At 60.5% G+C, this 112,169-nt stretch carries 105 protein-coding genes, 1 tRNA gene and 1 pseudogene (2 of these 107 only partly in view); 55 read left to right on the top strand and 52 right to left on the bottom strand.

Going from position 1 to position 112,169, the window contains the following annotated elements:
• The 6 genes from dibA to ACK6BI_RS06800 all read left to right on the top strand — a co-directional run.
• Positions 1-420, top strand: the final stretch of a protein-coding gene (gene dibA, locus ACK6BI_RS06825; RefSeq protein ID WP_409316447.1) for a phosphodiesterase DibA. 1,500 nt of this gene lie to the left of the window's left edge; the window shows 420 of its 1,920 coding nt (coding positions 1,501-1,920); its start codon lies beyond the left edge, outside the window; its stop codon occupies positions 418-420.
• Positions 421-609: 189 nt separating this feature from the next.
• The gene (oscA, locus tag ACK6BI_RS06820; protein ID WP_065257481.1) at positions 610-792 is read left to right on the top strand and encodes a sulfur starvation response protein OscA; all 183 of its coding nucleotides are present in this window, start codon (positions 610-612) and stop codon (positions 790-792) included.
• 139 nt (positions 793-931) lie between these two features.
• Positions 932-1,945, top strand: coding sequence for a sulfate ABC transporter substrate-binding protein (locus tag ACK6BI_RS06815; protein WP_260521767.1), 1,014 nt, complete (start codon positions 932-934; stop codon positions 1,943-1,945).
• 155 nt (positions 1,946-2,100) lie between these two features.
• A complete protein-coding gene (gene cysT, locus ACK6BI_RS06810) occupies positions 2,101-2,919 on the top strand; it encodes a sulfate ABC transporter permease subunit CysT (RefSeq protein ID WP_007952818.1) in 819 nt (272 codons plus the stop codon).
• Positions 2,920-2,932: 13 nt separating this feature from the next.
• On the top strand, positions 2,933-3,805 hold the full coding sequence (cysW, locus tag ACK6BI_RS06805; RefSeq protein WP_409316446.1) for a sulfate ABC transporter permease subunit CysW: 873 nt from the start codon (positions 2,933-2,935) through the stop codon (positions 3,803-3,805).
• Between the two features lie 3 nt (positions 3,806-3,808).
• On the top strand, positions 3,809-4,798 hold the full coding sequence (locus ACK6BI_RS06800) for a sulfate/molybdate ABC transporter ATP-binding protein (protein ID WP_409316445.1): 990 nt from the start codon (positions 3,809-3,811) through the stop codon (positions 4,796-4,798).
• A 53-nt stretch (positions 4,799-4,851) separates the two neighbouring features.
• On the opposite strand, the gene ACK6BI_RS06795 is transcribed toward ACK6BI_RS06800, so the two are convergent.
• Positions 4,852-5,376, bottom strand: a complete 525-nt coding sequence (locus ACK6BI_RS06795) for a DUF962 domain-containing protein (RefSeq protein ID WP_409316444.1) — start codon at positions 5,374-5,376, stop codon at positions 4,852-4,854.
• An 85-nt stretch (positions 5,377-5,461) separates the two neighbouring features.
• On the opposite strand from ACK6BI_RS06795, the gene ACK6BI_RS06790 reads away from it, so the two are divergent.
• Complete coding sequence (locus tag ACK6BI_RS06790; RefSeq protein ID WP_409316443.1) at positions 5,462-6,145, top strand: Crp/Fnr family transcriptional regulator; 684 nt, start codon at positions 5,462-5,464, stop codon at positions 6,143-6,145.
• Between the two features lie 123 nt (positions 6,146-6,268).
• Here ACK6BI_RS06790 and uraH read toward each other — a convergent pair whose 3' ends face one another.
• Together uraH and ACK6BI_RS06780 are read right to left on the bottom strand one after the other, a co-directional pair.
• Positions 6,269-6,679, bottom strand: a complete 411-nt coding sequence (gene uraH, locus ACK6BI_RS06785; protein WP_409316442.1) for a hydroxyisourate hydrolase — start codon at positions 6,677-6,679, stop codon at positions 6,269-6,271.
• A 16-nt stretch (positions 6,680-6,695) separates the two neighbouring features.
• Entirely contained in the window at positions 6,696-7,178 is a 483-nt protein-coding gene (locus ACK6BI_RS06780) for a GlcG/HbpS family heme-binding protein (RefSeq protein ID WP_409316441.1), read from the bottom strand.
• 136 nt (positions 7,179-7,314) lie between these two features.
• On the opposite strand from ACK6BI_RS06780, the gene ACK6BI_RS06775 reads away from it, so the two are divergent.
• Both ACK6BI_RS06775 and ACK6BI_RS06770 read left to right on the top strand, forming a co-directional pair.
• Positions 7,315-7,995 carry a heavy metal response regulator transcription factor gene (locus ACK6BI_RS06775; protein WP_085697973.1) on the top strand — a complete coding sequence of 227 codons (681 nt, stop codon included), beginning with the start codon at positions 7,315-7,317 and terminating at the stop codon, positions 7,993-7,995.
• Positions 7,985-9,370 (top strand): heavy metal sensor histidine kinase, encoded by a 1,386-nt coding sequence (locus ACK6BI_RS06770; protein ID WP_409316440.1) that lies wholly within the window; start codon positions 7,985-7,987, stop codon positions 9,368-9,370. The genes ACK6BI_RS06775 and ACK6BI_RS06770 overlap by 11 nt, the downstream gene beginning before the upstream one ends.
• Before the next feature lie 131 nt (positions 9,371-9,501).
• On the opposite strand, the gene ACK6BI_RS06765 is transcribed toward ACK6BI_RS06770, so the two are convergent.
• Complete coding sequence (locus ACK6BI_RS06765; RefSeq protein ID WP_409316439.1) at positions 9,502-10,506, bottom strand: AraC family transcriptional regulator; 1,005 nt, start codon at positions 10,504-10,506, stop codon at positions 9,502-9,504.
• Between the two features lie 100 nt (positions 10,507-10,606).
• Between ACK6BI_RS06765 and ACK6BI_RS06760 the strand changes: the two genes are divergently transcribed.
• Entirely contained in the window at positions 10,607-11,680 is a 1,074-nt protein-coding gene (locus ACK6BI_RS06760; protein ID WP_409316438.1) for a fatty acid desaturase, read from the top strand.
• Positions 11,681-11,733: 53 nt separating this feature from the next.
• Here the strand turns inward: ACK6BI_RS06760 and ACK6BI_RS06755 are convergent, their stop codons facing one another.
• From ACK6BI_RS06755 to ACK6BI_RS06745, 3 genes are read right to left on the bottom strand one after another with little or no spacing between them, the layout of a single operon-like run.
• Positions 11,734-13,344, bottom strand: a complete 1,611-nt coding sequence (locus ACK6BI_RS06755) for an arylsulfatase (RefSeq protein ID WP_409316437.1) — start codon at positions 13,342-13,344, stop codon at positions 11,734-11,736.
• Between the two features lie 14 nt (positions 13,345-13,358).
• Complete coding sequence (locus ACK6BI_RS06750) at positions 13,359-14,174, bottom strand: ABC transporter ATP-binding protein (protein ID WP_409316436.1); 816 nt, start codon at positions 14,172-14,174, stop codon at positions 13,359-13,361.
• Positions 14,171-15,769, bottom strand: coding sequence for an ABC transporter permease (locus ACK6BI_RS06745; protein WP_409316435.1), 1,599 nt, complete (start codon positions 15,767-15,769; stop codon positions 14,171-14,173). Before ACK6BI_RS06745 ends, ACK6BI_RS06750 begins: the two co-directional genes overlap by 4 nt.
• A gap of 303 nt (positions 15,770-16,072) precedes the next feature.
• Between ACK6BI_RS06745 and ACK6BI_RS06740 the strand changes: the two genes are divergently transcribed.
• On the top strand, positions 16,073-17,086 hold the full coding sequence (locus ACK6BI_RS06740; RefSeq protein ID WP_134825108.1) for an ABC transporter substrate-binding protein: 1,014 nt from the start codon (positions 16,073-16,075) through the stop codon (positions 17,084-17,086).
• A gap of 39 nt (positions 17,087-17,125) precedes the next feature.
• Here the strand turns inward: ACK6BI_RS06740 and ACK6BI_RS06735 are convergent, their stop codons facing one another.
• The gene (locus tag ACK6BI_RS06735; RefSeq protein ID WP_409316434.1) at positions 17,126-18,046 is read right to left on the bottom strand and encodes a LysR family transcriptional regulator; all 921 of its coding nucleotides are present in this window, start codon (positions 18,044-18,046) and stop codon (positions 17,126-17,128) included.
• A gap of 181 nt (positions 18,047-18,227) precedes the next feature.
• On the opposite strand from ACK6BI_RS06735, the gene ACK6BI_RS06730 reads away from it, so the two are divergent.
• The gene (locus tag ACK6BI_RS06730; RefSeq protein WP_409316433.1) at positions 18,228-19,148 is read left to right on the top strand and encodes a TauD/TfdA dioxygenase family protein; all 921 of its coding nucleotides are present in this window, start codon (positions 18,228-18,230) and stop codon (positions 19,146-19,148) included.
• A gap of 87 nt (positions 19,149-19,235) precedes the next feature.
• Here ACK6BI_RS06730 and ACK6BI_RS06725 read toward each other — a convergent pair whose 3' ends face one another.
• Both ACK6BI_RS06725 and ACK6BI_RS06720 read right to left on the bottom strand, forming a co-directional pair.
• On the bottom strand, positions 19,236-20,846 hold the full coding sequence (locus tag ACK6BI_RS06725; RefSeq protein WP_409316432.1) for an alkaline phosphatase family protein: 1,611 nt from the start codon (positions 20,844-20,846) through the stop codon (positions 19,236-19,238).
• A gap of 101 nt (positions 20,847-20,947) precedes the next feature.
• A complete protein-coding gene (locus ACK6BI_RS06720) occupies positions 20,948-21,892 on the bottom strand; it encodes a LysR family transcriptional regulator (RefSeq protein ID WP_065261368.1) in 945 nt (314 codons plus the stop codon).
• 165 nt (positions 21,893-22,057) lie between these two features.
• Between ACK6BI_RS06720 and ACK6BI_RS06715 the strand changes: the two genes are divergently transcribed.
• The 12 genes from ACK6BI_RS06715 (at position 22,058) to ACK6BI_RS06660 (ending at position 34,440) form a co-directional block, all read left to right on the top strand.
• Positions 22,058-24,418, top strand: a complete 2,361-nt coding sequence (locus tag ACK6BI_RS06715) for a TonB-dependent receptor (RefSeq protein ID WP_409316431.1) — start codon at positions 22,058-22,060, stop codon at positions 24,416-24,418.
• A gap of 23 nt (positions 24,419-24,441) precedes the next feature.
• Positions 24,442-25,785, top strand: a complete 1,344-nt coding sequence (locus ACK6BI_RS06710; protein ID WP_409316430.1) for an aryl-sulfate sulfotransferase — start codon at positions 24,442-24,444, stop codon at positions 25,783-25,785.
• Between the two features lie 522 nt (positions 25,786-26,307).
• Entirely contained in the window at positions 26,308-27,120 is an 813-nt protein-coding gene (locus ACK6BI_RS06705; RefSeq protein WP_409316429.1) for an energy transducer TonB, read from the top strand.
• A 45-nt stretch (positions 27,121-27,165) separates the two neighbouring features.
• Complete coding sequence (locus ACK6BI_RS06700; protein WP_039764509.1) at positions 27,166-27,891, top strand: MotA/TolQ/ExbB proton channel family protein; 726 nt, start codon at positions 27,166-27,168, stop codon at positions 27,889-27,891.
• A 1-nt stretch (position 27,892) separates the two neighbouring features.
• Complete coding sequence (locus ACK6BI_RS06695; protein ID WP_065261364.1) at positions 27,893-28,294, top strand: biopolymer transporter ExbD; 402 nt, start codon at positions 27,893-27,895, stop codon at positions 28,292-28,294.
• A gap of 168 nt (positions 28,295-28,462) precedes the next feature.
• Entirely contained in the window at positions 28,463-29,044 is a 582-nt protein-coding gene (locus ACK6BI_RS06690) for an alpha/beta hydrolase (RefSeq protein ID WP_409316428.1), read from the top strand.
• Between the two features lie 56 nt (positions 29,045-29,100).
• Positions 29,101-30,033 (top strand): sigma 54-interacting transcriptional regulator, encoded by a 933-nt coding sequence (locus ACK6BI_RS06685; protein ID WP_409316427.1) that lies wholly within the window; start codon positions 29,101-29,103, stop codon positions 30,031-30,033.
• Between the two features lie 167 nt (positions 30,034-30,200).
• Positions 30,201-30,998 carry a MetQ/NlpA family ABC transporter substrate-binding protein gene (locus ACK6BI_RS06680; protein ID WP_007952772.1) on the top strand — a complete coding sequence of 266 codons (798 nt, stop codon included), beginning with the start codon at positions 30,201-30,203 and terminating at the stop codon, positions 30,996-30,998.
• Positions 30,999-31,465: 467 nt separating this feature from the next.
• A complete protein-coding gene (locus ACK6BI_RS06675; protein ID WP_065261361.1) occupies positions 31,466-32,131 on the top strand; it encodes an amino acid ABC transporter permease in 666 nt (221 codons plus the stop codon).
• Positions 32,112-32,771: an amino acid ABC transporter permease gene (locus ACK6BI_RS06670; protein WP_041475107.1), complete on the top strand. Its 660-nt coding sequence runs from the start codon at positions 32,112-32,114 to the stop codon at positions 32,769-32,771. Before ACK6BI_RS06675 ends, ACK6BI_RS06670 begins: the two co-directional genes overlap by 20 nt.
• Positions 32,768-33,565, top strand: coding sequence for an amino acid ABC transporter ATP-binding protein (locus tag ACK6BI_RS06665; RefSeq protein WP_409316426.1), 798 nt, complete (start codon positions 32,768-32,770; stop codon positions 33,563-33,565). The genes ACK6BI_RS06670 and ACK6BI_RS06665 overlap by 4 nt, the downstream gene beginning before the upstream one ends.
• Positions 33,562-34,440 (top strand): transporter substrate-binding domain-containing protein, encoded by an 879-nt coding sequence (locus ACK6BI_RS06660; RefSeq protein ID WP_409316425.1) that lies wholly within the window; start codon positions 33,562-33,564, stop codon positions 34,438-34,440. Before ACK6BI_RS06665 ends, ACK6BI_RS06660 begins: the two co-directional genes overlap by 4 nt.
• Here ACK6BI_RS06660 and ACK6BI_RS06655 read toward each other — a convergent pair.
• Complete coding sequence (locus ACK6BI_RS06655) at positions 34,437-35,597, bottom strand: AAA family ATPase (RefSeq protein WP_260521789.1); 1,161 nt, start codon at positions 35,595-35,597, stop codon at positions 34,437-34,439. The genes ACK6BI_RS06660 and ACK6BI_RS06655 overlap by 4 nt on opposite strands.
• Positions 35,598-35,741: 144 nt before the next feature.
• Between ACK6BI_RS06655 and ACK6BI_RS06650 the strand changes: the two genes are divergently transcribed.
• The 4 genes from ACK6BI_RS06650 (at position 35,742) to ACK6BI_RS06635 (ending at position 43,311) form a co-directional block, all read left to right on the top strand.
• A complete protein-coding gene (locus tag ACK6BI_RS06650; protein ID WP_409316424.1) occupies positions 35,742-36,845 on the top strand; it encodes an efflux RND transporter periplasmic adaptor subunit in 1,104 nt (367 codons plus the stop codon).
• A complete protein-coding gene (locus tag ACK6BI_RS06645) occupies positions 36,842-37,906 on the top strand; it encodes an efflux RND transporter periplasmic adaptor subunit (protein ID WP_409316423.1) in 1,065 nt (354 codons plus the stop codon). The genes ACK6BI_RS06650 and ACK6BI_RS06645 overlap by 4 nt, the downstream gene beginning before the upstream one ends.
• Entirely contained in the window at positions 37,903-40,968 is a 3,066-nt protein-coding gene (locus ACK6BI_RS06640; RefSeq protein WP_409316422.1) for an efflux RND transporter permease subunit, read from the top strand. Before ACK6BI_RS06645 ends, ACK6BI_RS06640 begins: the two co-directional genes overlap by 4 nt.
• Before the next feature lie 90 nt (positions 40,969-41,058).
• Entirely contained in the window at positions 41,059-43,311 is a 2,253-nt protein-coding gene (locus tag ACK6BI_RS06635; RefSeq protein ID WP_409316421.1) for a glycoside hydrolase, read from the top strand.
• A 3-nt stretch (positions 43,312-43,314) separates the two neighbouring features.
• On the opposite strand, the gene ACK6BI_RS06630 is transcribed toward ACK6BI_RS06635, so the two are convergent.
• Positions 43,315-43,941 (bottom strand): class I SAM-dependent methyltransferase, encoded by a 627-nt coding sequence (locus tag ACK6BI_RS06630; RefSeq protein WP_409316420.1) that lies wholly within the window; start codon positions 43,939-43,941, stop codon positions 43,315-43,317.
• Between the two features lie 268 nt (positions 43,942-44,209).
• On the opposite strand from ACK6BI_RS06630, the gene ACK6BI_RS06625 reads away from it, so the two are divergent.
• A complete protein-coding gene (locus tag ACK6BI_RS06625) occupies positions 44,210-45,535 on the top strand; it encodes a hypothetical protein (protein WP_409316419.1) in 1,326 nt (441 codons plus the stop codon).
• Between the two features lie 5 nt (positions 45,536-45,540).
• On the opposite strand, the gene ACK6BI_RS06620 is transcribed toward ACK6BI_RS06625, so the two are convergent.
• The 11 genes from ACK6BI_RS06620 to ACK6BI_RS06570 form a co-directional block, all read right to left on the bottom strand.
• Complete coding sequence (locus ACK6BI_RS06620; protein ID WP_260521796.1) at positions 45,541-46,185, bottom strand: methionine ABC transporter permease; 645 nt, start codon at positions 46,183-46,185, stop codon at positions 45,541-45,543.
• Positions 46,175-47,299, bottom strand: a complete 1,125-nt coding sequence (locus ACK6BI_RS06615; RefSeq protein ID WP_409316418.1) for a methionine ABC transporter ATP-binding protein — start codon at positions 47,297-47,299, stop codon at positions 46,175-46,177. Before ACK6BI_RS06615 ends, ACK6BI_RS06620 begins: the two co-directional genes overlap by 11 nt.
• A gap of 2 nt (positions 47,300-47,301) precedes the next feature.
• The gene (locus ACK6BI_RS06610; RefSeq protein WP_409316417.1) at positions 47,302-48,111 is read right to left on the bottom strand and encodes a MetQ/NlpA family ABC transporter substrate-binding protein; all 810 of its coding nucleotides are present in this window, start codon (positions 48,109-48,111) and stop codon (positions 47,302-47,304) included.
• 13 nt (positions 48,112-48,124) lie between these two features.
• The gene (locus tag ACK6BI_RS06605) at positions 48,125-49,495 is read right to left on the bottom strand and encodes an LLM class flavin-dependent oxidoreductase (RefSeq protein ID WP_409316416.1); all 1,371 of its coding nucleotides are present in this window, start codon (positions 49,493-49,495) and stop codon (positions 48,125-48,127) included.
• Positions 49,495-50,688, bottom strand: a complete 1,194-nt coding sequence (locus ACK6BI_RS06600; RefSeq protein WP_409316415.1) for an SfnB family sulfur acquisition oxidoreductase — start codon at positions 50,686-50,688, stop codon at positions 49,495-49,497. The genes ACK6BI_RS06605 and ACK6BI_RS06600 overlap by 1 nt, the downstream gene beginning before the upstream one ends.
• A gap of 25 nt (positions 50,689-50,713) precedes the next feature.
• Positions 50,714-51,955 carry an SfnB family sulfur acquisition oxidoreductase gene (locus ACK6BI_RS06595; protein ID WP_409316414.1) on the bottom strand — a complete coding sequence of 414 codons (1,242 nt, stop codon included), beginning with the start codon at positions 51,953-51,955 and terminating at the stop codon, positions 50,714-50,716.
• A gap of 209 nt (positions 51,956-52,164) precedes the next feature.
• Positions 52,165-52,929 carry a hypothetical protein gene (locus ACK6BI_RS06590; RefSeq protein WP_409316413.1) on the bottom strand — a complete coding sequence of 255 codons (765 nt, stop codon included), beginning with the start codon at positions 52,927-52,929 and terminating at the stop codon, positions 52,165-52,167.
• Positions 52,930-53,401: 472 nt separating this feature from the next.
• Entirely contained in the window at positions 53,402-54,151 is a 750-nt protein-coding gene (gene tcyN / locus ACK6BI_RS06585; RefSeq protein WP_409316412.1) for an L-cystine ABC transporter ATP-binding protein TcyN, read from the bottom strand.
• A gap of 4 nt (positions 54,152-54,155) precedes the next feature.
• On the bottom strand, positions 54,156-54,821 hold the full coding sequence (tcyL, locus tag ACK6BI_RS06580; protein WP_409316411.1) for a cystine ABC transporter permease: 666 nt from the start codon (positions 54,819-54,821) through the stop codon (positions 54,156-54,158).
• Positions 54,821-55,621 (bottom strand): cystine ABC transporter substrate-binding protein, encoded by an 801-nt coding sequence (gene tcyJ, locus ACK6BI_RS06575; RefSeq protein WP_409316410.1) that lies wholly within the window; start codon positions 55,619-55,621, stop codon positions 54,821-54,823. Before tcyJ ends, tcyL begins: the two co-directional genes overlap by 1 nt.
• 246 nt (positions 55,622-55,867) lie before the next feature.
• Positions 55,868-56,860 carry a D-cysteine desulfhydrase gene (locus ACK6BI_RS06570; RefSeq protein ID WP_409316409.1) on the bottom strand — a complete coding sequence of 331 codons (993 nt, stop codon included), beginning with the start codon at positions 56,858-56,860 and terminating at the stop codon, positions 55,868-55,870.
• 190 nt (positions 56,861-57,050) lie between these two features.
• On the opposite strand from ACK6BI_RS06570, the gene epsC reads away from it, so the two are divergent.
• Complete coding sequence (epsC, locus tag ACK6BI_RS06565) at positions 57,051-57,977, top strand: serine O-acetyltransferase EpsC (RefSeq protein ID WP_085712695.1); 927 nt, start codon at positions 57,051-57,053, stop codon at positions 57,975-57,977.
• A 288-nt stretch (positions 57,978-58,265) separates the two neighbouring features.
• Positions 58,266-60,227, top strand: a complete 1,962-nt coding sequence (gene betT / locus ACK6BI_RS06560) for a choline transporter BetT (protein WP_409316495.1) — start codon at positions 58,266-58,268, stop codon at positions 60,225-60,227.
• Positions 60,228-60,251: 24 nt separating this feature from the next.
• Here betT and ACK6BI_RS06555 read toward each other — a convergent pair whose 3' ends face one another.
• Complete coding sequence (locus ACK6BI_RS06555; RefSeq protein ID WP_265812660.1) at positions 60,252-60,512, bottom strand: hypothetical protein; 261 nt, start codon at positions 60,510-60,512, stop codon at positions 60,252-60,254.
• A 235-nt stretch (positions 60,513-60,747) separates the two neighbouring features.
• On the opposite strand from ACK6BI_RS06555, the gene mgrA reads away from it, so the two are divergent.
• Positions 60,748-61,785, top strand: coding sequence for an L-glyceraldehyde 3-phosphate reductase (mgrA, locus tag ACK6BI_RS06550; RefSeq protein WP_085684181.1), 1,038 nt, complete (start codon positions 60,748-60,750; stop codon positions 61,783-61,785).
• Positions 61,786-61,899: 114 nt separating this feature from the next.
• On the opposite strand, the gene tauD is transcribed toward mgrA, so the two are convergent.
• The 7 genes from tauD to ACK6BI_RS06515 form a co-directional block, all read right to left on the bottom strand.
• Positions 61,900-62,742, bottom strand: coding sequence for a taurine dioxygenase (gene tauD, locus ACK6BI_RS06545; protein ID WP_409316408.1), 843 nt, complete (start codon positions 62,740-62,742; stop codon positions 61,900-61,902).
• Between the two features lie 136 nt (positions 62,743-62,878).
• Positions 62,879-63,718 (bottom strand): taurine ABC transporter permease TauC, encoded by an 840-nt coding sequence (gene tauC, locus ACK6BI_RS06540; RefSeq protein ID WP_064382739.1) that lies wholly within the window; start codon positions 63,716-63,718, stop codon positions 62,879-62,881.
• Entirely contained in the window at positions 63,715-64,509 is a 795-nt protein-coding gene (gene tauB, locus ACK6BI_RS06535; protein WP_409316407.1) for a taurine ABC transporter ATP-binding subunit, read from the bottom strand. The genes tauC and tauB overlap by 4 nt, the downstream gene beginning before the upstream one ends.
• A gap of 16 nt (positions 64,510-64,525) precedes the next feature.
• Positions 64,526-65,503, bottom strand: coding sequence for a taurine ABC transporter substrate-binding protein (gene tauA, locus ACK6BI_RS06530; protein ID WP_114881015.1), 978 nt, complete (start codon positions 65,501-65,503; stop codon positions 64,526-64,528).
• 218 nt (positions 65,504-65,721) lie between these two features.
• Entirely contained in the window at positions 65,722-67,305 is a 1,584-nt protein-coding gene (gshA, locus tag ACK6BI_RS06525) for a glutamate--cysteine ligase (protein ID WP_409316406.1), read from the bottom strand.
• A gap of 269 nt (positions 67,306-67,574) precedes the next feature.
• Complete coding sequence (locus tag ACK6BI_RS06520) at positions 67,575-67,958, bottom strand: PaaI family thioesterase (protein ID WP_085684169.1); 384 nt, start codon at positions 67,956-67,958, stop codon at positions 67,575-67,577.
• On the bottom strand, positions 67,958-70,282 hold the full coding sequence (locus ACK6BI_RS06515) for a Tex family protein (protein WP_409316405.1): 2,325 nt from the start codon (positions 70,280-70,282) through the stop codon (positions 67,958-67,960). Before ACK6BI_RS06515 ends, ACK6BI_RS06520 begins: the two co-directional genes overlap by 1 nt.
• Before the next feature lie 361 nt (positions 70,283-70,643).
• Here ACK6BI_RS06515 and ompR point away from each other — a divergent pair, with 361 nt between their 5' ends.
• Positions 70,644-71,384 (top strand): two-component system response regulator OmpR, encoded by a 741-nt coding sequence (gene ompR, locus ACK6BI_RS06510; protein WP_007952694.1) that lies wholly within the window; start codon positions 70,644-70,646, stop codon positions 71,382-71,384.
• A 112-nt stretch (positions 71,385-71,496) separates the two neighbouring features.
• Positions 71,497-72,810, top strand: coding sequence for an ATP-binding protein (locus ACK6BI_RS06505; RefSeq protein ID WP_065257795.1), 1,314 nt, complete (start codon positions 71,497-71,499; stop codon positions 72,808-72,810).
• A 71-nt stretch (positions 72,811-72,881) separates the two neighbouring features.
• On the opposite strand, the gene rimK is transcribed toward ACK6BI_RS06505, so the two are convergent.
• Both rimK and ACK6BI_RS06495 read right to left on the bottom strand, forming a co-directional pair.
• Positions 72,882-73,787, bottom strand: a complete 906-nt coding sequence (gene rimK / locus ACK6BI_RS06500; RefSeq protein WP_065257794.1) for a 30S ribosomal protein S6--L-glutamate ligase — start codon at positions 73,785-73,787, stop codon at positions 72,882-72,884.
• A complete protein-coding gene (locus ACK6BI_RS06495; RefSeq protein ID WP_169432582.1) occupies positions 73,784-74,230 on the bottom strand; it encodes an ATP-dependent zinc protease in 447 nt (148 codons plus the stop codon). The genes rimK and ACK6BI_RS06495 overlap by 4 nt, the downstream gene beginning before the upstream one ends.
• Before the next feature lie 251 nt (positions 74,231-74,481).
• On the opposite strand from ACK6BI_RS06495, the gene ACK6BI_RS06490 reads away from it, so the two are divergent.
• On the top strand, positions 74,482-74,889 hold the full coding sequence (locus ACK6BI_RS06490) for an RNA-binding S4 domain-containing protein (RefSeq protein ID WP_409316404.1): 408 nt from the start codon (positions 74,482-74,484) through the stop codon (positions 74,887-74,889).
• Between the two features lie 66 nt (positions 74,890-74,955).
• On the opposite strand, the gene ACK6BI_RS06485 is transcribed toward ACK6BI_RS06490, so the two are convergent.
• On the bottom strand, positions 74,956-75,756 hold the full coding sequence (locus ACK6BI_RS06485; protein WP_409316403.1) for a phosphatase PAP2 family protein: 801 nt from the start codon (positions 75,754-75,756) through the stop codon (positions 74,956-74,958).
• A 104-nt stretch (positions 75,757-75,860) separates the two neighbouring features.
• On the opposite strand from ACK6BI_RS06485, the gene hslO reads away from it, so the two are divergent.
• Both hslO and ACK6BI_RS06475 read left to right on the top strand, forming a co-directional pair.
• Positions 75,861-76,763, top strand: a complete 903-nt coding sequence (gene hslO, locus ACK6BI_RS06480; RefSeq protein ID WP_409316402.1) for an Hsp33 family molecular chaperone HslO — start codon at positions 75,861-75,863, stop codon at positions 76,761-76,763.
• A gap of 181 nt (positions 76,764-76,944) precedes the next feature.
• Positions 76,945-78,486, top strand: a complete 1,542-nt coding sequence (locus ACK6BI_RS06475; RefSeq protein ID WP_409316401.1) for a phosphoenolpyruvate carboxykinase — start codon at positions 76,945-76,947, stop codon at positions 78,484-78,486.
• Positions 78,487-78,607: 121 nt separating this feature from the next.
• Here ACK6BI_RS06475 and ACK6BI_RS06470 read toward each other — a convergent pair whose 3' ends face one another.
• The 5 genes and pseudogenes from ACK6BI_RS06470 to ACK6BI_RS06450 form a co-directional block, all read right to left on the bottom strand.
• Entirely contained in the window at positions 78,608-79,147 is a 540-nt protein-coding gene (locus tag ACK6BI_RS06470; protein ID WP_409316400.1) for a Fic/DOC family protein, read from the bottom strand.
• A gap of 56 nt (positions 79,148-79,203) precedes the next feature.
• Positions 79,204-79,374, bottom strand: a complete 171-nt coding sequence (locus ACK6BI_RS06465; protein WP_096821911.1) for a YhfG family protein — start codon at positions 79,372-79,374, stop codon at positions 79,204-79,206.
• Between the two features lies 1 nt (position 79,375).
• Positions 79,376-79,591, bottom strand: coding sequence for a hypothetical protein (locus ACK6BI_RS06460; RefSeq protein ID WP_409316399.1), 216 nt, complete (start codon positions 79,589-79,591; stop codon positions 79,376-79,378).
• 76 nt (positions 79,592-79,667) lie between these two features.
• Positions 79,668-79,910 (bottom strand): annotated as a pseudogene (locus tag ACK6BI_RS06455) (hypothetical protein); the annotation flags it as partial.
• Positions 79,911-80,116: 206 nt separating this feature from the next.
• Complete coding sequence (locus tag ACK6BI_RS06450) at positions 80,117-80,398, bottom strand: hypothetical protein (RefSeq protein WP_409316398.1); 282 nt, start codon at positions 80,396-80,398, stop codon at positions 80,117-80,119.
• Between the two features lie 296 nt (positions 80,399-80,694).
• Between ACK6BI_RS06450 and ACK6BI_RS06445 the strand changes: the two genes are divergently transcribed.
• From ACK6BI_RS06445 to ACK6BI_RS06430, 4 genes are all read left to right on the top strand, one after another.
• Entirely contained in the window at positions 80,695-81,198 is a 504-nt protein-coding gene (locus tag ACK6BI_RS06445) for a polysaccharide deacetylase (protein ID WP_409316397.1), read from the top strand.
• Between the two features lie 385 nt (positions 81,199-81,583).
• Positions 81,584-83,512 (top strand): ATP-dependent DNA helicase RecQ, encoded by a 1,929-nt coding sequence (locus ACK6BI_RS06440; RefSeq protein ID WP_409316396.1) that lies wholly within the window; start codon positions 81,584-81,586, stop codon positions 83,510-83,512.
• A 109-nt stretch (positions 83,513-83,621) separates the two neighbouring features.
• Positions 83,622-84,845, top strand: coding sequence for a 3-hydroxyacyl-CoA dehydrogenase NAD-binding domain-containing protein (locus tag ACK6BI_RS06435; protein ID WP_409316395.1), 1,224 nt, complete (start codon positions 83,622-83,624; stop codon positions 84,843-84,845).
• Between the two features lie 31 nt (positions 84,846-84,876).
• Positions 84,877-85,308, top strand: coding sequence for an acyl-CoA thioesterase (locus ACK6BI_RS06430; RefSeq protein ID WP_409316394.1), 432 nt, complete (start codon positions 84,877-84,879; stop codon positions 85,306-85,308).
• A gap of 64 nt (positions 85,309-85,372) precedes the next feature.
• On the opposite strand, the gene ACK6BI_RS06425 is transcribed toward ACK6BI_RS06430, so the two are convergent.
• The 4 genes from ACK6BI_RS06425 to ACK6BI_RS06410 all read right to left on the bottom strand — a co-directional run bounded on the left by ACK6BI_RS06425 (position 85,373) and on the right by ACK6BI_RS06410 (position 90,227).
• Positions 85,373-85,852, bottom strand: coding sequence for a glycine zipper domain-containing protein (locus ACK6BI_RS06425; RefSeq protein ID WP_409316393.1), 480 nt, complete (start codon positions 85,850-85,852; stop codon positions 85,373-85,375).
• A 210-nt stretch (positions 85,853-86,062) separates the two neighbouring features.
• Positions 86,063-88,411 (bottom strand): FdhF/YdeP family oxidoreductase, encoded by a 2,349-nt coding sequence (locus tag ACK6BI_RS06420; protein WP_409316392.1) that lies wholly within the window; start codon positions 88,409-88,411, stop codon positions 86,063-86,065.
• Positions 88,408-89,247 carry a formate dehydrogenase accessory sulfurtransferase FdhD gene (fdhD, locus tag ACK6BI_RS06415; protein ID WP_409316391.1) on the bottom strand — a complete coding sequence of 280 codons (840 nt, stop codon included), beginning with the start codon at positions 89,245-89,247 and terminating at the stop codon, positions 88,408-88,410. The genes ACK6BI_RS06420 and fdhD overlap by 4 nt, the downstream gene beginning before the upstream one ends.
• Before the next feature lie 92 nt (positions 89,248-89,339).
• Positions 89,340-90,227, bottom strand: coding sequence for a LysR family transcriptional regulator (locus ACK6BI_RS06410; protein ID WP_409316390.1), 888 nt, complete (start codon positions 90,225-90,227; stop codon positions 89,340-89,342).
• 137 nt (positions 90,228-90,364) lie between these two features.
• On the opposite strand from ACK6BI_RS06410, the gene lysM reads away from it, so the two are divergent.
• Positions 90,365-90,805 (top strand): peptidoglycan-binding protein LysM, encoded by a 441-nt coding sequence (gene lysM / locus ACK6BI_RS06405; RefSeq protein WP_065257779.1) that lies wholly within the window; start codon positions 90,365-90,367, stop codon positions 90,803-90,805.
• A 93-nt stretch (positions 90,806-90,898) separates the two neighbouring features.
• Here lysM and yrfG read toward each other — a convergent pair whose 3' ends face one another.
• Complete coding sequence (gene yrfG, locus ACK6BI_RS06400) at positions 90,899-91,561, bottom strand: GMP/IMP nucleotidase (protein WP_409316389.1); 663 nt, start codon at positions 91,559-91,561, stop codon at positions 90,899-90,901.
• Positions 91,562-91,649: 88 nt separating this feature from the next.
• On the opposite strand from yrfG, the gene nudE reads away from it, so the two are divergent.
• Together nudE and cysQ are read left to right on the top strand one after the other, a co-directional pair.
• Positions 91,650-92,216: an ADP compounds hydrolase NudE gene (gene nudE / locus ACK6BI_RS06395; RefSeq protein ID WP_065257777.1), complete on the top strand. Its 567-nt coding sequence runs from the start codon at positions 91,650-91,652 to the stop codon at positions 92,214-92,216.
• A gap of 5 nt (positions 92,217-92,221) precedes the next feature.
• A complete protein-coding gene (cysQ, locus tag ACK6BI_RS06390) occupies positions 92,222-93,055 on the top strand; it encodes a 3'(2'),5'-bisphosphate nucleotidase CysQ (RefSeq protein WP_409316388.1) in 834 nt (277 codons plus the stop codon).
• A gap of 16 nt (positions 93,056-93,071) precedes the next feature.
• On the opposite strand, the gene ACK6BI_RS06385 is transcribed toward cysQ, so the two are convergent.
• Genes ACK6BI_RS06385 through rfbC form a run of 4 tightly spaced genes read right to left on the bottom strand, consistent with a single transcriptional unit; the run spans position 93,072 to position 97,312 of the window.
• Positions 93,072-93,527 (bottom strand): YiiD C-terminal domain-containing protein, encoded by a 456-nt coding sequence (locus ACK6BI_RS06385; protein WP_409316387.1) that lies wholly within the window; start codon positions 93,525-93,527, stop codon positions 93,072-93,074.
• On the bottom strand, positions 93,524-94,909 hold the full coding sequence (locus ACK6BI_RS06380; RefSeq protein ID WP_409316386.1) for a sigma-54-dependent transcriptional regulator: 1,386 nt from the start codon (positions 94,907-94,909) through the stop codon (positions 93,524-93,526). The genes ACK6BI_RS06385 and ACK6BI_RS06380 overlap by 4 nt, the downstream gene beginning before the upstream one ends.
• Positions 94,906-96,714: an ATP-binding protein gene (locus ACK6BI_RS06375; RefSeq protein ID WP_409316385.1), complete on the bottom strand. Its 1,809-nt coding sequence runs from the start codon at positions 96,712-96,714 to the stop codon at positions 94,906-94,908. The genes ACK6BI_RS06380 and ACK6BI_RS06375 overlap by 4 nt, the downstream gene beginning before the upstream one ends.
• A 52-nt stretch (positions 96,715-96,766) precedes the next feature.
• The gene (gene rfbC / locus ACK6BI_RS06370; RefSeq protein ID WP_409316384.1) at positions 96,767-97,312 is read right to left on the bottom strand and encodes a dTDP-4-dehydrorhamnose 3,5-epimerase; all 546 of its coding nucleotides are present in this window, start codon (positions 97,310-97,312) and stop codon (positions 96,767-96,769) included.
• 180 nt (positions 97,313-97,492) lie between these two features.
• Here rfbC and ACK6BI_RS06365 point away from each other — a divergent pair, with 180 nt between their 5' ends.
• The 3 genes from ACK6BI_RS06365 to ACK6BI_RS06355 all read left to right on the top strand — a co-directional run bounded on the left by ACK6BI_RS06365 (position 97,493) and on the right by ACK6BI_RS06355 (position 102,150).
• Complete coding sequence (locus tag ACK6BI_RS06365; RefSeq protein WP_409316383.1) at positions 97,493-100,405, top strand: aminotransferase; 2,913 nt, start codon at positions 97,493-97,495, stop codon at positions 100,403-100,405.
• A 180-nt stretch (positions 100,406-100,585) separates the two neighbouring features.
• The gene (aguA, locus tag ACK6BI_RS06360; protein ID WP_409316382.1) at positions 100,586-101,692 is read left to right on the top strand and encodes an agmatine deiminase; all 1,107 of its coding nucleotides are present in this window, start codon (positions 100,586-100,588) and stop codon (positions 101,690-101,692) included.
• 245 nt (positions 101,693-101,937) lie between these two features.
• A complete protein-coding gene (locus tag ACK6BI_RS06355; RefSeq protein ID WP_065257771.1) occupies positions 101,938-102,150 on the top strand; it encodes a hypothetical protein in 213 nt (70 codons plus the stop codon).
• A gap of 64 nt (positions 102,151-102,214) precedes the next feature.
• Here the strand turns inward: ACK6BI_RS06355 and ACK6BI_RS06350 are convergent, their stop codons facing one another.
• Positions 102,215-104,302, bottom strand: coding sequence for a TonB-dependent receptor (locus ACK6BI_RS06350; RefSeq protein ID WP_409316381.1), 2,088 nt, complete (start codon positions 104,300-104,302; stop codon positions 102,215-102,217).
• 254 nt (positions 104,303-104,556) lie between these two features.
• Here ACK6BI_RS06350 and ACK6BI_RS06345 point away from each other — a divergent pair, with 254 nt between their 5' ends.
• From ACK6BI_RS06345 to ACK6BI_RS06320, 6 genes are all read left to right on the top strand, one after another.
• Positions 104,557-105,225, top strand: coding sequence for a DsbA family protein (locus tag ACK6BI_RS06345; RefSeq protein WP_409316380.1), 669 nt, complete (start codon positions 104,557-104,559; stop codon positions 105,223-105,225).
• Positions 105,226-105,524: 299 nt separating this feature from the next.
• Positions 105,525-106,811, top strand: coding sequence for an OprD family porin (locus tag ACK6BI_RS06340; protein ID WP_409316379.1), 1,287 nt, complete (start codon positions 105,525-105,527; stop codon positions 106,809-106,811).
• Positions 106,812-107,042: 231 nt separating this feature from the next.
• On the top strand, positions 107,043-107,789 hold the full coding sequence (locus ACK6BI_RS06335; RefSeq protein WP_409316378.1) for a 2OG-Fe dioxygenase family protein: 747 nt from the start codon (positions 107,043-107,045) through the stop codon (positions 107,787-107,789).
• 79 nt (positions 107,790-107,868) lie between these two features.
• On the top strand, positions 107,869-108,246 hold the full coding sequence (locus ACK6BI_RS06330; RefSeq protein WP_065257799.1) for a GNAT family N-acetyltransferase: 378 nt from the start codon (positions 107,869-107,871) through the stop codon (positions 108,244-108,246).
• Positions 108,243-108,959, top strand: a complete 717-nt coding sequence (locus ACK6BI_RS06325) for an AzlC family ABC transporter permease (protein ID WP_409316377.1) — start codon at positions 108,243-108,245, stop codon at positions 108,957-108,959. Before ACK6BI_RS06330 ends, ACK6BI_RS06325 begins: the two co-directional genes overlap by 4 nt.
• Positions 108,938-109,255, top strand: coding sequence for an AzlD domain-containing protein (locus tag ACK6BI_RS06320; protein ID WP_007952614.1), 318 nt, complete (start codon positions 108,938-108,940; stop codon positions 109,253-109,255). Before ACK6BI_RS06325 ends, ACK6BI_RS06320 begins: the two co-directional genes overlap by 22 nt.
• Here the strand turns inward: ACK6BI_RS06320 and ACK6BI_RS06315 are convergent.
• On the bottom strand, positions 109,172-110,098 hold the full coding sequence (locus ACK6BI_RS06315) for a LysR family transcriptional regulator (RefSeq protein ID WP_409316376.1): 927 nt from the start codon (positions 110,096-110,098) through the stop codon (positions 109,172-109,174). The two genes, ACK6BI_RS06320 and ACK6BI_RS06315, sit on opposite strands and share 84 nt — an antisense overlap.
• A gap of 346 nt (positions 110,099-110,444) precedes the next feature.
• Here ACK6BI_RS06315 and ACK6BI_RS06310 point away from each other — a divergent pair, with 346 nt between their 5' ends.
• Entirely contained in the window at positions 110,445-110,663 is a 219-nt protein-coding gene (locus ACK6BI_RS06310; RefSeq protein WP_065257763.1) for a 4-oxalocrotonate tautomerase family protein, read from the top strand.
• A 50-nt stretch (positions 110,664-110,713) separates the two neighbouring features.
• The gene (locus tag ACK6BI_RS06305; protein ID WP_409316375.1) at positions 110,714-111,424 is read left to right on the top strand and encodes an SDR family NAD(P)-dependent oxidoreductase; all 711 of its coding nucleotides are present in this window, start codon (positions 110,714-110,716) and stop codon (positions 111,422-111,424) included.
• A gap of 100 nt (positions 111,425-111,524) precedes the next feature.
• Here the strand turns inward: ACK6BI_RS06305 and ACK6BI_RS06300 are convergent.
• Both ACK6BI_RS06300 and ACK6BI_RS06295 read right to left on the bottom strand, forming a co-directional pair.
• Positions 111,525-111,600, bottom strand: a tRNA-Thr gene (locus ACK6BI_RS06300).
• Positions 111,601-111,676: 76 nt separating this feature from the next.
• A protein-coding gene (locus ACK6BI_RS06295) for an FkbM family methyltransferase (RefSeq protein ID WP_409316374.1) crosses the window boundary here: on the bottom strand, positions 111,677-112,169 show its 3' portion. It continues 323 nt past the right edge of the window; 493 of the gene's 816 nt are visible here — the last part of the coding sequence; its start codon lies beyond the right edge, outside the window; it ends in the stop codon at positions 111,677-111,679.

Here is a 112,169-nt window from a genome sequence, read left to right as displayed (position 1 = left end):
GGGCTGGATCCTGCCTATCTGGAACTGGAAGTCACCGAAAGCGCAGTCATGGACGACCCGGAGGTGGCGCTGGAGCAGATGCATCGTCTGCGTGAACTTGGGATTCGTCTGGCCATCGATGACTTTGGCACCGGTTACTCGTCGCTGTTGCGGCTCAAACGCCTGCCGGTGCAGAAGCTCAAGATCGACCAGGGTTTCGTCGCCGGCCTGCCCTGGGACGAAGACGATGCAGCGATAGTCCGGGTGATCATCGCCCTGGCCCGCAGCATGGGCATGCAGGTGCACGCCGAGGGTATCGAGCAGGCCGAGCAGGCGGCGTTTTTGCTGGAACAGGCATGCGATCTGGGGCAGGGCTACTGGTTCGGGCGCCCGGTGCCAGAAGCGCAGATCGACTGGGCCAGAGCGCCGGCGATCGGCTGAAGGATGTGCGCAGCGGGTTTGCGAACGGGCAAATCCGCCGCAAACCCTTGCTGCATCACATAATGTTTTCCAGTTATATAAACATTCTTAAATAGTCTTTTTAAGAATATCTGCGCCTCTCTTATATTGCTCCCACGCCGAACGCAGTGCCGCCACTGCCAGGCATATCCCATCCAAAGGAGCAGCACCATGAGCGCATCCCTGCGTAGCGTTGACGGTCAGGACGAAACCACCATCCTGCGTGAAATCCAGAGCGCCTTGCGCGACCTGCGTTTCGGCGCGGTGGAGATCACTGTGCACAACGCCCAAGTCGTCCAGATCGAACGCAAAGAGAAATTCCGTCTGCAGCAACCGGGCAACAAATCGGGCTGAACGCAAAAAGATCCCAGCCTGCGCCCGCTCTTGCCGGGGATCAATGCAAGAGCGGGCGCAGGCGGTGATCTTTAGAGGCAACTCGATTTTCGAAATCCATAAGAAAAAGCCACCACCAAGAATTCCAGGAGCTTTCACCATGTCGTCGATTCGCCGTTACGCTTTGGCTGCTCTGGCCAGCGCTGTGTTTGCCGGTTCTGCGGTTGCCAAGGATTACGAGCTGCTCAACGTGTCGTATGACCCGACCCGCGAGCTGTATCAGGATTACAACGCCGAATTCGTGAAGTACTGGCAGGCAGAGCATGCCGGCGACACCGTGAAAATCCAGCAATCCCACGGCGGTTCGGGCAAGCAGGGCCGTGCGGTGATCGACGGTCTGCGTGCCGACGTCGTGACCCTGGCGCTGGCCGGCGACATCGACGAAATCGCCAAACTCGGCAAGACCCTGCCGCTCGACTGGCAGAAGCGTCTGCCGGACGCCAGCACTCCGTACACCTCGACCATCGTGTTCCTGGTGCGTAAGGGCAACCCGAAAGGCATCAAGGACTGGGGCGATCTGATCAAGAACGACGTCTCGGTGATCACGCCGAACCCGAAAACCTCCGGCGGTGCGCGCTGGAACTTCCTCGCGGCGTGGGCCTACGGCCTCAAAGCCAACGGCGGCAACGAAGCGAAAGCCAAGGAATACGTACAGACCCTGTTCAAGCACGTTCCGGTGCTGGACACCGGCGCCCGCGGCTCGACCATCACCTTCGTCAACAACGGCCAGGGCGACGTGTTGCTGGCCTGGGAAAACGAAGCCTTCCTGGCGCTGAAAGAGGACGGCGGCAAGGACAAGTTCGACATCGTCGTGCCTTCGCTGTCGATTCTCGCCGAACCGCCGGTGGCCGTGGTCGACAAGAACGCCGAGAAGAAGGGCAACGAGCAGATCGCCGAAGCCTACCTCAAGCATCTGTACAGCCCGGCCGGTCAGGAAATCGCGGCGAAGAACTTCTACCGCCCGCGTGACAAGGACGTGGCCGCCAAGTACGCACAGCAGTTCCCGAAACTGGAACTGGTGACCATCGACAAGGACTTCGGCGGCTGGAAAACCGCTCAGCCGAAATTCTTCAACGACGGTGGCGTGTTCGACCAAATCTATCAGGCGCAGTAATCTCGAATGAAACGAGCCTGATGCTCAGGCACAAAACATGTGGGAGCGAGCCTGCTCGCGAAGGCGGTATTTCAGTCGACAGGGATGTTGACTGATACTCCCTCTTCGCGAGCAGGCTCGCTCCCACACTGATGCGTTTTTAACCAGGGACTTTTATGTCGCGTCGTATCTCCCCCGTCATACCCGGCTTCGGGCTGACGCTGGGCTACACCTTGGTGTACCTCAGCCTGATTGTGCTAATCCCGCTGGCGGCGATGTTCGTCCACGCCGCCCAACTCACCTGGGATCAGTTCTGGACGATCATCTCCGCGCCCCGCGTTCTCGCAGCACTGAAGCTGAGCTTCGGCACCGCGCTTTGCGCAGCGATCATCAACGGCATCATTGGCACGTTGTTGGCCTGGGTGCTGGTGCGCTACACGTTCCCGGGGCGCAAGGTGATCGATGCGATGATCGATCTGCCGTTCGCCCTGCCGACCGCGGTGGCCGGTATCGCGCTGACGGCGCTGTACACGCCGACCGGGCTGGTCGGGCAATTCGCCGCCGACCTCGGTTTCAAGATTGCCTACACCCCGCTCGGGATCACCCTGGCGCTGACCTTCGTGACCCTGCCGTTCGTGGTGCGCACGGTGCAGCCGGTGCTGGCCGACATCCCGCGTGAAGTCGAAGAAGCCGCCGCGTGCCTCGGTGCCAAGCCGTTGCAGGTGTTCCGCCACATTCTGTTGCCGGCGTTGTTGCCGGCCTGGCTGACCGGTTTCGCCCTGGCGTTTGCACGGGGCGTCGGCGAGTACGGTTCGGTGATTTTCATCGCCGGCAACATGCCGATGAAAACCGAGATCCTGCCGCTGCTGATCATGGTCAAGCTCGACCAGTACGATTACACCGGCGCTACCTCCATCGGCGTGTTGATGCTGGTGGTTTCCTTTGTCCTGTTGCTGCTGATCAACTTGCTGCAGCGGCGCATCGAAACCCCATAAGGAGGCGCGAACCATGTCCCAATCGTCTACTGCGGCCGCTTCCTCGGCCAACGCTGCCCGCCGTGGCAGCGCGACTTCGCGCAGAGTCCTGATCGGCCTCGGCTGGCTGATTTTCTTTCTGTTTCTGCTGCTGCCGTTGTTCATCGTGGTGTCGCAGGGTTTGAAGAACGGCCTCGGTGCGTTTTTCACCGCGATCTTTGAACCGGATGCCCTGTCGGCGCTGAAACTCACGGTGATCGCGGTGCTGGTTTCGGTGCCGCTGAACCTGGTGTTCGGTGTCAGTGCCGCGTGGTGCGTGAGCAAATACTCGTTCCGTGGCAAGAGCATGCTGGTGACGCTGATCGACCTGCCGTTCTCGGTGTCGCCGGTGATTGCAGGTCTGGTCTATGTGTTGATGTTCGGTGCCCAGGGCCTGTTCGGGCCGTGGTTGCAGGATCACGACATCCAGATCGTCTTCGCCCTGCCGGGCATCGTGCTGGCGACGATCTTCGTCACCGTGCCGTTCGTGGCCCGTGAGCTGATCCCGCTGATGCAGGAACAAGGCACTCAGGAAGAGGAAGCCGCGCGCCTGCTCGGCGCCAACGGCTGGCAGATGTTCTGGCACGTGACCGTCCCCAACATCAAGTGGGGCCTGATCTATGGCGTGGTGCTGTGTACCGCCCGGGCCATGGGTGAGTTCGGTGCGGTGTCGGTGGTTTCCGGGCACATTCGCGGGGTGACCAACACCTTGCCGCTGCACGTCGAGATCCTCTACAACGAATACAACCACGTGGCCGCATTCGCCGTGGCGAGCCTGTTGCTGATCCTGGCGCTCTTCATCCTGCTGCTCAAGCAGTGGAGCGAAAACCGTATCAACCGCCTGCGCGCCAGCGCCGCGGAGGAATAATTCATGTCGATCGAAGTGCGTAACGTCAGCAAGAATTTCAATGCGTTCAAGGCGCTGGACAACATCAGCCTGGACATCCACAGCGGTGAGCTGGTGGCGTTGCTCGGCCCGTCCGGCTGCGGCAAGACCACCTTGCTGCGCATCATTGCCGGTCTGGAAACCCCGGATAACGGCAACATCGTGTTCCACGGCGAAGACGTGTCCGGCCACGACGTGCGCGATCGCAACGTCGGTTTCGTGTTCCAGCACTACGCCCTGTTTCGCCACATGACGGTGTTCGACAACGTCGCGTTCGGCCTGCGCATGAAACCGAAAAACCAGCGCCCGAGCGAAAGCCAGATCGCGACCAAGGTCCACGAGTTGCTGAACATGGTGCAACTGGACTGGCTGTCGGATCGTTACCCGGAGCAATTGTCCGGCGGTCAGCGTCAGCGTATCGCGCTGGCCCGTGCCCTGGCGGTTGAGCCGAAGGTGCTGCTGCTCGACGAGCCGTTCGGCGCCCTCGACGCCAAGGTGCGTAAAGAGCTGCGCCGCTGGCTGGCGCGCCTGCATGAAGACATCAACCTGACCTCGGTGTTCGTGACTCACGACCAGGAAGAGGCGATGGAAGTGGCCGACCGCATCGTGGTGATGAACAAGGGCGTGATTGAGCAGATCGGCTCACCGGGCGACGTCTACGAAAACCCGGCCAGCGATTTTGTCTATCACTTCCTCGGCGATTCGAACCGCCTGCATCTGGGGGATGACAACCACGTGCTGTTCCGCCCGCACGAAGTGTCGCTGTCGCGGCATGAATTGGAGGATCACCACGCCGCCGAGGTTCGCGATATCCGCCCACTGGGTGCGACCACGCGGGTGACGTTGAAGGTTGAAGGGCAGGCGGATCTGATCGAGGCGGAAGTGGTGAAGGATCACGACAGTCTGACCGGCCTGACGAAGGGCGAGACGCTGTTCTTCAAGCCGAAGGTCTGGCAGAAAGTCGCCAGCCTCTAAAAGCATCGCTCGTTCCCTCGCCGAGCGTGGGAACGAGCGAACCGGTCTGCAGTTCAGACAGCCGCGCGATTCGGATTGACCCTCACCACACCCGCCCGCGCCTCGATCTGCTCTTTCAGCTCATGACGCATCCCGAGCATGAACGCCAGTTCAGCCACCACAAACAGCGGCCCGACGATCAACCCGCTCAAGTCATCCACAAACGCCGGTTTGCGCCCTTCATAGTGGTGCCCGACAAACTGGATCGCCCAGCCGATCACAAACATCGCCAGACCTGCGCTCAGCCAGACCATGGTGCTCTGGTGCGCCAAGGCATGCCCGGCCCAGACCGACAGCCCCATCAACACGGTCATCAACATCCCGAGCTTCAGTTCCAGACGCAGGTAAAACCATGCCGAAGCAAGGGCGACGATCACCGCCGGGGAAATCCACAACCCGCCCACCGACCATTCCGGTCGCGACAACAGCACGGCCACCGCCACCACAATCAATGGAATCCCGATAAAGTGGCTGGCGATGTTGCGTGGATCGCGGTGGTAAGCGGCGTATTGACTCAAATGATCGACGAGGCTTTTCATTGTTGTTCCTCCTGTAGGGTGATCGAATCATGCCCCGTGTTCACGGTTCGCTCTGTCAGGCAGGCGACAATCTTCAGGAGAACCCATGGATAAGGTCTGGCGCGAACGCCTGTTGGCCGGGCAATGGTTCAGTCATCTGCCGCTGTCCTTTCAGGATAGTCTGCTGGCAGTGGCCAGGGAGCGGCGGCTGACGGCAGGACAGCGGCTGTTCCAGCGCGGCGATGCGCCGTGCGGGCTGTACGCAGTGCTCGATGGCGCGGTACGTATCGGCGCGGTCAGCGAGCAGGGCAAGGAGGCGTTGTTGAGTCTGGTGGAGGCCCCGCACTGGTTCGGCGAAATCTGCCTGTTCGATGGCCAGCCCCGTACCCATGACGCTTACGCGGTCGGCCCATGCCTGTTGCTGAATATCCCTCAAACCACGCTGCTGAAATTGCTCGACGAACACCCTGTTTACTGGCGGCATCTGGCCCTGCTGATGAGCCAGAAACTGCGCCTGACCTTCATCAATCTCGAACAGCTCAGCCTGCTGCCGGCCCCGGCGCGATTGGCCCATCGCCTGCTGATGATCGCCGAAGGCTACGGCGAACTCGACCCGCCGCGCCGCGTATTGCAGCTGCCCCAGGAGCAACTGGCGTCGATGCTGTCGCTGTCGCGGCAGACCACTAATCAGATTCTCAAGGATCTGCAGGGGCAGGGGATTATCGGCTTGAGTTATGGCGAGATCGAAATCCTCGACGCCGCACGATTGCGAGCACTCGCCACCCTTTAGTTTCCACCACTATCCCTGTGGGAGCGGGCTTGCCTGCGATTGAGGTCTGTCAGTTGTCCTTTATGTCGATTGACCCGACGCCATCGCGGGCAAGCCCGCTCCCACACGTGAATTGTATGTGGCCTACGAACCGCGATAGGTGGAGAAGCCATACGGGCTGAGCAGCAACGGAATGTGATAGTGCTGATCCGTCTGCTTCACTTTGAAAATCACCGGAATCTCCGGGAAAAACGTTTCGTGCTTCTCCTTCTCGAAGTACTCGCCGGTCTTGAACACCACCCGATATTCACCTGCCTCGAACGGTTTGTTCGCCGGAAACAGATCGGCGATCCGTCCCTGTTCATTGGTGGTGCCCTGCGCCAGCGGCTGCCAGTTCTGGCCGACGTGACGCTCCAGCGTCACGTTGATGCCCGGCGACGGCAGGCCGTTTTCCAGATTGAGCACGTGCACGCTCAGCGGGTTGCCGGCGGCCAGTGTCAGGCTCGAAAAAGCGCTCAGGCCGAGCGCGGCGAAAGTCATGCGTATTGGGGTCATGGTGATGCTCCTGGGTTCAAGTACGGTTGATGGACAGACCGACGATGTCGGCAGCCTTGATTGCGCAGGTTTCGTCCTGCTCGCCGCCCCCGGAACCGGCCACGCCCATGGCGCCGACCAGTTCTTTTTCGGCGAATAGCGGAATGCCGCCGCCGAGCAGCAGCAACTCATCAAGGGTGTTGAGATTGGCGGTTTCCGGGTTGCTGCGGGCGCGCTCGGCGAACAGCCGGGTCGGGGTTTTCGTCGACAGCGCGGTGTAGGCCTTGCGTTGGCTGGCGGCGGTGTTATGCGGGCCGATACCGTCGCCGCGCAGGGTCACCAACAGGTTGCCGCCACGGTCGAGTACCGACACCGTGCCGGTGCAGTTTTCCAGTGCCGCGTCGGCCAGCAGCCGGGCGGTTTTCAGATCGAGATCGGCGTGACGGGGCAGCTCCGGCGCAGCGAATGCGGCAGTGCCGAGGCCGATTGCCAGGCTGGCAACCAAGTATTTGACGGTCATGGGCAGGCTCCAAAAGCGAAGGCCGTCACCTTATCCGCCGGTTCCCGTCGAAACCTCGTCAGTCGGATTACAAGTTTGTAATGGGCAACACGGTCGAAGGAGCCTAGCCTGTGTCTCTGATCAATCGAGGTGTGCCATGCGTTTGCTGGTCGTAGAAGATGAAGCCAAAACCGCGAATTTCCTCGCCAAAGGGCTGGGTGAGTCGGGTTTCGCCGTGGACGTGGCACTCAATGGCCTCGACGGGCGCTACTTCATTGAGCAGCAGGAATACGACCTGATCATCCTCGACGTGATGCTGCCGGGCCTCAACGGCTGGCAATTGCTCCAGCTGATCCGTCAGCGCGGCGCCACGCCGGTGCTGTTCCTGACGGCGAAAGATGCCATCGAAGACCGCGTGCGCGGCCTCGAACTGGGGGCCGATGACTATTTGCTCAAACCGTTCGCCTTCGCCGAATTACTGGCGCGGGTGCGCACGTTGTTGCGGCGCGGGCCAATGCGTGAGGCCGAGTCGTACAGCATCGCCGATCTGGAAATCGACGTGCTGCGCCGCCGCGTCAGCCGGGGCGGCCAGCGCATCGCCCTGACCAACAAGGAATTCGCCCTGCTGCATCTGCTCGCCAGCCGCCAGGGTGAAGTGCTGTCGCGTACGCTGATCGCTTCGCAGGTGTGGAACCTGAATTTCGACAGCGACACCAACATGGTCGAAGTCGCGGTGCGTCGCTTGCGTTCGAAAGTCGATGATCCGTACATGCCCAAACTGATCCACACCGTGCGCGGAGTCGGCTATCAACTCGAAGCGCCCGACGATGCGCGCTAGATCCATCGCCTGGCGCCTGGCCCTGGCGTTCGCTGCCGTCTGCGCGCTGGTACTCAGCGCGATCGGCGTGTTCCTGTATCGCTCGCTGGCCTCGGAAATCGCCTGGCGCGACGACATGGCGTTGCTCGGTCGTCTGGAACAGGTGCGCGCGCTGCTCGCCGACAGCGACAGCCTAGACGCGTTGCAGGCGCGGCCACGGCTTTACCAGAACATGCTGGGCAACCTCGACAGTTTGCTGCTGGTGCAACGCGCGGACGGCTCGAATGTGATCACGATCAACCCTCGTCAGCGCGAACTGCCGTCCGTACAGGCCATTGCGCGAGAGCAACCGCTTCAACGCCGCGATGTGCTGACCTGGCAAGCGGCTGACGGTGTCGAGCTGGCGCTGTTGTCAGGTCAGGCTCAAGGCCCGAACGGTGAAGCGCTGACCGTGATCGCCGGCAAGGTCTTGAGCGAGCGTGAGCAGATGCTCGGCAGCTATCGGCTGCGCTTGTATCTGGCAGTCGGGCTGGGTGCCGTGCTCGCCTTCACGCTGGGCCTGGTGCTGCTGCGCCGAGGTTTGCGGCCTCTGCGCAAGCTGAGTGAAGCGCTGCGCGGCATCGACCTGCGCAGCCTCGATCAACGCGTTCCCACCGCCGGCACGCCAGCGGAATTGCTGGAACTGGTGCACGCGCTGAACGGCATGCTGGTACGGCTGGACGATGGCTTCCAGCGCCTCTCACAGTTTTCCGCCGACCTCGCCCATGAAATCCGCACGCCCCTGCACACCTTGCTCGCGAGCAACGGCCAGGCACTCAATTACCCGCGCAGCAGCGCCGAGTATCAGGAAGTGCTGGCGTCGAACATGGAAGAGTTCGAGCGGCTCAAGCGCATGGCCGAAAACCTGATGTTTCTCGCCCGCGCCGAGCAGGCCGAGCGAGCGCTCGATCTGCGCACGCTGGAACTGCACGAAATCGGCGATGAGTTGTGCGACTACTTCGAAGCCCTGGCCGACGACCGGGGAATCCGCCTCGAAAACACGTTCAGCGGAGAATTGCTGGCCGATCAGCAACTGCTGCAACGCGCCTTGGGCAATCTGTTGGCCAACGCCGTGCGCCATGCCGACGCCGGTTCGATCATCAGCCTGCGCCGGCGCGATGAACCAGGCATGTGCTGGCTGCAAGTCCACAACCTCGGCCCGGTCATCGCGCAGGAGCATCTGGACAAACTGTTCGACCGCTTCTACCGCGTCGACCCGTCACGCGCGCAGCCTGGAGATTCCGGCGGCTTGGGACTGGCGATCGTTCAGTCGATCATGCAGTTGCATGGAGGGCGGGTGCGGGTCAGCAGTGGTGCAACGGGTACGGTTTTTGAGCTTGGATTTGTAGCAATCTGAATGGCCTCTTCGCGGGCAAGCCCGCTCCCACAGTAGTCGAGGTGTGACACAGGATTTTGTACGCCCCAATCCTTGTGGGAGCGGGCTTGCCCGCGAAGAGGCTGGTCGATTCAGTACAAGTTCCAACCCCTTCAGCGCAACTGATCCCGAAACTGCCCCGGCGTCATTCCCGTCCAGCGTTTGAACGCCCGGCTGAAGCTGCTGGTATCGGCAAATCCCAACAGGTAACTGACCTCGCTCAGCGAACATTGCGGGTCGCGCAGGTGCAGCAGCGCGAGGTTCTCGCGGCTTTCATTCAATAACGTGTCGAAACGACAACCCTCGTCCGCCAGATGCCGTTGCAGACTGCGCAGGCTCAGGTGAAGGGCCTGGGCGATGCGCTCGGCGCTGGGTTCGCCTTCGGGCAGTTGTTCTTCGATGGCGTCGCGTACCTTGCGCTCCCAGGTCAGCGGCTTGAGCTGGGCGAGGGTGCGCTTGAGCACGGCTTCGTTGTGTTCGGCCAGCTCCGGGTTGGCGTCGTCGAGGTGGCTGTCGAAGTCGGTGAGGGCGAATTCGAGGCGGTCTTCTTCGGCTGCAAAATGCACCGGCGAGCGGAACACCTTGTGCCATTGATGTGCATCGGCCGGTTCCGGGCGGCGCAGGTACACCGCCAGCGGCGCGTATTCGCGGCCCAGGCGATTGCGGCAGGTGCGCACGTAAATCGCGGCGAAGGCGTCGATGGCCTCGAACGCCGGGGCCGGGTTGCCGGCAGGAATCTTCAGGCGAAACCGGTAGCGGTCTTCCGAGCAGGTCAGCTCCAGTTCCAGGGCGTCGCTGACCACCTGGTGATAGCGCACGATCCGCTCGAACACTTCCCGCAGGCTGCCGCTGGCCACCAACGCGTATCCCAGTGCGTGAAATGTCGTGGGGCTGACGAACCGCGACACCCGCAGACCAATTGCCGGATCGCCGCTGACCTGCACCGCGATTTCCCACAGGCGTGTGGTGGCGGACAACGGATAACGCGCATTCGGATCGTCCATCCATTGCGGATCGAGCCCGGCCTGCCGGCACAGGTCAGTGCTGTCCAGCCCCAGTGCATCGAGTTGCTTGCGCAGGGCGCGGGTCCAGCTGGCGAGAGAAGTCGGTTCCTTCATGCTGATTGGCGCTTCCGGTCAACAGGTTGGCGTTCTCGGCTACCGCATCCGGATCCTGCGCGGGGCAGGATGCGAACATCGATAACCAAAGGATGGAAGCATGGACCGTACTTCTGCAAGTCCCCGGCGACACAATGCTGCCCAGCGATCAGCGCATATTCGCGAAGTGGTGCTGGCCAAAGGCGTCGAGCTGCGCGAGCGCTACCCGATTCTCCGGCATCAGGATGCCATCGGGGCGGGAATTCTGGCCTTTGCCCTGGCCGGGATGATCGGTTCGGCGGCGCTCTACATCACCGGGCACATGGCATGGTGGGCGTGCCTGTTGCTCAACGCGTTTTTCGCCTCGCTGACCCATGAGCTCGAGCACGACCTTATCCACAGCATGTATTTCCGCAAACAGCGGGTGCCGCACAACTTGATGATGGGCCTGGTGTGGCTGGCACGGCCGAGCACGATCAACCCGTGGATTCGTCGTCATTTGCACCTCAATCACCACAAGGTGTCCGGCACTGAAACCGACATGGAAGAGCGGGCGATTACCAACGGCGAGCCATGGGGTTTTGCGCGGTTGCTGATGGTCGGCGATAACGTGATGTCGGCGTTCATCCGCATGCTGCGAGCCAAGACCTGGGCGCATAAATTCAGCATCATCAAGCGCTCACTGAAGGTCTACGCGCCGTTGGCGCTGTTGCATTGGGGCGCGTGGTATGTGTTTCTCGGGTTTCATGCGGCCAACGGAATTGCTGGCTTGATGGGTTCGCCGATTGAATGGTCAGCGACCACGTTGTCGGTGATGCAGGTAATCGATATCGCCGCCGTGGTGATCATCGGCCCGAACGTGTTGCGCACGTTTTGCCTGCACTTCATCAGCTCGAACATGCATTACTACGGTGATGTGGAGCCGGGCAACGTGTTGCAGCAATGCCAGGTGCTGAATCCGTGGTGGCTGTGGCCGTTGCAGGCGTTCTGCTTCAACTTCGGCAGCAGCCACGGGATTCATCATTTCGTGGTGAAGGAGCCGTTCTACATTCGCCAGTTGACGGTGCCGGTGGCGCACAAGGTGATGCGGGAGATGGGTGTCCGGTTCAACGATTTCGGGACGTTCGGGCGGGCGAATCGTTTTGTTCGCAAGGAAGAAATCGTACAGAAAGAGGCGCAGACGGCTCAGGCTTGAAGGTATCCGAAGCTATCGCCGGCCAACCGGCGATAGCCCTGCATCAGCCACCCTCAATCCGGCTGAAACGGCGACTCGCTCAAAATCACCCCGGTCTCTTCCACATACCGCTGCCAATGCCCGATCAGCGCTTCAAGCTTTTGCGGCTGACTCGACGCCAGGTCATGAATCTCCCCCGGATCACTCCCCAGATCGTAAAGCTGCCAGGTCGCCGGCCCTACAGGCCCGGGGATCCACACCGCTTTCCATTGCCCCTGCCGAATCGCCCGGCGTCCGAACAATTCCCAGCCAGTGACGGTGTGTTCGTCATGCACCTGCGCGGTCTCGCCGGACAAAAAGCCCAGCCAGGATTTACCACGCAAGGGCGCCACCGGTTTGCCGTGCCATTGCTTGCCGGGATGGCGCACGCCGGCCAGATCGAGAATGGTCGGCGTGATATCCATCACCGTGCCGAAACCATGGCTGATCTGCCCTTTCAGTGGCAATTGCGGATAGTGCAGCAGCGCCGGAACCCGAATCCCGCCTTCGGTGGTAAATGCCTTGAACAGGCGTGAAGGTGCGGTGGCCACCTGCGCCCAGTCCGGCCCGTACCAGACGTAGGAATTGGCGCGACCGATGTTGTCCAGGCTGTTGTCGTAATGCTGGTTCAGATAGGTCAGCAGCTCGGGGCCGAACTTGGGAAAGGCTTCGAGCAGCGCGCCTTCGGCACCGTTGTCGGACATGAACAGGATGAAAGTGTTGTCGAGCTGGCCTTGTTGACGCAGGTAATCGACGACGCGGCCGATGTTCCAGTCCATGCGCTCGACCATCGCAGCGTAGACTTCCATCGCCCGGGCGGAAATGCGTTTTTGTTCATCGCTCAGCGCGTCCCATTGCGCGGTCAGCTGGACCAGCGGATGCGGCTCGACATCCGCTTCGATCAGCCCCAGCGACTTGAGTTTTTCCAGCCGCTCAAGGCGCAGCACTTCCGGCCCCGCGTCGTAGCGGCCACGGTATTTTTCGACGATATCGGCGGGCGCCTGCAACGGCCAGTGCGGTGCGGAAAACGGCAGGTAGGCGAAGAATGGCCGGCTCTGGTCGCGCTCCTTGAGGTACTGCAACAGCTTGTCGCCGAAGGCGTCGGAGGAATAGAAATCCTTCGGCAATTCGTCGATGAACGTGTCGTCTTCGATGTACAGCGCAGGCGTGGATTTCAACAGGCCCGGGGTGTGTTCATCGTAGGTCGGTTCGAATCCGTAGTGGTTCGCCGCGCCGGGCAGCAGCGAGAACGAACGCTCGAAGCCACGAGCGTGGGGCGCCAGTTCGGCGGTCAGGCCCAGGTGCCATTTGCCGCTCATCAAGGTCTGGTAACCGGCCTCGCGCAGCAACTCCGGCAACGCGACGACACGGTCGTTGAGGTAACCCTCGTAGCCCGGTTTGCCGATGAGTTCCGGGGTCAACGCTTCGGCCATGGTGCCGATGCCGGCGATGTGGTGGTCGGTGCCGGTCAGTAGCATCGAGCGTGTCGGTGAGCAGGTCGGTGCGGTATGAAAGTCGGTCAGACGCAGACCGTTGTTGGCCAGGGCATCGAGGTTCGGCGTGGCGATTTCGCCGCCGAAGGCACCGATGTCGGAGAAGCCGAGGTCATCGGCCAGAATCACCAGAAAATTGGGACGTTGCGGCATCAACAGACTCCTGTTCAGCAGGCAATGAACGACAACGGCAGATCACGGATCTGCACCGGTGCGCTCGGTTGGTAATGATCGTCACTGGTCAGCTCGTGCAGCAGTTCTTCGCGCAATTGATGGAAGTCAAAACTGCTGCGCTGGCGCGGATGGGGCAGGGTGATGCCCACCACCTGTTTGATCCGGCCCGGACGTGGCTCCATCACCACCACGCGATCCGCGAGGAAAATCGCTTCTTCGACATCGTGGGTGACCAGAATTGTGGTGATCTTCGCCCGCTCACGGATCGCCAGCAGTTCGTCCTGCATCTGCTGGCGGGTCAGTGCGTCGAGGGCACCGAAGGGTTCGTCGAGCAGCAAGATCCGCGGGCTTGCCACCAGCCCGCGAGCGATCGCCACGCGCTGGGCCATGCCGCCGGAGAGTTGATGCGGATAGGCGCGGGTGAAGTCGCGCAGACCCACCAGCTCGATGAAATCGTTGATGCGTTGCTGCTTTTCAGCGGTGCTCAGCGGTTCGTTCACCAGGCCCAGGCCGATGTTGTCGGCCACGGTCAGCCACGGGAACAAACGATGTTCCTGAAACACGATCCCGCGTTCGCCGCCAATGCCGCTGACGGCTTTGCCATCGACCGTGATCTGCCCACGAAACTGTGTGTCCAGACCCACCAGCAAGCGCAGCAAGGTGGACTTGCCGCAGCCGCTGGAGCCGACGATGGCGATGAATTCGCCCTCGGCGATGTCGAGGTTGAATTCGCGAATGGCCTCCAGTTCGAAACCGTCGACGTCGAAGGATTTGCCTACGTGAGAGAAGCTGACAATCGGTGCGTTCATGCGTGTCTCCAGCGGGTGGCGCGGATTTCCAGGCGTTGGCCAATGAGGTTGAGCAGGGCGCCGGTGAGGCCGACCAGCAGCATCCCGGCCATGATCAGGTCCATGCGCAGCAGTTGTTGGGCGCCGATCATCTGGCTGCCGATACCACCGTTGGAGGGCATGAAGTATTCGGCGCCGATGGTGCCGAGCCAGGCGTAGATCAGGCTCAATCTGAGGCCGGCGAAAATCCCCGGCGCCGCGCCCGGCAGCACCAGTCGACGCAGGCGCTGGCCGAGGCTCAGGCGCAGCACCTGCGCGGCTTCGTTGAGTTGCGGCGAAAGGTTGGCGACGCTGCGCTGGGTGGCGATGAACAGTGGGAAAAAGGCGGCAAGGGCCACGAAAACCCACTTCGCCAGTTCGCCCAGACCGAACCACGCGGTGAGCAGCGGCACCCAGGCGAAAATCGCAATCTGGCGCAACGCGGCGAGGGTCGGGCCGAACACACGTTCGCTGGTGCGCGAGAGCCCCAACAACAGGCCCAGCGTAAAGCCGAACCCACCACCCAGCAGCAAGCCACCGAGGGTGCGGCCCAGGCTCAGGGCCATGCCGCTGATCAACGTGCCGTCGAGCAGGCCTTGCTTCGTGGTCTCCAGCACGGTCAACGGGCTGACCAGAATGTTGGCGTCGACCCACTGCTGATCGACTGCCAGTTGCCAAAGCGCAAACAACCCCAGCGGCAACAGCCACGGCTGCACGCGCTGCCAGCCGTCATAATGTGGGCCGCGACGAATCTCCGCCGTGGCCGGGTGCGGCCAGTGCACCAGTTTTTTGTCCAGCAGGCCGATGCCGCGATCCATTGCCACGCCGATCAGACCGATCACGACAATGCACACGAACACGATATCGAGCATGAACAACTGCCGTGCCCAGACCATCAGGTAGCCGATGCCCTCGCTGGAGGCCAGCAGCTCAACGGCGAGCAGCGAAGTCCAGCCAGCGGCCAGCGCCAGACGCACGCCGGCCATGAATGCGGGGAGAGCAGCGGGCAACACCAGTCGACGGATCAGCAAGTGTGACGGCAGACGCAACACGGCGGCGGCTTCGCGCAGTTTCGGCTGCGAGTCCCGCACGCCGACCAAAGTGTGCAGGGTCACCGGCACCACGATGGCCTTGACCAGTACCACCAGTTTCAGCGTTTCTCCGATGCCGAAAAACACCATGAACAGCGGAACCCACGCCAGTGTCGGCACCTGGGCCAGGCCGGCAAAGGTCGGGAAGATCAGGCGTTCGAGACGACGGCTGAAACCCAGCGCCGCGCCGAGCACCGCACCGGCGGAGACGCCCGCCAACAGACCCCAGAACAACCGTTGCAGGCTGATCCATAAGTGACTCCACAGTTCGCCCCGGGACAACTCGACCGCGCTGTTCCACACCAGCGACGGCGCGGGGAGGATCTGTTCGCTCATCCATTGATTGCGCGCCGCCAGCCACCACAGGACAAACAGTCCCAGCGGCAATATCCAGGGTAAAACGCGATGGCTCAGGCTTGGCCAGGCGCGCCGGTTTTTCAACGGCGGTGCGGCCAGTGGCAGGCTGAGCAGGGATTCACGGGCCATGGTGACCTCCGTTGTCGGGTTGGATCGTGTCAGCGGAATTAGCTGTGAACTTATCGTTATAAGTGAATTGAAAAATAATCATTTTGGAGATAAGCAGCGCCATTTAAGGCCTCCAGCCCTGCACGCATCCAATGCATTCGAAGAATATTTTTGATGCTCTCCATGCATATCGCTCTGCACGTCCCGACTTTGCTGGTTTAGCTTTAAAAGCTATAAAAATGTTCTTTTTAAGTATTTAAGTGCTGATCCGAATTACGCCTACTTTCGGCTCCTCAATGCACGCCGTGATCAGGAGCCGCACCCATGAACCTTCCCTTCAAACGTGTCATCAGTCTGTTTGCCGCGCCGGCACTGGCGGGCCTGCTGGCGTTCTCTGCCCAGGCCGACGAACTCAAGGAAATCAGGATTGCCGTGCCTGATCTGAGTGCGGGTACTCAACACAGCGGCGGGGGCATCGTGGACGTGCTGCGCGATCAGCAGATCTTCGAAAAGGCCTTCGCCGATCAGGGCATCAAGATTCAGTGGAGCTTCTTCAAGGGCGCCGGCCCGGTGATCAACGAGGCGTTCGCCAACGGCCAGGTAGATCTCGCTTATCTGGGGGATCTGGCGGCCATCATCGGCAAGTCCAACGGACTGGATACGCGCTTGCTCAGCGCCAGCGCCCGGGGTGTGAAGCAATACCTCGGCGTAGTGCCGGGTTCGGGGATCAAGACGTTGCAGGATCTCAAGGGCAAGCGCGTGGCGATCTTCAGGGGCACCGCGACCCAGTTGTCATTCGATGCCGCGTTGGCCAGCGTGGGCCTGAGCGAGAAGGACGTGAAGGTGATCAACCTTGATTTCAACGCAGCGGTTGCCGCGCTGGCGGCGAAGCAGATCGATGCGTCGTGGGGCAGTTCCGGGCTGACAGCATTGCAGGCCAAGGGCCTGGCCGAGCTGCCCCTGAACACTAAGGATCTCGGCGGCGCCGGCAGTGTGCAGTCGGTGCTGGTGGGCACCGGCAAGTTTGTCGACGGGCACCCGGAAGCGGTAGCGAAGCTGCTCAAAGCGCAGCAACAGGCAGTGGAGTGGCTGACTCAGGACAGCAACAAGGACGCTTACGTGCAGCTTGTGTCGGGTCTGGCGAGTTATCCACCGGTGATCCTCACCCAGGATCTGAAGGATCAGAATCTGAGCGAAGTATTCCCCTCGACACTGGACCCGCTGTTCCTTGAAAACCTGCAGGGCAAGGTGGATCTGGCGGCGCAGCAGAAGCTGATTCGCAAGCCGTTCAAGGTGACTGAGTGGGTGGCGCCTGAGCTGGCGGCTGCGAAGCTCTGAGAAACGGGGTCATTCCCGCGCAAAGCGTGGGAATGGCCCTCAAACCGCGACGCCGATCTCCTGTTTATCCACCGCCAGCAGCGTCTCGATCATCGCCCGTGCCGCCGGGGAAAGCCGGAATCCCGTGCGGCTCACAATCCCGCACCGCGCATTCATGCTCTCCAGGTTCTGCGGCAGATTGCGCCAGTGCAGCAGTGCCAGCGAGCCCTGGGCAATGTCCTCGACAAACGCTTCTTCAGTACCCACGCCGATCGCGTTGGATTGCAGCACCACTTTCACCAGTGCCGGGAAATGCTCGGTTTCGATGGTCGGTGAGAAATCGATCCGGCCGCTGAGATTCGCCAGCAATTTGCGAATGCCCGGCGGAATCAGCGTGGTCGCCAGCGGGTAGTCGAACATGTCGTTGGTCGACAGGCTTTCCTTGGCCAGCAGCGGATGCCCCGGCCGGCAGAAGAACACCCCGCGCTTGGGTGTCAACGGTCGAGTCTGAAAGTTCGGGTCGGACTCGAAATGGCGGATGTCGGCAATGAAGAATTCGATCTCCTCGCGGCTCAGGGCGCGGCTGAGTTTTTCCCAGTTATCCACCTGAAAACAGGTGCGCACTTTCGGGTGCGCATTGATGAATTGCGCCACCGCGTCCGGCACCAGTTTGACGGCTGGCGCGGGACCGCAACCGAAGTGCAGTTCACCGGCATCGAGTTTGGTCATCTGCGTCACTTCGGCGCTGAGCAACGCAGCGCCTTGCACCAGCGTCAGGGCGTGCTGCAGCACCACCTGGCCTTCGGGTGTGGGGCGCAGATCCTTGTTGCCACGATCCACCAGCACACAGCCGAACTCCTGCTCCAACCCTTGAATGCTGCGGCTGAACGCCGGTTGAGTGATGCCCATGGCGTCGGCCGCACGGACAAAACTGCGGTGTTCGTTAAGGGCGATGAAGTAGCGCAACTGGCGAAGATCCATATGCTTTTCCGGCATCCTAAAAATAGCTCGAAGGCATTTGCGACGAAGGCTGACTGAGGTTTTAAATGCAAGCTCTTATTCCGTCAACGAAGCATGTCAATATCTATTAGATATAAATGGAATATTGATAGAGCGTTGTTTCGTTGCCGTCCAACCGCAAGCAGTCGATGAGGGTCTACCCATGAGCAATGCCGCACTCGCTGTAAAACCCGTTGTCCAGGCGCTGGACATTCATCCGGTGGCCGGCCGTATCGGCGCTGAAATCCGTGGCGTGCAACTGTCCGGTGAGCTGGATGCCGCAACGGTTGAAGCCATTCAACAGGCGCTGGTCCAGTACAAAGTCGTGTTCTTTCGCGAGCAGACCCAGCTCGACGATCAGCGCCAGGAAGCCTTCGCCCATCTGCTCGGCGAGCCGGTAGCGCACCCTACCGTGCCGTCCCGCGAGGGTACCCGTTATGTGCTGGAACTGGACGGCGCCGAAGGGCAGCGCGCTAACTCCTGGCACACCGACGTGACCTTCGTCGATGCCTACCCGAAAGCCTCGATCCTGCGCTCGGTGGTGGCTCCGGCATTCGGTGGCGATACCCTCTGGGCCAACACTGCGACGGCGTACAACGAACTGCCGAGCGAATTGCGCGATCTGGCGGACAAACTGGTGGCCGTGCACAGCAACGAATACGACTATGCTGCCGTGAAACCGGATGTGTCGGCGGAGAAGCTGGAGCGCTATCGCAAGATCTTCACCTCGACCGTCTACGAGACCGAGCATCCGGTGGTGCGCGTACATCCGATCAGCGGCGAAAAAAGCTTGCTGCTGGGACATTTCGTCAAACGCATCAAGGGTTATTCCCAGGCCGATTCGGCGCATTTGTTTGGCCTGTTGCAGAGCCATGTGATCCGTCAGGAGAACATCGTGCGCTGGCGCTGGAAGGCCGGTGATGTGGCGATCTGGGATAACCGTTCGACGCAGCACTATGCGATTGATGATTACGGGACCCAGGATCGGGTGGTGCGTCGGGTGACGCTCAAGGGGGAAGTGCCGGTCGGGGCGAATGGGCAGCGTAGCCAGACCATAAAAGGTGCTGAAATCATCGGCGGCTGATCAGGCCACATCGTAAGCAGGTTCGCTCCCACAAGTCGGCGGTGTACGCAAATCCTGTGGGAGCTGGCTTGCCAGCGATGCTTTCAATCACCACACGCCAATCTGAACGAGCTTCTCGGTCTCCGGCTCCCCATAACGAAACCGCTGCCCACGCAAATCAATCTCCTGATGACTGATGGTGGTACGCCGCTTCAGTCCGCGCACCCACTCGAACAGATACCCCGCATGCTCCTCGCGCACCGCCGCATACGCCGGGTCCGCGCCCAGATCCTGCAGCTCCAGCGGGTCATTCAACAGATCGAAAAGCTGCGGCCGGAAGCCATCGTACGCCAGGTATTTCCAGCGCTCGCTGCGCACCATGGTCATACGGCAACGGTCGATCGGCCGGCCCAGTCGCTCCCGCGCCGGGGCCTGGAAGGCGTAGTCGTATTCGCTGATCGCATAGCGGCGCCAGTCAGGTTTTTCGCCGTGCAGCAGTGGAATCAATGAGCGACCTTCCAGTCGATGCTCGGCGCCCCCGACCCCCAACGCTTCGAGAAATGTCGGTACACCGTCGATGGTTTCCGCCAGACGCTCGTCCACTGTGCCCCGTGTGACGTCCGCCGCTGCACGCGGATCGCGCACGATCAAGGGAACGCCCACCGCCTGCTCCAGCAAAAATTCTTTCTCGCCCAGCCAGTGGTCGCCCAGGAAGTCACCGTGATCGCTGGTAAACACGATCAAGGTGTCGTCCCAGCGTCCGTTGCTTTGCAGGAAATCGAACAGCCGCCCCAACTGATCATCCACCTGTTTGACCAGGCCCATGTACGTCGGGATTACGTTCAGTCGTACCGGGTCTTTGGAGAAGTTCAGGCTTTCCTCATGCTGGCAAAAGGCCTGATAGACGGGATGGTCGCTTGGAGAGGCATTTCGGACCGGTTCGAGAATCGATTTCGTACTGTACAAAGTGTGGTACGGAGACGGTACGATATAGGGCCAATGGGGTTTGATATAGGACAGGTGTAAAAACCATGGTTTTTCACCTTGCTCACTGATGAAGTCGATGGCCCGATTTGTAGTGTAGACAGTCTCTGAATGTTGCTCGGGAATTCGCGCCGGCAGATGGGCATTGCGCATGTGCCAGCCGCTGAGGATTTCGCCGTTGTCGCCTTCGGCTGCGTTGGCCCAGTCGTGCCAGGGGTTGCGCCCTGCGAAACCCTGTTCGCGCAGGTAATGGGTGTACGGCGCAGAGTCGCGTTTGTCGTCGAACAGCGGGTCGTCGGGGAAGATGCCGTCGTGACGGAAGTACGGCTCGAAGCCGACTTCGTTCAACACCTCGGCCTGCTCGCTTTCAGGGTTGATCGCCAACCGCTGCAAGGCATCCACGTTGGCCGTGGCGTGGGTCTTGCCGACCAGGGCAGTACGAATGCCGTGGGGGCGCAGGTAGTCGCCGATGGTCATTTCTTCCAGCGGCAACGGCACGGCGTTCCACGCCACTTGATGACTGCTGACGTAGCGCCCGGTGTAGGCCGACATCCGCGACGGTCCGCAGATCGTGCCTTGGGTGTAGGCACGGCTGAAACGCACGCCGGCAGCGGCCAGGCGATCGATGTTCGGAGTGTGCAGGTGCGGGTGGCCGTAGCACGACAGATAGTCGCGGCGCAGTTGATCGCACATGATGTACAGCACGTTGCGCACGGAGTTTTGCGGGTTGGACATAGGGTTCACCGGTCAGAAAGACAGGTGAGTTTTTTCGCTTTCGGAGACGGTGTTCGGCAAGTGCATTCGGGGAATGCGTGTGATGCATGAAACGCATGAACTCAGACGGCGAGGTTCGCCAGTGAACACACCTCCTCTTCCACCGCATCAATTGTCTTGATCTGTTCGATCATCGCCTCGGCCAGAGGCGACAGCCGATACCCGGCGCGGCTGACAATTCCGTAACGGGTGTACAGCTCCTCGAGATCCTCCGCCAACCCCTCGATTTTCAAACACACCAGTTCGCCCCGTGCCTGATGCAGCGCATCCGAATAGGCACCGACGATGCCGATCGCATCGGAGCGCAGCACAACGCCTAGCAGGCTGGCGCTGTTTTCACACTCCACGTTCGGGATGAAATCGGGCCGGCCACTGAGGTCGACGATGACCTTGCGCAGGTTCGGCGGACGAATGCTCACGGCCAGTGGATAACTCATCAATTGTTCTGCCGTGACCTGATCCAGATCGGTCAGCGGATGCCCGGCACGGCAGCAGAAATGCCATTTGCGTGGCCGCAGCCGGTGTGTGAGGTAATCCGGATCCGCCTCGAAATGCCGGGTGTCGGCGACAAAGAATTCGAACTCTTCGCTCAGCAATCTTTTGCTCAGGCTTTGCCAGTCATCGACCTGAAATTGCACGCGCGCTTTTGGGTAGCGACCGATGAAGGCGCCGATGGCTCGGGGGATCAAACCGGCTGCCGGCGCCGGGCCGCAACCGAAGCGCAGCTCTCCTGCCTCCAGGCCGTTGAACTGGCTGATCTCGTTGGCCATCTGTTGTGCCCCGCTGACCAGTCGCCGTGCATGTTCGAGCAGCACCTGACCCTGTTTGGTCGGCGGTAAATCCTTGCGTCCGCGATCCACCAACTGGCAGCCGACGCTGTGTTCCAGCGCCTGGATACTGCGGCTGAACGCTGACTGCGACAGGTTCACCGCCTGCGCGCCGGCGACGAAGCTGCGTTGTTCGGCAAGGGCGATGAAGTGGCGGAGTTGGCGCAAGTCGATATGCATTTTTCACATAAAAAATATCCGGGAAATGCATTGGATATGCATTAGGTCGACTCCTTATAAAGGCAATCTCTTATGCAGTAAATCTTTGTAAAAACATAAATAAATAACTTAAAAGAATATGCGGAGCAGAAGATGTCTGCGTGTTTTTTGACCAGGAGCAGCCTCATGAGTCCGTTGAACCTCGCTTCACCGCCGCCGCCACGACGGCTCAAACGTCTGCCCATGGCCCTGTTGCTGGCAGGGAGCGCGAGCTGGAATCAGGGGTACGCCGATGAAGCCCAAGCCTCTGTCCAGGCACCGGCAGGCAAAAGCGCCACCGCCACTTCGCAACTGGAAACCGTGACCGTCACCACCCGCCGTCGCGAAGAAAGTTCTCAGGACGTGCCGACGCCGATGAGTGTGGTCAGCGGCCAGACTCTGGAGACGCAGCGGGTCTATCGCATCCAGGATCTGCAGCAACTGGTGCCCAGCGTCAACGTTGCCTACATGCATGCGCGCCAGTCCAGCGTGTCGATCCGCGGCCTGGGCAACAACCCGGCCAGCGATGGCCTGGAAGGCAGTGTCGGGCTGTACATCGACAACGTTTATCTGGGCCGTCCGGGGATGGCGGTGTTCGATCTGATGGACATCGAACAGCTTGAAGTCCTGCGCGGGCCGCAAGGGACGTTGTTCGGCAAGAACACCACTGCCGGGGTGATCAACATCAGTACCCGGGCGCCGAGTTTCACCCCGGAGCGCAGCATCGAGACCTCGGTCGGCGAGGACGGTTACTTCCAGACCAAGGGCACGCTTTCCGGGCCGCTCAACGATCAGTTGGCCGGGCGCATTTCCGCTTATCGCACCCGCAGCGACGGCGACATCAAAAACGAATTCAACGGCCATGACCTGAACGGCGGTTCCCGCGACGGCTTCCGGGCGCAGCTGTTGTTCAAGCCCAACGAGAACTTCAATCTGCGCTGGATCGGTGACTACAACGAAGAAGATTCCAGCGCCGGTACTCGCGTGCTGTACAACACCGGGCCGACCATCAACGGCGTCAATCTCTACCAGTCCCGGGCCAATGCTGCCGGTGCGACGCTGGTCAACGGATCGCACCGCAAGGTCAATCTGGACAATGACCAGCATGTCACCGTGCATCAGGGTGGCACCTCGGTGGAAGCCAACTGGACGCTGCCAAGCGACTTCACCCTGACCTCGATCAGTTCCTACCGCTACTGGAATTTCACCCCGGCCAACGACGACGGTCTCAATGTCGCGGCGACCTACAACGCCGGTGTTTCGGTAGAGGACAAGCAGTATTCCCAGGAATTTCGCCTGGCGTCGCCCAAGGGCGAGTTCTTCGATTACGTGCTCGGCGCGTACTACTTCGGCTCGGACCTGGACAACAAATCCTTCGCTTATTACGGCCCGCAGGCCGACATCTGGAACGGCACGCCACGGGGTGCCCTGGCCAATGTCGGCAGCGTCGGTCGCGGCCACATCAAGACCGACAGTTTTGCGCTTTTCGCCCAAGGCACCTGGCACCTCACCCCGCGCCTGGATTTCACCGCCGGCTTGCGTGGCACCTATGAAGAGAAGAACGCTTGGGTCAGTCGCGACGCGCCGGTCGGTGGCGCTACGGTCACCGGCGCTGCTGCCACCGCGCGACGCGGCCGGACCGGCGCCTATGATTCCGGTGATCTGAATCAGTACAGCTCCAGCCCGTCCGGATTGCTCAATCTCAGCTATCGCATCACCGATGATCTGCTCGGCTACGCCACACTGTCCCACGGTGAAAAATCCGGCGGAGTCAACCTCGTGGTCGGTTCGGCCCCGACTGCCGGCGCCGATTCGCTGCTGATCGGCACCGAGCGCGCCAACAACGCCGAACTCGGCTTCAAGAGCACTTTGTGGGACCGCCGCCTGCAGCTCAACGCCAACCTGTTCTGGACCCAGGTCAACGCCTACCAGACCAATGCCTACGATGACGTCAACCGCGTGCAGTACCTGACCAACGCCGGTTCAGTGCGCTCCCGTGGTGTGGAGTTCGAAAGCACCGTTCTCCCGCTGCGCGGCCTGACGTTGAACTTCAACGGCTCGTTCAACGATGTCAGCTACCTCTCGTACAAGGATGCGCCGTGCCCACCGGAAGTCAGTCTGGCGCCGGGGGCTCCGGCCTCTTGCGACCTCAGTGGTCATCAGGTCGTCGGCGCCTCGAAGTGGATCGGCAACGCCAACGGCAAGTACGAATGGAATCTGGCCAACGGCCTGCAACCGTATGTCACGGCCAGCTATGCGTTCCGCTCCAAGGCAGTCGGCACGGTCGAGGATTCCGACTACGGCCAGATCCCGAGTTACGCGGTGGTCAACCTCTCCACCGGCCTGCGCGGCGATTTCAATCAGGGTCAGTGGGACGTCTCGCTGTGGCTGAAAAACGCCTTCGACAAAACCTACTACACGACGCTGTGGACCGGCGGAAACGGTGGTTATGAAGGCCTGCTCGGCACGCCGCGCACCCTCGGCGTCACCGGTCGCTACGACTTCTGATCGATCCTTCAAGGAGCTGCATCATGTTGCGCATCAAAACCGCTTTACCGGTGTTGCTGTCCGGCGCAGTGCTCAGTGCCGGAGCGCTCGCCGCGCCCAGCGTCTACCCTACCGGCGTCACCCGTTACGACCCGGCCAGGGCCTTCAATCAATATGTGATCTTCAGCGGTGCCGACAAGCAGACGCACCTGATCGACATGAACGGCAATGAGGTGAAGAACTGGCCGCAGGCGGGATTCCCCTCGGCAATCATCGATCCGCAACTGGTCGGCGGTGAGCGCGGTCATGTGTTGCTGCAACTGAGTGACAAGGATCCGGGCAAGCTCGGTTCCGCCGGCAACGGCCTCGGCAATCAGAGCGTCGGCGAGCTGGACTGGAACGGCAAAGTCATCTGGCAATGGGGCGACAAGGCGCCCGGTGGTGCTGCGCAACAGCATCACGATCAGCGTCGCCTGAGCAACGGCAACACCGTGGTGCTGGCGAACAAAGTGCACAAGGTAAAAGGCTTCAAAGTACCCGAGGTGATCGACGATGCGATCTACGAAGTCAGCCCCACGGGCGAGGTGAAATGGCAGTGGCTGGCGTCGGATCACTTGAACGAATTCGGTTTCACTGCCGAGCAATTGAAGCTGGTGCGTGCCAGCGAAAATCCGGATTACCTGCACATCAACAACCTCAGCCTGGTCGGGCCGAACAAGTGGTTCGATGCCGGCGACAAACGCTTCAATCCCGACAACCTGCTGCTCGATTCTCGCAACGCCAATTTCATCGCGATCATCGACAAGCACAGCGGCAAAGTGGTGTGGCGCCTGGGGCCGAACCTGCCGCTGGCCAACCCGAAAACCGCGCAGAAAATACCGCGCCCGGTGGACCAGTTCGTCGGTCAGCACGATGCGCATATCATCCCGGCGGGATTGCCCGGCGCCGGCAATCTGCTGGTGTTCGACAATCAGGGTTCGGCGGGCTATCCGAACGTCACGCTGGGTCTGATTTCCGGCTCGCGGGTGCTGGAGATCGACCCGGTGAAAAATGAAATCGTCTGGCAGTACAGCGCGGCCAATTCGAAGCAGCCGGGATGGGCGTTCTATAGCTCGTTCATCAGCAGCGCGCGGCGCTTGCCCAATGGCAACACGCTGATCGACGAGGGCATGAACGGACGGTTTTTCCAGGTGACGGCCAGCGGTGAAAATGTCTGGGAATACGTCAGCCCCTATCTGGGCAAGGCACCGGGCAGCGACGCGATCAGCAACTGGGTCTATCGGGCTCTGCCTGTAAGTTATGACTGGGTGCCGGCAGGGACGCCGCGTTCGGAGACGGCAGTGATTGCGCCGGCCATCGGGGTGCAGCAGACCAGTGCCAGTCGTTAGTTATCAAGGCTGTTTAAATTCGAATCAAGTTGTGCGCGACTTGAATGGTGCCCGTTGCAAACTCGTTGGACGGGTGCGTTTACGCGGCGAGTTCGTTCACCCACTTGGTGGTATCGGCTCGTTCTGGCCGGAGAGTGTGTGAGGCAATAAGAAAATCTGTGAAGAAAAAGCCGATGCATTAAACATGTATCGGCTTTTTTGTTTGTCCTTTGAAAAGTTTGTTACCTGTCACCTTGCTGTCCGTCGGCGCCGGTTCATCGATAACTCGATGCCTTGAACGAATACTTTTTATGCCGGGAAAGCATGTCGATTCCGGCCAATCGCTGAAAGCCTTGCGGGCCGAGGCTTTGGCGGAAATGATCGTTTCTTATATTCCATAATCGTCTATTCATAACATGAAAGATTACTTTCGGAGATAAGCATCCAGCCCAATGATTGACCCATCGATCACGCCGTGGGGGATTCAACAAGCGGCGAATCGGCTACGCGAAAAAACGCAAAGAGACCGCAGGGAGTCAATCAATGGGTAATGTCCAGACCGCCGCCAGTGCACAGGAGGTGCTATGGCGCCAGGCGCCGAGCGGCGAGTTGGTCGATCTCGGCCGGCCCCATCGCTTGCCGTTGGGGCAGCAGCGTTTGCAGCGGGCGCCCAAGGGCATTCTGAACCGCCGCGAAACGATACTGCTCGGCGTTCTGGCGCTGGTAGTGCATGGCGCGGTGATTTACTGGATCAACCAGCATCCGACGCCGGCGCTGCCGATCGTGCCGCCGGAAATTCCACCGATGACCATAGAGTTTTCGCGTCCGGCCCCCCCGGCGCCGCCTGTGGTTGTGCCGCCGCCACCGGCACCTGTGGTCGAGCCTCCGCCGCCGGTGGAAGACGAATTGGCAACCAAGCCACCACCCAAACCGAAGCCGATTCCCAAGCCGAAACCGGTCGCCAAACCGGTACCGAAGCCTGCGCCCAAAGCGGTCGAACAGCCACCGGCTCCGCCACAACCGGCAGCCCCGGTCGCCACGCCAGCGCCACCTGCACCACCGGCACCTGCTCCGGTGACACCGGCCTCGGCCAACGCCGCGTACCTGAAGAACCCGGCGCCGGAGTATCCGTCACTGGCCCAGCGTCGCGGCTGGGAAGGCACGGTGCTGCTGCGGGTGCATGTATTGGCCAGTGGCAAACCGGGCGAGATCCAGATTCAGAAAAGCAGTGGCCGGCAACAGCTCGACGACGCGGCGCTGGATGCCGTGAAGCGCTGGAGCTTTGTGCCGGCCAAGCAGGGTGATGTCGCCCAGGACGGCTGGGTCAGCGTGCCCATCGATTTCAAGATTCACTAAACCGAAACCAAATTCGCGCGAAACGTTTACACGAGGGAACACATCATGACGTTACTGGCATCTCCACTGGAATCCATCGAAAGCGCGGTGATCTGGCTGCTGGTGGTCTTCTCTGTCGCCACCTGGGGCCTGGCATTGCTCAAGGCTGTGCAGTTCGGTCGGTTGAAGGCGCAGGACCGTAAATTTCACAAACGCTTCTGGGCGGCGTCGAGTCTGGACTCCGCCGCCGAGTTGAGCGAAACCCAGCCCGGCGCGGCAGCGCGGGTGGCGCAGGCCGGTTACGCGGCGATTCAGGTGGGCGAGGCGCCGCAGGCCAATGACCTGAGCCAGGCGATCAACCATCAGGACCGCCTCGAACGTGCCTTGCGCCAGCAGATCGTCCGCGAGCGCCGTTCGCTGGAAACCGGTCTGGCGGTGGTTGCGAGTATTGGCAGCACCTCGCCATTCATTGGCCTGTTCGGCACGGTGTGGGGAATCATGGAAGCGTTGAAAGGCATCAGCGCGGCGGGCTCGGCGAGCCTCGAAACGGTGGCCGGTCCCATCGGTGCAGCGCTGGTCGCCACCGGTGTGGGGATTGCGGTCGCGGTGCCGGCGGTGCTGGTTTACAACTACTTTTTGCGTCGTCTGAAACTGACGGCGGCGGACCTGGACGACTTTGCCCATGACTTCTACAGCCTGGCGCAAAAGAGCGCGTTCCGCGTGCTGATCCACCCGACCGCGCACAAGGCTGCGGCCCAGGGCAACGCTACAAAAGTGAAGGAGGCCTCTTGATATGGCCTTCTCCACGCAAGACAGCGACGAGGTGCTGAGCGAGATCAACGTGACGCCACTGGTGGACGTGATGCTGGTGCTGCTGGTGGTGTTCATCGTCACCGCGCCGCTGCTGACCAACGCGATACCGATCAACCTGCCGAAGACTGAAGCAGTGGCGCCGGTCGAGCAGAAAGACCCGTTGGTGGTGAGCATCGACGGTTCTGGAAAACTGTTTATCAACAAGGACGAAATCCAGCCGGACCTGCTGGAGTTCAACCTCAAGTCGGCCAAGGCCAAGGACCCGGAAGTGCGCGTGCAATTGCAGGCGGACGACGGGGTGAATTACGGCGAAGTGGCGCGAGCCATGGCATCGATTGAGCGGGCGGGCATCACCAAGCTGTCGGTGATCACTGCACGATAAGGGTTTCACGTTTTTCCGGGGCCGTCTCCTTGGCAGGGTGCGGCCCCTTTTTTGTTTGAGACTTTATATTCATTTCAGGTCTTAATAAATAGCTTCTTATTCCTTAACGAATATAAATACCGTCCCTATACTCGATCAGGAACAGACACGACGCAGGAGAGCTCCCCCATGCGCAACGAATCAATCCGCTATCTGATTGTGCCGGGCTGGCAAGGATCGCCAGAAGATCATTGGCAAAGCCACTGGCAGAACAGCCTGCCGAACAGCGCGCGGGTGGAGCAGGCCGACTGGCTGACGCCGCGTCGTGAAGACTGGGTTGCCGCGCTGGCCGAGGCGATTGCCGCCGACAGCACGCCGGTGATCCTGATTGCTCACAGCCTGGGTTGCATTACCGTGGCACATTGGGCGGCCACCGCGCCGTTACAGCAGTTGCGCCAGGTTCACGGCGCATTGCTGGTTGCGCCAGCAGATGTGGAGCGCCCGGCCTGCGTGCCGGCCCTGCGCAATTTTGCTCCGATTCCGACCGACCTGCTACCGTTTCCGAGCCAGGTTGTCAGCTCCGACAACGACGCTGCCGTCAGCGCGCCCCGTGCGCTGGAACTGGCACGCAACTGGGGCGCCGAGGCAGGGATTCTTGCGGGCGCCGGCCACATCAACGTGAAGTCCGGGCATCAGCGCTGGGAGCAGGGATTCGCGTATCTGTATCGCCTGCAAAACCGCATGGAACACCACGCCCGGCGCCTCGCCTGAGCATTTTTATTTTTTCAGCGCCCCCGTCTCCCGGCGATTTGGGGCGGGAGTCTGCCATGAGTTTCGAAACCTTCGGTCAGCCGTTGCTGACCTTTCCCGATGCGGAAAAAAGCCCCCTGAGCATTCGCGCCAAGGCGCTGGTGTTCGTCGATCCACGCTCGCGCCAATTGCGCGAGGAAATGGCCCGACTCGCACCGCGCTCGATCTCGGTGTTGATTCGCGGTGAGACCGGCACCGGCAAGGAATTGCTCGCCCGGCATATCCACCGCGCCAGTGATCGCAGCGGATTGTTCGTCTCGGTCAACTGCGGAGCGATCAGCCCGACTTACGCCGATGCCGAATTGTTCGGCTACGCCGCCGGCAGCTACAGCGGTTCGGCCAGCAGCCGCGCCGGCTGGTTTGGCTCCGCCAACGGCGGCACTTTGTACCTGGATGAAATCGGCGACCTGCCGTTACCGATCCAGATCAAGTTGCTCGCTGCGCTGGAAAACCACGAAGTCACCCGGGTCGGTGCCCATCAGCCGAGCCCGGTGGATGTGCGCCTGGTGGCGGCGACCAGCATCGATCTTGCGCAAGCGGTGGCGGCGGGGAAATTCCACGAGCGGCTCTATCACTATCTCAGCGAAGGGCATCTGGAACTGCCGGCGTTGCGCGCGCGGGTTGGCGATATTCTGCCGCTGGCCGAGTACTTCCTCGGCATCTACAGCCAGCGCCTGGATCTACCGGTGCCGCTGATCAGCGAAGCGGCGCAGGAGGTGCTGGAGCAGCACAGCTGGCCGGGCAACACCCGGGAGCTGGAAAACGTCATTCACTTTGCGCTGCTGGTGAGCACCGGTGATGAAATCCTGCCGGAACACCTGAACCTGCCCGAGGTGTCTGGGTCGCTGGTTCAGATCGAACGTCAGGTGGCGAGCATCAGCGCCAAAGGGTCTGCCGAGGAACGTAAGGCACTGAAAGCATTGCTGCTGGGCCTGAGCGAGGCGTTGTAACCATTTTGTTCAATATGAACAAAATGGAATATGAAGCTGAATAAACGTTATTGTCCGGGAATAAAAAATCCCGGTATTGTCCGACTCACGCCAGCAGTAGCACATCGCTGGCACACGTATTGATGCCGTCGTCGATGACGACCGTGATTTTCGACTAAGGACACTGCATGAAAAAGGTTCTGTTGTTTACCGCATTGGCGGCTGCTCTGACTGCTTCCCTGGCCCAGGCCGGCGAAAAACTGGTGGTTGCCGCGACCCCGGTTCCCCATGCCGAGATCCTCGAGCTGATCAAACCGACCCTCGCCAAAGAAGGCGTGGATCTGGAAATCAAAGTCTTCACCGACTACGTACAGCCGAACGTGCAGGTGGGCGAGAAGCGTCTGGATGCCAACTACTTCCAGACCCTGCCGTACCTGAACAGCTTCAACCAGGGCAAATACAAGGACGACAAGGCCAAGTACCTGGTGACCGTGCAGGGCGTGCACGTTGAACCCTTCGGCGGCTACTCGAGCAAGTACAAGACCCTGGCCGAACTGCCGGACGGCGCCACCATCGCCATTCCGAACGAAGGCAGCAACAGCGGTCGTGCGCTGATCCTGCTGCAGAAGGCCGGCCTGATCGAACTGAAAGATCCGAAAAACGCCTTGGCCACGCCGAAAGACATCGCCAAGAACCCGCACAACTTCAAATTCAAGGAACTGGAGTCGGCCCTGCTGCCGCGTGTTCTGAAAGAAGTCGATCTGGACATGATCAACACCAACTACGCGCTGGAAGCCAAGTTGAACCCGACCAAGGACGCCCTGGTGATCGAAGGCGCGGATTCGCCTTACGTGAACTTCCTGGTCGCCCGTGAGGACAACAAGAACAGCGACGCCATCAAGAAACTGGCCGCTGCCCTGACCAGCCCGGAAGTCAAAGCGTTCATCGAGAAGAAGTACAACGGCGCGGTATTGCCGGCGTTCTGATCTGACGCAGCAACACAACCCCTTCAGGTGTGAAAACGCCGATGGCCAGTGATGGTCATCGGCGTTTTTGTGTGTGCGGGCAAGGGGGTAAGTTCAGGCCACCTCGGCCTTCAACGCCCGGCGCAACGCCACCAACAATTTCACGATGTCTTGCGGATCCAGTCGCTGCGGCACTTTTACGTCCATGTTCTCTTCCTTGTTATGGGTTCGGCGGGGGGAGTCTGGCCAATCGCTGTTCGTCCTTGGAGGGCTTTCATGAAAAAAAGATCCGTCCTACAGCGCTGGGGACAATAGCCTTCCTACTTCTTCCCGGCAAACCTGGTGATTAGTTTTTTGCGTGATATCAATATGCTTTAACGGTATTTAAATTCTTATTTTTATACCTTTAAAGTCGGTACCTGCAGGACAGTTACCCACTGTCCATGGACTGCACCACCGTCGCTTATCAAGCGGCGTCAGGATGTTTCATGACTTTCGATTACGCATTTATCCTCAGCACGTTGCCGGCGTTTCTCAAAGCCGTTGGCGTTACGCTGCAGGTCGGTTTGATTGCTATCGGCACCTCGCTGCTGGTGGCGTTGCTCAACGCGGCGATCCTGGTGTTCCGCACGCCTTACTTGCAAAAACTGGTCGGGCTGTACGTGGAACTGGCGCGCAACACGCCGCTGTTGATCCAGTTGTTTTTCGTCTACTTCGCATTGCCGGCACTGGGGATCAAGGTTTCCGGATTCACCGCGGCGATCATCACCATGACCTTTCTCGGTGGCGCTTATCTCACCGAAGTGCTGCGCGCCGGCGTCGATGCGGTGCCTCAGGCGCAGTTGGAATCGGGTCGTTCCATCGGCTTGTCTCACGGCCAGTTGCTGCGCTACGTGATCCTGCCGCAAGCGGGGATTCTCAGTCTGCCGTCGCTGTTCGCCAATTTCATTTTCCTGCTCAAGGAGACCACCGTGGTCTCGGCCGTGGCGGTGCCAGAGATTCTCTACACCACCAAGAGCTACATCGCGCTTTACTACAAGACCTACGAAATGCTCGCCGTGCTGACGCTGATCTGCGTGCTGCTGTTCCTGCCGCTGTCGCTGCTGTTGAGCCGCCTGGAAAGGAGGCTCCAGCATGGCCAGTTCGGGTCTTGAACTGCTCTGGGTGTCGTTGCCGCAACTGGCCAAAGGCGCCGGGCAAACCCTGTCGATCTCGTTCCTCAGTATCGCCATCAGTACCGTCGGCGGCGTGCTCTACGGCGTGCTGCGCACACTCAACGTACGGTGGCTGAACGCGCTGCTGCGGATCTATCTGGAACTGTTCCGGGCGATCCCGGTGCTGGTCTGGCTGTACCTGCTGTTTTTCGGTCTGCCGATTTTCTTCGGCCTGAGCCTGCCGAGCTTCTGGTGCGCGGTGCTGGTGCTGTCGTTGTGGGGCGCCAGCGAGGTCGGCGAAGTGGCCCGTGGTGCGTTGCATTCGTTGCCGCGCGGGCAGCGTGAAGCAGGGTTGTCCATCGGCCTGAACGCGGCGCAGCTCTACGGCTATGTGCTGTTGCCCCAGGCGCTGAAACGCATGACGCCACCGACCATCAACGTCTACACGCGGATCATCAAGACCAGTTCGCTGGCGGTGCTGATCGGCGTGGTGGACGTGATCAAGGTCGGCCAGCAGATTATCGAGCGCACCTACGAATCGGTGCTGATCTACGGCGCGCTGTTCCTGTTTTTCTTTTTCATCTGCTACCCGCTGTCGGCCGCCTCGCGCGTGCTGGAGCGGCGCTGGACGCAAGCATGAGTGCATTGATCGAGTTTCAGGGGTTCAACAAGTTCTTCGGTGAACAGCAGGTGCTCAGGGGCATTGACCTGCAAGTGAAATCCGGCGAAGTCATCGTCATTCTCGGCCCCAGCGGCTGCGGGAAAAGTACCCTGCTGCGTTGCCTCAACGGTCTGGAAGTCGCTCACGGCGGCAGTCTGAAATTCGCCGGCCGCGAGCTGCTGGACAAGGCCACCGACTGGCGCGAAGTGCGTCAGCAGATCGGCATGGTGTTCCAGAGTTATCACCTGTTCCCGCACATGAGCGTGCTCGACAATTTGCTGCTCGGCCCGCTCAAGGTGCAGAAGCGCCAACGCCGTGAAGCGCAACGGCAAGCTGAAGCCTTGCTCGAACGCGTCGGCCTGCTGGACAAGCGCGACGCCTTCCCGCGCCAGCTCTCCGGCGGCCAGCAGCAACGCATCGCCATCGTCCGTTCGTTGTGCATGAACCCGCGAGTGATGCTTTTTGACGAAGTCACCGCCGCCCTCGACCCGGAGATGGTCAAGGAGGTGCTGGAGGTGATTCAGGGCCTGGCCCGCGAAGGCATGACCCTGTTGATCGTCACCCATGAAATGGCCTTCGCCCGCGCGGTGGCCGACCGCATCGTGTTCATGGATGCCGGGCACATCCTTGAACAGAACCTGCCCGAGCTTTTCTTTACGAACCCGCAAACCGCACGCGCGCAGCAGTTCCTGGAGAAGTTCTCCTACGTCGAAGCGCTGACTTCAGTGGCTTCACCCAAAACGATTCAAACCAAGGAACCGGAACTGCCATGAAAACTGCCAAAGCCTTATTCGCACTGCCGCTGATCAGCCTCGCGCTGCTGGCCGGCTGCAACAAGACCGAAGAACCGGCCAAGCCGAAAGTCGCCAGCGAAAGCACGGCGCCAGCGGGTTATCTGGACAAGATCAAGGCCCGGGACAAACTGATCGTCGGTGTGTTCACCGACAAACCGCCGTTCGGTTTCGTCAACGAAGCCGGGCGCTATGTCGGCTTCGATACTGACATCGGCCGGCAATTCGCCAAGGATCTGCTGGGCGACGAAAACAAGGTCGAGTTCGTGGCCGTTGAGCCGGCGAGCCGCATTCCGTTCCTGCAAAGCGACAAGGTCGACCTGATCCTCGCCAACATGACCGTGACCCCGGAGCGCAAGGAGGCGGTGGAATTCACCAACCCGAACCTCAAGGTCGCGGTGCAGGCCCTGGTGCCGCAGGGCAGCGAGGTGAAAAAACTCGATGATCTGGCGACCCGCACCACCATCGTCACCACCGGAACCACCGCCGATATCTGGCTGACCAAGAACCATCCGGACTGGAAACTGCTGAAGTTCGAGAAAAACTCCGAGTCCCTGCAAGCCCTGGCCAATGGCCGTGGCGATGCCTACGCCCAGGACAACCTGGTGCTGTTCAGCTGGGCCAAGCAGAACCCGGGTTACCGCGTGCTGGATGAAAAACTCGGTGCCGAAGCGCCGATTGCTCCTGCGGTGAAAAAGGGCAATATCGAATTGCGTGACTGGGTGAATGCGGAATTGGCCAGGCTGGGGGATGAGAAATACCTGCTCAAGCTGTATGACCAATATGTGCGTAAAGAACTGAGTGATGACACCCGGCCTGAGAGCGTGATTGTTGAGGGTGGGAAGTGGCAGGGCTAATCAGGCCAGTTCCACGCCGGCTCATCCAGCACCCTCTGCCCGACGACGCCCGTCTGGCCGAGGGTCTTTTCCAGCACGATGCAATTGCACTCCTCATCTTCCTGCAACGCCGAAATCAATCGCCGTGCATGTGAAACTACCCACACCTGACATTCCTGCGATGCGCGAATGATCAACCGAGCCAGCGCCGGCAACAGATCCGGATGCAGACTGGTTTCCGGTTCGTTCAGCACCATCAGCGAAGGCGGACGCGGCGTCAGCAGTGCGGCGACCAGCAGCAGATAGCGCAACGTGCCATCCGACAACTCTGCCGCCGACAATGGTCGCAACAGGCCTTCCTGAAAGAACTCGATGGCAAAGCGTCCGCCCGCCAGCGGCGCGATGTTCAGCCGTGCGCCGGGAAACGCGTCGCTGATCGCAGTCTGCAATGCCTCGGGGTCACCGATCTCGATGATGGTGCGCAACGCCGCTGCCAGATCCCGGCCGTCGTGATGCAGCACCGGCGTGCGCGTACCCAGTTGTGGCTGGCGCACTGGGGCGTCGGCGTCACTGCGAAAGTGATCGTAGAAACGCCAGCGGCGGATGAACTCGCGCATCTGGAACACTTCCGGCGAACTGCGCAGGCTGCCGACCTGATCGAACAGGCTGTCGAAGTTCGGCGTGTGCTGCGCCAGCACGTCCCAACGGCGACCGTCGCGGCTGCGGATCATCGGACCGTCGCGATCCACCAGCAGGCTGGCCGGGCGATAGAGCGGCCCGGCCCAGAGGCACTCCTTTTTGATTTCCGGATCGAGGGAAAAGAACGAAAGGCTCGGTTCGGGCAAGCCCAGCGCAATCGAATAACTGAAGTCTTCTCCGGCAAAACCCAGGCGTAATCGTTTCACGCCTTGGCGTACGGTGGACTGGATCGGCACTTCGCCGTTGCGCATGCGCCGGCTGATGGTTTCCGGCCCGGCCCAGAAGGTCGATTCCAGCCCGCCTTCCCGAGCCAGCGCATTGACCACTCCGCCCTGAGCCGTTTCCGCCAGCAGTCGCAGCGCCCGGTAAAGGTTGGATTTGCCGCTGCCGTTGGGGCCGGTGATCAGGTTCAGCCGACCCAGCGGAATCACCAGTTTATTGATCGAGCGGTAGTTGGCCACCGCGAGGGTCTTGAGCATGAAAATCCTTCCTGGGTGCGCCGAAATCCGCGTCAGGATACCTGCTGCACAGAAATGCATATATCGCCCGGACGAAGGTTGAACCCTGTTCTAAGCTCACAGTCGTATCGTCACTTGCACGTTCGTACACAGGAAGGAGTCTGCATGGCGAGTCCCGGATTGAAAACAGCGGTCCTGCTGAGCCTGTTTGCATTGCTCGCCGCTTGCGGCGAAAAAAAGGCGCCTCAGGAGTATCTGCCGCGAGTCTTTGTGCAAGAGGTCAAACCCGCGGACTTCGCGGCGTCGGTGACCCTAACCGGTGACGTTCAGGCCCGGGTGCAGACCGAATTGTCATTCCGGGTCGGCGGCAAGATCATCCAGCGCATGGTCGATGTCGGTGACCGTGTCTCGGCCAAACAGGTGCTGGCCAAACTCGATCCCAAGGATTTGCAGACCAACGTCGATTCCGCCCAGGCGCAGGTGCTGGCCGAGCAGGCGCGGGTCAAACAGAGCGCCGCGGCATTCGTCCGCCAACAGAAACTGCTGCCCAAGGGTTACACCAGTCAGAGCGAATTCGATTCCGCACAGGCGGCGTTGCGCAGCAGCCAGAGTGCCTTGAGCGCGGCTCAGGCGCAGTTGGCCAATGCCAAAGATCAACTGAGCTACACTGCGCTGATCGCCGATGCGCCCGGCATCATCACTCAGCGTCAGGCCGAAGTCGGTCAGGTGGTGCAGGCCACGGCACCGATCTTCACCCTGGCCCGGGACGGCGATCGAGACGCGGTGTTCAACGTGTACGAGTCACTTCTGGCCGAGCGTCCGGCGGAGCGTTCGATTGTCGTCAGCCTGCTCGACAACCCCTCCATCAAGACCACCGGCACGGTGCGTGAAATCACTCCGGCGGTGTCGGCGCAGTCCGGCACGGTTCAGGTCAAGGTGACCCTCGACGGCTTGCCGCAAGGCATGCAGCTTGGCTCGGTGGTGAGCGCCACCGCCAAGGGCAGCGGCAAGTCAGCGGTGGAGCTGCCCTGGTCGGCGCTGACCAAGAACATCAGCGAACCGGCGGTGTGGATGGTGGACGACAAGGGCGAGGCGCAACTGCACAACGTCACCGTCGGTCGTTACCTGACCGGGCACGTGATCATCAGCGAAGGGCTCAAGGGCGGTGAAAAGGTGATTGTTGCCGGCGGACAATTGCTGCATCCGGGCATGAAAGTCGAAATCGCCGAGAACACCTATAAGGAACTGCAACCGGGAGCACAGCCATGAAGCCTTTGTGGGTGGTGTCCATCGGGTTGCTGCTGGGTGCCTGTTCCAAAAGCGAGCCGCCACCGGAGCCGGTACGGCCGGTGTTGTCGATCAAGGTCGAAGCCTTGAGCGAAGAAAATCTTGGCCGTTTCGCCGGCAGCATCCAGGCACGCTACGAGAGCAACACCGGTTTTCGTGTTGGCGGTCGGATCGTCAGCCGTAACGTCGACGTCGGCGCCAAGGTGGAGAAGGGCACCTTGCTCGCCACTCTCGATCCGTCCGACCAGCAGAACCAGTTGCGTTCGGCCCAGGGCGATCTGGCGAGAGTCGAAGCACAACTGATCAACGCCAAGGCCAATGCCCGGCGTCAGCAGGCGTTGTTCGATCGCGGGGTCGGCGCCCAGGCGCAACTGGACATCGCCACCACCGATCTGAAGACCACCCAGGCGTCCCTCGATCAGGCGCGGGCGGCGGTGAACCAGAGCAAGGATCAGCTCGGCTATACCGAACTGCGCTCCGACCACAAAGCCGTGGTCACGGCATGGAACGCCGAGGCCGGGCAAGTGGTGACGGCCGGTCAGCAAGTGGTGACGCTGGCGCAGCCGGACATCAAGGAAGCGGTGATCGACCTGCCCGATACGCTGGTCGACCAGATTCCCCACGACGTGGTGTTTTCGGTGGCCGCGCAACTCGATCCGAGCATCAACACCACCGCCATCATCCGCGAAATCGAGCCCCAGGCGCAAAGCGCCACCCGTACCCGCCGCGCGCGCTTGACCCTGGCCAGCACGCCACCGGGCTTCCGCCTCGGCACGGCGATCAGCGTGACCCTCAGCTCGGCGATCAAGCCACGCATCGAACTGCCTGCGACAGCCTTGCAGGAGGCCGACGGCAAGACGCGGATCTGGGTGATCGATCCGCAAAGCAAAACCGTTGCGCCCCGTGACGTCAGCGTGACCAGCCGCACCGACAGCACCGTGGTGCTGGCCGGCGGGGTCAAGTCCGGCGAGCGTGTGGTCAGCGCCGGCGTCAACAGCCTCAAACCCGGACAAGCCGTGAAACTCGACGAGGACAGTCAATGAAAGGGTCTTTCAATCTCTCCGAATGGGCCCTCAAGCATCAGTCGTTCGTCTGGTATCTGATGTTCGTCGCGTTGCTGATGGGGGTGTTCTCGTATTTCAACCTCGGGCGCGAGGAAGACCCGTCGTTCACCATCAAGACCATGGTGATCCAGACCAGATGGCCGGGCGCGACCCAGGAAGAAACCCTCAAGCAGGTCACCGACCGAATCGAGAAAAAACTCGAAGAACTCGACTCGCTCGACTACGTGAAAAGCTATACACGTCCCGGTGAATCGACGGTCTACGTGTACCTGCGCGACACCACCAGCGCCAGGGACATCCCGGAAATCTGGTACCAGGTGCGCAAGAAGATCGACGACATTCGCGGCCAGTTTCCCCAGGGCATTCAGGGGCCGGGATTCAATGATGAGTTCGGTGATGTCTTTGGCTCGGTGTATGCGTTTACCGCCGATGGCCTGACCATGCGCCAGCTGCGCGACTACGTGGAACAGGCGCGCGCCGAGATCCGCAATGTGCCGGGGCTGGGCAAGATCGAGATGGTCGGCCAGCAGGATGAAGTGATCTACCTGAACTTCTCCACCCGTAAACTCGCGGCGCTGGGCATCGATCAACGGCAAGTGGTGCAAAGCCTGCAATCACAGAACGCCGTGACCCCCGCGGGTGTGATCGAGGCTGGCCCCGAGCGGATTTCGGTGAGAACGTCCGGGCAGTTCGCCTCGGAAAAAGATCTGGCCGAAGTCAATCTCAAACTCAATGACCGCTTCTATCGCCTGGCCGATATCGCCGAAATCAGCCGTGGTTACGTCGACCCGGCCACCCCGGAGTTCCGCTTCGATGGCAAGCCGGCCATCGGTCTGGCGATCGCCATGCAAAAGGGCGGCAACGTCCAGGCCTTCGGCAAGGCGCTGCATGAGCGTATCGACCAACTCACTGCAGATCTGCCGGTAGGTGTCGGCGTACACACCGTTTCCGATCAGGCGGTAGTGGTTGAGGAGGCCGTCGGTGGCTTCACCAGCGCGCTGTTCGAAGCGGTGATTATCGTGCTGGTGGTGAGCTTCATCAGCCTCGGCATGCGTGCCGGGCTGGTGGTGGCGTGCTCGATCCCGTTGGTGCTGGCGATGGTGTTCGTGTACATGGAGTACAGCGGCATTACCATGCAGCGGATTTCCCTTGGCGCGCTGATCATCGCCCTCGGGCTGCTGGTGGACGACGCGATGATCACCGTGGAAATGATGGTCACGCGGCTCGAAATGGGCGAGACCAAGGAGCAGGCGGCGACGTTCGCCTACACCTCCACGGCGTTTCCGATGCTCACCGGCACGCTGGTGACCGTGGCCGGTTTCGTGCCCATCGGGCTCAATGCCAGCTCCGCCGGTGAGTACACCTACACACTGTTTGCGGTGATCGCGGTGGCGATGATCGTGTCGTGGATTGTCGCGGTGTTCTTCGCGCCGGTGATCGGCGTGCACATTCTCAGCACCAACGTGAAACCCCATGAGGCTGAACCCGGACGCATCGGACGGGCGTTCAACGGCGGTCTGCTGTGGTGCATGCGCAATCGCTGGTGGGCCGTCGGCATCACCGTGCTGTGCTTCGTGCTTGCGGTGTTCTGCATGCGTTTCGTGCAGAACCAGTTCTTCCCGTCTTCCGACCGCCCGGAGATTCTGGTCGACCTGAACCTGCCGCAAAACGCCTCGATCGATGAAACCCGCAAGGCGGTCGACAAGCTGGAGGCCACGCTCAAGGGTGATCCGGACATTGTGCGCTGGAGCACGTACATCGGCCAGGGTGCGATCCGTTTCTACCTGCCGCTGGATCAGCAACTGCAGAACCCGTACTACGCGCAACTGGTGATCGTGAGCAAGGACTTCAAGGCTCGCGAGGCCTTGAGCCAGCGTCTGCGTGATCGCCTGCGCAAGGACTTCGTCGGCATCGGCAGTTACGTGCAGGCGCTGGAAATGGGTCCGCCGGTGGGGCGTCCGATCCAGTACCGGATCAGCGGCAAGGACATCGATCAGGTGCGCAAGCACGCCATCGACCTGGCCACCGAACTGGACAAGAGCCCGCACATCGGCGAGATCATTTACGACTGGAACGAACCCGGCAAAGTCCTGCGCATCGACATTGCCCAGGACAAGGCGCGTCAGCTCGGCCTGTCGTCGGAGGATGTGGCCAACCTGATGAACAGCATTGTCAGCGGCTCGCCGCTGACCCAGGTCGATGATGATATCTACCTGATCAACGTGGTCGGGCGGGCTGTGGATTCCGAACGCGGCACACCGGAAACCCTGCAGAACCTGCAGATCGTCACGCCCAACGGCACGTCGATTCCGCTGCTGGCCTTCGCCACGGTGCGTTATGAACTGGAGCAGCCGCTGGTATGGCGTCGCGACCGTTTGCCGACCATCACCATCAAGGCCTCGGTGCGTGACGAGATCCAGCCGACCGACCTGGTGAAAGTCCTCAAGCCCACCATCGACGCTTTCGCGTCGAAGCTGCCGGCAGGCTACAAAGTCGCTACAGGCGGTACGGTCGAGGAGAGCGGCAAGGCTCAGGGGCCAATCGCCAAGGTCATACCGCTGATGCTGTTTTTGATGGCGACCTTCCTGATGATCCAGTTGCACAGCGTGCAGAAGCTGTTCCTGGTGGCCAGCGTCGCACCGCTGGGACTGATCGGCGTGGTGCTGGCGCTGGTGCCGACCGGCACGCCGATGGGCTTCGTGGCGATCCTGGGGATTCTGGCGCTGATCGGCATCATCATCCGCAATTCGGTGATCCTCGTGACGCAGATCGAAGAGTTCGAACAAAAGGGCTACACGCCCTGGGATGCGGTGGTGGAAGCGACCGAACACCGGCGCCGGCCGATCCTGCTGACCGCAGCGGCGGCGAGCATGGGCATGATCCCGATCGCCCGGGAAGTGTTCTGGGGGCCGATGGCCTACGCGATGATCGGCGGGATTGTGGTGGCGACACTGCTGACGCTGTTGTTTCTGCCGGCGCTGTATGTGGCCTGGTACAAGATTCGTGAGCCGAAGAAGGATGCTTCGACATCGGCGCAGTGAGCAGGCTTGTTACATATTTGCGAAGGGTCTGACTTACAGTGTCGGCGTATTCAGTTAACGTCCCTGATCCTTTGGGAGAAGGGGCGTCTGATGTTTACCGTTTTTTGCTGGCTGCGCGCGCTATTGCTGATTGCCGGATTGTGCGTTTCATCCCTGTCATGGGCCGACACGCCATTGGAAAACTCGTTGTGGCGCATACAACTCGATCCGGCAACGCTGGCTGTCCGGGTCACCCCGGCCGGCGGCGAGACGGTGCAGGCATCGGCGGGGATTGCCCCGCACAAAGTCAGTCAGTTGAGCAGGCGCGACAACCGCATCGACTGGCAATGGGATGACGGAGCCTGGACCCTCAGCGCCACCCTCGATCAAAGTGATCTGTCCTTCTCGATCAAGGCGCGTGAGCCGGCAGAACTGGAATTTCTCCATCAACCCGCCGGCGCGATGGGCAAGGCGCTGATCTGGCCTCTGGCCGAGGGGCACTACGTGCCGCGTGGTGATCCGGTGTGGCAGGCCTTTCTGTTGAATCAGGGGGAATTCAATACCACTCAGGATCTGAGTTTGCCGCTCTGGGGTGTCGAACATGACGGATTCAGCCTGCATTGGCTGATGACCAATCCCTACAACAATCGGCTGCTGTTCAGTGACGAGGGCAAGGCTCTGGCACTGTCTGCCCGGCATCGTTTCACCTCCCTCGATCCGTCGGTGCCAATGACATTCACCCTGTTTCTCGGGGCGGCCGACCCGTTGGCCGGGGCCAAACGCTACCGGCAGTGGCTGATCGATAACGGTCGCCATGAAAACTTGAGCAGCAAATTCGAAAAAACACCTGAGGCGAAGCGGCTGTCGGGCGCGAGTCATCTGTACCTGTGGGGTAATGATCTGCTGGGAGCCAAGGATGTACGCAGTTGGTCGGTGCTGCTCGACACCTTGCGTGGGGGTGGCTCGCTGGCCAGTGAGCTGAAAGCGGGACTGGATCGTGAGGCGTTGCAGATCCTTGCTGCTGGCACGGCGTTGAACGGTTATCAGAAAAAAGTGCTTCTGCGCAGTCTCAACCATGCCTTGAATACGCAGGCGCGCAAGACCTGGCAGGCCCGTGCCGTGCCGGACATGCAGGCTCTGGTGAACGGTTACGCTGATGTGCGGGCGCAAGTGGCAGCCAACTTCGGTGAGGCGCTGACGCCCGATCCCGAGCGCTGGGGCGGCACCTTGTCACTGGACACGATCAGGCAATTACAGAATGCCGGTTTGTCCCGCCTGTGGTTGGGATTGGGTGAAGGCTGGGAGGGCGGCCTCTGGCACCCCGAGGCGATCGAGGCCGGCGTGGCGGCGGGTTATCTGATCGCGCCGTACGACTCTTACGAGACGGCGCTGAGCCGCAGCGAAAACCCTGACTGGACCACGGCACACCTGGGGGACAAGGCACATGCTGAATGCGCGATCGTGAAGAGCGACGGAACGCTGAAAAGCGGCTTCCAGCAGTCGGGGCATTACACCGATCCCCGTTGTGTGCGACCGCTGCTCGAGCAACGGGTCGCTGCCATTCGCGACGCCGCCGGTTTCAACAGCTGGTTTCTCGATGCCTACGCCACCGGCATGCTGTTCGACAGCTACCGTCCCGGGGCAACGATGACCCAGGCCCAGAATGCCGAGAGCAATATCGGCGCGTCACGCTGGATCAGCGAAGTGCTGAAACTGCCCGCCGGTTCGGAGGACGGCAACGCAACGACCGCGCAGGGCGTGTTGTTCGCCCATGGCATGCAGACCCCGGTGATCGGTTGGGGGGACGTCGAAATGAGCAAGAACCCCGAATCCAGGTACTTTGCAGGCAAGTGGTATCCGCCGGAGCAGCCAGAGGTTTTCTTCAAACCCGTGCCGATCAAAGAGTCGTTGCGGCGTATTCACTTTGATCCGGCCAGCCGTTTGCCGTTGTATCAGGCGGTGTTCCATGGCTCCGTGATCACGTCCCACCATTGGCTGTTCGATAGTCTGAAACTGACCAATGTACGGGCGGACAACGAACTCGCGCAGTTGCTCTACAACGTTGCGCCGCTGTATCACCTTAGTGTCGGCACGCTTGCGCAGCGATTGCCGCAGATCGCCCGTCAGGATGCGTTCTTCCGGCCTTTGCATGAACGTCTGGCGACCCAGGCGCTCACCGGGTTCGAGTGGTTGAGCGCGGACCGGCTGGTTCAGCAGACGTCCTTTGAAGACGGCACACGATTGCAGGCCAACTTTGATATTCAGGCGCGTGAAGTACAGGGACAGACGCTGCCCGGGCGGAGCCTCACGGTGCGTTCACCCGGAAATGCGCCGACCCGGTTTCAGGTTGAGGCGAGGCCCTGAGTTTCAGATCTTGCGCCAGACACTCGCCAGCCAGGGCTGCTGCTCCCGCGGCAGCCCTGCCGGCCGGTAGTAATGCTCCAGCTCCGCGAACCCTGCCGCCGTCAGCAATCCGCGCCATGCCTGCAGATCGTGGTACGAGCCATAACGCGGCCCGTTCCAGCCCTCACGGTTATCCCCACGCGGATTGGAGCTGAACAGCACGCCGCCCGGTTTCAGTGTCCCGTGCAATTGCTTGAGAATCCGTGGCAGCTCCTGCAGCGGCACATGAAACAGCACCGCATTGGCAAAAATGCCGTCGAAGCGTTCTGGTGGCAGATCCAGCTTCAGAAAATCCTGACACCACACCTCACAGCCACTGTCCTCCCTCGCCATCCGGGCGAATTTTTCCGCGCCGTCGAGGCCGATGGCGAGGTGTCCCATCCGTGTGAATGTCTGCAGATCCCGACCCGGCCCACAGCCGAAATCGAGAATGGAAAACGGTGCTTCAGCCTGAATGTTCCTCAGCAGGGCATCGATGTTCTGGCTGACATCGTGATCGCGGGTGCCTTCACGAAAATCCTCGGCCACCGCGTTGTAGTGGCCGAGGGTTCTGGCGGTGATCTGCTCAAGGTCGCTGGAAGTCTGCTTCATGGTCTGGCTGCGCTGAGAGGTAGGTCTGGCCAATATACGCCATACCCGATCAGTCCCGCGCACAGGTAGTAACCCTGTACCGCAACGAGCGAACCTGTATTCGTTGAAATAGCGTCTGTGCGACAGGCGACTGTCGCGATACCGACTCCTTCAGCATGGTTTCTTCAAGGCAGGATTACCTATGGTCAACGGCCGCAAGACTCACGTTTCGTCATCCCCCGCGCGTCTTGCGACAGACTCGGTGCCGAGCCTTAAAAGACCGGGCGACATGACCGTTTTTCAAGCTCCGGAAATCAAGGTCGCGCGGCGTGTTCCGTCGTGGGATCAGGCACTGCCGTTATCTTCCGATGGGCGTATCACTGTCGCCGGTTTGCCCACGATGGAAAATGTCTCTATCCGGTCGGTGGGGATGTCGCTTGAGAGCTTTCGTCTGAAACTGCCTCCCCATATGCCTGTCGCCGATGGGCAAGGCATCAGGCGATTCAAGGGGCGTGAGTTCGTTGACGTCGCCCCGGGCGAGATCGTGCAGGTCAGGCAGGACGCGATCACGGGGGCGTACCGGGCGACGCTTCCCTCCGAGTCGATGGCCTCGGGGCCGACGCTGGTTATGGATCCCCGGACGATGCTGTGGGACGCCGGAGAACTGTCGACTCCGGACGGAATCGATAATGTCATCAGTGCCCGGCCGCCTCTGGATCTGACCGGTCACAAGCCTGCAATGGAGACCTGGGCGGCAACGGCGCCCGGAAAGCTTTATGAAGGCCGGGATGACCTGTTCGAGCGCCAGGCTTCAGGACGCGTGAGGATCGTTGCAAGAGGAATGAGTCAATTTGAACCCCGACATTCAGCCATCCTGCGTGCAGAACTGAGCGCCACACACCAGATATTTACCGACGCGGGCAAAGGGCTCGCTGCTGGCTATGTCGAGGCTGAAAGTATTTTTCAGGGCTATTTCGGCAAGCATCATGAGCTCGTCAAAAGCCGGATCAGCGATTGCCTGTCGCGCGGCGAGGCGCTGTCAATGGAGTATCAGGGGCCGTGGGGACAGGACAAGTTCGTGGGTGTAGCGTTTGACCGGGATCGCGAGGCATGGATGTACCCGCTCGATTTTCATGGCCGCTTCTTCATCAGTCTGAATCATGTTGAAGAGGGAGATTTTGCAGTCGTTCTGGGGCATGAAATGCTCCATACGAGCAGAATCAACCGATTCAAGGGCGTAGGGCCCGGTGCAGTGGATTACTTCTATCTGGATGCGCAAATGGCAAATGCTCTGGATCGTCCGGTGCCTGCTTACGACATTGCCGAACGAGGTATTTCCGAAGTCATCATGCAGGGAGGCATGACGCTGGCCTATCTGGACGGGTTTACGAGTGACCACAGCAGTTTCAGGGCCGGGGTAAAAGAGGGTTTGGGACTCTCCGGAGAGCTGGATGTCCGGGCGGCCGTCGACCTGTTCAATTTGATCCCGTCCGTCCGGACCCGGATGGCCTCGAAAAATGCCGACAGCATCATTTACGCCGCCAGGAGTCTGCAGGCACTGCATCTGGCCAGAACTGCAGACAGCCAGTTGCTGAACGACCTGCTGAGTCATTGATGAGCTCAGCGTTTGTTGAGCCTGCTTGCCAGACGATCACCGCCCAATTGAATCACCGCCACCAACGCCACCAGCAGCACGATTACGGTCAGCATGATCTGGCTGTCGAAGCGTTGATAGCCGTAGCGATAGGCGATGTCGCCCAGGCCGCCGGCGCCGATTGCTCCGGCCATGGCGGACGAGTTGATCATCGTCACCAGGGTGATGGTGAATCCGCCGACAATCCCCGGCAGCGCCTCGGGCAACAGCACATGCCAGACGATATGCCAGCGCCGGCAACCCATGGCCTGCGCGGCCTCGATCAGGCCGTGGTCGACTTCGCGCAGGCTCACTTCGGCAATCCGCGCAAAGAACGGCGTGGCGGCGATAGTCAGCGGCACAACCGCCGCCCACACGCCGTAGGTGGTGCCGACGATCAGCCGGGTGAACGGAATCAGTGCCACCATCAGAATCAGAAACGGGATCGAACGAAACAGGTTCACGAACGCACCCAACGCACGATTGAGCACCGGCGCTTCGTAGATGCCGCCCTTGTCGCTGGTGACCAGAATCACCGCCATCGGAATTCCTGCCAGCAACGCGATCAACGATGACACGCCGACCATCAGAAACGTGTCGATGAAACCCTGCAGCAAGCGATCAAACCACATAACCCAACACCTCCGTGCGTTGTGCCCACTGGCTGGCGCGCTGACGCAACTCCTCGGCGTTCAACTTTGATCCCGCCACCGCCAGCAACAATTGCCCGAGCGCGTGCCCCTGAATCCGTTCCACGCCGCCCTGCAGCAACTTCACCCGGCCGCCGAGGGCGGCGAACAACGCTGCCAGATCCGGTTCGTCCTGTTGGTTGCCGGTGAACTGCAAACGCAGCACCACCGAGGCCTCGGACGACAGCGGTCGGGCCTGCAAACGGCTTTGCAATTCTTCGGGCAAGGCGTGTTGCAGCGGTGCGAGCAGGGTCTGGCTGACCTCATGCTGCGGGTTGCCGAACACTTCCCAGACCGGGCCCTGTTCGACGATACGACCATGTTCCAGCACCACGACGCGGTCGCAGATCTCGCGGATCACGGCCATCTCGTGAGTGATCAACACGATGGTCAGCCCCAGGCGTTTGTTGATCTCGCGCAGCAGGCCGAGGATCGACTGGGTGGTTTCCGGATCCAGCGCCGAAGTGGCTTCGTCGCACAGCAGAATGTCCGGATCGTGCACCAGCGCGCGGGCGATGCCGACACGCTGTTTCTGCCCGCCTGACAGTTGCGCCGGATAGGCCTTGTGCTTGGCTTGCAGGCCCACCAGCTCCAGCAGTTCGCGAACTTTCTTTTCCCGTTGCTCCTTCGGGACACCGGCAACCTTCAGCGGCAGTTCGACGTTCTGCCAAACCGTTTTCGCCGACATCAGGTTGAAGTGCTGGAAGATCATGCCGATCCGTCGGCGCAGGGCGACGAGGCGATCCTCGTCGTACTCGCCGATGTCCACCTGATCGATCAGCACCCGGCCCGAGGTCGGTTGTTCGAGGCGGTTGATGGTGCGGATCAGCGATGACTTGCCGGCGCCGCTGCGACCGATGATGCCGAACACTTCACCGCGCTGGATTGCCAGATCGATGCCTTGCAGGGCGGCGACCGGCCCTTGCTTGCCGTCGTAGGTTTTGCCGAGCCCGACGAAACGCACATGGGCGCGGTTGAACTCGGGATGCAGTTCGGTGCGCTGGGCCAGCGCGGGTGGCTCTGGAAGATCCAGTCGCCGTTGAATGGCGGCGCTCATCCTCAGCTTTCCCACCCGGCCTGGTACAGCTTGCCGTGAGCTTTATCCAGAGCGGCGCGTACAGCTGGCGAATGCTGGTAGATATCGACGAACTTGATCAGGCGCGGGTCGTTCTTGCTCTTGGGCTGGATCACGAACTGAATCACGTACTCCTTGTGATCGAGGCCGTCGAACAGCAGCGCGGAACCGGCATCGAAAGTCTTCGCCAGACGGATATAGGCCGGGTAGCCCTGGACCAGATCGGCGTCGTCGTAGGCGCGCACCAGTTGCACGGCTTCGACTTGCAGGATCTTGATCTTCTTCGGATTGGCGACGATGTCGTCTTCGGTAGCCTTGTAGCCGACACCCGGTTTCAGGGTGATCAGCCCGGCCTTGGCCAACAGTTGCAGACCGCGTCCGCTGTTGATCGGGTCGTTGGCGATGGCGACGCTGGCGCCCTCAGGCAACTCGTCGAAGCTTTTGTATTTCTTCGAGTACAGGCCGACGTTGTTGATGATCCCCGGTGCGAACGGCACCAGGTCGAAACCGGAGGCGGCTTTGGCGTTTTCCAGGAACGGGATGTGCTGGAAGTAGTTCACGTCGATGTCACCGGCGGCGAGGCTGACGTTCGGTGCGATCCAGTCGGTGAACTCCACCAGCTCGACTTTCAGGCCTTGCTTGCCGGCCTCTTCGACGGCGGCTTCCAGCGGAATCGCGAACGCGGCGGTGGTGCCGATTTTCAACGGGGCATCAGCAGCGAAAACCGCCGAGCTGAACAGGCCGAAGGCCAGGGCCAGTGCTTTGACCGGGTGGGACAGGGATTTCTTCATCATGGTGCTCTTCCAGTCAGTGCGAGGAGGTGTGTCGGTAGTGGGCGCCGGTGTGTTGCTGCGGCAGATGTGCTTCACCGTGAAACAGTTTTTCCCGCAGGCTGCCGGTGTCGTACGCGGTCTTGTAGGAGCCGCGCCGCTGCAGTTCCGGGATCACCAGGTCAATGAAATCCACGTAGCTTTCCGGGGTGACGATGCGGGTCAGGTTGAAGCCGTCGAGGCCGGTTTCGGCGATCCACGATTCCAGTTCATCCGCCACTTGCTGCGGTGAACCGACCACCGTGATGTAGCGTCCGCCGAGGGCATGCTGGTCGAGCAATTTGCGCCGGGTCCAGTCGTTGTTCTGCAGGTTTCTGGTGGCGGACTGGATGGCGTTGCTCTTGACGTACTGGATCGGCTCGTCGATTTCGTACCGGGAAAAATCGATGCCGGTAGAGGCCGAAAAGTGCGCCACGCCCGCTTCGGCGCTGGCATGGCTCAGGTATTCGGCATGTTTGGCCCAGGCCGCTTCCTCGGTCTCACCGACGATCACGTTGAGACCCATGAACACCTTGATGTCTTCGGGATTGCGACCCGCTTCGACGGCGCTGGCGCGGACCTTGTCTACCTGAACCTTGGTTGACGGTTTGTTCTGGCCGCTGATGAACACGCACTCGGCATGACGCCCGGCGAACAGCAGACCGCGCTCCGAACTGCCGGCCTGGAACAGCACAGGCGTGCGCTGTGGCGACGGCTCACACAGGTGATAACCCTCGACCTGATAGAACTCGCCCTTGTGTTCGATCTTGTGCACTTTGTCTGGCTGCGCGTAGATCCGCTGCTGCGGATCATTGAGCACCGCATCGTTTTCCCAGCTGCCTTCCCAGAGTTTGTAGAGAACCTCGAGGTACTCGTCAGCCTGATCGTAACGTCGGTCATGTTCGACCTGTTCGCTCAGGCCCATGGCCTTGGCGGCGCTGTCCAGGTAACCGGTGACGATGTTCCAGCCCACCCGCCCGCGGCTCAGGTGATCGAGGGTCGACATGCGTCGGGCGAACAGATACGGCGGCTCGTAGGTGAGGTTGGCGGTCAGGCCGAAGCCGAGATTTTTGGTCACCGCGGCCATTGCCGACACCAGCAGCAGCGGATCGTTGACCGGCAACTGGATCGACTCTTTCAGGGTGACATCCACCGAGTTTTGATAGACGTCGTACACGCCGACGATATCGGCGATGAACAATCCATCGAATAGCCCGCGCTCCAACAGTTGCGCCAGTTCGGTCCAGTATTCGACGGTCTTGTACTGGGTCGAGGTGTCGCGTGGATGGGTCCACAACCCATGGTTGATGTGGCCGATGCAGTTCATGTTGAACGCATTGAGCAGGATTTTCTTTTTGTCGGCGGCCATCAGATGGTCCCCCGCAACGGAGGGTTTTCATCGTTGAGGTAGTAATTGCCCACCGCGTGATATTTCCAGCGCACCGGGTCGTGCAGAGTGTGTACCCGGGCGTTGCGCCAGTGGCGGTCGAGCCCGTGCTCGCTCAAGGTGGCCTGGCTGCCGGCCAGTTCGAACAGTGTGCTGCCGGCGGCCAGGGAGATTTCGGTGCTGATAGCCCGGGCTTCGGCGACGGCAATCGATGCCGCTGCTACTGTGTCGGCGTTGGTCTCGGCCTGGGCCGCATCGAGGTATTCACCGGCGCGCTCGAGCAAGGCTTCGGTGGCGCTCAGGCGGATGCTCAGGTGGCCGAAGCTCTTGAGGGTCAACGGATCTTCCGTGGCCTTGTCGCTGCCCGAATCGATCCATGGCCGGGTCTTGCTGCGCACGAAGTGCAGCGCATCTTCATAAGCGGCGCGTGCGATACCGGTGTCGATGGCGGCGTGAAGGATCTGCGCCAGCGGGCCGACGGTGGTCGGGCGTTCGAAAGCGCTCTGGAAGGGAATGACATCTTCGGCGGCGACGTACACGTCTTCGAACACCACCGAACCGCTGCCGGTGGTGCGCTGGCCGAAACCGCTCCAGTCGTCGATCACGGTCAGGCCCTGGCTGTCGCGGGGGACGAAGGCCAGTTGCTGCACGCCGTTTTCATCGACCACGGACGTTGGAATCCGTTGGGCGTAGATCGCACCGGTGGCGTAGAACTTGCGGCCGTTGATGCGATAACCGCTGCCGTCGCGCTTCAGGCTGGTGATACGGTCATGGGCGGTCCTGGTGCCCAGTTCCGCCAGGGCATTGCCGAAGCGCCGGCCAGCGAGGACCTCGGCGTAGAGGCGTTGTTTCTGCTCGTGGCTGCCATTCACCCGGAGCACTTCGAGGGCATAGAAATGGTTCTGCGGAATCTGCCCCAGCGAGCCATCGGCCCGGGCGATCAGGGCGATGACTTTGGCCAGGGTCACGTTGGACACACCGGCGCCGCCATACTCCTTGGGCACGCTGATGCCCCACAGGCCGGAGCGGGAAAACACGTCGAGTTCCGGCAGTGGCAGGCGGCGTTCGCGGTCGCGCAGGTTGCTGTCGCGCTGGAAGTCTTCGGCCAGGTCGCTGGCGACGATCAGGGCTTGCTCGTCGCTGGTGATGACCGCGACGGGATGGGAAAAGGACATAGGTTTTTCTCCAGATGTCTGGTCGTCAGATCCAGGAATGGCGGGCCGGAAGTTTTCCGTTCAGGCGGTAAGCGCCGACCGCGTGGTATTTCCAGCGCACCGGGTCGTGCAGCGTGTGCACTCGGGCATTGCGCCAGTGGCGGTCGAGGTTGAATTCGGCGAGGGTGGCGCGGCTGCCGGCCAGTTCGAAAAGTTTTTCGCTGGCCAGCAGCGAGATCTCGGTGGTCAGCACCTTGGCTTCGGCCACGGCAATCGAGGCTCGGGCGGCGGACTCGGCAGTCAGCGGTGCAGCGTGCACCTGATCGAGCACTTGCCCGGCCTTGCGCAGCAGCGCTTCGGCGGCGTGCAGTTCGATTTTCAGTTTGCCGATGTCGGCGATCACATAAAGATCGTCGCTGGCGCGCTCGACATTGGCGTCGATCCACGGCCGGGCGCGAGTCTTTACGAATTCGATGGCGTCATCGATGGCGCCGCGGGCGATGCCGGCATCGATGGCCGCCTGAATCAACTGCGACACCGCGCCTTGGGTGTTGGGCTTTTCGTTGATTTTCCAGTTGTCCACCACAAGACCGGCATCGACCCGCACGTTGTGCAGCAGGATCGTGCCGCTGGCGGTGGTGCGCTGGCCGAAACCGGACCAGTCGTCGACGATACGCAATCCCGGTGTGCCGCGCCGGACGAAAGCCAACACCTGCTTGCCTTCATCGTTGAGTGCCTTGACCGCCACCCAGTGGGCAAAAAGAGCGCCGGTGGAATAGAACTTCTGGCCGTTGATCACGTAGTCATCGCCGTCGGCGGTGATGCGCGCTTTCAGCTCCAGAGTGTCTTTGGTGCCACGCTCAGGCCCGGCATTACCGATGCGCCAGCCTTCGAGCACGCTTTGCAGCAACTGTTTTTTCTGCTCTTCGGTGGCACTGCCGAGAATCAGGTTGATGATGCCGAACTGGTTCTGCGGGATCTGGCCCAACGCCGGATCGGCCGCGGAAATAATTGCGAAAACTTCCGCCAGGGTGACGAAGGAAACCTGCGGGCCGCCGTACTCGCGCGGAATCGCAATGCTGCCGAGGCCGCTGCGGGTGAACTGTTCGATTTCCGACCACGGCAGTTTGCGCTGACGGTCGCGTTTGGCGGCCTGCACGCGGGCAACTTGCGCCAGTTCGTGGGCGGCTTCGATGGCTTGAGCGTCGTTGCGCAGTACTTGCGCGGGCAACAACAATGGGGCGATATCCAGGTCACTCTGGACGTTTGCGTCTGCCAGACTGGACATCAGTGCCACTCCCTGGCTGCACGCAATGCCCTGGCGATCTGCACTGGGGTGATTGGGTTCCGGACCATGTTACCTACCTCACATCTCATGAAAAACGCCGCAAAAGCGCGGCGAACGAAAGAATGTCCGGTGGTCCGGTTTATATACCCTAAGCGCGTATAAAATTTAAATAAACTAACTTTTAGGAATATGTATAGAAGATCGAAAGCTCACCTGACCTTCCGCTCCGCTGTTGAGGGTGCGCGCCTTTCTTGCGCTTTCAGACAAGTATTCGCGCCGCCGATCCTCAGCGTTCGTGGGGGTGCCCAGCGCGAGTTGTTGCCGACCCGGTCGATGATGCAATAGGTCACGTCAAGCCGCAGGTCCTCACCTGCTTCGACAATGATTGCCGGTGGCACCCAGACCTGGATTCCCACACCGACACCGGCGTGCGTCACAGGAGGCAGGTCCATCCGCACGTCACCCCAGCGCAGAGTGATTTCATCACCCTCGGCCATGTTCAGGTAAGGCTCGATGGTCAGCGGCACGCCACGCTTGATCTGTCTCGGGTTGATCCCGCGCCGGCGAATGGTCTCGGGAAGATTGACCGGCAGCAGGTACTGATTTTCTTCTGCGCTGCCTGTTGCGAATTGACCGCCCGGGCAGTCGAGTTTCACCTGGAACCGGGCGCCGGACGACAATGCCGGGTTTTTCCCGACCTGCATGACCCGATAGTGCGCACAGGGTGAACCGTTGACGATGAAGCTCTCCGGTACCCTGAGACTGACGGTGTTTCCGACATCACCGGCAGTCAGCACGCGGGAGGCTACATAGCAGTCATCCCAGAACAGCTCGATCAGGTCGCCGCTGTCCATATCGTCGTAGGGTTCTATTTCGACCGACAGGTTGGCGGCCGCCCTGAGGTTGATTCCGACCCCATGGGGCTGCCCCAGGGTGGGTGGAGGCAATAGCGGGATGTTTGAAATGCAGGTCATCGGTTTCTCTCCTTGAAGTCTTGCGGCGAAGTCCGTATCTGAAAGAACGAATGGCGTGAATTAACCGGCAATGAAACTTCGGAGTTTTTTCACGTTTTAAAGTGTCGTGTTGAACTAGCGTGCGCCGGTTGGTGACTAGATAAGAGTTCGCTGGAAGAGGTGTCAAGCGAGTGGATTAGTTAATCCCTGAATTACCGATTAATCAGAAGGTTCCTACATTGGTACAGCCTTTGGCTGATGCTTCACAGGGATGAAGACCACAGATTTCTGCGGTATTTAGCGCGTTTCTCTGGTGTGCTTCTGCGAAGCGGAAACTCAGACCTCGGCGAATTTTACGCACGCGCAACTTGTTGCAGGACATATATATGTACTGTGCTCTCATGGGGTATTGGTTTTCTTTGGAAGAGGGATAGTATTCGGGCGAACGCACTACTTCCGTCCCTGGAAGTGAGTGCTGGCACTTGCGAAGTTATCAGCCGTTATTACGGAACTTGCTGAGAAACTGCCGTGTGCGTTCTTCTTTCGGATTGGCAAACAACGCCTTGGCTTCACCTTGCTCGACGATCACGCCCTTGTCGAAAAACACCACACGATTGGCCACATCACGGGCAAATGCCATTTCGTGGGTGACGATCACCATGGTGCGTTTCTCTTCGGCCAGACCGCGAATGGTCGCCAGCACTTCGCCCACCAGTTCCGGGTCGAGGGCCGAGGTCGGCTCGTCGAACAGGATCACTTCCGGCTCCATCGCCAGCGCCCGGGCAATCGCCACGCGCTGTTGCTGGCCACCGGAAAGGCGCCGTGGGTAGGCGTCTTCCTTGCCCGCCAGGCCGACCTTGGCCAGCAGCTTCTTGCCCAGGGCAATGGCTGCATCGCGAGGCGTCTTCTTGACCACGATCGGGCCTTCGATGACGTTTTCCAGGGCGGTGCGATGGGGGAACAGGTTGAAGTTCTGGAACACGAAGCCCACGTGCTGGCGCAGGTTGCGCACCAGGTTCTGCTGCTGGTTCAGCGGGCGGCTGGTATCGATTTCGATGTCGCCGACCTTGATCCGGCCACTGGTGGGTTGTTCGAGGAAGTTCAGGCAGCGCAGGAACGTGGTCTTGCCCGAGCCGCTGGGGCCGATGATGGCTACGACCTCGCCTTCCTTCACTTCAAGATCGATGCCGTTGAGCACGACTTGACCCTTGAACTGCTTTGTCAGTTTTTCCACGACAATCATGGGGTCAGGACTCCTGGTCGTGCCGATTGACCCGCGTTTCCAGCTTGTTCTGGAAGTGCGACAGCACTGTGGCCAGAATCCAGTAGATCAGCGCGGCGGCAAGATACATGGTGAAGACTTCGAAAGTCCGGGCGGTAATCAGTTGCGCCTGGCGGAACAGCTCCGGTACCTGGATGGTAGCGGCCAGCGCGGTGTCCTTGACCAGTGAAATGAAGCTGTTGCCCAACGGCGGCAACGCCGTGCGCATCGCTTGCGGCAGGATGGCCCGGCGCAGGGTCTGTGCACGGGTCATGCCGATGCTTGCCGCCGCTTCCCACTGACCGCGTTCGATGGAACCGATCGCGGCGCGCAGGATTTCACAGGCGTAGGCGGCCATGTTCAGCGAGAAGCCGATCAGCGCCGCCGGCAGCGGGTCGAGTTCCATGCCCAGTTGCGGCAGACCGTAATAGATCACGAACAGCTGGACCAGCAACGGCGTGCCGCGAAAGAACGACACGTAGATACGGGCCAGCCAGCTGACCGACTTGAAACGCGACAGACGCATCAAGGCCAGGCCGAAACCCAGCAGCAGGCCGAAGAACATGCCGCCCAGGCTGAGGATTACCGTGTAGTACGCGCCCTTCAACAGGAAGGGCGCGGAGTCCAGTGCGAGTTGGAAAGCTGCTTCCATTATTGGGTGACGTCAGCGCTGAAGTATTTTTCCGAAAGCTTTTTCAGCGTGCCGTCGGCACGCAGCTCGTCGAGAGCCTTGTTCACGGCTGCCAGCAGTTCAGGCTCGCCTTTGCGCAGGGCGATACCGGATTCCTGACGGGAGAAAGCCTGGCCGGCGGCCACGGTTTTCGGTGCTTTCTTGGCGTATTCAAGTGCAGCCAGACGGTCGATCAGGATCGCGTCGGTACGACCGTTGTTCAGGTCGGCGAACTTGGTCGGATCATCGTCGTAGGTGCGCACGTCGGCACCCGGTACGTTGGCGCGAACCCACTGCTCGTAGTTGGTGCCCAGGCCTACGCCGACTTTCTTGCCGGACAGGTCAGCGGCGGTCTTGATGTTCAGCGCCGCTTCTTTGCTCTTGAGCACCAGCGCTTGAATACCGGAGATGGTGTACGGTTCGGAGAAGTCATACTTCTTCTTGCGTTCGTCGGAGATGGTCACCTGGTTGACCACCACATCCAGACGCTTGGATTCCAGCGCGGCGAGGATGCCGTCCCATTTGGTTGGCTGAATCTTGGCTTTCACGCCCAGTTTTTGCGCCAGCGCTTCGGAGAGCTCGACTTCGAAACCGTTGAGCTTGCCGTTTTCATCGACGAAGCTGAACGGTGGATAAGTGCCTTCCAGGCCGACGTTGATAACGCCTTTGTCCTTGATCTGTTGCAGTTGCTCACCGGCAACGGCGCTGCTGATCAGACCGGCGCTCAGTGCCAGGCCCAGCGAACCTACCAGCAGATTTCGACGTAGTGCGGAAAGAATCATGACAAGCCCCTGTGTTTTCTTATGGAAGACGCTTAAGGAAAGTTGGCGAATCCGGGAATTGAACGACAGCGCTATCCTGCCTTAAAGCAGCTTATGCGTCTCTCGCGAAATTCGCCTGCGGCGAGACTATATGATTGTTCCTTTAGAATGGAAAATAATGAATTTTATATTTGTTATTCATTTAGTGAATATGTATTCGAGCTGACACTGAACGTTCCCACGCCGGGCGCGGGAACGCATTCAGGCCTACAGAAAATCCTTGTAGGCAAACAAAGCCGGGACGCCGCCGGTGTGCAGGAAGATGATCGGGCCGTCGTCGAAACGCCCGCGACCTATGCCGTCGAGCAACCCGGCCATGGCTTTGCCGGTGTAGACCGGATCGAGCAGCACGGCGTCCTGGCTGGCCAGCAGTTTCACTGCTGCGAGGGTTCCAGCATTCGGCTCACCGTAGCGCGGGCCGAAATACTCGTCCCACAGTTCGACCTTGAAACTCTCCGGCAACGCTACACCCAACAGATCGGCAGTGCGCTCGGCCAGGCCCTGCACTTTAGGGCGCTGATCTTCTTCGCTGCGCGAAACCGTCACGCCGATCACTGGCAGTTGCGGCAACACTTCGCTCAAGGCCAGCGCCAGGCCGCTGTGAGTGCCGGCGCTGCCCGAGGCCAGGACCACGGCGGAAAACTGTAGGCCGGAGTCCTCGATTTGTTGCGCCAGTTCCAGGCCGGCCCTTACGTAACCGAGTGCGCCGATGGCGTTGGAGCCACCGATCGGCACCAGATAAGGCTTCTTGCCGTTGCTGCGCAGGCGCACGGCAAGGGCCGCGAGTTGTTCATCGGCGTTGTCGAGGTTGTCGACCAGCTCGACCTTGGTGTCGAACAGATCCAGCAGCAGGCGGTTGCCGTTGCCGGTGTAGTTGCTGTCTTCGGTGCCCAGCGGGTTTTCCAGCAGGGCGACGCAGCTCAGGCCCAGTTTCGCGGCCAGCGCAGCAGTCTGGCGGACGTGGTTCGATTGCAGTGCGCCGGCGGTGATCAGAGTGTCGGCGCCTTGGGCGAGGGCATCGGCGGCCAGGTATTCGAGCTTGCGCAGCTTGTTGCCGCCCATGGCCAGCGGCGTCAGGTCGTCGCGCTTGATGTAAACGTCGCGGCCGAGCCAGGTGGACAGGCGCTCGAGTTTTTCCAGTGGCGTGGGTTGTCCCAGCAGTTCGAGACGGTTAAAGCGTTGCAGCTGTTGTTTGATCATGAGCCCGTACTGGCGGAGAAAGATCAGAGGACTATAGGCACGCCGATTTACCGGGGCAACCGTCAATCGCTTATAGCTAAATGCGCTTAGGCCAGCACTATCGGTTCTTAATTCGCCTCCGGGGCGTTGCCGTAAAGTAGGGGCCGTTGACGCGGCCAGACAGTCCGGCCGCCCGTGAGGAGTCTTTACCGTGAGCGAGCGTTCCAGCCATTGGCAATTGCAGACCATCGTCAGCCAGCTGCGTACCGCGCGGGATCAGTGGCGTACGCAAAACGGCCGCGCCAGCGGCGAGCAGGGCGGGCGCGAACTGCCGTCCCGTGACGCGATGGCGCAGATTCTCGAAGCCTTGTGCGGCGCGTTGTTCCCGATGCGTCTGGGGCCGGTGGATCTGCGTGAAGAGAGCGAAGATTTTTACGTTGGTCACACACTTGATGTTGCCTTGAACGCACTATTGGCCCAGGCGCGACTCGAACTGCGTTACGTCGCCCGCCATAGCGCCCGGGATGACAGTGAAGTCGAGGCGCAGGCGATCCGCATCATCCAGGATTTCGCCCTGGCATTGCCGGGCCTGCGCAGTCTGCTCGACACCGATGTGCTGGCCGCGTATCACGGCGATCCGGCGGCGCGCAGTGTCGATGAAGTGCTGCTGTGCTATCCGGGCATTCTGGCGGTGATCCACCATCGTCTCGCGCACCATTTGTATCGCGCCGGCCTGCCGCTGCTGGCGCGGATCAGCTCGGAAATCGCTCACTCGGCGACCGGTATCGATATCCACCCGGGCGCACAGATCGGTCGCAGTTTCTTCATCGACCACGGCACTGGGGTGGTGATCGGCGAGACCGCGATCATTGGCGAGCGAGTCAGGATTTATCAGGCGGTGACCCTGGGTGCCAAACGCTTCCCGGCGGACGAGGACGGCCAGTTGCAGAAGGGCCATCCGCGGCATCCGATCGTCGAGGACGACGTGGTGATTTACGCCGGGGCGACGATTCTCGGGCGGATCACCATCGGCAAGGGATCGACCATCGGCGGCAATGTGTGGCTGACCCGCAGCGTGCCGGCGGGGTGCAACCTGACCCAGGCCAATCTGCAGCATGATGACGGGACGCAGAAGTAATTTTCCTGTCCGTTCGTTCCCGCGCAAGGCGGGAACGAACGTCCTCGCCGCAGCGTCATACCCCTCCCTGAGCCAGTGTACGAACGGTACCGCTGAGCCCTGCGATTAGTCCTGAGCGTGCTATCCATGTTTAACTTGAACGTTCATTCAAGTTAAACCGGCGGTTCGCTGCCCGCTCACAACAGGAGGCTTGCCTTTGCTGAGTCCGATCATTTCAGCCATTTTCCAACCCCTTGAGGTGCACCGACCATGAGTGCATCGTCTACCCCCGCCAGCGGCCTGGTACGCATGAATCCGCCAGTGTTCTGGTTCGCCGCAACGGTGATCCTGTTGTTCGGCCTGATCGTTATCGCCATGCCGGAACAGGCCGGTGCCTGGCTGCTTGAAGCGCAAAACTGGGCGGCCAATACGGTCGGCTGGTATTACATGCTCGCGATGACCCTGTATCTGGTCTTCGTGGTGGTCACCGCGTTGTCGGGCTACGGCAAGATCAAACTCGGTGCCGACCACGACGAGCCCGAATTCAGTTACCTGTCCTGGGCCGGCATGCTGTTCGCCGCCGGGATCAGCATCACGCTGTTTTTCTTCTGTGTCTCCGAACCGCTAACCCACATGCTCCAGCCGCCACAAGGCGAGGCCGGCACGGCGGAGGCGGCGCGTCAGGCGATGCAGATCCTGTTTCTGCACTGGGGCCTGCACGGCTGGGGTGTGTTCGCCTTCGTCGGTATGGCGCTGGCGTACTTCGCTTATCGGCACAACCTGCCGCTGGCCCTGCGTTCGGCGCTCTACCCGCTGATCGGCAAGCGTATCAACGGCCCCATCGGTTACGCGGTCGATGGCTTCGGCATCATCGCCACGGTGTTCGGCCTCGGTGCGGACATGGGCTTCGGCGTGCTCCATCTCAACTCAGGTCTGGACTACCTGTTCGGCATCGCCCATACCCAGTGGATTCAGGTCGGTTTGATCACACTGATGATGGGTGCAGCGATCGTCGTCGCCGTCTCCGGTGTGGACAAGGGCGTTCGGGTCATGTCCGACATCAACATGCTGCTGGCCTGTGCGCTGCTGCTGTTCGTGTTGTTCGCCGGTCCTACCCAGCATCTGCTCAACACCCTGATCCAGAACCTCGGCGACTACCTCGGCGCGTTGCCGATGAAGAGTTTCGACCTCTACGCCTACGACAAACCGAGCGACTGGCTCGGCGGCTGGACGGTGTTCTACTGGGCCTGGTGGATTGCATGGTCGCCGTTCGTGGGCCTGTTCATCGCACGAATTTCCCGTGGCCGCACCATCCGCGAATTCGTCTTCGGCGTGCTGCTGATCCCGCTCGGTTTCACCCTGGCGTGGATGTCGATTTTCGGCAACAGCGCCATCGACCAGGTGCTCAATCACGGTATGTCGGCACTGGGCATGTCGGCCCTCGACAACCCGTCGATGACCCTCTACCTGCTGCTGGAAACTTACCCATGGAGCAAAACCGTCATCGCGGTGACGGTGTTTATCAGCTTCGTGTTCTTCGTCACGTCCGCCGACTCCGGCACCGTGGTGCTCTCGACCCTGTCGGCCAAGGGCGGCAACCCGGATGAAGACGGGCCGAAGTGGCTGCGGGTGTTCTGGGGCGCGATGACCGCGCTGATCACCAGCGGGCTGCTGTTTTCCGGCAGCATCGATGCGCTGAAATCAGCGGTTGTGCTGACCTCGCTGCCGTTCTCGCTGATTCTGCTGCTGATGATGTGGGGACTGCACAAGGCGTTCTATCTGGAGTCGCAGAAGCAGATCGCGCAACTGCATTCGCTGGCGCCGGTCTCCGGTTCGCGGCGCGGCAAGGGTGGCTGGCGCCAGCGCCTGAGTCAGGCGGTGCATTTCCCGTCGCGGGACGAGGTGTACCGCTTCATGGACACCACGGTGAAACCGGCCATCGAAGAAGTGACGGCGGTGTTCGTCGAGAAAGGGCTGCATGTCGTTACGCAACCCGATCCGGCCCACGACAGCGTCAGCCTGGAAATCGGACACGGCGAGCTGCATCCGTTCATCTATCAAGTGCAGATGCGCGGCTACTTCACGCCGTCGTTCGCCCGTGGCGGCATGGGCTCCAAGCAGCTCAACAACCGCCGCTATTACCGCGCCGAAGTGCATCTGAGCGAGGGCAGTCAGGACTATGATCTGGTCGGCTACACCAAAGAGCAGATCATCAACGACATCCTCGACCAGTACGAACGGCACATGCAGTTCCTGCATCTGGTGCGTTGATCGGCGCAGGGCGCCGGGACGGATTCAGGTCTCGGCGCTCAGCACCATGAACAACACCAATGCCGCGATCGGCACGCCGAACACGGCGCTGCCAATCGCAATCTCCGACCCCAGCGGCTGCCCGGCGTGCACCACGCCGACCGCGCCGTTGATCACCGTCAACGCCAGCCACAACGCCGCGAAGCCGTAGGCCATGGTCTGGCGACTGAAGCCGATGCGCTCGCCGATGTAGAGCATCAGCGCCAGCAGGATCAGGCCGAAGAAGATGATGATTGCGGTGTGCATGGTGGATATCGCCTGGAGGGTGGGGGATGAGTGAGTGACTTTGCATCTGTTGAGCATAGGTCAGCCTTCGATCCTTTCTCTTGCCAGCCTTCGGGGCTGCATCGACGATGGGCAGATTTTTTTCTGAAACGTTTCAGCAATTGGTCGTATCCCGGGTCTATCGGCGTTCCACACGGCGTATGCTGGGCGGCCTGTGAAAGTCGATACCCGTTCAAAACCGACAAGAGAGGATTCGATGACTTACACCGCTGCCGAAAACCGCTATGACTCCATCCCTTACCGCCGCGTCGGACGCAGCGGTCTGGTATTGCCGGCGCTGTCCCTGGGCCTGTGGCACAACTTCGGCGACAGCACGCCGATCGACACTCAGCGCGCGTTGCTGCGTACCGCGTTCGATCTGGGGATCAACCACTTCGACCTGGCCAACAACTACGGCCCGCCCTACGGCAGCGCCGAGACCAATTTCGGCCGCTTGCTGCGCGAAGACTTCAAGCAGTACCGCGATGAACTGATCATCTCCAGCAAGGCCGGCTGGGACATGTGGCCCGGCCCTTACGGCCAGGGCGGCGGCTCACGCAAATACGTGCTGGCCAGCCTCGACCAGAGCCTGCAACGCCTGGGCCTGGACTATGTGGATATCTTCTATTCGCACCGCTTCGACCCGGACACCCCGCTGGAAGAAACCGCCAGCGCCCTCGCCACGGCGGTGCAGCAGGGCAAGGCGTTGTACATCGGCATCTCGTCGTACTCCGGGGTGAAAACCCGCGAGATCGCCGCGTTGCTCAAAGAGTGGAAAGTGCCGCTGCTGATCCACCAACCGGCCTACAACCTGCTCAACCGCTGGGTGGAAAAGGATCTGCTCGACACCACCGACGAACTCGGCACCGGCGTGATTGCGTTCACGCCGCTGGCGCAGGGACTGCTGACCGACAAATACCTCAACGGCGTGCCGGCGGATGCGCGCGTCAATCGTCCGGGCGGTGGTTCGTTGCAGGCTTCGCACTTGTCCGAGGCGAATATTGCTCATGTGCGGGCGCTGAACGAGATCGCCAAGCGTCGTGGGCAGAGCCTGGCGCAACTGGCATTGGCGTGGACCTTGCGCGATCCTCGGGTGACCTCGGCGCTGATCGGCGCGAGCCGGCCGGAGCAGATTGTCGAGAACGTCGGGGCGTTGAAGAATTTGAGCTTCAGTGCTGAGGAACTGGCGGAGATCGACCGGTTTGCCCAGGAGGGCGGGATCAATCTTTGGGAGAAGCCTTCGACGGCGGAGTAACGTTCAAGCTGTAAAAAGCTTCGCGAGCAGGCTCGCTCCCACATTGGAAAGCGCTTCCCTGTGGGAGCGAGCCTGCTCGCGAAGGCGCCGCTTCAGCGACTGAAGTCTCGACATTCAGCGAAAAAACGGCACATCCCCCAACACCGTCGCCCGCTGCATCACGCGCCGCGCCGGACGGTAATCATCCACCGCGTAATGCTGCGTCACGCGGTTGTCCCAGAATGCGATGTCATCCTTCTGCCAGCGCCAGCGAATGGTGAACTCCGGTCGTGTCGCATGGGCGAACAAGAACTTCAGCACCGCCTCGCTCTCGGTTTCCGACAGTTCATTGATCTTCGACGTAAAGCCTTCGTTGACGAACAGCGAACGGCGTCCGCTTACCGGGTGAGTGCGAATCACCGGGTGCGACAGCGGTGGATTCTTGCGTCGCGCCTCTTCCCACTGCGCCAGGGCTTCTGGCGTATTGCCATAGCGCTCCAGCGGAAACGAGCGGGTGAAATCGTGAGTCGCGGTCAGCCCTTCGAGCATCGCCTTCATCGGCGCCGACAGCGCTTCATACGCGGCAATCCCGCTGGCCCACAACGTGTCGCCACCGAACTCCGGCAACAGTTTGGCGCTGAGCACCGCGCCCATGGCCGGGGTCGGCAGGAAGGTCACGTCGGTGTGCCAGATCGCGTTGTCGCGCACGTCGGTGACGGCGGTGTCGAGGATCAGCACTTCAGGTTGTTCCGGCACGTTCGGGTAGATCGGGTGAATGTGCAGGTCTCCGAAATAGTGGGCGAAGCGTGCCTGTTGCGACGGCTCGATCGGCTGATCGCGGAAGAACAGCACCTGGTATTTGAGCAGCGCCTGCTCAATGGCGTCGCGCTGTTCCAGGTTCAGCGGCTGGCTGATGTCGACGCCGCTGATCTGTGCGCCGAGGGCCGAGCTTAACGGGGTGATGTTCAGACTGCTCATGGTGGTTCTCTTCGAATGCTTGGGGGCATGGTGGGAGCGAGCCTGCTCGCGAATGCTGAGTGTCAGGCGACAGTGCAGTGACTGATCCGACGCTTTCGCGAGCAGGCTCGCTCCCACAGGTTCTTTCTGAAATTTTTCAGTGGGCCTGACCGTGCCACGGCACCAGTTTGCGTTGCAGGGCGCGCAGGCCCATTTCCATGGCGAAGGCGATCAGGGCGATGACGAGAATCCCCAGCACCACCACATCGGTGACCAGGAATTGCGCAGCCGACTGCACCATGAAGCCGAGGCCGCTGGTGGCCGCGATCAATTCGGCGGCGACCAGCGTCGACCAGCCGACACCCAGCCCAATGCGCACACCGGTCAGAATGTCCGGCAGGGCGCTGGGCAAAATCACATGGCGGATCAGTTGTGCGCGAGTCGCGCCCAGAGACTGCGCGGCGCGCAGTTTGGCCGGGTCGACGGTGCGCACGCCGGTGGCGGTGGCAATCGCGATCGGGGCAAAAATCGCCAGGTAGATCAGCAGCACTTTCGACAACTCGCCAATGCCGCACCAGATCACGATCAGCGGCAGATAGGCCAGTGGTGGAATCGGGCGATAAAACTCGATCAGCGGATCCAGCACACCACGGGCTATACGGTTGGCGCCGATGGCAATGCCCACCGGCACGGCGGTCAGAATCGCAAAGCCGAGGCCCAGACCGATGCGGCTGAGGCTGGCGCCCAGATGCTGCCACAACGTTGAATCCATGTAGCCCGTGGTCGCCAGCAACCAGCCTTTTTGCAGCACGGCGGACGGTGGTGGCAGAAACAGCGGTTCGATCAGACCGGTGGCGGTCACCGCCCACCAGATCACCAGCAACGCGAACAAGGTCAGCAGGCTGATCCAGCGGGTGCTGAGGCTGCGACGCACGGGAATCACCACCGAGGTGGCGGCGGGTTTCACTGCGGTGGCGGAAACGTCGTAACTGCTCATGCGCGCTCCTGCCGTTGAACGGCGCTGCGTTGCGAAAACACTCTGGCGAGCACGTGTTCGCGGGTTTCGATGAAGCGCGGATCGGACTTGATCGCCCGCGCCGATTCACCGGCGGCGTAGCGCTTGCCGAAATCCAGATGCAGGCGTTCGACGATCTGCCCCGGATTCGGTGCCAGCAAAATCAGGTCGGTGGCGAGGAACACCGCTTCTTCAATGTCGTGGGTAATCAGGAACACCGGTTTGGCGGTGCGTTGCCAGACCTGCAGCAACAGTTCCTGCATCTGTTCGCGGGTAAAGGCATCGAGGGCGCCGAAGGGTTCGTCCATTAGCAGCACTCGCGGGTCGGCGGCAAGGGCGCGGGCCAGGCCGACACGCTGCTTCTGACCACCGGAGAGCTGCCAGATGCGGCGGTATTCAAAGCCGGAGAGATCGACCAGCGCGAGCATTTCTCGCGCGATCTGTTCGCGTTTTTCCTTGGCCACACCGGCCAGTTCGAGACCGAAGGCAACGTTGGCCAGCACGTCCTGCCAGGGCAGCAGGGCGTCGTCCTGGAACACCACACCGCGCTCGGCGCTCGGGCCTTTGACCGGCACGTTGTCGAGGGTGATGCGGCCGGCGCTCGGTTCGACGAAACCGGCAATCAGGTTCAACAGCGAAGTCTTGCCACTGCCGGACGGGCCGAGGGCCACCAGCAGTTGCTGAGGGCCGAGGGTCAGGGAAATGTCGGACAGAACCGGTTCCGGGCTGCCGGGATACTGTGCGCTGATGCGCTCCAGCTGTAGCAGGGCCATCGCAATTAACTCCGGATCAGTTGGTGATGTACTTGGGGGTGACGTACGGCGCGTAGTCCGGCAGAACCGCTTCGACCTTGCCTTGTTCCTTGAGGAACGCTGCGGTGTCGGTGATGGCTTTGGTGGTCGGCGCACCGAGGTCACTGACCTGATCCGCCGCCAGCGGGTAGACGTTGCCTTGCAGCAGCAATGGAATGTCGCTGGCCTTGGCACCGGAGAGCTTCACCAGTTTGTCGACGTTGCTCTGGTTGGCGATCCAGGCTTTCGGGTCTTTGCGGTAGTCGGCGTAGGCGTCGAGGGTGACCTTGGCGAATGCGGTGACGATTTCCGGATGCTTCTCGGCGAAGTCCTTGCGCACGATCCAGGCGTCGAAGGTCGGCGCACCGAATTTGGCGAGTTCGCCGGAGGTGATCAGCACTTTGCCGTTTTCCTTGGCCACACCCAGCGCCGGATCCCAGACGTAGGTGGCGTCAATGTCACCGCGTTTCCACGCGGCAATGATCGCTGGCGGGGCGAGGTTGAGGACGGTGACTTTGGAAGGATCGATGTTCCAGTGCTTCAGCGCGGCGAGCAGGCTGTAGTGGCCGGTGGACACGAACGGCACGGCGATTTTCTTGCCGACCAGATCCTGCGGCGTCTTGATGCCGGAGCCGTCGCGGGCGACCAATGCTTCGGCGGCGCCGATCTGGGTGGCGATGAGGAAGGTTTCTACCGGGACTTTGCGGGTGACGGCAGCGGTCAGCGGGCTGGAGCCGAGGTAACCGATCTGCACATCGCCGGAGGCGATGGCCGAGATGACGTCCGCGCCGTTGTCGAACTTGCGCCAGCTGATGTCGGCCTTGGTGGCTTTCTCGTAGGCGCCATCGGCCTGGGCGACTTTAGCCGGGTCGACGGTGGTCTGGTAGGCGACGGTCAGGTCGGCGGCCTGGGCCAGGAAGCTCGCGGCAGCCAGAGAGGCCACGGCCAGCAGGCGAAGCGGTACATTCAGTTTCATAGAAGAGCTCCATATCAGGCGACCGGGCGTCGGCATGAAAGGAGACTAAATGATCTAAGAAACTAAAAATAAATAACTTTTTAGACTTAGCTTATGAGCAGAAAAATTTGAGCGTGACCGCTGGGCGGCCATTCGCGAGCAGGCTCGCTCCCACAGAAGACTGCGATCTGATGTGGGAGCGAGCCTGCTCGCGAAAAGGTTCGAAGAACCTTCTGATGTCAGTTGCTGATCGCCAGAATGCTCGCCTGGTACGACCCGACAAACACGTCAAAATCGCCGACCTCGTTCTGCTCCAGCTCAGCCTGCTGCGCCAGCGACGAGCGTGCCAGTTCTTCGAACTTTGCTTGCTCGTCAGCGGCCAACGGCTCGCTGCGGAAGAACTCGGCGTGAACCTGGCTCTGCCGCAGGGAGAATTGCGCGAAGCTTTCCTTGTGTTCGGTCATGGCTGCCAGCACCTGGGCCGATGGCGTCAGTGTCGAGTCCCTGACCTTGGCCAGTTGCGCGTCGAGGGCCTTGCTGTGGGCATCGCCGCCATGGCTCTGATCGAGCATCGCTGCCAGCGGAGCAATGTTTTCCAACAGTTCTGTCGCCCATTCCTTCAAATCGACTGGCTGGCCATCACGCTGCAGTTGCAGGCCCGGACGCCGACCTTCCTTGACCACGCTGAGGAAGTTGGAAGTGGCATTGCCGCAGCTGATGTTGGTCAGCAGCGGGCTGTCGTTCAACGCGCAGTACAACAGGAATGCGTCGAGGAAGCGCGACTCGGTGACGTCAATGCCCATCGGCAGGAACGGGTTGATGTCCAGGCAGCGCACTTCGACGTACTGGATGCCACGGGCCATCAGGGCCTGAATCGGCCGCTCGCCGGTGTAGGTCACGCGTTTCGGGCGGATATTGGAGTAGTACTCGTTTTCGATCTGCAGGATGTTGGTATTGAGTTGCACCCATTCGCCATCCTGGTGCGTGCCGATTTCCACGTACGGTGCGTACGGCGTGGCCACAGCCTTGCGCAGACTGTCGGTGTAGCTCGACAGGTCGTTGTAGCACGGGGTCAGGCCCGCCTGGGCGTTGCTCTGGTAACCGAGGTCGCTCATGCGCAGGCTGGTGGCGTAGGGCAGGTACAGGGTGTCCGCATCGAACTGTTCCAACTGGTGCGGACGGCCCCGCAGGAAACCTGCATCCAATGCCGGCGAAGCGCCGAACAGGTACATCAGCAGCCAGCTGTAGCGACGGAAGTTGCGGATCAGCGCGATATAGGATGACGACTGGAAATCCCGGTCGGTGCCGACGAAGCCTTCGGCTTCTTTGAGCAACGGCCAGAGCTTTTCCGGCAGGGAAAAATTGTAGTGAATCCCGGCGATGCACTGCATGGTCTTGCCGTAACGCAGGGCCAGGCCCTTGCGGTAGACGTATTTGAGCTGACCGATGTTGGAGGTGCCGTAATAGGCGATCGGGATGTCTTCCTCGGCCGGCAGCGGGCACGGCATCGATGGACTCCACAGGTACTCGTTGCCGAGCTTGCTGTAGGCGAAGCGATGAATCCTGTCCAGGCTGGCCAGGGTATCGGCCGGGTCGGACAGGGCGGGGGTGATGAATTCCAGCAGCGACTCGGAGTAGTCGGTGGTGATCTGTTCGTTGGTCAGCGCGGAACCCAGGCTTTCGGGGTGCGGCGTTTGCGCCAGTCGACCCTCGCCGGTCACGCGCAGGCATTCGCGTTCGATGCCGTGCAGACACTGTTGGAGCAGGGAGAGGTTGGCGCGCTCACCGAGCAGAGCCAGGCGGCGGTTGAGAAGTTCGCTCAATTTGGATTCCTTCACGCGTCAGTCGCCCCAATATGGGGGTGGGCAGGACGGTCTACAAGGGTGAAGTTGAAACTGGCGTTTTCGCCTGGTTTTGAAGCGGCAGGCCATTTGCCGGTCAGTCAATAACTGCGCAATCCTTGTGGGAGCGAGCCTGCTCGCGAAGGCGGTTTGTCAGGCAATATTTTCATCGCTGATACACCTACTTCGCGAGCAGGCTCGCTCCCACAGGGGTCGTTGCGCCGAAATTAACCCAAATCGATGACGACTAGCTACAAGACAGCGAACGTGCCTTGTGCTTTTGCGACCAGTTTGTCGCCCTGCATCACGTCGGCTTCGACCACCAGCGTGCGCCGGCCCGGGTGGATCACCCGGGCCGTGCAGATCACCTCGCCTTCGGAGACGGCGCGGATGTAGTTGATCTTGCACTCGATGGTCGCGCTCTGCTGGTCAAAGCCGTGGGTGCTGGAGCAGGCCAGCCCCATGGCGATGTCGACCAGACTGAACAGCGCGCCGCCGTGCAGCTTGCCACCGCGGTTGCGCAGTTCCGGTTCCAGCGCCAGGGCGACTTGCGCCACCCCGGTTTCCAGGCTGTGCAGGCGACAGCCCAACAACTTGAAAAACGCGCTCTCGACGAGCCCGGCCGGAATTTCCATCAGCGTTTCTTCAACTGCTTGGCGTTGGCGAACAGCGAGGCCATGGCGTTGTTCGCCGGGGCAGCCGGGGTGCTCTCCTTGCGCGGAGCCGAACCCTGCGACTGGCGTGGCGCCGAGCCCGGACGCGAGCCGCGGGCACCGTCGACTTTCTCGCCCGGGGTGTCGCTCATGCGCATCGATAGGCCGACGCGTTTGCGCGGGATGTCGACTTCCATGACCTTCACTTTCACCACGTCACCGGCCTTCACCGCTTCGCGTGGGTCCTTGATGAACTTCTCCGACAACGCCGAGATGTGCACCAGACCGTCCTGGTGAACGCCGATGTCGACGAACGCACCGAACGCTGTGACGTTGGTCACCACGCCTTCGAGGATCATCCCCGGTTGCAGGTCTTTCAGGTCCTCGACGCCTTCCTGGAACTCGGCGGTCTTGAACTCCGGACGCGGGTCGCGGCCCGGTTTTTCCAGTTCCTGCAGGATGTCGGTGACCGTTGGCAGACCGAAGGTCTCGTCGGTGAATTTCTTCGGATCCAGACGCTTGAGGAACCCGGCGTCGCCGATCAGCGAGCGAATGTCGCGGTCGGTTTCGGCGGCGATGCGTTGCACCAGCGGGTAGGCTTCCGGGTGAACGGCCGAAGCGTCCAGCGGGTTGTCGCCGTTCATCACGCGCAGGAAGCCGGCGGCCTGTTCGAAGGTTTTCTCGCCCAGACGCGCGACTTTCTTCAGCGCGGCGCGAGTCTTGAACGCGCCGTGTTCGTCACGGTGAGTCACGATGTTCTGCGCCAGGGTCGCGTTGAGGCCGGAGATCCGCGCCAGCAGCGCCACCGACGCGGTGTTCACGTCCACGCCCACGGCGTTCACGCAGTCTTCGACCACGGCATCCAGGCCACGCGCCAGTTTCAATTGCGACACGTCGTGCTGGTACTGGCCGACACCGATGGATTTCGGATCGATCTTCACCAGTTCGGCCAGCGGGTCCTGTAGGCGACGGGCGATGGACACGGCGCCACGGATCGACACGTCCAGATCCGGAAACTCCCTGGCTGCCAGTTCCGATGCCGAATACACCGATGCGCCGGCTTCGGAGACCATGACCTTGGTCATTTTCATCGCTGGATATTTTTTGATCAGCTCGATGGCCAGCTTGTCGGTTTCACGGCTGGCGGTGCCGTTGCCGATGGCGATCAGGTCAACCGAGTGCTTGGCGCACAGGGCGGCCAGAATCGCGATGGTCTGGTCCCATTTGTTGTGCGGCACGTGTGGATAGACCGTGGTGTGGTCCAGCAGCTTGCCGGTGGCGTCGACTACCGCAACCTTGCAACCGGTGCGCAGGCCCGGGTCGAGGCCCAGGGTGGCGCGTGGGCCGGCCGGAGCGGCCAGCAGCAGGTCGTGCAGGTTGTGGGCGAAAACGTTGATCGCTTCGGCTTCGGCGCCGTCGCGCAGTTCGCCCAGCAGGTCGGTTTCCAGGTGGGTGTAGAGCTTGACCTTCCAGGTCCAGCGCACCACTTCACCCAGCCATTTGTCGGCTGGACGGTTCTGGTTCTGGATGCCGACGTGCTGGCCGATCATGCCTTCGCACGGGTGCAAAGTGCCCGGCAGCTCTTCGCCGACTTTCAGCGCGGAACTGAGAATGCCTTCATTGCGGCCACGGAAAATCGCTAGCGCGCGGTGCGACGGCACGCCTTTCAGCGGCTCGTCGTGTTCGAAGTAATCGCGGAACTTGGCGCCTTCCTCCTCCTTGCCGGCGATCACGCGGGCACTGAGGGTGGCTTCCTGCTTCAAATAGTTGCGCAGTTTTTCCAGCAGGTTGGCGTCTTCGGCAAAACGCTCCATGAGGATGTACTTGGCGCCTTCCAGCGCAGCCTTGATGTCCACCACGCCTTTTTCGGCGTTGATGAAGCGCGCGGCCTCGGTCTCCGGGGCCAGGTTCGGGTCGTTGAACAGGCCGTCGGCCAGCTCGCCGAGGCCGGCTTCCAGGGCGATCTGGCCCTTGGTGCGGCGTTTTTGCTTGTACGGCAGGTACAAGTCTTCGAGGCGTGTCTTGGTGTCGGCGAGTTTGATTTCGCGCTCCAGCTCAGGGGTGAGTTTTCCCTGCTCCTGAATGCTGGCGAGGATGCTGACGCGCCGTTCGTCGAGTTCTCGCAGGTAGCGCAGACGCTCTTCCAGATGACGCAGTTGAGTGTCATCGAGGCTGCCGGTCACTTCTTTCCGGTAACGGGCGATGAAGGGAACTGTTGAGCCTTCATCGAGTAGCGCGACGGCCGCTTCGACCTGTTGCGGGCGTACGCCGAGTTCCTCGGCGATGCGGCTGTTGATGCTGTCCATAAAACCACCTGACAAATTGTGAAAAGCAGGCTCGCAGGCACGTAAATGAAGGCCCGGAGTCTGGTGGGGCGGCTCGCTCACGGCCGCTGCCTGGGTCAAAAGGCATTCCGTTGACCCGTGAAATCGAACAATTACTGCGACGCCCATGAAAATAAGGGACGGCCACCTGCGGTAACGATTCAGACGTTGCCTGACTCAAAAGGCCGCGCATTATAACCGGCGTTCTGTCATTCGGGGGCGACACGGTCTGTAGGCTCAAGCCCCGGTTTTCTGGCAGTGAAGGAAAAATCTGCTAACAATGCACACGGTGCGTATAACGGCAGCTACGCCATAATGCGCGCCGAGCTAAAAGGAGCATCCAATGAGCAGCACTGCACAAACTGCTGAAGGCGAAAAAATTCTTATTGTTGACGACGATCCGGGGCTGAGCAGCCTGCTGGAACGCTTCTTCGTCAGCAAGGGCTACCGTGCCCGCGCCGTACCGAACACCGAGCAGATGGATCGTCTGCTGTCTCGTGAAGTATTCAACCTGGTCGTTCTCGACCTGATGCTGCCGGGCGAAGACGGTCTGACCGCTTGCCGTCGCCTGCGTGGCGCGAACAACCAGATCCCGATCATCATGCTTACCGCCAAGGGGGACGAGCTGAGTCGTATCAAGGGCCTGGAACTGGGCGCCGACGACTACCTGGCCAAGCCGTTCAACCCGGACGAGCTGATGGCCCGCGTCAAAGCCGTGCTGCGCCGTCAGGCTGCACCGGTGCCGGGTGCGCCGGGCAGTGAAGAGGAAAACGTCACGTTCGGCGACTATGTGCTGTCCCTGGCCACCCGCGAACTCAAGCGCGGTGACGAAGTACACATGCTCACCACCGGTGAGTTTGCGGTGCTCAAGGCTTTGGTGATGAATGCCCGTCAGCCGCTGACCCGCGACAAACTGATGAACCTGGCCCGTGGCCGGGAGTGGGATGCCCTGGAGCGCTCCATCGACGTGCAGATTTCCCGTCTGCGCCGGATGATCGAACCCGATCCGTCCAAGCCGCGCTACATCCAGACTGTCTGGGGCGTGGGTTATGTATTCGTGCCGGATGGCAACTCCACCAAGTGACGGCTGATTTGCAGGAGCGGGTCCGGGGGCAAACGCGAAGCGCTGCGCCAACAGACCCGCTATCTGCAATATGCGAGCATTGCTCGCTCCTGCAAGCGCGTAGCGGTTATCCATGAAAACCCCTGTCTGGTTCCCCCAAAGCTTTTTCTCCCGCACCCTCTGGCTGGTGCTCATCGTCGTATTGTTCTCCAAGGCCCTGACCCTGGTTTATCTGCTGATGAACGAGGACGTGCTGGTTGACCGTCAGTACAGTCACGGCGTCGCCCTGACGCTGCGTGCCTATTGGGCGGCCGATGAAGAAAACCGCGCGAAGATCGCCGATGCCGCGACCCTGATCCGGGTGATAGGTGCAGGCGTGCCGGAAGGCGAACAGCACTGGCCCTACAGTGAGATCTATCAGCGGCAGATGCAGGCGGAACTGGGGGCCGATACCGAAGTCCGGCTGCGCATGCATTCACCGCCGGCACTGTGGGTGCGTGCACCAAGCCTGGGTGATGGCTGGCTGAAAGTGCCGCTGTATCCGCATCCGTTGCGCGGCCAGAAAATCTGGAACGTGCTCGGCTGGTTCCTTGCCATCGGTTTACTCTCGACCGCCTCTGCATGGATTTTCGTCAGCCAGCTCAACCAGCCCTTGAAGCGTCTTGTTTATGCGGCGCGGCAACTGGGGCAGGGCCGTAGCGTGCGTCTGCCGATCAGTGATACACCCAGCGAAATGACCGAGGTGTATCGCGCCTTCAACCAGATGGCCGAAGACGTCGAACAGGCCGGGCGTGAGCGCGAGCTGATGCTGGCCGGTGTTTCCCACGACTTGCGCACGCCACTGACACGACTGCGGCTCTCGCTGGAATTGATGGGCGACCGCACCGACCTGACCGACGACATGGTGCGCGACATCGAAGACATGGACGCGATTCTCGATCAGTTCCTCGCGTTCATTCGTGATGGTCGGGACGAGTCGGTGGAAGAAGTTGATCTGAGCGATCTGGTGCGTGAGGTCGCAGCGCCATACAACCAGAGCGAAGAGAAGGTGCGCTTGCGTCTGGAACCGATCCAGCCGTTTCCGCTGCGCCGCGTGTCGATGAAACGCCTGCTGAACAACTTGATCGGCAATGCCTTGAACCATGCGGGAGGCAGCGTCGAAGTCGCGGCCTACGTGTCGGGTGACAACAGTGCGCCGTATGTGGTGTTGAGCGTGATGGACCGTGGGGCGGGGATCGATCCGTCGGAGCTCGAGGCGATCTTCAACCCTTTCACCCGTGGTGATCGCGCACGAGGCGGGAAGGGCACCGGGCTGGGGCTGGCGATCGTGAAGCGGATTGCATCGATGCACGGTGGCAATGTCGAGCTGCGCAACCGTTCCGGTGGTGGGCTGGAGGCGCGGGTGCGGTTGCCACTGGGATTGATGCTGCCAAGGGATGCCGTTTGAGAGCAGCTCCGAGCCGCAAGCAAAAGCCGATTTTGCTCGCCGCTTGCAGCTCGTAGCTCGCTGCTGTTTTTTTATCCTTTGCCCTTGGTGCGGGTCATGTTCGGGCCACCGTTCTTTTCGAGGTGCTCGATGATGATCCCTGCCACGTTCTTGCCGGTGGTGGTTTCGATGCCTTCCAGACCCGGCGATGAGTTCACCTCCATCACCAGCGGTCCGTGATTGGAGCGCAGGATATCCACGCCTGCCACCGTCAGACCCATCACCTTGGCGGCGCGCAGTGCGGTCATGCGCTCTTCCGGGGTGATCTTGATCAGGCTGGCACTGCCACCGCGGTGCAGGTTGGAGCGGAATTCCCCCGGCTTGGCCTGGCGTTTCATCGCCGCAATCACCTTGTCGCCGACCACGAAGCAGCGGATGTCCGCACCGCCCGCTTCCTTGATGTATTCCTGCACCATGATGTTCTGCTTCAGGCCCATGAACGCCTCGATCACCGACTCCGCCGCCGTCGCGGTTTCGCACAGAACCACCCCGATGCCCTGGGTGCCTTCGAGCACCTTGATCACCAGCGGCGCGCCGTTGACCATGTCGATCAGGTCGGGAATGTCGTCGGGCGAGTGGGCGAAGCCGGTCACCGGCAGGCCGATTCCGCGACGTGACAACAGTTGCAGCGAACGCAGCTTGTCCCGGGAGCGGGCGATGGCTACCGATTCATTGAGAGGAAAAACCCCCATCATTTCGAACTGACGCAGTACCGCGCAGCCATAGAACGTGACCGATGCACCGATCCGCGGAATCACCGCATCGAAACCTTCCAGCGGCTTGCCGCGATAGTGGATCTGCGGTTTGTGGCTGGCGATGTTCATGTAGGCGCGCAAGGTATCGATCACGACCATTTCATGCCCGCGTTCGGTTCCGGCTTCGACCAGACGGCGGGTGGAATACAGACGCGGATTGCGCGACAGCACAGCGATCTTCATGCAACACCTGTGGAGGAGGTAGATACCGGGAACACCGGCTTGTCTTGTACATACTTGATGCCCGGATTGACCACCAGCTGGCCGTCGATCAGGGCTTTCGAGCCGAGCAACAGGCGATAGCGCATGGACTTGCGGCAGGCGAGGGTGAATTCCACCGGCCATACCCGGTCACCGAGGGCCAGTGTGGTGCTGATCACGTAGCGCACCTGGGCCTGGCCGTTGGAGCTCTTGATGGTCTTGCGGGTGACCAGAGGCGCTTCGCAACGCCGGTGACGCAACTGCACCACCGTGCCCAGATGCGCGGTGAAACGCACCCACTTCTCGCCGTCCCGTTCGAACGGTTCGATGTCGGTGGCATGCAGGCTGGAGGTGCTGGCGCCGGTGTCGATTTTTGCCCGAAGGCCTGCGACTCCCAGATCCGGGAGCGCCACCCACTCGCGCAGACCGACAACGGTCAAATGGTCAAATGTCTTCAAAAAAATGCTCAACCGGTGAAAGCCGATCGGCCCGCAGGGAGCCGCATCCGCGGTATTCACGCAGAATAATGGATAAAAGGCGACAGATATCTGCGGCCAGAATTTGCGCCTTATCAAACACGTCCCGGAATGTGTGGATTGTAATCCGAGACAGCACAATTCATGGCACGACAGAAACGGTAGTACAGTTCATCAATATTTCAGAATGAGGAAATTCCATGGCACAAAAAAGCGAAGAGGACGACAAGGTCCGTCTCGATAAATGGCTGTGGGCTGCACGCTTTTTCAAGACCCGTGCCTTGGCCAAAGCCGCCATTGAAAGCGGCAAGGTGCATTGTCGGGGGGAGCGCTGCAAGCCTGGCAAAGAGCCACGCATCGGCGATGAATTGGAAATTCGTACCGGCTTCGATGAGAAGACCGTCGTAGTGCAAGCCCTGTCGATCGTACGTCGCGGCGCGCCGGAAGCCCAGACGCTGTATGCGGAAACCGACGCCAGTATCGCCAAGCGTGAAGCCGCTGCAGCGATGCGCAAGGCCGGGGCGATGGGCGTGACGACCGATGGCAAACCGAGCAAGAAGCAACGGCGGGATCTGTTTAAATTTCGTGGGAACAGTGGCAACGAATAAAAAATCGCAGCCTGCATGCGCTCCCGAAGGAGCGCCGCAGGCTTCGATCTTTTCAGGCGCATCGATTTATCGGAGCGCCACCACACTCATCCGCGAAATCACCGGCAGTTTGCCCAGCAGCCGGAAAACCGGCGATGTGACCTTCAACCAGAAGTTCGCCGCGTGATAGGCAAACGGTGTGTAGTAACCCCAGCCCAGTGCCCACACCGCCAGCAGCAGGCCACCGATGTAATCGTCCTGGCCCCAGTGCGCACCGGCCACCAGACGCGGCAGCATGAACAGCAGCGCCAGACCCCAGATCGTCAGAAACTGGCCGACAGTGCGCCTGAACACACCCATGAACAACGCCCAGATCAGCAGCACAGAAGCATGATCACCGGGAAAACTCTGGCTTGAGCGATCCTTCAGCTCAAACGTCTTTTCCAGATGCGGAAAATAATCGCTGAGGTGCACGGCACCTTCGAGCACCATGGAGGGGCTGTTGTGCTGCCAGCCCATGTGGCCGGCGAGCTTGGAAAACAGCGCGCGAATCACCACCATCAGCAGCAGGATCGAGAAAAAGCCGAAGAAGGCGCGGCGTACGTCAATCGCCCTGAATACCCAGTCGCCCTTGATCAGCAGCGTCAGCAGAATCAGTCCGACGACAATGTCGAACGGACGCAGACTTGCAATTGCCCATATGTGGAGCCATATGGGGTTGCTGGCCAGCGGTGTGTTGAGTGAGCGGAACAGCCACTCGTCGAAAATCACACACAGCATCTGACCCGTAGGCCATAACCAGAAAGCCAGAAGTGCCAATGGCACCGCATTGCACAGAACCAGCCGGCCGAGGTTCCACCTTGATTGGAACAAACCCGGATTGTTCATAAAATGCCTCCCGTGGCTGAACACAGGCATCAAAATCGATGCCGGAAGCGCGGAATTTTCATTCTTTGCAACATTTTTGTCATTAAATTCAGATACCTAGACCTATGACCGATTTCCTCGATACCGATTACACCCAACGCTTCATCTTCGATGACAGCGACACACGCGGCGAACTGGTGTCGCTGGAGCGCAGCTATGCCGAGGTGCTCGCCAAGCACCCGTATCCCGAGCCGGTTGCGCAACTGCTGGGTGAACTGATGGCTGCCGCGGCGCTGCTGGTGGGCACCCTGAAATTCGATGGCTTGCTGATTCTCCAGGCGCGCTCCGAAGGCCCGATTCCCCTGCTGATGATCGAATGCTCCAGCGAGCGTGAAATCCGTGGCCTGGCTCGGTACGAGGCTGATCTGATCGGCGCCGATGCGACCCTGGCCGACCTGATGCCCAACGGTGTTCTGGCCCTGACGATCGACCCGGCGGTCGGCCAGCGTTATCAGGGCATCGTCGACCTCGACGGCGAAACCCTGTCCGATTGCTTCACCAACTACTTCGTCATGTCCCAGCAGGTTGGCACTCGCTTCAAGCTGTGCGCCGATGGTCGTCGTGCTCGTGGCCTCATGCTGCAACAACTGCCGGCCGACCGCCTGAAGGATGAAGAAGAACGCGCCGCCAGCTGGCAGCACATCACCGCACTGGGCAATACCCTGACCGCCGATGAATTGTTGAGCCTGGACAACGAAACGGTTCTGCATCGCCTCTACCATGAAGAGCAGGTACGGCTGTTCGATGCGCAGAAACTGCGCTTCCACTGCAGTTGCTCCCGTGAGCGCTCGGGCAACGCGCTGGTCAGCCTGGGTCTGGAGGATGCGCAGCAATTGGTGGCCGAACAGGGTGGCCGCGTCGAGATCGATTGCCAATTCTGCAACCAGCGCTACGTGTTCGATGCAGCGGATATCGCTCAATTGTTCGCGGGTGCGGGTGTCGAGACGCCGTCAGATACCCGGCACTAAAACGGTTCAGCGCAGGTAAATTCACTGCTCAACGACGGAATAACGCCGTTACGACGGGAGGGCCCTACTCTTTTTGGGCTTTTCTGGCATAATCCGGCCCACTTTTTTCGCGGTAGTAGTGCACGACTTTCTACTACAAAACGTTTGGAGCACACTCGGCCACTGGCCGACGGGGAACCTCATGACGCAAGCCAATAACGCCGTGTACACCGATCTGAGTGTTGATGATCTGGTCAAAGAAGCCCTGAAACGCGGTGAAGGCGAGCTTGCCGATACCGGCGCTCTGGTTGTTCGCACCGGTCACCGCACCGGACGTTCGCCAGTCGACCGTTTCATCGTTGAAGAGCCTTCCACCCAGGACGCCATCGCCTGGGGCCCGATCAACCGCAAGTTCCCGGCCGACAAGTTCGACGCGCTGTGGGCTCGCGTCGAGGCATTCAACAACGCGCAAGAGCATTTCGTTTCCCACGTGCATGTAGGCGCGGCCGAAGATCACTACCTGGCCGTGAAGATGACCACGCAGACTGCCTGGCAGAACCTGTTCGGTCGTTGCCTGTTCATCAACCCGGCCCAGTACAACCCGGCCGGTCGTGAAGAGTGGCAAGTGCTGAACGTGGCCAACTTCGAGTGCGTGCCCGAGCGTGACGGCACCAACTCCGATGGTTGCGTGATTCTCAACTTCGCGCAGAAAAAAGTGCTGATCGCCGGCATGCGTTACGCCGGTGAAATGAAGAAAGCCATGTTCTCGGTGCAGAACTTCCTGCTGCCGGCTTCCGACGTTCTGCCAATGCACTGCGCCGCCAACATCGGCGAAGCCGGCGACGTGACCCTGTTCTTCGGTCTGTCCGGCACCGGCAAGACCACCCTGTCCGCCGACGAAAGCCGTTACCTGATCGGTGACGACGAACACGGCTGGGGTGAAGGCGTTGTCTTCAACATCGAGGGCGGCTGCTACGCCAAGTGCATCGACCTGTCCGAGAAGAACGAGCCGGTCATCTGGAAAGCCATCAAGCACGGCGCCGTGCTGGAAAACGTCGTGATCGACGATGCCAAGCACGCCGACTACGCCGATGTCAGCCTGACCCAGAACAGCCGCGCAGCCTACCCGCTGGAGCACGTTGCCAAGCGTTCCGAGAAGAACCTGGGCGGCGAGCCGAACGCTGTGATCTTCCTGACCTGCGACCTGACCGGCGTACTGCCGCCAGTGTCGATCCTGAACAACGAGCAGGCGGCCTACCACTTCCTGTCCGGCTACACCGCACTGGTGGGCTCGACTGAAATGGGTTCGGGCAGCGGCATCAAGTCGACCTTCTCCACCTGCTTCGGCGCACCGTTCTTCCCGCGTCCGGCTGGCGAATACGCTGAACTGCTGATCAAGCGCATCAAGGGCTTCGGCTCCAAGGTCTACCTGGTCAACACCGGCTGGACCGGTGGTGGCTACGGCGTCGGCAAACGCTTCAACATCCCGACCACCCGCGCCGTGATCGCTGCGATCCAGAGCGGTGCCCTGGTCGGTGCCGAAACCGAACACCTGGACACCATCAACCTGGACGTGCCACTGGCCGTACCGGGCGTTGAAACCAGCCTGCTCAACCCGCGCAACACCTGGGCTGACAAGGCTGCGTACGACGAGGCTGCCAAAGCTCTGGCCGGTCTGTTCATCGAGAACTTCAAGAAGTTCGACGTGAGCGACGCGATCAAGGCTGCGGGGCCCAAGTTGTAAGACCTGGTTCTGGTGAATGAAAAAGCCGCCTCTCAGGGGCGGCTTTTTTGTGGGTGGTCAGTTATCGAGTAAGTACCAGTATTCGCGCACGAAACGGTGTGAACTGCCAGAATTTTGCTACTTAAGACGCAAGCTTTTCGCCAATGCAGCGATCAAAAATTGCCTCAAGGCCCCGGTAATCGCATGCCACAGCATCGATGTTTGCCGGAATCCAGGCTTCATCCTTGATCAACCACCAATCTACTGCAAAACCAGCATTGATGATGTGCTCAAAAAGAATGCGTTGGGCACGACCATTGCCTTCACGAAAAGGATGAATGATGTTCAGATCGCCGTAGGCTTCGGCAACTTTTACTACGAGATCTGATCTTTCCAGCCCCTCGAACCATGCGGAGCGTTCCATAGAGAGAAAAATTTTGTGAGCTTCCGGGAGGATCCTCTCCGCCGTGCAAAAAAATGTTTCGCCTTTTTGGATATTAACGGTACGCAGCAGTCCAGCCCAATCATAGACGTCGCAAAAAAGCACTTCATGGACGTGCTGCAAGCGGCTGAGGTCATAAGGAGGGGGGAGAAGATGAAATCGGCTGATTGCGATTTCAGAGAGCTCTCGCTCTGCTTTTTGAAGCTGTTCTTCGCAATGGATGTTGAGCAAATTACGCAAAACGTCAGTGCTGGGCTAACAATAAGGGTCTTGCCCAACCCCGTACTTGTCCACCATTAACGGCCGTTTTGACGATATTTTTCGATAACCGATTCCCGCGAAGGAAGCGGTTTTTCAGCGTCGGCACGGGTGGTGTCAAAGCCTTCAAGCCGCAGACTCGCCAGATAGTTGGACCGGCGGACCTTGTCGTAATAAGCCTGTTTTTGCTGGAACGTCAACTCGCTCATGTCATATGCCTCTTTGTGCTGGGTTCCAGTGTAGCGCAATCGTGTTCCCGGATCGGTCGGGATTTTCGATGCTTACATATGTGTTGCCTATCATTGGGTTGATGGGGTTCTTTGGGAAATCCATCGATACTCGATTGGCAGTCGGTTCGGTGCTCGCGGCGAAAAATTCATCTGCCTGTTTGACGCTTTCCATCAGCTCATCAAAAAATTTTCTCATGAGAATCTCCATTGTTTGATTGCGTTTTTTCCATCGCTCTCAGGTAGTGCCTGAGAGCGATTCGATTCACTCGGCTTCAGGCCGGGGCTTTCCAGCTGAGCATTTTCTGCTGGGCGACTTGCAGCAAGTCACAGCCGTCTTTGGTCAGCAGATAGAGTGCATGGGTGATGTGCGGGATGTCTTCCACGTCGGCGTGTTTGAAGCAGAGGCAGTAGAGGGTCTGCAGCAGGTCACTGGAAGCACGCAGGCGCTGGACGGCGCATTCGAGGATGTCTTGCGGGTTGGCATCGGTGTCGATGACCAGGGGCTTGGTGCCGGTCGCGGTTTGCGGGTGGAAACCAGTTCACCATCCCAATAGTTTCCATGGGCATTATCAAACTGTGTGGAACCTGTACCGCAAAAGAAAATAGTCAGCGTAGTCATGTTTTTGCTCTTGGTTGATGAAAGAGCAAGCAGGCTGGTACTGAACTTTGCAGTAATGGAAGCGAAGTGTTTTTGTGAACTTTCTAAGTTTGGCTGGCGGCGTTAGTTATTTGTTCGTTGTCTGGCAACTTCCAGCAAGTCACAGCCGTCCTGAGTCAGCAGATAGAGCACACTGACGATATTGGGGATGTCCTTTACATCGGCCTGTTTGAAACACAGGCAGTAAAGCGTTTCCAGCAGGTTGTTGGCTGCACGCAGTCGCTGATCGGCGGCATCGAGGAGATCGCGGTGGCTCGCTTCGGTATCAATGACCAGCACGGGCGTGTCGCTGTAGCTGGTTGTGAGTGCGCGGTATCGGGTGTCCAGCGGTTTGAACATGTTCATGATCGGGTGTGTCCTTACGAAGTCGCGGGCCGATACAGTGTTTTCAGCCGCGCCGGCCACTATAGAAGGGTGCCCTCGAGCGGGACAATACAGCCACGATGGACAGAGTTCGTAGGGGTTTTTCCGGCGTTCGGGTATTTGCCCTACGCGCTTTTGCATCTTTTTCACAGCAAAACCCTGAGCAGGGAAATTTCCGACGTTTTTGTCGGGCGATTCCCGTTAAACCTCTGTATGGTGCGCGCCAGAATCCGTAGGGCGTTTCCAGACGTCCGACACACGCTTAAAGGGAATTGGGTATGCAGTGGCTACGAATGGCCTCGATTATTTTGCTGTTGGCCTGTGCTTGTCGTTTGACGATGGCCTCCGATGCGGGCAACGGATTGGCACTGGCCAATCTGGAGCGCAGCGGCTGGCCGGACGCGCTCACCACTCAGGACAACATCGACACAGCCTCCCGTGCGCAAGTGCTGATCTTCGGCAAGGCCCTCCTGGCCAGCGAAGCGTTGGACGAAACGGGACTCAAACAACGATTGGGTGTGCAGCAGATGCAGCTCAAGTCGATCCGGCAGGTGCGCGACGGCCTGTGGGATCGCTTGCTCGACACTTATCACAACGCCAGCCAGAGTTGCGACGAACAAGCGTTTTGCCCACGGGTACGCAGTGTCGCGGACTTGCGTCAGTTGGCGGCGGCATTCACGGGCGATATCAGCCCGGCTCATGCACAGTGGGCAAGCAAGAGCCTGAACGTGCATGAGCGGGTGCTGGATGAGCAACTGCGGGTGGCCGTGTTACGGCCGTGACGCTGGGTTTGCGGGTGTCAGACCGAAGTGGTTGCACCCGCTGTCATGGCGGATGCCCAAGGTGGTGGAAAGTTGTCGGGAGAGGGCGTGCATCCACCCAGCAGCAGGGATGCGAGGATCAGGGCGAGGGGGCGTTTCAATAGATTCGGCATGTTCATTCCTTGATAAAAATCCACAGGCATCGGCCTTCCTGGCTCGAAGCGTGACGGACATTACCCTCGGGTCGACTCACATGGCGATGAACAAAGTGTTTCATTTGTTTGATCCCGTGACAGGGCCGCCGACGCTGTATCATCCCGTATCGATTTGCCCCCGACCTTTTCTCGACTCGCTGCGATCGCCCGCTAGGCTGTTGGCATCACAGCGGTCAACGGAGTGACAGCGCATGCACAACACCCTGGAACAGGTTTTCGGTTATCCACAGTTTCGACCCGGTCAGGAGGCGGCAATCAGCGCTGTGCTGGCCGGGCGTTCGGCGGCGGCGATCTTTCCCACTGGCTCCGGCAAATCCCTTTGCTACCAGGTGCCGGCTCTCCTGTTGCCACACCTGACGTTGGTGGTCTCGCCGTTACTGGCGCTGATGCAGGATCAGCTCGCATTCCTGCAGCGTCACGGTATTTCGGCAGGCAGCATCGACTCTGCGCAGAGTCGCGAAGACGCCAATGATGTGATGACCCGTGCCCGTTCCGGGGAGCTGAAGATCTTGATGATTTCCGTGGAGCGCTTGAAGAACGAGCGCTTCCGCAATTTTTTGCAGCAGGTGCCAATCTCGCTGCTGGTGGTGGATGAGGCGCACTGCATCTCCGAATGGGGCCACAACTTCCGGCCCGACTACCTCAAGCTGCCGGACTACCAGCGCCAGTTCAACATCCCGCAGACCCTGCTGCTGACCGCAACGGCAACGCCGAAAGTCATCGCCGACATGCAGGCGAAATTCGCCATCGCCGCCGAGGATGTGGTCACCACCGGTTTCTATCGGCCCAATCTCAATCTGCTGGTGGAACCGGTGCGCGGCGAGAACAAGCGTCGACGGCTGGTGGAGTGGATGGCCGCGCGGGCGGGCCAGCCGAGCATCGTCTATGTCACCCTGCAGAAAACCGCCGAGTACATTGCCGAGCATCTGAATCGCAATGGCATTCAGGCCGAGGCTTATCATGCCGGTCTGCCCCACGAGCAACGGGAGGTGATCCAGAAGCGCTTCATGGACGGGCAGTCCAATTGCATTGTCGCGACCATCGCATTCGGTATGGGCATCGACAAGAGCGACATCCGCAACGTGGTGCATTTCGACCTTCCCAAATCCATCGAAAACTACAGCCAGGAAATCGGCCGCGCCGGGCGAGACGGGCAACCCTCCGACTGCCTGGTGCTGGCCAACCGCGACAGCCTCAATGTGCTGGAAAACTTCGTCTACGGCGACACGCCGGAGCGCGATGGCATTCGCCATGTGCTGGAGGAGTTGCAGGCCGCTGCGCCTGAAGGCCAATGGGAATTTCTGCTCGGGCCGCTAGCGGATCAGAGCAACATTCGTGCGCTGCCACTGAAGACGTTGCTGGTACAACTGGAGCTGCGGGGGCTGATTGCCCCGCGCTACGCGTATTACGCCGAATATCGTTTCAAGTACCTGCTGGAGCCCGAGGCGTTGCTTGAGCGGTTTGAGGGTGAGCGCAGGGATTTCGTCGCGGCGATCATCCAGACCTCAAGCCGCGCGCGGACCTGGGCCACGGTGAACTTCGAAGCGATGTATACGCAGTATTCGGCAGAGCGCAACCGTGTGGTAAAGGCCCTGGATTACTTCCAGGAAAAGGGCTGGGTCGAGCTGGAAAGCAAACAGATGACCGAGGTCTACAACGTCCTGGACGACTCGTTCGACAGTCATGCCTTGAGTGGCGAGTTGCATGAATATTTTGTCCGTCACGAACAGGCCGAAGTGGCGCGGATTCACGGGATGCTCGAACTGTTCGCCACCGAACGCTGCCTGGGCCATCGACTGGCGGAGTATTTCGGCGATCACGATGCCCCGGCGCATTGCGGGCATTGCTCTGTGTGTCACGGGCAGGTTGCCCGGCTACCGGCACCTCCGGAGTTGCCGGCGCTTGTGGATAAGAGTTTCCCGGCATTGTGTGGCGACTTTATCCACAGGCACGAGCAACAGACCGGGTGTGTTCCTTCGGCGGAACGTCTGACGCGGTTTCTGTGCGGGATCAGTGTCCCGCTGTTCACCAAACTCAAGGCGCGGACCCTCTCCGGGTATGCAGCGCTGGAGGACTATCCCTATGCGGAGGTGCGGGCGTGGGCTCAGACGCACCTCTGAAGCGGCGAATTCATCTGCTGAATATCGGTCATCACGGTAGTGAACTTCAAAAATGTTCGGTGGCTGACTATGGTGAAGGCTGTCTTCGGGTCTTCAACAAGAGAACAACATGAGCCAGACATCCTTCGAAATCCGCCAGGCCGCTGTGATCGGCGCCGGCACCATGGGGCGCGGCATTGTCATGTGCCTGGTCAAAGCCGGCGTGTCAGTGCAATGGGTCGACAACAATCCGCAAATGCTTGAGCAGGCGCTGGAGGCAGTGGCCGATACCTATGCACACAACGTGCGTCAGGGGCGGATCGATCAGGCGGAGGCCGACAGGCGAATCGCACAGGTCAGTGCTGCAGCCGATTACGCGGCGATCCGAAATGTCGATCTGGTGATTGAAGCGGTGTACGAGAATCTTGAGCTCAAGCAAAAGATCTTTCGTGAGCTCGATGGCGTGCTTAAGCCCGAGGCCCTGATGGCGAGCAACACTTCGGCGCTGGACATCGATGCCATCGCCGCTGCGACCCGCCGCCCGACTCAAGTGCTGGGCCTGCATTTCTTCAGCCCGGCGCACATCATGAAACTGCTGGAAATCGTCCGTGGTGCGCAAACCTCGCCAGCGGTGCTGGAAGCTGCGCTTGAACTGGGCAAACGAATGGGCAAGGTCAGCGTGGTGTCGGGCAACTGTCACGGGTTCATCGGTAATCGCATGCTTCACCCTTATGTGCTGGAGGCGCGCAAGATGCTGCTCGAAGGGGCCTGGCCGCAGCAGATCGATGCGACGTTGCAGGGCTTCGGCTTTGCCATGGGGCCGTTTCGCATGTACGACGTGGTCGGCATCGATCTGGAGTGGCGTGCCAGGGAGTTGGCCGGCAAAGGACAGGACGCGCCGGAGGTTCAAGTGGATAACCGACTGTGCGAGCTGGGGCGATTCGGACAGAAATCCGGTAACGGTTACTACCACTACGAACCGGGCAGTCGCCAGGCCGAGCACGATCCCGAGGTGGATGCACTGGTATTGAGTGTCAGCGAAGGTCTGGGGTTTCATCGCCGTGAGATCGGCTCCGAGGAAATCCTCGAACGCTGTCTTCTGGCCTTGGTCAACGAGGGTGCAAAGATCCTGCAGGAAGGGATTGCCGATTCGGCCCACGACATCGATCAGGTGTACCTGAACGGCTATGGTTTCCCGGCGCAGAGGGGCGGGCCGATGGCCTGGGCGGACGACCAGGGGCTGGCCGACATTCATAAGCGGTTGCTGGCGCTGGAGACCCGCCAGGGGGATCAGTGGCGACCGGCGCAATTGATTGGCGAGCTGGCGGCGCGAGGCAAGGGTTTTTACCTTTAGACTGGGCCGATCACTCAAGGAATAGACACTGATGTCCAACCCGATGCCACAACGCACCGATTACCCGCATTTCCAGCCGATCACCACGCGCTGGCACGACAACGATGTCTATGGCCACGTCAACAACGTCACGTACTACAGCTTTTTCGATACCGCCGTTAACACCTACCTGATCCAGGTCGGTGGGCTGGATATTCACGACGGCGAAGTGGTGGGGTTTGTCGTGAGTTCTTCTTGCGATTACTTCGCCTCGATTGCATTCCCGGACCTGATCGAAGTCGGTTTGCGGGTCGGCAAACTGGGCAACAGTTCAGTGCAATATGAGTTGGCCGTGTTCAAGGCTGGCGAACATGAAGCCTGTGCGGCGGGGCGCTTCGTGCATGTGTTCGTTGATCGGGCGTCGAACCAGCCGGTGGCCATTCCGGCCGGTTTGCGTCAGGCACTGGAGCGTCTGGCGGTTTGAAAGGCAAAAAAAATCGCAGCTCGGGGGAGCTGCGATCCGGCTTTGCCTGCAACGAGGTCCGGCCTCAGTCGCGATAGTAGCGGTGGTGCTTGCGATGACCGTAGGCATGGCCGCGACCCGGGTGATGGTCACGGTAGTAGCGACGATCATCACGACCGCGATCGTAATAACGGTCTTCGCGATTGCTCTCGTTGCCCATGTAGTTGCCCAACGCGCCGCCGGCGCCGCCACCGGCTGCGGCGCCGATCAGGCTGCCGGTGGTGCCGCCCATGCTGCGGCCGACCACGTTACCGCCGGCTGCGCCCAATGCACCGCCAATGGCGGCTTCGCCACGGCTGTGTTTGTTGGCGCCAACCGCGCTGCCACCCGCGCCGCCAAGTGCCGCGCCAATGGTTGAACCTGTGCTGCCGCCCAAGGATTGACCGACGACCGAGCCAAGAACCCCGCCCAATGCGCCGCCCACACCGGCTTCGGTGGTGCCTCCGGCAGAGGCGAAGCCACTGACCAGGCCGAGGGACAACAAGAGAATCTGGGAGAACTTCATAGAGGAGCCTCAAAGGGATGACGGCGCGATCCTGAGGCTGTGTAACAAGGCTGACAATCGAAATCCGACGAATAGCACGACTTGTATACAATTATGCAAGTTACTGATTTATGGACGGAACTTAACCGATTTTGGCCGGTCTTTAGCTACTTCACAAAGGCCGCTTTTATGCAAAAGCGGCCTTTTTTGTGGGCGCTGACAAAGTTGCCGTCAGGCCGATCTGGCCATGATCAATCCGTTCTCGCTCGCCGCTTCCAGCCTGATCGCGATGAACTTCGACGTTGGCGTATGGCTGCCATCCCCGGTGCTTTCCAGTGGCACCAGCGGGTTCACCTCAGGGTAATAGGCCGCTGCCTGTCCCGCCGGAATGTCGAACGCCAGCAACGTGAAGCCTTTCACCCGACGCTCGCGGCCATCTTCCCACAGCGACACGATGTCGGCTTTCTGGCCAGGCTTGAAGCCGAGCCGGATGATGTCCGCTTCGTTGGCGAACAACACATCGCGCTGTCCCTTGACTCCGCGATAACGGTCGTCGAGACCGTAGATCGTGGTGTTGTATTGATCGTGGGAGCGCATCGATTGCAGGATCAGATCCGGCAATTTGCCGGTGGCGCGGGTGCGTTCGTGGATCAGGTCCTTGGGCAGCATGTTCGGCTTGAAGTTGGCCCGACCCGAAGTCGTATTCCACTTGCGCGCGCCAGCGCTGTTGCCGAGGTAAAACCCACCCGGGTTCTTGACCTTCTCGTTGAAGTCCTTGAAGCCCGGGATGGTGTCGGCGATCAGTTCGCGGATGCGCCGGTAGTCGGCTACCAGCCAGTTCCAGTCCACCGGTTTGCTGCCCAGGGTAGCCGCGGCGATGCCGGCGATGATCGACGGCTCCGAGCGCATCTGGTTCGACAGCGGCTGCAACTGCCCGTTGGAGGCGTGCACCATGCTGAACGAGTCTTCCACGGTGACGGCCTGTGGGCCTTCGGCCTGGATGTCGATGTCGGTACGACCCAGGCACGGCAGGATCAATGCGTCCTTGCCGTGGGCGAGGTGGCTGCGGTTGAGCTTGGTGCTGATCTGCACGGTCAGGTCGCAGTTGCGCAGGGCCTGGAAGGTGCGCGGGCTGTCCGGTGTAGCCTGGGCGAAGTTGCCGCCCAGACCGATGAACACCTTGGCGCGACCTTCGGCCATCGCGTGAATCGCTTCGACCACGTTGTGCCCGTTGTGACGCGGCACCTTGAACTGGAAGCGACGCTCCAGGGAATCGAGGAACGCCACCGGCGGGCGCTCGTTGATGCCCATGGTGCGGTCGCCCTGCACGTTGCTGTGACCGCGCACCGGGCACAGGCCGGCGCCGGGCTTGCCGATGTTGCCGCGCAGCAGCATCAGGTTGGCGATTTCCTGGATGGTCGGTACCGAGTGGCGGTGCTGGGTGATGCCCATCGCCCAGCACATGATCACGTTCTTGCCTTTGGCATACATGCGCGCCGCCTGCTCGATTTCCACCAGAGTCAGACCGGACTGAGCGACGATCTGCTCCCACGGCGTGTCATCGACGACACCGAGATACTCCAGCACGTTGACGCTGTGTTCATTGAGGAAGTCGTGATCGAACACCGCCGGCGCGCCTGCCTTCTGCGCATCGCGTTCCCATTGCAGCAGGAACTTGGCCATACCGCGCAGCACCGCCATGTCGCCACCCAGCGCCGGGCGGAAATACGCGGTGTTGGTGGGTTTGTCGCCGTTGGTGAGCATTTCGATCGGGTGCTGCGGGTGCTGGAAACGTTCCAGGCCGCGCTCTTTCAGCGGGTTGATACACACCACTTGAGCACCGCGTTTCACCGCTTCACGCAGCGGTTCGAGCATGCGTGGGTGGTTGGTGCCGGGATTCTGGCCCCAGACGAAAATTGCGTCGGCGTGTTCGAAGTCGTCAAAGGTCACGGTGCCCTTGCCGACACCGACGCTTTGCGCCAGTGCTACGCCGCTGGCCTCGTGGCACATGTTCGAGCAGTCGGGGAAATTGTTGGTGCCGAAAGCACGCACGAACAATTGATACAAATAAGCCGCTTCATTGCTGGCGCGGCCCGAGGTGTAGAACTCGGCCTGATCCGGGCTCGACAGGGCTCGCAGGTGCTTGCCGATCAAGGCGTAGGCATCGTCCCAGCTGATCGGTTTGTAGCGATCGGTTTCAGCGTCATACACCACCGGCTCGGTCAGGCGACCTTGATACTCGAGCCAATAGTCACTCTGTTCCAGCAAAGCAGTAACGCTGTGTTTGGCGAAGAACTTGCCGTCCACCCGGCGCTTGGTCGCTTCCCAGTTCACCGCTTTGGCGCCGTTCTCGCAGAATTTCACCATGCCGCTTTCCGGCGAATCGCCCCAGGCGCAGCCCGGGCAGTCAAAGCCGCCGTTCTGGTTGGTCTTGAGCATCATGCGCAGGTTTTTCAGCGCGTTGTCGCTGGTCAACCACGCCTGGGCCACGCTGATCAGTGCGCCCCAGCCACCGGCAGGGCCCTTGTAAGGCTTGTAGCGCGGGACGGGTTTCTGGTCGGCTTGATGGTGTTGGCTCACGGGCGTTTCTCCATTTCCGGGCTATACACCCGCGGCGCGTTCTTCTGCGGCAGGTGGATGAGATTGAGGTTATGACGACGGGCCCACTGCACGGCGAGGCCGGTGGGGGCTGACAGGCTGACGAGGGTCTGGATCCCGGCGCGCAGGACTTTCTGAATCAGTTCGAGACTGCAGCGGCTGGTGACAATCGCCAGACCGCCGGTTGTGGATATCTTTTGCCGGACCAGGCCGCCGATCAGTTTGTCGAGGGCGTTGTGCCTGCCGATGTCTTCACGGCCCAGCAGCAATTCGCCACTGGCATTCATGAACACCGCCGCATGGACCGCACCGCAATGCTGGCCCAGTGGCTGGAAGGCGCCGATGCGTTGGCGCAGACCGTCGAGCCATTCGACCGGCGGCAAAGGGGCGCCGGGCAAGACCTTGAGATCGGGCAGTGCCTGCTCCACCGCTTCCACGCCGCACAAGCCGCAGCCGCTGGTGCCGGCCAGTTGCCGACGCTGTTGCTTGAGATTCCAGAACGCGCGGTTGGCGATGGTCACCTGTGCGTATTGCGCCGAGCCCGACCCGGTCAGTTGCAGGTCGTAGATGTCGGTGGCGTCTTCGATGATGCCGCTGCCGAGGCTGAAGCCGACGATGAAGTCTTCGAGGTCGGTCGGCGTCACCAGCATCACGGCCTGGCTGATGCCGTTGTAGGCAATCGCCAGTGCAACTTCCTCGGCCAGCGCGGTGCTGGCCGACTCCGCCAGAGGCAGGTCGCTGTAGCTGTAGGTCTGACTGGCGGCGGGCGCGGGCGTTTCGAGTGCAGGCGCCGCGCAGGCCGGGCGCTTGGCGTTCATGGCATCACCGACGGATTGATCAACGTTAAGACTAGGCGCGGCAACTTGTCGCGTCTAATCGCTAGTGTCGATCTATCGATAGATGCCGTCGATCAAGCGGCTGCCGGCGATTTCTGATAAAGCGCGAAGCAGGCCTCGGCCAGCGCCGAACGCGGAGCGCCGCGGCGCATGATCAGGCCCAGTCGGGCCAGGGTCTGGGCGTTTTCGATCGGTTGCAGGCGCAGGTGATCGGTGAGGCTTTCGAGGCCGCCGTCCAGCGGCATGATCGCGCAGCAGAATCCTCCATGCACGGCTTGTAACAATTGGTGCACGGCGTCGGTCTGCAACAGCGGTCGCGGTGTCAGGCCCCGACTATGGAAGTTGTGGTCGATGGACTGGCGAAAATGCATGCCGCTGGTGAGCATGCCCAGCGGCAGTTCGATCAGCGCCTGCCAGCTCAGTGGCGCCTCGCCGAAGCTGAAGGAGCGCTGGTCATACAACAGGCCCATGCGGGTTTCGTCGAACGCCAGTGATTCGAAACGTTCGTTGTCGAGACGATCCAGATACGACACCCCGAGGTCGATGCGGTTGTCCGCCAGTTGTTCGAGGATCTGTTCGGAACTCAGCGCCGACAGTTCGAAGCGCAGTTCCGGGTGTGCAGCGTGCAGGCGTTGCATCAGCGGCAGCGGATCGAAACTCGACAGCGGGACCACACCCAGGCGCAAGGTGCCGATCAGGTTGCCGCGACAGGCCGCCGCTTCCGCCTGCAGGCCGTCATAGGCCGCCAGCACCGTGCGCGCCCAGGCCAGCACCCGCTCGCCCGGTGCGGTGAAACCTTCGAAGCGCTGGCCGCGATTGACCAGCGGCAGATCGAGTTCTTCTTCGAGGCTGCGCAGGCGCATCGACAAGGTCGGCTGAGTGATGTGGCAGCGGGCGGCGGCCTGGCCGAAGTGGCGGGTTTCGTCGAGGGCGATGAGGAATTTCAGCTGCTTGATGTCCATCTTCGCTCCGGGGCGCTGGCAAGGGTGGGCGATTCTACCGCTTGCGCGGGGGCAGGGTCATTGGTCGGGCCGGAACCGGTGGGGTTCGGGGTGGTCTAGGCTTGGGCGTCTGGAACTTAAATCAAGGAGTGTGCGCCATGAGTCTTTTGAGTTTTGTAAAAGAAGCAGGTGAGAAACTGATCGATCTGCTGACCCCCGGCAATGCCAATGCCAGCGAGCAATTGAAGGAACACATCAGCAAGGTCGGGTTGGGTAACCCGAACGTCCAGGCCACTGTGGATGGCGACAAGGTGACGGTCACCGGCGAGGTGGCGAGCCAGGAAGAGAAAGAAAAGATTCTGTTGGCTGTCGGCAATATCGAGGGCGTGGGCAGTGTCGATGACCAGATCACCGTGACCGGGCCAGTGGTGGCCGCCGCACGCTTTGTGGTGGTGAAAAAGGGCGACACCCTCAGCGCGATTTCTTTGGCGGTGTACGGCAATGCCAACCAGTACAACAAGATCTTTGAGGCCAACAAGCCAATGCTCAAGGATGTGAACAAGATCTATCCGGGGCAGACGCTGCGTATTCCTGATTAACCTTCGAAACCGCAATCGCGAGCAGGCTCGCTCCCACATAGGCATGCATTTCCATTGTGGGAGCGAGCCTGCTCGCGATGAAGTCCGCGCGGTCTAAAGTCCTTTGATCAAATCCCGATAATCTTCGACCGCCGCGAACTCCGCCGTGTCCTTCGGCCCCTTGCGACTGTCCGGTTCCTTCACCGCCAACAAATGCGCTACGCCGTAATCCCGTGCACTGCGCAGGATCGGCAAGGTGTCGTCGATGAACAGGCTGCGTGCCGGATCGAAACCGATGTCGGCCTGCAAAGCATCCCAGAACTGCGGGTTTTCTTTGGGGAAACCGTAATCGTGGGAACTGATCAACCGCTCGAAGTACGGCGCCAGTTCAACCCGCTCCAGTTTCAGCGACAACGAATCGCGGTGCGCGTTGGTGATCATCACCACGCGTTTTCCGGCACGGGTGATCGCAGCGAGAAAGGTGTCGGCATCGGGGCGCAGGGCAATCAGATGGGCGGTTTCCAGCTTGAGTTCGCGTACTGACAGCTTCAACTCCGCGCTCCAGAAATCCAGGCAATACCACTGTAATTGACCGGCATGGCGTTCGAACAACGGCTGCAACTCCATTTCCGCCATGGCTCGGCTCACACCGTGCAGTTCGGCATAGCGCTGCGGCAGGTGTTCCAGCCAGAAGTGGTTGTCGAAGTGCAGATCCAGCAACGTACCGTCCATGTCCAGCAGAACGGTATCGATGTCGGACCACGGTAATGAAGGCATGGCAACGTCTCGAACGGTAGAAAGATATCCGACGCAAACTATCGGAAAAGCCGCGTTATAGTAGCGCGTTCACGCCAAGGAGCTTTGCATGCGCCAGAAACCAACCGTACTTGCCCGGGAAATCGTCGCCACCAGTCGTCTGTTCTGCGTCGAAGAGCTGAAGTTGCGCTTTTCCAACGGCGTGGAGCGCACTTACGAGCGGCTGGTGGGCAAGGGCGCAGGTTATGGCGCAGTGATGATCGTGGCCATGCTCGATGCCGAGCACGCAGTGCTGGTCGAGGAGTACTGCGGCGGTACCGACGAGTACGAACTGTCCTTGCCCAAAGGTCTGATCGAACCGGGCGAGGATGTGCTGGCGGCGGCCGAGCGTGAGCTCAAGGAAGAGGCAGGCTTTGGTGCGCGGCAACTGGAGCACCTGACCGAGTTATCGTTGTCCCCCGGCTATATGAGTCAGAAAATCCAGGTGGTGCTGGCCAGCGATCTGTACGAAGAGCGACTGGAAGGCGATGAACCGGAGCCGATGCGGGTGGACAAGGTCAACCTGCGGGATCTCTCTTCATTGGCTCAAAATCCGCAATTTTCCGAAGGTCGTGCCCTGGCGGCGTTGTACCTGGCCCGCGATCTGCTGACCCAGCGCGGCTTTTTCCAGTCATGAGTGAGATGTCAATGATTTTTCCCCATCCGATGATGGCACCGGTGGTTGAGCTGGCGTTGCGGGCCGGCGAGGCGATCCTGCCGTTCTGGCGCGCCGATGTGGCGGTCACCGCCAAGTCCGATAATTCGCCGGTGACCGCGGCGGACATCGCCGCGCATCATGTGATTGTCGCCGGCCTGACGGCCCTGGACCCGAGTATCCCGGTGTTGTCCGAAGAGGACGCCGGCATCCCGCAAAGCGTGCGCGCCGGCTGGCAGCGCTGGTGGCTGGTGGATCCGCTGGATGGCACCAAGGAATTCATCAGCGGTAGCGAAGAGTTCACCGTGAACATCGCCTTGATCGAAAATGGCCGCGTGGTGTTCGGGGTGGTTTCGATGCCGACCAATGGACGCTTCTACGTCGGCGGTGCCGGGCTGGGTGCCTGGCGGGGCGATACGGGCGGCACGCCGGTGGCGATTCAGGTGCGTGACGTGCCTGGCCCTGGCGAAGCATTTACTGTGGTCGCCAGCCGCCGTCATTCCAGCCCGGAACAGGAACGCCTGCTGGCCGGTTTGAGCGCAAGCCTCGGCGAGTTGCAACTGGCCAACATCGGCAGTTCGCTGAAATTCTGCCTGCTGGCCGAAGGAGCGGCGGATTGTTATCCGCGACTGGCGCCGACCTCCCAGTGGGACACGGCGGCGGCGCAAGGCGTGCTGGAAGGCGCGGGTGGCGAGGTGCTGGGTTTGAACGGTGAAGCGTTCTGCTACCCGGCGCGGGAGTCACTGCTGAACGAGTTCTTTTTGGCGCTGCCGGCAAAAGCGGCGTGGCGTTCGAAACTGCTGGAACTGGCCCGCTCCTGAGCCCATTTCCATATCCTCAGCGGTGCAGCACGTACTGCCCGCTGAAGGTCACCGCATCCTCATCGCTGCCCGCATTGACGATCCGTGTCTGCAGGGTCAATCGAGCCCGCCCGTAACGCTGATACATCGCCAGAAATTTCTTCCATACGGCTGCATCCGGCGCCGGACAAATCGCGATGGCATCGCCGGTCACCGGCAACGGATAACTGATCTGTCCCTCCTGGATCACGATGTGCCCGTCGGTGATGCCTTCCTCCTTCAAGCGCAGATGCAGCCAGCCCCAACCCGCCAGCACCGCGCCGCAATACAGACTGCCGCCGAACATGGTGCTCTTGTGATTGACGTTGGCCTCAAGCGGCAAGTGCAGGCGCAGTTGCTGTTCATGCCAGTCGAGCACCTTGAGGCCCATGTCCCGGGTCAGCGGGATGTCGTGATGGAGGACGGATTCAAGATATTGGCTGTCGTGCTTCATTCGGATTCGTCTCCATGGTTGCTGCTGTCAGCGAAGTTCAGTCCATGCTTGCGCAGTTTGTCGTGCAGGGTCTTGCGCGGAATGCCCAGCGCTTCGGCGAGACTGCGCACCGAACTGTGCGAGCGGGCCAGTTCGGCGGCAATCAATGATTTTTCGAAATTTTCCACCTGTTCGCTGAGGCCCGCGCTCGTGACTTCGGTGGTCAGGCTGGCACCCTCTGGCTGAGCGTTATCGAGCGCCAGTTCCAGGCCAAGGGCGAAACGCTCCGCGGCGTTCTGCAATTCCCGCACATTGCCCGGCCATGTGTGGCGCAGCAGCAACGCCCGTTGCGCCGGTTGCAGTTCATGGGGCGGCAAACCGTGTCGGGCGCTGGCTTCGTCGGCATAGTGCTGGAACAGCACCAGAACGTCCTCACCCCGTTCGCGCAGCGGCGGAATACGCAGCGGTGCCACGTTGAGCCGGTAATACAGGTCTGCGCGGAAGCGGCCCTGGTCGGCGGCCTGGCGCAGGTCTTCCTTGGTCGCAGCGATGACGCGTATATCCAGCGGGATCAACTGATTACCGCCCAGGCGTTCGACGACCCGCTCCTGCAGCATGCGCAGCAGTTTGACCTGCACGTCCATGCTCATGCTCTCGATTTCATCGAGAAACAGCGTGCCGCCATTGGCGAATTCGAACTTGCCGATCCGGCGCTTCTGCGCGCCGGTGAAGGCGCCGGGCTCGTGGCCGAACAGCTCGCTTTCGACCACCGACTCGGCCAGCGCGCCGGCATTGATCGCCACGAACGGGCCGTTACGCCGGCTCGACAGGTCGTGCAGGGCACGGGCCACGACTTCTTTGCCGGCACCGGTTTCGCCGAGGATCAGGACGTCAGCCTTGGTCGCGGCCAGCGCGCCGATCTGCTCGCGCAGGCGCGCCATCGGGGGCGACTGGCCGACCAGTCGCGCGCTCAGTTCATTGCGGTCGCTCAGGGCCATGCGCAGGCTGCGGTTGTCCAGCACCAGGCGCCGCAGGGCCAGTGCGCGGCGCACGCTGTCGAGCAGGGCGTCGCTGGCGAAGGGCTTTTCGAGGAAATCGTAGGCTCCGGCGCGCATGGCCTGCACGGCCAACGGTACATCGCCATGTCCGGTGATCAACAGCACGGGGAGTTCGGGATCCTGAGCGTGCAGTTCGTTCAATAACTCAAGACCGTCCATGCCGGGCATGCGGATGTCGCTGACCACCACCCCCGGCCAGTCACGCTCCAGTTGCGCGGCCAGCCCCTTGGCTTCGGACAGCGGAAGGATTTTCAGACCGGCCAGATCCAGCGTCTGGCACAGGGCCTGACGCAGGTGCGGATCGTCGTCGATCAGCACCACCTGAATGCGGTTGTCGATGGTCATGCACTTCGATCCTCGGACGGTTGCAGGCTGACTCCGGGCGCGCCGGCGCGCAGCCGCAGGGTAATCAAGGCGCCACCTTGCTTGTGGTTGGCGAATGACAGTTCACCGCCGAAGGCGCGCATCAGGGTTTCGCAAATGGCCAGACCCAGCCCCAGCCCCTGAGTGCGGGTCTTGGTGGTGTAAAACGGCTCGCTGGCGCGGCCCAGCGCTTCCATGCAGAAGCCAGGGCCGTTGTCGCGAATGTACAGATTGACGCCTTCTCCGGTGGATTCGGCACTCAGCCACAATTTGCGCGGTGGACCTTTCTCGGTCAGGGCATCGAGGGCGTTGGCCAACAGATTGCCAAGGACCTGACGCAACCGGGTTTCCCCGGCCTCGACCCACAGCGTTGCGGCGGGCAGATCGCGGATCAGCTCGACGTCCATGCTCCGGCGCCGTTTGGCCAGCAATGCCAGGGCATCGTCCAGCGCCGGCTGCAGGGCCACGCTTTCCGGGGCATGGCGATCACGGCGGGCGAAGGCGCGCAGGTGAGCGATGATCGAGGCCATGCGCCCGGTCAGTTCACTGATCAGTTTGAGGTTGCCGCGAGCGTCATCGGTGCGCTGATGATCGAGCAGCACTTCGGCGTTTTCCGCATAACTGCGGATCGCCGCCAGTGGTTGATTGAGCTCGTGGCTGATGCTTGCCGACATGGTGCCCAGTGCCGACAGTTTGCCGGCCTGTACCAGATCGTCCTGGGCACGCACCAGTTCCTGCTGGGCTTGTTCGCGTTCCAGCACTTCCTGTTTCAAACGCCGGTTTAGCCCCTCCAGATCGCTGGTGCGTTCGGCGACCCGACCTTCAAGTTCACGCCGTGCCTTGGCTTCGAAGGCGATCCGTTCCAGATAGTGGCGGCGGCGCTGCATCAACAGTCCCAGCAACAGCATCACCACCAGCAGCGTGGCGCCGCCGACAGCCACAACGGTGCGTACCGGACGGTCGATCAAGGTGCGCGGAGCAAGAATACTGACGCTCCAGCCGGTTTCTTCGATTTCCCGGGTCTGGGTCAGCCAGGCGGTCGGGCTGAGATTCAGCGGGCGCGGCGAACGGGTCGGATACGGTTGTATGGCAGTGATCGCCGACCGTTCGTCGTCGTTCAACGGGCGAGTCGAGCGGAATCGCCATTCCGGGCGTGACGTAAGGATGACCACGCCATTGTGGTCGGTTACCAGCAATTGCTCCGGGGTTTTGCCCCACAGGCTTTCGGTGTGGTCCAGATCGACCTTGATGACCAGTACGCCAATGATTTTTTCACCGTTGCGCACGGCCGCCGCAAAGAAGTAGCCGCGCTTGGCGGACGTCGTGCCAAGGCCGAAGAAGCGCCCCAGCCGCCCGGCCATCGCCTCGTTGAAGTAGGGCCGGAACGAGAAGTTGCGCCCGACGAAACTGTCATGCTTGTCCCAGTTCGAGGCTGCCAGCGTCTTGCCGCTGGTATCCATCAGGTACATGACTTCGGCGCCGGTCTGGGCGGCAATGTTTTTCAGCAGGCGATTGGCGTTGCCCTGTGTGACACCATCGTCCGGTGCACCGATGACCGCCCGCAGGGCCGGCAGGTCGCCGAGGATCTGAGGCAGCACTTCGTAGCGATGCAGGGTGCCCAGCAGGTTGGCGACGTAGAGGTCGAGGGTCTGGCGATTCTGACCAATGAGTTCGCTGCGGTAATAGCGTTCGGCCAGATGCTGCAGCGGCCACAGCAACGGGGCCAGACAAAGGGCCAACAAGGCGAGGCTGCGCCAGCGGGGGCGGCGGGGGAGGGTCGGAGTCATGAGCATCGGGCGCCTGTGGATACAGGCGCATTATGCCTAGGCCTGAAGCACTTCAGGAAAAGACGTCGGCATCCTTGAGCAAGGCCGCTGCCTGATCCTTGGCGGACAGTTTCGGTGCTTCGTCCAGTTGCCAGTCGATGCCCAGATCCGGGTCGTCCCAGCGAATGCTGCGCTCGGCGGATGGGGTGTAGTAATCGGTGGTCTTGTAAAGGAATTCGGCGAATTCGCTCAGAACCACGAAACCATGGGCGAAGCCTTCCGGCACCCACAACTGACGGTGATTGTCGGCGGACAGACGTACGGCAACCCATTTGCCGAAGTGCGACGAGCTGCGACGGATATCGACGGCCACGTCGAGCACTTCACCGGCCGTGACGCGGACCAGTTTGCCCTGGGTGTTTTCCAACTGGTAATGCAAGCCACGCAGGACGCCCTTTTGCGAGCGGGAATGGTTATCCTGGACAAATTGTGTATTCAGGCCGGTCGCGTCCTGAAAAGCCTTGGCGTTGAAGCTTTCGTAAAAGAAACCGCGTTCGTCACCAAATACCTTGGGTTCGATGATCAGAACACCGGGCAGGTCGGTGGTGATTACATTCATGAAAATTTTCCAGTGGCTGATGTGAATGGCCGACATTCTTGCGCAAAGTGCCGGTGGGCGCGAGTGCAGACTTGCAAATACGCCCGACGCACACGGCGCGGGGGACGGATGGTCGGGGGGTTGCTTATCCCCCGAAGCAGTGGCGATATAGGCGCCTAATAAAATTTCAGGGGTCGTTCCATGTCGTTCGCCACGTTGATTCATCGCGCCAGTCTTCCCGGCCCACAGGTCACCGCCGAGCAGGCGCTGCATGTGCTGGAGCAGTATTACGGCTTGAACGGCACGTTGCAGGCACTGGGCAGCCAGCAGGATCTCAACTATCGCGTGGACAGTGAGCGTGGACGGTTCGTGCTGAAGATCTGCCGGGGCGATTATTCGCTGGTGGAGTTGCAGGCTCAGCATGCGGGCCTGAAGTATCTGGCCGAACACTGCGATGTCCACGTTCCCCGGGTCATCCCGGCCAACGACGGCCAGGACCTGTTGTCGCTGGAGATCGGCGGTGAAGCGGTGCACGTGCGGCTGCTCGATTACATCGAAGGTCAGCCGCTGACCGCGCTCGATCATCTTGGCCACGAAGTCGTCGCCGGATTCGGCCGGCTCTGCGGCGAAATGGACCTGGCCCTGACCGGGTTCGACCATCCGGGACTTGAACGCACCTTGCAGTGGGACGCGCGCCACGCCAGCGCACTGATCGAGCATCTGCTGCCGGTGATCGAGGATCAGCACCAGCGCGCACTGATCGCCGAAGCCGCGCAGCAGGCCGGGCGCCGTCTGCAACCGTTGCTGGAAAAACTGCCGGTGCAGGCGATCCACATGGACATCACCGATGACAACGTGGTCTGGCAGCGTGATGCCCGGCGCCACTGGCAGTTGCAGGGTGTCATCGATTTCGGTGATCTGGTCCGCACCTGGCGCATCACCGATCTGTCGGTTACCTGCGCGGCGTTGCTGCATCACGCCGGGGGCGATCCGTTCGTGATCCTGCCGGCGGTGCAGGCCTATCACGCGGTCAATCCGCTGCAACACGAAGAATTGCAGGCGCTGTGGCCGCTGATCGTGATGCGGGCGGCGGTGCTGGTGCTCAGTGGCGAGCAACAGGTCAGCATCGACCCGGGCAATACCTACAGCGGCGACAATCTTACTCATGAGTGGGAGATTTTCCGGGTTGCCACATCGGTGCCACTGGCGCTGATGGAGGCGGCGATTCTCTCGGCGGTGGGGCAGGTATTGCCGGCCATCGACGGTGAAGGTTTCGCACCGTTGTTGCCGGGTCTGGTCGGGCGCGAGTTCGCGCTGATTGATCTGGGTGTATTGAGCGCGCACTTCGAGGCCGGTAACTGGGAGCAACCGGGAATCGATCAACGTCTGTTGAACGAGGCAGCCGCCATTCACGGTCTGGCTGCCAGTCGATACGGGCAATACCGTTTGTCCCGGACCCGGCCTGACAGCGCCGATGAGCCCGAGACGTTCCCGCTGCACGTTGAGTTGCGCGTACCTCAAGGGACAGCGGTCGAAGCGCCGTTTGCCGGCGTGCTGCATCTTTCGGCCGACGGTGCGCTGCGACTCGACGGCCCGCAACTGAGCCTGTGTTTGCGGGGCGTGACGCCGTCGTTGCATGGCGGTGCGGCGCTGGTCAAAGGCCAGGTGCTGGGATCGGTGGACGGCCCGTTGATTGTGCAACTGGTCCGCGATGCGCATCTGGAGGCCCCGCTGTTCTGTACGCCGACCCGCGCGCCGGCGTGGCAGGTGCTGTCCCCTTCGCCGGCAGCACTGCTGGGCCTGGCCTGCGACGCCGAGCCGGAACTGGACGCGAAAACCCTGCTGGCGCGCCGCGACGCCAGCTTCGCCCGCACTCAAAAACACTATTACGTCGATCCGCCGCGTATCGAGCGCGGCTGGCGCAATCACCTGATCGACATGCAGGGCCGCTCCTACCTCGACATGCTCAACAACGTCGCGGTGCTTGGGCATGGTCATCCGCGCATGGCGGCGGTCGCGAGCCGACAGTGGTCGCTGCTCAACACCAATTCGCGGTTCAACTATGCAGCGGTCGCCGAGTTTTCCGAGCGTTTGCTGAAACTGGCGCCGGAAGGTATGGACCGGGTGTTCCTGGTCAACAGCGGCAGCGAGGCCAATGATCTGGCAATCCGTCTGGCCTGGGCCTACAGCGGCGGGCGCGACATGCTCAGCGTGCTCGAGGCCTATCACGGCTGGACGGTCGGCGCGGATGCGGTGTCGACCTCGATCGCCGACAACCCGCAGGCACTGAGCAGCCGCCCGGACTGGGTGCACCCGGTGACCGCACCGAACATCTATCGGGGTGAATTCCGTGGCCTCGATTCGGCACCGGACTATGTGCGCAGCGTCGAACACAACCTGGCCAAAATCGACGAACAGAAACGGCAACTGGCCGGGTTCATCTGCGAGCCGGTCTACGGCAATGCAGGCGGGATCTCGCTGCCGCCGGGCTATCTGAAAAAGGTCTATGAACTGGTGCGGGCCCGTGGCGGCGTGTGCATCGCCGACGAGGTGCAGGTCGGTTACGGCCGTATGGGCCACTTTTTCTGGGGCTTCGAAGAGCAAGGTGTGGTACCGGACATCATCACCATGGCCAAAGGCATGGGTAATGGCCAGCCGCTGGGCGCGGTGATCACCCGTCGGGAAATCGCCGAAGCGCTGGAGGCCGAGGGTTACTTCTTCTCGTCCGCCGGCGGCAGCCCGGTGAGCTGCCAGATCGGCATGGCGGTGCTGGATGTCATGGAAGAAGAAAAGCTCTGGGAAAACGCCCAGGTCGTCGGCGGGCACTTCAAGCAGCGGCTGGAGGCGTTGATCGATAAACATCCGCTGGTCGGCGCAGTGCACGGTTCGGGGTTCTATCTGGGGGTCGAGCTGATCCGTAATCGGCAGACACTCGAACCTGCAACCGAAGAAACCACGTTGCTGTGCGATCGTCTGCGGGAGTTGGGAATCTTCATGCAGCCGACCGGCGATGACTTGAACATTCTCAAGATCAAACCGCCGATGGTCACTTCGCGCCAAAGCGTGGATTTCTTTGTCGACATGCTGTCGAAGGTGCTGGAAGAAGGCCTCTGAGCCTGTGGGGGGCCGATTAATGCCGATTTCTATCGGCATTAATCGGTAAAAACAAAAGCTGTCATTTGCTTTTAGCTTTTAAAGTCGATATTTATCGCTTATAAAGTCGTCATCGTCCGTCGTTCAATCCTGTTCGGCGCGTTGAACAACCTCGACCGTTCCCTGGAGTCCTGATTCGACATGACCACCTTGAAAAGTACCCCACGCGCCGATGGCTTCTACATGCCGGCCGAGTGGGCGCCGCACACCCAGACCTGGATGATCTGGCCCGAGCGTCCGGACAACTGGCGTCTGGGCGGCAAGCCGGCGCAGGCCGCCCACGCTGCGGTGGCCAAGGCTATTGCACGTTTCGAACCGGTGACCGTTGCGGTGTCCGCCAGCCAGTACGAAAACGCTCGTGCACGTCTCGACGTACCGAATATCCGCGTGGTCGAGATGTCCAGCGATGACGCCTGGGTTCGCGACAGCGGCCCGACTTTCGTGATCAACCACAGCGGCGAAGTGCGCGGTGTGAACTGGGATTTCAACGCCTGGGGCGGTTTCGACGGCGGTCTGTATTCGCCGTGGAACCGCGACTCCCAGGTTGGCGGCAAGATTCTCGAGATCGAACGCAGCCCGCGTTACCGCACCGAAGGCTTCGTACTGGAAGGTGGTTCGATTCATGTCGATGGTGAAGGCACTGTGATCACCACCGAGGAATGCCTGCTCAACCGCAATCGTAACCCGCACCTGAACCGCGAAGAAATCGAGGCGGTATTGCGTGACAACCTGTCGGTGGACAAGGTCATCTGGCTGCCGGACGGTCTGTTCAACGACGAAACCGATGGTCACGTAGACAACTTCTGCTGCTACGTGCGTCCGGGTGAAGTGCTGCTGGCGTGGACCGACGATCGGCAGGATCCGAACTACCCGCGCTGCCAGGCTGCGATGAAGGTGCTGGAAAGCAGCACCGACGCCAAGGGCCGCCCGTTCACAGTGCACAAGATGCCGATTCCGGGACCCTTGTTTGCCACCGAAGAAGAATGCGCGGGCGTGGACCCGGTGGACGGCACTCAGGAGCGCAACCCGAGCGTGCGTCTGGCCGGTTCCTACGTGAACTTCCTGATCGTCAACGGTGGCATCATCGCGCCAAGCTTCGACGACCCGATGGACGCTCCGGCCCGGGAGATCCTGCAGAAGCTGTTCCCGCAGCACGAAGTGGTGATGGTGCCAGGCCGCGAACTGTTACTGGGTGGCGGCAACATTCACTGCCTTACCCAACAGCAACCTGCTGCGCACAAAGAGTGAGTGCGGATGTAACAGCTTGAGTTGATTGGAAAAACGACCGGGCAGTCATTTGTTGCCCATGCTTGAAGAGAAACCCGCAGCCCGTCAGGACTGCGGGTTTCTTTATGTCCGCTGGTCGACAATTTCATTACGTTGGCATAGCTCTTGTATCGATCACGACGCACTAGGGAGGGGGGAGAACTTCAACAGTTCTGTCATAAACCTTGGATAACTTAGCCGCTCACGAACGGGGAGAGAGCGCTGACATGAACGCCGAAGTGAACGTAATCAGCGAGCGGACGTTGCATCCCATGGCTGTAAATAGTGAGTCGCTCCAGATTGTCGCGCACTGGTTGAAGTCCAATGGAACGCGTCAGATCAGGGAACCTGATCCGCGCCGGATGATGATCGAGCGTTACCCCGCTGGCCTGTTCAGCGAGGCCGAACTGGACGCACTTTGGGATGTGATGGAAGGATAAGAAGAACAGACAAGGATTGTAAAAAGCGCTGCCGGGATGGCAGCGCTTTTTTTATGGGCGCGAATCAGAAGCTGTAAGTGCCCGTCATGACCAGGCTGCGCGGCGCGCCAGGCTGGATCTGAAAGGCGCTGGTGGCCGAGGCGTAATACTCGCGGTCGGTGATGTTGTTCAGCGCCGCACGCAGGTCCCAGTCCTTGTGGCGGTAACCGACCAGCGCGTCCCAGCGACCGTAACCCGGTAACACCGTGGTGTTGGCGTTGTCGGCGTAACGCTGGCCGACCAGGGTCAGGCCGGTTTCGCCGTACCAGCCCATTTCCGGTTTCCAGGTCAGGAACAGGCTGCCGTTGTGTTTGGCCACGTTGTTGACGCGTTTGCCCTCCAGACCGTTGTTGTCCTTCTCGATGGTCGCGTCCTGTACGCCGACACCACCGCGCATGTACCAATTGCCGACGATCTTGCCGGTGCCGGTCAGTTCGATCCCGCGCGAGCGTTGCAGGCCACTGAGTACGGTCAGGGTCGGGTCGTTCGGATCGGTGGTGCGACGGTTGTAGAGCTCCAGCTCATAGATCGCCAGGGTGGTGCTCAGGCGATCGTCGAGCCAGTCGCTCTTGACCCCGATTTCCTTCTGCTTGGTCAGCTCCGGGCTCAGGTCGTTGGTGTTGCCGGCCGCACCTGGGGTGATACCGATCAGACCGCCGCCGACCGGCGAAAACGTCTTGGTCCACGATGCGTAAAACGAATGGTTCTGCAGTGGTGTCCAGACCACGCCGAAACGCGGGCTGGTGCTGTGGCTGTCGCGGTCTTCAGAGATATTGCGCAGCTTGTTGGTCGACTCGATGTCAAAGGTGTCGTAGCGCAGGCCGGCCAGCAGTTGCCATTGATCGTTCAGGCGCAGTTGATCCTGAACATAGATCGCACGGCTTTCGACTTCGGTATGGCTGCTGCTCGACACCTGCATGCGCCCGGTGTGGCGCTGGTTGCGATCCGGATTGTATAGATCAAGCGACGGCACCGGCTGAGTGCCCCGGCCGGTAGCCGCGTTGTACAGCCTCGGGTCGCGGCGCTGGCTGCCGGTTTCGATCCCGGTCAGCAGACGATGCTCAAGGCCGAAGGTGTCGAATCCGCCTTCCAGTTCGACGTTGTTGTAGACGTTGCGGGTGGTCAGGTCCTGTTGCCAGTGCTGGCGGGTGACCTTGTTGGTTTTCGCGTCGAAGCCGGTGAGGTAGGTGTTGTCGAAATCGCTGTCGAGCTTGAACACGCCGAGGGTGTGGCGCAGCTGCCAATTGTCATTGAGTTCATAACTGAGTCGGGATCGCAGGGATTGCGTCTTGTCGTCGATGAAGTCGTGATCGTTGCCGTAAGTCGTGCCCCGACCGACGTCGGCCGGGCGCCCGCCAATTCCGGGAATGCCGCGATCCGGGGTGCGGTTGTAGCGGCTGTATTCGTATTGCACCAGCCAGTTCAGGTCAGGGGTCAGTTGCCAGCTTATCGACGGTGCGAACAGTTTGCGGTTGCCGCTGACGCCGTCGCGGAAGCTGTTCTCGTCCATGTTGCCCATGTTCAGGCGCAGGCTGATGTTCTCGCTCGGGTCGGCGCTGAGGTCGGCGTACAGACTGCGCAGGTCTTCGCTGCCGCCCTGGGCCTCGATGGTCGAGCGGCGACCGGCCTCGGGTGCCTTGCTGACACGGTTGACGATCCCACCCTGGCTGCCGCGGCCATACAGCACGGCCGCGGGGCCCTTGAGCACTTCTACGCGTTCGATGTTGTGCAGATCGCGCTTGTATTGGCTGTCGTCGCGTATGCCGTCCAGATAAAAGTCATTGCTGGCGTCGAAACCACGGATGCGCAGGCTGTCGAAGCGTGTGTCGCCTCCGCCGCTGACGTTGGGAATCCCGCTCAGGGCGTCTTCGATGTCATTGATGCCGTAATCCGCGACGTTGACGGTCTTGATCGAATCAATCGCCTGGGGCACATAGCGTACCGGGGTGGAGGTACGGGTCGCGGTGCTGCTGACCTTCACACGCGGATCATCGATCTGCGACTCGACGCTGATCGACGTGGCGGGAAGCTCGGTCGCGGAGTAAGCGAAACCGGAGGACAAAAAGGCAGAAAGCCCAAGCGTGACGGGCGTGAGACGGAACGGGGCAGGCATTGAAAAGCGCATCCGAAAGGGTGGAAGAATTCGAGCGCGCGAATGGTAATGCTTTGCATTTGCTTCCGTTAATTATTCTGGAAAAGTTCCGCGGTTTGATTGTGTCATTTTGTTTCTGGTCTGTTTCAAGACTGTCACAGACTGACAGCAACGATATTCGACCGATTGGCGAAACAGACTGAAAGCCATTCCGGCGTTTTTCCGCAACCGCCGAGGGACTAACGTGGCTGCCAACGATTTCCCGGAGTTTTCAGATGATCCTTCACTACATTTACGACCCTCTGTGCGGCTGGTGCTACGGCGCCAAACCTTTGGTCCAGGCCGCACAACAAGTGCTGCCGGTGATCGCCCACGCGGGCGGCATGATGACCGGTGCCAACCGTCAGAGCGTTTCACCGCAACTGCGCAATTACGTGATGCCCCACGACCGACGCATTGCCGAGTACACCGGGCAGCCATTTGGCGAAGCCTATTTCGAAGGCCTGTTGCGTGATCACACGGCGGTATTTGATTCCGCGCCACCGATTGCCGCAGTCATGGCAGCAGAAAACATCGATGGGCGTGGCCTGGAACTGCTGGGTCGTTTGCAAACCGCACACTATGTAGAAGGCCGGCGAATTGCCGATGAGGCCGTGCTGGTGGAATGCGCGGTAGCACTGGGCTACGAGGCGGACACTTTCCGCAAGACACTGCAGGCAACCGACACCGATCAACATATAAAGAACAGCCGAGCTTTGTTGGCGAAACTCGGTGGCCAGGGCTTTCCGACCTTTGCGCTGGAACAGGACGGCCAGTTCACCCTGATCGATATCGGTCCGTGGCTCGGCAAACCGCAGGCGTTTGCACAATGGTTGAGCGAGTCGATTCCGTCGGTTCCCGACGCGCAAGCCTTGCCGGTCTGTGGCCTCGACGGTTGCGTGTGACAGGGCATCAAAATCACTTATTACTGGCGTTTCCCTGCACGCAGTCATCGAAAAATTTACTTTTATTAGACGATTTTTGCCTATTTAAAGACGATTCTTGAAATTGACACATTGTTCAGGGCGCGGCTACGATTCGGCCCAACGCCTGTGGCTAACCGCCATGACACAAAATCAGGAGCAGGCCCGCCATGACATTGTCTTGAGCGGGTCTTTTTGTTTCGGGGTGAATAAAAGAGTGCATCAAGCGCCGTTTCAGCCGTTCGACACAGCGCGTTTCAACCCGTAATAAGGAAAACAAAATGTTGAACAAGCGGATCAGTCTGATCGCATTGGGGATGTTGAGCGCCACTCAGGCCATGGCTAACGACCAGGCCGAGTCCAAGGGTTTTGTTGAAGACAGCAGCCTCAAAGTGCTGTTGCGCAATGCCTACATCAATCGTGATTACAAAGACGGCAAAAAGGACAAATCCGAGTGGGGCCAGGCGGCCATCGGTACGTTCTCCTCCGGCTTCACCCAGGGCACCGTCGGTGTGGGTGTGGACGCATTCGGTCTGTACGCACTGAACCTGGAGCGCAGCGAAGATCGCAGCGGTGCAGGTGGTATCGACTTCTTCAAGAAGGGCGACAGCGGCAAACCGGCGGACGACCTGTCCAAGGGCGGCGCAGCGGTCAAATTCCGTCTGTCCAGCACCACCCTGACATATGGCGACCAGATGCCGTCCCTGCCGGTGCTGAACTACGACAACTCGCGTCTGCTGCCGGAAAGCTACACCGGTACCCTGATCACTTCCAAAGAGATCAAGGGCCTGCAACTGGATGCCGGTCGTTTCACCGCCGAATCGCGCAAAAGCGCTGAAGGCCGTGACAGCGGTGGTCTGAAGTCGATCAACGTGTTGGGCGGCAGCTACCAGTTCACTGAGCAGTTCAAGGCTGCGCTGTACGCTTCCGATGTCGAAGACGTGCTGAAGAAGCAATACGTGAACGCCAATTACGTGTTCCCGATCGACAAGGATCAGTCCCTGACCCTGGACTTCAACGGTTATCGCACCAAGCTGGACAACTCCTACGTCCGCGAAAACGGTGTGACCGGCGACGACAACAAGATCTGGAGCCTGGCAGCGACCTTCGCCACCGGCCCGCACTCGTTCACCGTGGCGCACCAGCGTTCCACCGGCGACAGCAACCTGGGTTATGCCTACGGCGGCTACCAGAAAGGTCAGGGTCGCGTAGGTGACGGTGGCAACACCATCTACCTGGCCAACTCCTACTGGTCGGACTTCAACGCTGAAGACGAGCGCAGCTGGCAACTGGGCTACGGCCTGGACTTCGGTGCATTCGGCGTACCGGGTCTGAGCTACAACTTCGCTTACGTGCGTGGCGACAACATCACCACGTCCACCAGCGAAGGCGGCACCGAGCGCGAGATCTTCAACCAGTTCAAGTACGTCGTGCAGAGCGGCCCGGCCAAGGACCTGAGCGTGAAACTGCGCAGCTCGATCCTGCGTGTATCGCAGAAATCCAGTGAGTACAACGTCAGCGGCAACGAAGTGCGTGTGTTCGTGGATTACCCTATCAACGTTTTCTGATGATCGGCTGAACCCGCGAAACGCGATAAAAACCCCGATTGGTTCGGGGTTTTTTTTTGACAGTTTTTCTGAAAAAAGTATAAAAACCCGCGTTTTTGTCATTTGAAATGCACTTTCAGGCCGTTTCAAATCGCGCTTCAAACAGCGCTTTAAATGCCTGAAATTCTTTCTCATGGACGCAAATTCTCCACCTAATAGATTAGGCCGCTCAATGCAGCGGAGAATTTGGTAATGATCGTTTTAACCAGAGAAGTGGGCGAATCGCTACGGCGCGACAAGTACGCCAATGTGCAGGGTGCTGACTTCAATCTCTACGGTCATTTCGCCGACTTCGTCAGACTGACCAAAAGTTGGGAAAACATGGAGCCTGACAACTACTACGGTCAGGCCGATGCCGGCATGCGTTACCGTCGCTACAGCGACTTCGAATACAACCCCAAGACACGCGAACTCAAACAGCTGGAACATCGTGCGTACGTGCAGTCCAAGGCCAACAACAGCTATGTGGGCGGCGTGGTGCGGCACTTCCAGGACTTCTCGGACGAAGTCATCGGCTCGCCGGTGATGCGCAGCCTGATCGACACCGATTTCGAAGTGTACAAAAACGTGCTACCGGAAGAGTTGCACGATGAAATCTGGCAATGCCAGATCCACCAGATCCGCATCGAGATCAAGCCCGGCAAACAACTGGAAATCACGCCGGAGGGCATTCACTGCGACGGTTACCCGTTCAGCGGTGTGCACTTCTGGGGCCGCAATAACGTCGAGGGTGCTGAAAGCCGCCTGTACGACATTCACGAGCAGCAACTGGCGTCGACCACCTACCAGGAAATTCTCGACACCACTTACTTCCTCGACCGCGACATGCGCCACTACGTGACACCGGCGCGCAATACCCATTCCCATGCCATGGCGTATCGGCAGATTCTGGCGATTTCCTTCTCGCGGCCCGGGACCGCTTTCGACATTGTTCGCTAATCAGATCACCCAAATAGACGGCGTCGAATGCTCGACGCCGGTGGTGCTGCGGCGCGCGACGGCCAAGGACGCGCAGCGCATGGAGCGTTTCTTCCGCCAGTTCGACGAAGTGTCATTCTGTGAATGGCAGGACGCCAAATGCCTGCGCGGTGTGCTCATCCAGAAAACCACCACGGCCTATCTCGCCCTCGATGTCGAAGGCGAGATCGTCGGTGCGGTACTGGGCGGCATGCTCGGCAGTCGCGGCACCATCAACCATCTGGCGGTCAGCTTGCGCTTTCGCAGTCAGGGCGTGGGTCAACGTCTTGTGGAAGCGGCGTCGGCCGACATGAAACGGGTCGGTGTGCTGCGGATGTTCCTGTTCGTCGATGATGCTAACCTCGCGGGCAAGCGTTTCTGGGCTGCCCAGGGTTTTTGCGAGCCTCACGGCGAACGGACATTTGAGAGGGATCTATGAATGAAACATCCGGCAGTGCGCCGCTGATGGTCGAACATCAGCCGTCGCGCACGTTTGCCGAAGCCAGCCCGGTGGTGGCCGGTTATTTCACCGTGTCGTTCGTGTTCGGGCTGATGGCGGTCAACGCCGGGCTGCCGCTGTGGCTGCCGGTGGCCATGTGTCTGTTCGTGTATGCCGGGGCTTCGCAATTCGCCGCGCTGGCGCTGATCAGCAGCGGGGCGTCGCTGACCACCATCGTGCTGACTACCTTTCTGATCAACGCACGGCACATGCTGATGTCGGTCTACATGGCCAAGGCCCTGCGGGCGCTGGGCCTGAGCCGCATGGAGCGCTGGTGCTACGCCGGCGGCCTGACCGATGAGTCGTTCGCCTTCCACAGCGTCAAGCTCGGCACTGGCGCACCGGTGAACATCCGTTATCTGATCGGCTTCAACCTGTTCTGCCACACCTCCTGGGTGATCGGCGGATTGCTCGGCGCCCTGTGTGCGCAGTACGCATCGCATCTGATCAAATACCAGCTCGACTACGCGCTGACCGCGATGATGCTCTATGTGCTGGTCTCGCTGTGCAATACCCGCAACAAACTCATCGCCGCCCTGGCCGCTGTGGCCTGCATGGGCGCGCTGAGCCTGGTCGGCACTTCGCCATTCAACGTTTTCATCGCCACGTTTGTGGGCTGCGGAGTGGGTGTATGCCTGACCAGACGTTCCTGATTCTGGTGGTCGCGCTGATGATGGCCGTGACCTTCCTGCCCCGGGCTCTGCCGCTGCAGGTCAACACCGAGCACTGGCCGCCCTTCGTCGCCCGGGCGCTGGAATACCTGCCGGTGGCGATCGTCGCTGCGATCAGCCTGACACCCTTGTTGATCAAGGATCAGCACATACAGCTCGATCGCCCGGAATTCTATGCAGCGATTCCGACGTTGTTATGTGCGTATTTCAGCAAAAACCTCTTTCTCAGTGTGGCGGTTGGGACGGCCGCGTACATTGCGCTCGGCTCGTTCATGTAGGGGCAGATCGACAACCTCGTTCAGGGCCTTGCCAGACAGATCCGGATTGTTCACCGCCAGGCGAACTTCGAGGAAATCCTCGAACCCGGGGAAAATCGTCAGACCGTTCTTCTGCGCGGCTTCGCGCGAGACCATGCCGACGGCGTCCATCTGCGTGATCAGCGACAGGGTCAGTGTTTCGCTGCAGGAATAAATCGTCCGCTGACTGTTTTCGTGATTGCCCAGCCCGGCGTCGAGAAAACGCAAAAAGCTGTGGGAATATGGACAATCTTCTGCAGGACGCACCTGAAACTTGTTGCCCAGCAATGTCAGCGGATCGTTCTCCTGACCGCAATGAGCACCGACCACCTGTACCTGCACGTCCGGCAGGACAATGCTCGGCAGACCTGGACGCTGCGGACCGATCAGCACTGCGAGGTCGAAGTCCTCGTTCTTCAGCTTGCTGAGATTTTCCATCGACTCGGCGTAGCTGAATTCCATCTGGTAGTCGGGGAACACATCGATCAGGCGTCCGATCAGTCGCCGGTTGAAATCCGGGTCCAGCGTGGTGTTCAACGCCACTTTCAACGTGCGCTGTCCCGGCACCTTCAACGCCTCGACTTTCTCTTCCATCTGCCGCGTGGCTATCAGCACCCGATCCATGTAAGGCGTCAGCTCGGTGCCTTGCGGCGTCAGCGTCAGGCCCTTGTTGGAACGGCGAAACAAGCGGAAGCCGAACTGTTCTTCGACCTTGTTCAACTGCGCGGCCAGGGCCTGCACAGTCAGGCACGAATGCTCGGCTGCGGCCGACAACGAGCCGGTCTGCACGATGCGCATGAGGTTGCGTAAGGTTCTGCTATCCATGGGTAATGCCCTCTGAAGTGGGCTGGGTATTGTTGTGTACGTGACGGCCCGAACGGCTCCATTTGCCGGCTATATTCCTGTACCTGAGCATAGTTGTCGCGCAATTAGTAGCGAATTGATGTCCCCGCCGATGGCTGGAGGCTGACACAGGATCGGGTTTTTGGGTGACGCTAGAGTGATTGGGGTCAAAAAAAGTGCACGGTTTGGGTGCGTCAGCGATGCCAATTCATTACGCCACCTCACAAATGAAGTACCCCACCCCTACTTTTTCCCTTCCTGGCGCACACCTAAATTGAGCTCCAACACCTGACCATCATCCCGAGGGCAGGTCACTGGAGTAGTCGTCATGCCATTTGTCAGCGTACGCATCACCCGCGACGGTGTTACCCGTGAGCAGAAAGCTCAGGTGATCGCCGAAATCACTGAAACCCTGGAACGCGTCCTCAACAAACGCCCGGACCTGACCCACATCGTGATCGAAGAAGTCGACACCGATAACTGGGGCTACGCCGGCATCACCACCACCGAATACCGCCGGCAACTGGCGGAGCGGAATCAGTCCTGACTGCGCTCGTTGTCTAGTCGATCACCCATCAATCTGTTGAGGATTTCATCATGAGCCACTCGAAAAAAACCGTCGTTATCACTGGCGCCTCCCAAGGTCTGGGTGAGGGCATGGTCAAGGCCTTCCGTGAACTGGGCTACAACATCGTCGCTACTTCGCGCTCGATCAAACCGTCGAACGACCCGCAGATCCTGACCATCGCCGGCGACATCGGCGACCCGGCCACTGCTCGGCGCGTGATCAGCGAGGGCGTGGCACGCTTCGGCCGGATCGACACCCTGGTCAACAACGCCGGTATCTTCGTCGCCAAACCGTTCACTGCCTACACCCCGGATGACTACGCCACGGTGCTGTCGGTCAACCTCAATGGCTTCTTCCACATCACCCAATTGGCAATTGCGGAAATGGAAAAACAGGGCAAGGGCCACGTAGTCAACATCACCACCAGCCTGACCGATCACGCGGTCGATGGCGTGCCCTCAGTCCTCGCTTCACTGACCAAGGGTGGCCTGAACGCCGCCACCAAATCCCTGGCCATTGAATACGCAAAACGCGGGATTCGGGTGAACGCAGTATCGCCAGGCATCATCAAGACGCCGATGCACGGCGAGGAAACCCAAGCGGCACTGGGCGCGCTGCATCCGGTCGGACATATGGGCGAGGTCGACGATATTGCGCAGGCGGTGGTGTATCTCGATAGCGCGAACTTTGTGACTGGCGAGATTCTGCATGTGGATGGTGGGCAGAGTGCCGGGCACTGATTGATGTTGTTGAACAGCGCCCTTGCGAGACAGGGGCTCTTGAAATCGAGCCCGCAGAAACAACAAAGCCCCTGCATTTCTGCAGGGGCTTCGCTTTGTATGGTGCCGGCACCAGGAATCGAACCCGGGACCTACTGATTACAAGTCAGTTGCTCTACCATCTGAGCTATACCGGCGTGTGGGCGACGATTATAGCGACTGCGCGGGTTCTGTAAACCCCTGAATTCTGACTATTTTTGCGCCCTCTGCGAATCAAGCCCGGCGCAGGACGCTGCGCAGTTTTTGAACAGCTCGCCAGGCGCGGCTGTTTTGCATGGCGCGCAGGCGGGCTTCGGCGTCTTCGGCGCGTTGCAGGGCGGCCTCCAGTGCAGGGTCTACCGGGTGGGAGAGGTTGTGGCCTTTGCACAACTGGAAGTTGTCGAGGTTGCACGGTGGCAGGTCGAATGCGGGTTTGAGATCCATGTGCTCGCTGGCGAGGAAGAAGCTGTTGAGGCCGTCGAACAGGACGTTGGTGTAGCCGGCGTCGGTCACCAGGTGTTCCCAGGTGTGGTCGCGCTGCCATGGGGTTTCGATGAGGATGATCCATGGGCGGAAGCGGCTGAAGTCCATGCCGCGCAGCACGGTTTCTTCGTGACCTTCAACGTCGATTTTCAAAAAGTGGATGGGGCGGTCGCCGGCGTGCTCCTCGCAGATCGAGGTCAGCGTGCGAGCGCTGACGGTAAGGCTTCTTACGTCCATGCCGAGG

Origin of the sequence: Pseudomonas sp. KCJK9016 (assembly GCF_046231795.1) — a bacterium.
GTDB lineage: Bacteria > Pseudomonadota > Gammaproteobacteria > Pseudomonadales > Pseudomonadaceae > Aquipseudomonas > Aquipseudomonas bananamidigenes.
The sequence above is the reverse complement of the archived record's forward strand: the minus strand, read 5'-3'. Positions and strand labels throughout refer to the sequence as shown.

Excerpts from the sequence above, each read along its gene's own strand:
- oscA (WP_065257481.1), top strand. The coding sequence starts at position 610 with ATGAGCGCATCCCTGCGTAGCGTTGACGGTCAGGACGAAACCACCATC.
- ACK6BI_RS06815 (WP_260521767.1), top strand. The coding sequence starts at position 932 with ATGTCGTCGATTCGCCGTTACGCTTTGGCTGCTCTGGCCAGCGCTGTG.
- cysT (WP_007952818.1), top strand. The coding sequence starts at position 2,101 with ATGTCGCGTCGTATCTCCCCCGTCATACCCGGCTTCGGGCTGACGCTG.
- cysW (WP_409316446.1), top strand. The coding sequence starts at position 2,933 with ATGTCCCAATCGTCTACTGCGGCCGCTTCCTCGGCCAACGCTGCCCGC.
- ACK6BI_RS06800 (WP_409316445.1), top strand. The coding sequence starts at position 3,809 with ATGTCGATCGAAGTGCGTAACGTCAGCAAGAATTTCAATGCGTTCAAG.
- ACK6BI_RS06795 (WP_409316444.1), bottom strand. The coding sequence starts at position 5,376 with ATGAAAAGCCTCGTCGATCATTTGAGTCAATACGCCGCTTACCACCGC.
- ACK6BI_RS06790 (WP_409316443.1), top strand. The coding sequence starts at position 5,462 with ATGGATAAGGTCTGGCGCGAACGCCTGTTGGCCGGGCAATGGTTCAGT.
- uraH (WP_409316442.1), bottom strand. The coding sequence starts at position 6,679 with ATGACCCCAATACGCATGACTTTCGCCGCGCTCGGCCTGAGCGCTTTT.
- ACK6BI_RS06780 (WP_409316441.1), bottom strand. The coding sequence starts at position 7,178 with ATGACCGTCAAATACTTGGTTGCCAGCCTGGCAATCGGCCTCGGCACT.
- ACK6BI_RS06775 (WP_085697973.1), top strand. The coding sequence starts at position 7,315 with ATGCGTTTGCTGGTCGTAGAAGATGAAGCCAAAACCGCGAATTTCCTC.
- ACK6BI_RS06770 (WP_409316440.1), top strand. The coding sequence starts at position 7,985 with ATGCGCGCTAGATCCATCGCCTGGCGCCTGGCCCTGGCGTTCGCTGCC.
- ACK6BI_RS06765 (WP_409316439.1), bottom strand. The coding sequence starts at position 10,506 with ATGAAGGAACCGACTTCTCTCGCCAGCTGGACCCGCGCCCTGCGCAAG.
- ACK6BI_RS06760 (WP_409316438.1), top strand. The coding sequence starts at position 10,607 with ATGGACCGTACTTCTGCAAGTCCCCGGCGACACAATGCTGCCCAGCGA.
- ACK6BI_RS06755 (WP_409316437.1), bottom strand. The coding sequence starts at position 13,344 with ATGCCGCAACGTCCCAATTTTCTGGTGATTCTGGCCGATGACCTCGGC.
- ACK6BI_RS06750 (WP_409316436.1), bottom strand. The coding sequence starts at position 14,174 with ATGAACGCACCGATTGTCAGCTTCTCTCACGTAGGCAAATCCTTCGAC.
- ACK6BI_RS06745 (WP_409316435.1), bottom strand. The coding sequence starts at position 15,769 with ATGGCCCGTGAATCCCTGCTCAGCCTGCCACTGGCCGCACCGCCGTTG.
- ACK6BI_RS06740 (WP_134825108.1), top strand. The coding sequence starts at position 16,073 with ATGAACCTTCCCTTCAAACGTGTCATCAGTCTGTTTGCCGCGCCGGCA.
- ACK6BI_RS06735 (WP_409316434.1), bottom strand. The coding sequence starts at position 18,046 with ATGGATCTTCGCCAGTTGCGCTACTTCATCGCCCTTAACGAACACCGC.
- ACK6BI_RS06730 (WP_409316433.1), top strand. The coding sequence starts at position 18,228 with ATGAGCAATGCCGCACTCGCTGTAAAACCCGTTGTCCAGGCGCTGGAC.
- ACK6BI_RS06725 (WP_409316432.1), bottom strand. The coding sequence starts at position 20,846 with ATGTCCAACCCGCAAAACTCCGTGCGCAACGTGCTGTACATCATGTGC.
- ACK6BI_RS06720 (WP_065261368.1), bottom strand. The coding sequence starts at position 21,892 with ATGCATATCGACTTGCGCCAACTCCGCCACTTCATCGCCCTTGCCGAA.
- ACK6BI_RS06715 (WP_409316431.1), top strand. The coding sequence starts at position 22,058 with ATGAGTCCGTTGAACCTCGCTTCACCGCCGCCGCCACGACGGCTCAAA.
- ACK6BI_RS06710 (WP_409316430.1), top strand. The coding sequence starts at position 24,442 with ATGTTGCGCATCAAAACCGCTTTACCGGTGTTGCTGTCCGGCGCAGTG.
- ACK6BI_RS06705 (WP_409316429.1), top strand. The coding sequence starts at position 26,308 with ATGGGTAATGTCCAGACCGCCGCCAGTGCACAGGAGGTGCTATGGCGC.
- ACK6BI_RS06700 (WP_039764509.1), top strand. The coding sequence starts at position 27,166 with ATGACGTTACTGGCATCTCCACTGGAATCCATCGAAAGCGCGGTGATC.
- ACK6BI_RS06695 (WP_065261364.1), top strand. The coding sequence starts at position 27,893 with ATGGCCTTCTCCACGCAAGACAGCGACGAGGTGCTGAGCGAGATCAAC.
- ACK6BI_RS06690 (WP_409316428.1), top strand. The coding sequence starts at position 28,463 with ATGCGCAACGAATCAATCCGCTATCTGATTGTGCCGGGCTGGCAAGGA.
- ACK6BI_RS06685 (WP_409316427.1), top strand. The coding sequence starts at position 29,101 with ATGAGTTTCGAAACCTTCGGTCAGCCGTTGCTGACCTTTCCCGATGCG.
- ACK6BI_RS06680 (WP_007952772.1), top strand. The coding sequence starts at position 30,201 with ATGAAAAAGGTTCTGTTGTTTACCGCATTGGCGGCTGCTCTGACTGCT.
- ACK6BI_RS06675 (WP_065261361.1), top strand. The coding sequence starts at position 31,466 with ATGACTTTCGATTACGCATTTATCCTCAGCACGTTGCCGGCGTTTCTC.
- ACK6BI_RS06670 (WP_041475107.1), top strand. The coding sequence starts at position 32,112 with ATGGCCAGTTCGGGTCTTGAACTGCTCTGGGTGTCGTTGCCGCAACTG.
- ACK6BI_RS06665 (WP_409316426.1), top strand. The coding sequence starts at position 32,768 with ATGAGTGCATTGATCGAGTTTCAGGGGTTCAACAAGTTCTTCGGTGAA.
- ACK6BI_RS06660 (WP_409316425.1), top strand. The coding sequence starts at position 33,562 with ATGAAAACTGCCAAAGCCTTATTCGCACTGCCGCTGATCAGCCTCGCG.
- ACK6BI_RS06655 (WP_260521789.1), bottom strand. The coding sequence starts at position 35,597 with ATGCTCAAGACCCTCGCGGTGGCCAACTACCGCTCGATCAATAAACTG.
- ACK6BI_RS06650 (WP_409316424.1), top strand. The coding sequence starts at position 35,742 with ATGGCGAGTCCCGGATTGAAAACAGCGGTCCTGCTGAGCCTGTTTGCA.
- ACK6BI_RS06645 (WP_409316423.1), top strand. The coding sequence starts at position 36,842 with ATGAAGCCTTTGTGGGTGGTGTCCATCGGGTTGCTGCTGGGTGCCTGT.
- ACK6BI_RS06640 (WP_409316422.1), top strand. The coding sequence starts at position 37,903 with ATGAAAGGGTCTTTCAATCTCTCCGAATGGGCCCTCAAGCATCAGTCG.
- ACK6BI_RS06635 (WP_409316421.1), top strand. The coding sequence starts at position 41,059 with ATGTTTACCGTTTTTTGCTGGCTGCGCGCGCTATTGCTGATTGCCGGA.
- ACK6BI_RS06630 (WP_409316420.1), bottom strand. The coding sequence starts at position 43,941 with ATGAAGCAGACTTCCAGCGACCTTGAGCAGATCACCGCCAGAACCCTC.
- ACK6BI_RS06625 (WP_409316419.1), top strand. The coding sequence starts at position 44,210 with ATGACCGTTTTTCAAGCTCCGGAAATCAAGGTCGCGCGGCGTGTTCCG.
- ACK6BI_RS06620 (WP_260521796.1), bottom strand. The coding sequence starts at position 46,185 with ATGTGGTTTGATCGCTTGCTGCAGGGTTTCATCGACACGTTTCTGATG.
- ACK6BI_RS06615 (WP_409316418.1), bottom strand. The coding sequence starts at position 47,299 with ATGAGCGCCGCCATTCAACGGCGACTGGATCTTCCAGAGCCACCCGCG.
- ACK6BI_RS06610 (WP_409316417.1), bottom strand. The coding sequence starts at position 48,111 with ATGATGAAGAAATCCCTGTCCCACCCGGTCAAAGCACTGGCCCTGGCC.
- ACK6BI_RS06605 (WP_409316416.1), bottom strand. The coding sequence starts at position 49,495 with ATGGCCGCCGACAAAAAGAAAATCCTGCTCAATGCGTTCAACATGAAC.
- ACK6BI_RS06600 (WP_409316415.1), bottom strand. The coding sequence starts at position 50,688 with ATGTCCTTTTCCCATCCCGTCGCGGTCATCACCAGCGACGAGCAAGCC.
- ACK6BI_RS06595 (WP_409316414.1), bottom strand. The coding sequence starts at position 51,955 with ATGTCCAGTCTGGCAGACGCAAACGTCCAGAGTGACCTGGATATCGCC.
- ACK6BI_RS06590 (WP_409316413.1), bottom strand. The coding sequence starts at position 52,929 with ATGACCTGCATTTCAAACATCCCGCTATTGCCTCCACCCACCCTGGGG.
- tcyN (WP_409316412.1), bottom strand. The coding sequence starts at position 54,151 with ATGATTGTCGTGGAAAAACTGACAAAGCAGTTCAAGGGTCAAGTCGTG.
- tcyL (WP_409316411.1), bottom strand. The coding sequence starts at position 54,821 with ATGGAAGCAGCTTTCCAACTCGCACTGGACTCCGCGCCCTTCCTGTTG.
- tcyJ (WP_409316410.1), bottom strand. The coding sequence starts at position 55,621 with ATGATTCTTTCCGCACTACGTCGAAATCTGCTGGTAGGTTCGCTGGGC.
- ACK6BI_RS06570 (WP_409316409.1), bottom strand. The coding sequence starts at position 56,860 with ATGATCAAACAACAGCTGCAACGCTTTAACCGTCTCGAACTGCTGGGA.
- betT (WP_409316495.1), top strand. The coding sequence starts at position 58,266 with ATGAATCCGCCAGTGTTCTGGTTCGCCGCAACGGTGATCCTGTTGTTC.
- ACK6BI_RS06555 (WP_265812660.1), bottom strand. The coding sequence starts at position 60,512 with ATGCACACCGCAATCATCATCTTCTTCGGCCTGATCCTGCTGGCGCTG.
- mgrA (WP_085684181.1), top strand. The coding sequence starts at position 60,748 with ATGACTTACACCGCTGCCGAAAACCGCTATGACTCCATCCCTTACCGC.
- tauD (WP_409316408.1), bottom strand. The coding sequence starts at position 62,742 with ATGAGCAGTCTGAACATCACCCCGTTAAGCTCGGCCCTCGGCGCACAG.
- tauC (WP_064382739.1), bottom strand. The coding sequence starts at position 63,718 with ATGAGCAGTTACGACGTTTCCGCCACCGCAGTGAAACCCGCCGCCACC.
- tauB (WP_409316407.1), bottom strand. The coding sequence starts at position 64,509 with ATGGCCCTGCTACAGCTGGAGCGCATCAGCGCACAGTATCCCGGCAGC.
- tauA (WP_114881015.1), bottom strand. The coding sequence starts at position 65,503 with ATGAAACTGAATGTACCGCTTCGCCTGCTGGCCGTGGCCTCTCTGGCT.
- ACK6BI_RS06520 (WP_085684169.1), bottom strand. The coding sequence starts at position 67,958 with ATGGAAATTCCGGCCGGGCTCGTCGAGAGCGCGTTTTTCAAGTTGTTG.
- ACK6BI_RS06515 (WP_409316405.1), bottom strand. The coding sequence starts at position 70,282 with ATGGACAGCATCAACAGCCGCATCGCCGAGGAACTCGGCGTACGCCCG.
- ompR (WP_007952694.1), top strand. The coding sequence starts at position 70,644 with ATGAGCAGCACTGCACAAACTGCTGAAGGCGAAAAAATTCTTATTGTT.
- ACK6BI_RS06505 (WP_065257795.1), top strand. The coding sequence starts at position 71,497 with ATGAAAACCCCTGTCTGGTTCCCCCAAAGCTTTTTCTCCCGCACCCTC.
- rimK (WP_065257794.1), bottom strand. The coding sequence starts at position 73,787 with ATGAAGATCGCTGTGCTGTCGCGCAATCCGCGTCTGTATTCCACCCGC.
- ACK6BI_RS06490 (WP_409316404.1), top strand. The coding sequence starts at position 74,482 with ATGGCACAAAAAAGCGAAGAGGACGACAAGGTCCGTCTCGATAAATGG.
- ACK6BI_RS06485 (WP_409316403.1), bottom strand. The coding sequence starts at position 75,756 with ATGAACAATCCGGGTTTGTTCCAATCAAGGTGGAACCTCGGCCGGCTG.
- hslO (WP_409316402.1), top strand. The coding sequence starts at position 75,861 with ATGACCGATTTCCTCGATACCGATTACACCCAACGCTTCATCTTCGAT.
- ACK6BI_RS06475 (WP_409316401.1), top strand. The coding sequence starts at position 76,945 with ATGACGCAAGCCAATAACGCCGTGTACACCGATCTGAGTGTTGATGAT.
- ACK6BI_RS06465 (WP_096821911.1), bottom strand. The coding sequence starts at position 79,374 with ATGAGCGAGTTGACGTTCCAGCAAAAACAGGCTTATTACGACAAGGTC.
- ACK6BI_RS06460 (WP_409316399.1), bottom strand. The coding sequence starts at position 79,591 with ATGAGAAAATTTTTTGATGAGCTGATGGAAAGCGTCAAACAGGCAGAT.
- ACK6BI_RS06450 (WP_409316398.1), bottom strand. The coding sequence starts at position 80,398 with ATGAACATGTTCAAACCGCTGGACACCCGATACCGCGCACTCACAACC.
- ACK6BI_RS06445 (WP_409316397.1), top strand. The coding sequence starts at position 80,695 with ATGCAGTGGCTACGAATGGCCTCGATTATTTTGCTGTTGGCCTGTGCT.
- ACK6BI_RS06440 (WP_409316396.1), top strand. The coding sequence starts at position 81,584 with ATGCACAACACCCTGGAACAGGTTTTCGGTTATCCACAGTTTCGACCC.
- ACK6BI_RS06435 (WP_409316395.1), top strand. The coding sequence starts at position 83,622 with ATGAGCCAGACATCCTTCGAAATCCGCCAGGCCGCTGTGATCGGCGCC.
- ACK6BI_RS06430 (WP_409316394.1), top strand. The coding sequence starts at position 84,877 with ATGTCCAACCCGATGCCACAACGCACCGATTACCCGCATTTCCAGCCG.
- ACK6BI_RS06425 (WP_409316393.1), bottom strand. The coding sequence starts at position 85,852 with ATGAAGTTCTCCCAGATTCTCTTGTTGTCCCTCGGCCTGGTCAGTGGC.
- fdhD (WP_409316391.1), bottom strand. The coding sequence starts at position 89,247 with ATGAACGCCAAGCGCCCGGCCTGCGCGGCGCCTGCACTCGAAACGCCC.
- ACK6BI_RS06410 (WP_409316390.1), bottom strand. The coding sequence starts at position 90,227 with ATGGACATCAAGCAGCTGAAATTCCTCATCGCCCTCGACGAAACCCGC.
- lysM (WP_065257779.1), top strand. The coding sequence starts at position 90,365 with ATGAGTCTTTTGAGTTTTGTAAAAGAAGCAGGTGAGAAACTGATCGAT.
- yrfG (WP_409316389.1), bottom strand. The coding sequence starts at position 91,561 with ATGCCTTCATTACCGTGGTCCGACATCGATACCGTTCTGCTGGACATG.
- nudE (WP_065257777.1), top strand. The coding sequence starts at position 91,650 with ATGCGCCAGAAACCAACCGTACTTGCCCGGGAAATCGTCGCCACCAGT.
- cysQ (WP_409316388.1), top strand. The coding sequence starts at position 92,222 with ATGTCAATGATTTTTCCCCATCCGATGATGGCACCGGTGGTTGAGCTG.
- ACK6BI_RS06385 (WP_409316387.1), bottom strand. The coding sequence starts at position 93,527 with ATGAAGCACGACAGCCAATATCTTGAATCCGTCCTCCATCACGACATC.
- ACK6BI_RS06380 (WP_409316386.1), bottom strand. The coding sequence starts at position 94,909 with ATGACCATCGACAACCGCATTCAGGTGGTGCTGATCGACGACGATCCG.
- ACK6BI_RS06375 (WP_409316385.1), bottom strand. The coding sequence starts at position 96,714 with ATGACTCCGACCCTCCCCCGCCGCCCCCGCTGGCGCAGCCTCGCCTTG.
- rfbC (WP_409316384.1), bottom strand. The coding sequence starts at position 97,312 with ATGAATGTAATCACCACCGACCTGCCCGGTGTTCTGATCATCGAACCC.
- ACK6BI_RS06365 (WP_409316383.1), top strand. The coding sequence starts at position 97,493 with ATGTCGTTCGCCACGTTGATTCATCGCGCCAGTCTTCCCGGCCCACAG.
- aguA (WP_409316382.1), top strand. The coding sequence starts at position 100,586 with ATGACCACCTTGAAAAGTACCCCACGCGCCGATGGCTTCTACATGCCG.
- ACK6BI_RS06355 (WP_065257771.1), top strand. The coding sequence starts at position 101,938 with ATGAACGCCGAAGTGAACGTAATCAGCGAGCGGACGTTGCATCCCATG.
- ACK6BI_RS06350 (WP_409316381.1), bottom strand. The coding sequence starts at position 104,302 with ATGCCTGCCCCGTTCCGTCTCACGCCCGTCACGCTTGGGCTTTCTGCC.
- ACK6BI_RS06345 (WP_409316380.1), top strand. The coding sequence starts at position 104,557 with ATGATCCTTCACTACATTTACGACCCTCTGTGCGGCTGGTGCTACGGC.
- ACK6BI_RS06340 (WP_409316379.1), top strand. The coding sequence starts at position 105,525 with ATGTTGAACAAGCGGATCAGTCTGATCGCATTGGGGATGTTGAGCGCC.
- ACK6BI_RS06335 (WP_409316378.1), top strand. The coding sequence starts at position 107,043 with ATGATCGTTTTAACCAGAGAAGTGGGCGAATCGCTACGGCGCGACAAG.
- ACK6BI_RS06330 (WP_065257799.1), top strand. The coding sequence starts at position 107,869 with ATGGAGCGTTTCTTCCGCCAGTTCGACGAAGTGTCATTCTGTGAATGG.
- ACK6BI_RS06325 (WP_409316377.1), top strand. The coding sequence starts at position 108,243 with ATGAATGAAACATCCGGCAGTGCGCCGCTGATGGTCGAACATCAGCCG.
- ACK6BI_RS06320 (WP_007952614.1), top strand. The coding sequence starts at position 108,938 with ATGCCTGACCAGACGTTCCTGATTCTGGTGGTCGCGCTGATGATGGCC.
- ACK6BI_RS06315 (WP_409316376.1), bottom strand. The coding sequence starts at position 110,098 with ATGGATAGCAGAACCTTACGCAACCTCATGCGCATCGTGCAGACCGGC.
- ACK6BI_RS06310 (WP_065257763.1), top strand. The coding sequence starts at position 110,445 with ATGCCATTTGTCAGCGTACGCATCACCCGCGACGGTGTTACCCGTGAG.
- ACK6BI_RS06305 (WP_409316375.1), top strand. The coding sequence starts at position 110,714 with ATGAGCCACTCGAAAAAAACCGTCGTTATCACTGGCGCCTCCCAAGGT.